We start from the raw sequence: 115,343 nt of genomic DNA, 5'->3' as shown, positions 1-115,343 counted from the left end.
GTTCTTTCCAGTTATTATTGTTCCAGTTCAGACTTCCGTGCGAATATTTTTTAGCACTATATTCGCTGTCTACCACCAACGCTTTCCACAAATTATAACATAAAAGTGCCATAATAATTCCAAAAGGCAAAGCAGTAATCAATGTCATCGTCTGCAGAGAGGCCAAACCACCGGAGCGCAATAAACTCAATGCCAATAGAGACAACAGAACACCCCAAAATATACTTTGCCATTTTGGAGAAGTTACAGCTCCCTTTGATGCGATACCATTCATTATAAAAATTCCGGAATCAGCTGATGTGATAAAAAACACGCAAATTATAAGAATAGATAAAACATTTAAAAACGTAGTAAAAGGGAAATAAGTAAAGAAATTAAACAATAAGGTATCGGGATTTTTAGCAAATTCGCTCAAAGCCCCATGCGCAATATGCTCATCAATCCATACGGCACTGCTTCCAAAAACAGTCATCCATAAAAAATTAAAAAAGGCGGGAATAAATAATACTGCCAAAATAAACTCTCTTATAGTTCTTCCTTTAGAAATTTTAGCGATAAATAATCCAACATAAGGTGCCCATGAAATCCACCATGCCCAATATAAAATTGTCCACTTCGAAAACCATTCCTGGCTTCCTTTTTCATAAGCATACGTATTAAAAGTAAGCGAAATAAAATGACTGATATAATGGCCCAAACCTTCTGTAAAGGTGCTTAAAATATAGATAGTCGGTCCGAAAACCAAAATAAACAACATTAATAAAACGGCCATAATAATATTCAGCTCACTTAATTTCTTAACTCCTTTTCCTAAACCTGAAATGGCCGAAAGAACAGCTATTATCATAACTACCAAAACAATGATAATTTGATAACCGAAACTGGATTCCGGAATTAAATGAAGACTTACTAATCCGGCACTTAACTGTACAACTCCAAAACCAAGTGTCGTCGCAATTCCGAAAAAAGTACTGCACAAACCAAAAACATCTACGATATTTCCAAACATTCCGTGAATTCTATTTTTTAAGATTGGGTAAAATCCGCTTCGGATGGCAAGAGGCAAATTATGTCGATAAGCAAAATAGGCTAGTGAAAGCCCTACTACACCATATATCGACCATGCATGAAAACCCCAATGGAAAAAAGTATACAATTGCGCTTCTTTAGCCCGCAAATTTTCTGCCAAATTAGCATTTGCCGGCGTTGCGTAATGTGACATGGTTTCCCCTACTCCAAAATACATCAAACCAATTCCCATTCCGGCAGCAAAAAGCATTGCTATCCAGGAAAAAAAAGAATATTCAGGTTCAGAATCATCTGCACCCAGTTTGATCTTTCCGAATTTACTAATGGCCAATGTGATCAAAAACAGCACAAAAACAGTCACTAACAATACATAAAGCCAGCTTAAATTTTTAAAAATTATTGCTTTTACAACATTAAGAGCCTGCTCTGTATCCTTTGAAAAAAAAACACAAAATAATGATATTGCAATAATTATAGCTAAACTGGGTAATGCAACTGATTTTGTAAAATTGGTTTGAAAGGGACTTGAGCTTTTAGTTTTATTCATAGTAAAATTGTTTGTCACTTATTATCAAAAGTTGCTCTGAATCTTAGATTCAGATAAAGAAGTTGTTTTTATTATAAAAATAACTTTGATAATATATTTAGAGATGTATGGTAAATTTAGTCAAAAAGAAAAAAAAAACCTATTTAAACGCCATAAACTTGATTTTTTAAACAAGAAACGTAACAAATGAGCTCAATACTGTTTGCCTATTTAATTAGTATTTTACCTGAAAAGTTTTATATTTAGCATTCTAAAAACTTTAAAAAACATACAATGAAACAAATTAACCTGATTGCCCTGCTTTTATTGTGCAGCTTTACCACAAGTACATTTGCACAAAAAAACAAAAAGATCGACATCATTGCGTATTACACGGGCGATGACAAACTCATTAACGATTACGAAGTAAAGAAATTAGACCAGATTATCTTTAGTTTTTTACATCTGAAAGACGGGAAACTAAGCGTAGATTCTCCTAAAGATTCGACCACTATTAAGTATTTGGTTTCTTTAAAAGCAAGTAATCCGCAACTTAAAATTATTCTTTCACTTGGTGGCTGGGGAGGTTGTGAGCCTTGTTCTGCTGCATTTTCTACTGCTGAAGGAAGATTGACTTTTGCAAAATCAGTAAAAGAAGTGAGCGATTATTTTAAAGCTGACGGTTTAGATTTAGATTGGGAATATCCGGCAATTGAGGGACTGCCTGGACATTTATACCAGGCTGCTGACAAACCAAACTTTACAGAATTAATCAAAATTCTACGAGCTACATTAGGTAAAAAATACGAATTGAGTTTTGCAGCCGGAGGTTTTCAGAAATATCTGGATGAATCTATCGACTGGAAAACCGTAGCGCCGTTAGTAAACCGCATCAACATTATGAGTTATGATTTAGTAAACGGATATTCTACAGTAACAGGACATCACACACCATTGTACAGCACCAACCCTAAAGAGGAATCTACAGACAGAGCCGTTGAATTTTTATTGAAACAAGGAATTCCGGCTGAAAAATTGGTTATCGGCGGGGCATTTTATACCAGAACATGGAAAAATGTAGCCAACACAAACAATGGTTTGTATCAGGCAGGAGAGCACATTCAGGGTGTTCCTTTTAAAAGTTTCGGAGATACTTTTACAGAAGCAAATGGCTGGAAATATTTCTGGGATGACAAAGCAAAAGCTGCTTACTGGTACAATGAGAAAGAAAAAACTTTTGCTACAGGAGATAATTTAACTTCAATCAAAGCAAAAGCGGAATATGCTAAAGCGAAAAAACTTGGTGGAATCATGTTTTGGGAACTTCCTTTGGACGCTCCCCGTAACGGAATGGTAAATGCTATTTACGAAGTAAAAACCGCTAAATAAATCATTTTAAAACAATAAAAAAACGGCCGCTACAATTTGTAACGGCCGTTTTTCTGTTTATAGAGAAAGACGATTAAACTTTTGATTTATCTAATTCACCAATAAAAGGAATTGATTCGAGAATCTCAGCGCGAATTATGGTTTGCAGATATACTTCCAGCTGAAGAAATTTAGCTGCATTGATCGCTCCTACAGCTTTTTTAGCCTGATTATAGGTCTTAGAGTATAATTTTTCATAAGCCAAATGATTTTTTAAAGTTCCTTTTGCCAGTTCATCGGCTTTTTCATCTGTTAATGTTGCATAATTTGCAGCATAATCATTGATCAGTTGAAATTTTGTCTGACCAAGTGCTTTACGCTCTGTTTCGTAATTATCATATACTTTTGTAAAAGCGGCAGATTGCGTATCAGACAAATTCATGTACTGTTTTACAAGATCACTTTTCGATTTGCCATAAATACTTTGCAGCACATCTACATCTTCCTTAAACGAAGATTGTGCATAAGCTGAAAACGAGGCAATTGCCATAATAAGAATAAGACTTAATTTTTTCATAGTTTAAAATTTAATTTGTTTCTAAAAGATTTATGTACAATCAAATATAGTGATTTTTCCTGCAAAATAATTTTAAATTTAATGACAAATATTTATAGCACAATAACAAAGCCTACACCACAGGACTCAGTATTGAAAAAAAACTAAAATCCTTACTTTTTATCCGTGAGAGCTTTAGGCGCTTCAATTTCTCCATCATAAGAAATTGATGCCCTGTTATTACTATTGACGGAAAGTGACGCTCCTCCATCAAAAAAGATTGTAAAAATCAAATCATAGACATCATCTTTTCCTTTAACAGTAGCTCTGAAAGTATAATTTTTCTTCTTTTTTTCCACTTTTATATTTTCCGGAATACCTTCAAATTTTATTCCTCCGTCTCCTCCGTAAGGAACATTAAATGCACGCCCGAAAAAGGGTAAATCACAAGTTGTTTTTTCTGTATTGAAGTTTAAAAAATAACTATTGTTATTCAGAATAATAAACCTGCCTCCTTGCGGATTGACTTTTTGTGCTTCGAAAACAAAGTTTTTAGCATCAATCAAAGCTTCAATTTCTTTTTGTTTTTTCAGGGCGCTTTCTGCCTTTAATTCTTTCTTCGTTTTTTGCTGGGCAAAAACCGGAGCTGCCAAAAAGCATACTAATACTAATAAAAGTGATAATTTAGTTTTCATAATATATCTTTAATAGAGTATAAAGGGCAATTATTATTTTTTTGTAAACCGCATCATCGCAATATCTCCGGAAATAAAATTCAATGTTTTTCCGTTATCCGTAACATCGTATGAAGTAATTTTTTGCAAAGTACTCATAAAGACCTGTTCACCTTGCTGCGCATCCATGCACATCATTCTTGTCACGCCCAATCCTTGTGTAAAATCAATTTTGCTTTCGGTAACATTCAGTTTCCCCGTAAAAGAGTTACAGCTATTGTTTCCTGAGACCTGATTTTCTTTTACATTAAAAGTAATGCTTGGTTTTTTGTTTGGATATAAACCATCAAAAGCAATTCTTGGACCACTGATATAATTAAGTTCCCATGTTCCGTCAAGTTTTGAAACGGAATTGTTTTTTTGAGTTTTAGAAACGTTACATGAAATTAAGACCACACTTAAAAGAAGCAAAACTAAAATATTCTTTCTCATAATTTTATATATTAAATTAGAAAATAATAAACAGTATTTAGTAGGCTTTTAAATTTGAGGTTATACGAAATTACGCAATAATTCCTGGTTCTTTGCTTAAAGTGATATTAAATTGCCACTAATAGTTTTAGATTTTTTTAACTATCTTCAACAATCAATGTCGCGATTTTATGTTAAATTTACTTAATAATTAATTTAAAAGCCTCTCATATGAAAAAAATACTCGTTTCTTTCGCTATAATTACAGCCTTATTTGTTGGTTGTAAGACCAATACAAAATCAGGAGATGCCAAAACGCTGACTGTAGCCCTGGAACCAAAAAGCAATAGTACAGTTGCCGGAACTGCTACTTTTACAGAGAAAGATGGTAAAGTAACTTTTGTTGCAAAAATGACTGGTTTAACACCGGGAGTTCACGCCATACACATTCACGAAAAAGCTGATTGTAGTGCTGCTGACGGGAGTTCTGCTGGCGGACACTGGAATCCAACTTTCAAAAAACACGGAAAATGGGGTGTTGCAGAATACCACAAAGGTGATATCGGAAACTTCACTGCTGATGCAAAAGGTAATGGTTCTATAACACTAACTACTGATGAATGGTGTATTGGATGTGGTGATGAAACTAAAGACATTCTTGGAAAAGGTTTAATTGTACATCAGGGAACTGATGATTTCACGACTCAGCCTACCGGAAATGCCGGCGGAAGAGCAGCTTGTGCAGGAATCATAAAATAAAAACACAAATAACCACTATTTTTCACAAAAATCTAGTGGTTATTTCATTTAAAATATATCCTAAAACAAGAAAAAGATATAGCTTTGCAGCTATAAATAAAAGTTAATGATTAACCCATCAGCATCAGGTTGGATAGACAAGTTTTTTAGTGAACAAAAGTTCTCAGAAGCAATTCCTTTTGAAACTACGGATTCGTTTTACTATAAAGTCAGAGAAACCGGTTTTATCTATGGTCACATCATTACTATTGATTCCCGAATTCCGGTTCCTATAAAAGGCTGGTTTAAAACCGAAATTTCTAAAGTCGCCTTATTAAATACTTTATACGGCGTTTTTTGTTTAGAAAGAAGAACCTTTGAGCCGACCACTTTTATTGCTGAAGTATTAAAATTTTACAACGAAATGAATCCTGAAGGATTTAATTTGTTCAAGATTTTACTTCCAAAAGATACTCCCTCCCTATCTTTAGAAAACATCATCGATCAAAGAGTTCAGACCAATGATAGTATTATCAGTAAAAACTTTTCGCATTTAGTAACCAATGCCCTTTTGTTTATCGATGTTTTGGCTTTCAGACAGTATCTGGAACATGGTGCAATTCCTGAAAAGTATCTGAAACGAATCGAAGAAACAGTGCTTGGTATTGTAGCTTTGGCTTTAAAAACCAAAACGATCAAATCACAGCACGATGACTTATTAATAAAACTTTTTGAAGCTTCGATACGCTATTCAAAGTTTTCAAAAGTTACCGTTGATACGCTTGAAACTTTACAGCTTGATTATTTCAGTAACAAACTCGAACGCTATTATTTAATCGACATGGCCGGAATGGCTTTATGGAGTGATGGTGTAGTCGAAAACGAGGAATCTTACTTTTTATATTCGCTGGGTTCAATGATGAACGTTTCTGATGATTTTGTAACCAAAAGCATCGATACAACCAATAATTTTATTACCACTCATAAAAAGAAAATTCCTTATTTTAATTACTCTAATCCTGTAAAACATTTTTACGATCAAATGACGCATAGCGTTGTAAAACTGATTGTAAGAAACAAAAACAGACTGGTGAAGGAAATTATTCAGAGTAAAGAATTAATGATTCTCCTGGCTTATTCTACAACGAGGGATTTGGATGCCAAAGAAAAGAAGAAAGTAAAAAAACAACTTTTAGATATTTGCAAAACGATTCCGTCACTGACTATATTTTTACTGCCGGGCGGAAGTTTATTATTACCGATACTGATCAAGTTTATTCCAACCTTATTACCATCGGCTTTTAATGAAAATCTGGATGAAAACGAATAAGAACCTGTTTAATTTATAAAACAGTTCTAAAAAAAAAAATCGCCCTTTTGAGGCGATTTTAATTTTTTATAGATTACTTAGCTGATATACATCATCTAACTCTTCATTCGAAGCAATATTTACATTCAAATCAGTTACAAAACCTGAGTTTAATCCGTAAACCCATCCGTGAAGCATTAAATCCTGACCATTTTTCCAGGCGCTTTGTACGATTGATGTTTTAGCCAGGTTATACACTTGTTCTTTAGCATTGATTTCGACAAAAGCATTAAAACGCTCTGTTTCATCTTCAATAGAGTTTAAGTATTTATCATGCAAACGATATTCATCTTTAATGTGACGAATCCAGTTATCGATAATTCCAACAGACATATTACCCATAGCTGCTTTTACACCGCCACAACCGTAATGTCCGCAAACGATAACATGTTTTACTTTTAGAACATTTACTGCATAATCCAGGACACTCAGCATATTCATATCAGAGTGCACGACCATATTGGCAATATTACGGTGTACAAAAACTTCTCCCGGTTTAGCACCAATAATTTCATTTGCAGGAACACGACTATCAGAACATCCAATCCATAATAATGGTGGAGTTTGTCCTTTAGCCAAATCCGCAAAATAATTAGGATCTAATGCTAATGATTTTTCAACCCACTCCTTATTGTTTTCTAATAATTGCTTATAAAACTCTTTCATTTTTTTGTTTTTTGATTGGTATTTCTAAATGCTCAAACACATTAAAAATAACTTTACTGTAAAGTTATCTAATTTTTAATACTTCTCACACTAGAGAAATACCTTAATTAATATAATTTGTTTAAAAATCTCCTTTTACAGTTTCTTTTTGGACTAATGCTCTTTTTGCAACATCATAATAATGTTCTATAGAGACGTGATTGTTAATGTCAGGTGAGTTCTCAAGATCGTAAGCTTCTTTGAACCCTTTTAATTTCACTTTGATGTTCGCATCAATCGCTCTTGTTTCCTTAAACTCGCGAATCAAATCTAAAACATCATGTGCAATATACTCTGTATCCTGAGCATTAATTATTACTTTAGAATTTTCAGGAATTTCATTCAATGTTAATTTTATAGCCGCTTTGTTCAGGAATGAAACTTCCTGTGCTAAATCGATATGGATAACGTCTCCGTCTTCGTACTCTTCTTTTTTGAAGCTGTACGCTCTTTTTAAGTTTCCTCTCAATACAAAAATTACACTAATTACAATTCCTAAAGCAACTCCTTTAAGTAAATCTGTTGCTACCACAAATACAAGTGTGGCAACAAATGGTATGAATTGGTATTTTCCTTTTTCCCAGAAATGTTTGAATGTTGCAGGTTTCGCTAATTTATATCCCACTAATATTAAAACGGTTGCCAAAGTTGCCAACGGAATTTTGTTTAAAAGTGTTGGAATAGCCAGAACGCTCAACAACAAAAGCACTCCGTGAATAATCGCTGACATCTTAGATTTTGCACCTGCATTATTATTAGCAGATGATCTCACCACAACTGATGTCATTGGTAACCCCCCTAAAAGTGAACTCATAATATTACCAATACCTTGTGCTCTAAGCTCAACATTGGTGTTGGTATAACGTTTCTGAACATCCATTCTGTCAGCAGCTTCAATACAAAGTAATGTTTCAATAGAAGCAACAATGGCAATTGTGATAGCAACTACCCAAACTTGCGGATTTGTAACAGCAGCAAAATTTGGCGCAATCAAAATAGATTTAAATTCATCAAAAGACTTTGGAACTGGCAATGAAACCAAATGTTCTTTTGCAATTGCCAATGAGCTTCCTGTAGCTACAAAAAATTCATTTAAAGCTATCCCAATAATAACAGCAACAAGTGCTCCCGGAATTAATTTTAATTTCTTTAAAAAGGAAACTTTATCCCAGGAAATTAGTATAACTAGTGAAACAAGCGAAATGACTACCGCTCCTAAGTGAATGTGTTTCAGAACATCGAATAAAAACGAGAAAGAGTTACTTCCGTCGTTTTGTATAAAAGCCTGATCACCTTCAAAATCAGCATCGTAACCAAAAGCATGAGGCAATTGTTTCAGGATAATAATAATTCCGATCCCCGCTAGCATTCCCTCAATAACATTGGTTGGGAAATAATTTGAGATACTTCCGGCTTTTAGAAATCCTAATGCTAATTGAATTAATCCAGCAATAAAAACAGACATTAAAAACACATCAAAAGCACCAAAATCAGTAATAGCAGTCAAAATAATAGCTGTTAACCCAGCTGCTGGTCCCGATACACTAATGTGTGACTGGCTTAAATAGCCTACCACAATCCCACCAATAACACCCGAGATAATTCCAGAAAATAATGGCGCTCCGGAAGCCATTGCGATACCTAAACACAAAGGCAGAGCCACCAAGAAAACCACTAAACCTGACGCAAAATCAGATTTAAGGTTGGCAAAAAGATTGATTTTTTTTGTCATAATACAATACTAAAAAAATTATTCATTAAAGATTTACCACATTTAATCAAAAATGCAGTCTGTTCAAAATAATCGGAAGTATTATACTAAATTGGGAGGAGGAGCAAATATGCTCGGAGAAATATTATCTAATTTTACGATGTTTTCAGAAACAATCGTTTTCTTTTGAATATAAACAGGCAATACAACCTCGTGCTCTAAAATTGCAGGATGTACAACAGATTTAAGTTCTTTGTGAACTTCTTCCTCTGCACAGTTAAAAGATATAGCCGTATTAGTCCCTTTCTTTATCGCCTGAACAATTGTTGGGGTCGATAAGAAGGCGATAAATATGAATAATAATATGCGAGCGATTAATTTCATTGGAGCAAAAATAGTGTTAAACAAATAAAATCAAAGCGTCAGGCTAAAAATTTTATACAAATTTAACAGTCATAAAAAAACAGAATGACACTTTCGCATCATTCTGTTTCTATTTTACTCAAAAGCAAATCATTACAATTCTTCTTCTAACCAGGCTCTCATCATCCAGATTGTTTTTTCCTGCTCAGCGATGAAGTCACTCATCATAGAATTGGTTCCTTCATCATTTATTTCGTCTGATTGTTTCAGAATTTCCCTTTCGATTTTTAATAAATCTGATAAGGAGTTTACAATTAAGTGAACTGCTTTTTCATCGTTTGAAATATTCTTTCCAACAGTCAGTTTATTATTTTTGATATAATCTTCAAATGTATGCAAAGGAGTTCCTCCAATGGTTAACACTCTCTCTGCTATCATATCAATTTTTAATTGGGCATCTGTGTACAATTCTTCAAATTTTACATGTAAATCAAAAAAACGTTTACCACGAATATTCCAATGTATTCCCCTTAAATTTTGATAATACACCTGAAAATTTGATAACAGAATATTTAATTCCTTTACTAACAGTTCTGACTCTTTTACAGGTAATCCTAAAATATTTGTTTTCATAGTTTTTCGTTTTATAATATGTTTACTACAAATTTAATATAAGTTCTTCAAAAATGATATAAAAAAAAATTATATTTTCTTATTTTTGCATCACAAAATACTATCAAAATGACAATTACTCAATTACAATATGTGTTAGCAGTTGCGGAACATAAAAACTTTACACTTGCTGCCGAAAAATGTTTTGTTACTCAGCCTACATTAAGTATGCAGATTCAGAAAATTGAAGAAGAACTCAATATTTTAATTTTCGACAGAAGCAAAAAACCTATCCAGCTTACAGATATTGGTCAAAAAATTGTAAATCAGGCAAAGAATATTGTAAACGAAGCCGACAGGATAAAAGATATAGTAGAACAACAAAAAGGTTTTATTGGCGGAGAATTTCGTTTGGGAATCATCCCAACCATTATGCCTACTCTTTTACCGATGTTCTTAAACAACTTTATTAAGAAATACCCAAAAGTAAAACTCCTGATCGAGGAGCTGAATACGGATGAAATTATTTTGAAGTTAAAAAACGGCCATCTTGATGCTGCAATTGCTGCAACTCCGCTTGAGGATGAAAAAATAAAAGAGATCGTTTTATACTTTGAGCCTTTTGTGGCTTATATACCGGAACACCACGCCAGTTTTCAGAAGGATGAAATCGAAATTGCCGATTTAAACATTAATGAAATTTTGCTTTTGCAGGACGGACATTGTTTCAGGGACGGAATTTTGAATTTATGCAAAAACGGAACTGATATCGATCAGAATAATTTTCAGATACAAAGCGGAAGCTTTGAAACCCTTATAAAATTAGCTGATGAAGGTTTGGGCACAACGTTACTTCCGTACCTGCACACCTTAGACTTAAAAGATTCCGACAAACTGAAACTACGAAACTTTAAGGAACCAAAACCTGCCCGTGAGGTAAGTTTAATTTACCCGAAGAGCGAATTAAAAATGCAAATCATTGACGCTTTAAGATCGACAATCGCCGGAGTGGTCAAAGGAGCAATTGTTTTTCAGAACGTACAAATCATTAGTCCGCTACAACAAAAGAAATAAAATAGAAAAAGGAGCCAATTGGCTCCTTTTTCTTATACTTTGATTAGTAGTAAACTTTGTTTTAGTTCTGGTTTCTCAATAATAAAATTCATCAACCATTCTTGTAATTGTTCCATCTCGTATGGTAACAGTGTTTTGATGGCTTTTTCTAATTCTTTACAGAAAAGCATCGGATCGAAACTTACTCTCTCAAGTATTGATTTCGTGTAATCAAACATCATTTTTGACATAATAAAATAAGATTTTCGGGGGTTATCATTATTTTTAAACTCGCACAAATTTAATCAAATATCATTCATAAGCACTTCTTTTAACTTATTTTTTTAAAAACTTTGGCAACGAATACGTTTTCTTAATACACATAAATCAATATAGAACGATTCTAAACAACTCATTTAAACCTTTTTAAACGCCCGGAACATTTCTCTTTTTCCCGGAGGGCCTGCCAATTTTTCTACGGTAAACCCAACTTCGATCATGCTTCTTTTAACAACTCCGCGAGCGGCATAAGTCACAAGAACTCCATTTGGCTTTAAACTATTGTACATTTTCTGAAAAATCTCAGTACTCCACAACTCAGGCTGTACGCGATATCCGAAGGCATCAAAGTAAATCAAATCAAAAATTTCGAAGTCGTCTATTTCATCAAAAAATTGTTTTCTTTTAGTTAACGAAAAATCAGCACTAATTTCTACTTTTTGATTCCATTCGCATTGATGCATTTTTTCAAACACACCTTTATATTGATCTGCTTCCAATTCTGCAACGTAATTCATCTCTATCACTTCCTTTGCTTCCACCGGATAAGCCTCTACTCCAACATAATTAATGTGTTGTTGCTTTTGACCAGATTCTAAAAAAGTAATAAAAGCATTTAAGCCCGTTCCAAAACCAATTTCAAGAATACTAACCGGATTGTTCTCAAACAATGAAAGTCCGTTTTTTATAAATACATGCTTCGCTTCCTGAATCGCACCGTGCTTTGAATGGTAACATTCGTCCCATTCCTGCAAATGAATTGTCGTTGAGCCATCTAGCGTTTTTATTATTTCTCTTTTCACTTTTCTAAGAATTTACAATCTGATTGAACTGATATTCATGGTATTCAAGCTGCCAAAATTAGTCAAAACAAATGCGTAAAGCCTTAAAAAACGGCTGTTTTTTCATAAATTCTTTATAAAACTGTCTTAATTTTTTCACTTTATTATAAGATAAATAAATCTCAGTTAAAAGGCATAAATAATGCAGTTTTACTAAGTAAATTACATATTTTTACTTAATTTTGCATTCAACAAATTCTATTTTACACCAAATCATTACTTTAGAATTTTTCTGATGGGATGAGAATTACATAAAAAACTTTACATAATTATGAGTACAACTCAAACAAGCAAAATTGAAATCAGAAAAGCCACTTCGTCAAAAATAAGCGGAGTAGACTTTCAAAACTTAAGCTTTGGTGCTGTTTTTACAGACCATTTATTCGAATGTGATTTTAAAGATGGAGAGTGGCAAAATCCTGTCATTAAGCCTTATGCTCCAATTTTAATGGATCCTTCTTCAAAAGTCTTTCATTATGGGCAAGCTATTTTTGAAGGTATGAAAGCTTACAAAGATGACAATAATGATGTTTGGTTGTTCAGACCTGACGAAAACTTCAAACGTTTTAATAATTCAGCTGTTCGTATGGCAATGCCGGAAGTTCCGGAAGCTATTTTTATGGATGGTTTGAATGAATTATTGAAAATCGATCAGGAATGGGTTCAAAAAGGAAACGGAAGCAGTATGTACATCCGTCCTTTTATGATTGCTACCGGCGCTGGTGTTGTGGCAAATCCTTCTGACGAATATAAATTCATGATTTTACTTTCTCCTGCACAATCGTATTATGCCGGTGAAGTAAAAGTAATCATAGCTGAACATTATAGTAGAGCTGCAAATGGTGGAATTGGAGCTGCAAAAGCTGCAGGAAACTACGCGGCACAGTTTTACCCAACTAATTTAGCAAACAAAGACGGCTTTCAACAAGTGATCTGGACAGATGATGCAACGCACACAAAACTGGAAGAAGCGGGAACAATGAACGTTTTCTTCAGAATTAACGATACTTTATTGACTGCTCCAACAAGCGAAAGAATCTTAGATGGTATTACCAGAAAAAGTTTGCTTGCAATGGCAGAAAAAGAAGGTCTTAAAGTAGAAGTTCGTCCGGTTATTGTTTCAGAATTAGTAGAAGCTGCTAAAAACGGATCTCTAAAAGAAATTTTCGGTGCCGGAACTGCTGCAGTGATCAGCGTAATCAAAGGTTTCTCTTACCAGGATGTTTATTATGAAATGACTCCTGTAGAGAATTCATACGCTTCTCTTTTAAAAGAAAAACTAACAAATCTTCAAAATAAACTTTCTGAAGACACTTTTGGATGGACTGTAAAAGTGCAATAAGCAAAAGATTGTTTTGTTTTAAATATAAAAACCCGACAAATTCTAAAATTTGTCGGGTTACTTTTTTCTACAATCTTGTCATTTCGACGAAGGAGAAATCCTCGTCAGAAGCTCGACAAAGATTGGATTTTCATTGCGGAGTTACTTGCAAGGATTTCTCCTTCGTCGAAATGACAAAAATTGCGCAAAACTTTGCGAACTTTTTATTTTTATCTTACAGGGACTACCCAAAAAACCTTTGCGGTCTTTGCGGTTAAACCTCTTTACAACAATTTAGAAAAATCAGGCTTAAAATAATTTGGCCCCTTCATTACCTTTCCGTCTTCTCTGTAAATAGGCTTTCCGTCTTCGCCCAATTTACTCATATTACTACGCTGAATTTCATCAAAAACAGCTTCAATTTTGTCCTGCAGACCGTGTTCAATAATGGTTCCGCATAAAATATACATCATATCACCAAGAGCGTCAGCGATTTCGACCAAATCATTATTCTGAACCGCTTCAAGATACTCTTCATTCTCTTCCTTCATCAAATTATAACGAAGTATTTTTTTACTTTCACCCAAATCAGCAATTGGTGTTTGACTGTGACCTATTTTAAAAGCAGTATGAAACTCAGTAACTGCATCAAGTTGTTTCTTCATTATTTTATTTCCTTAAATGAAATGCCAAATTAGCAACTATTCATATACAATTCTCTAAATTTGTAAAAAAATAATTTTTTACTATGTTTAGTCAAGGACAATTAATATTCGCACTCTGTTTTTTTATTGCATTTGTAATCGTAATGATATTCGCTTATCGAAAAGACCTCGCATTACACAAAATTTTCTACAAAGGAAATTATAAAGTATTAATTGTATTCCTGATTTTTATCGCTCTTTTATTTGTGATCAAATTTTACTTTAAAAGATAGTTTCGAAAAATTTTTCTATATTTAGAATAAATAACGCTGAAAGCTGCATAATTAAAATTCATTAAAAACGTTTTATCTGAAGCTTTTTTTTGATCAAAATAATTTCATAAAGTTTACTTTTATTATTGTAGCATTCATGTGACTAGTAATAAAATTTATAACTTTACGACACAAAATAAACGACTCCAATGAAGATTCTAAAATACATATTCCTACTATTATTATTAAGTTTAGTTGCGCTAACCGTTTTTGTTGCTACCCAAAAAGGGATTTTCACTGTTGAAAGAAGCAAAGTCATCAATTCGCCAAAAGCAACGGTTTACAATTACATCAATGATTTTAGAAATTATGAAGATTTTGAATCCTGGTCTGTAGCAGATCCTTCAATAAAAATGACTTTCCCCAATAAAACAGCCGGAAATGGTGCTTCGTACTACTGGACAGGATCCGAAGGAAATGGAAATGCGATCACACTAAAAACCAAAGAAGGAGAAAGTATTCAGCAAAAAATGAAATACGACGGAACAGAGGCTGATGTCAACTGGACGTTTAAAGATACTCTGGGCGGAAAAACGAAAGTTACCTGGAAAGCATCCGGAACTATGAGTTTCTTGTTTAAAGTTTACACTGCCCTTAACGGAGGTTCTGATAAGGTTATTGGAACTATTTACGAAAAAAGCCTTGCAAACATTGATAAAAATCTGGATTACGAAACCAGAACTTTTGCCGTTGAAGTAAATGGAGTGGTAAAGAAAACCGAAACTCCTTATATCGGACAAACATTTACAAGCGAAATACAAAAAATAAGCAAAAATGCCCGAATTGTAATTCCTAAACTTATCGAGTTCAGCCAAAACAATGGTTTGTCTGCCAACGGAAATCCTTTTATTATTTACCACACCTATAACACAGCAACAGGATTAGCTAAAATTTCTATTTGTTTGCCTACAAATAAAGAAATTATGACAACTTCCGGAAGTGATATTCTGGGCGGAACTCTAAAGGGTTTCGAAGCTGTAAAAACAACGCTAAAAGGAGATTACTCCCATATTAACGACGCAATTACAAAAACTACTGCCTTTATCAATAAAGAAAAAATTACACCGGATTTAAGCTGGTCTCATCTTGAAATATTGACGGTTAGCAAACTGGATGTTAAAAGTCCTTCTAAGCTGGTGACCGAAGTGTATTATCCGGTACAACCTAAAATAGTTCCTGTGGCTAAAACCCCTGTTTACAGAACAGATACTGAACCAACCTATACGGAGCCAACAGAAACAGATCCTGCAGAAGCACCAAAAGCGGCGCCAAAACCAGCTCCAAAAACAAAGCCTACTCCTAAACCGGCTCCAAAAACAACAGAAGAAGAGCAGTCTGAATTCTAAGATAATGATAAAGATTAAACCTTTTGTTTAAATTTCATTCTAATAAGATAAATCTAAAAATTTGACAGACGAGAAGGAATTTATACAAGAACTATTAAATCCTAAAACGCAAAATACAGCGTTTCAAAAACTCCTGTCTGATTATCAGAAACCCTTGTATTCTCATATTCGAAACATCGTTTTGAATCATGATGATGCAGATGATGTTTTGCAGAATACTTTCGTGAAAGTTTTTCAGTATTTAAAAAACTTCAAAGGAGAGAGTAAACTTTTTTCGTGGATGTACCGAATTGCCACTAACGAAGCTTTGACCTTTTTAAATCAAAAAGCAAAACTAAGCGGCGTGACTTCTGAAGCATTACAAAATAAAACCATCGACAATTTGAAAGCTGATGTTTATTTTGACGGAGATGAAATCCAGATCAAACTTCAAAAAGCCATCGTGACCCTGCCGGAAAAACAACGATTGGTTTTTAAAATGAAATATTTTGAAGAATTAAAATATGAAGAAATTGCTGAAATCCTGGGGACTTCAGTTGGCGCATTGAAAGCATCTTATCATCATGCCGTAAAAAAAATTGAAATATATGTTACATCCAATTAAACCTTTTGCAACTAAAACTATCTTATAGATATTATGAAAGCATTTAAACTAGAAAACGAACCGAAGAGAACAACCGGATTTAAAACTCCTGAGCATTATTTTGATGATTTTTCGGCAAGAGTTTTACAACAGGTAAACGACAAACAAGAAGTAAAAGTAATTCCGATTTACAAGCGTAAAAGAGTTCTTTCACTATTTGCCGCGGCTGTAATGGTTATCGGATTAATGATTCCTATAGTAAACAACTATACGAACACTTCTAAAGATCTTGACGAAGATACTTTAGAGACTTATTTGTCTTATCAGTCGAATCTAAATCAATATGATTTAATTAAGGAACTGGACACTAAAGATATCGATAAACTTAACAAAGGTGTTGCCCTGGAACAGGAAACACTGGAAGACATTTTGGCTTCAAACCCAAATATTGAAAATTTAATTTCAGAATAAAACAAAAATATCAAAAGATGAAAATTAAAAATATACTACCGATAATTCTATTCTTTGTTACTTTCTCATTTTATGCACAAAGTGATAAAACAGATGAGAAGCGAGAAAAAATTAAGGCATATAAAGTTTCTTTTTTAACTACAGAACTAGAACTAACCTCTACAGAAGCGGAAAAATTCTGGCCTATTTACAATGCATATGACGACAAACAATACGAACTGCGTCATGAAAAAATGAAAACCTATCTGCGCAAATTAGACGACGACAACATCAGTTCAATGTCAGAGAAAGAGGCAGCGTCGCTCCTGTCACAAATAGAAAGCACTGATAAAGAATTATATCTTTTGCGCGACAGGTACAATACCAATTTAAAAAAGATCCTATCGGCTAAGAAAATACTAAAGCTTAAAAAATCAGAAGATGATTTTAACCGCAAATTACTGAAACAATACCGTGACAAAGCGAGCAAAAGCTAATATTAAAAAGAACAACAGCGACAGGGACCCTATATAATAATACTTACTTTATTATTTAGGGTTCTTGTTATTTAAAACGAATTCGGATTACTTTATTATGACCTGCAGCAATTGCCGTATTCCTGTTTACAAAACGAATCGTAAAAAGTTTTGAATCTGTTGATAACTGAGTCCAGTTTTCGCCCCCGTTCTGAGAATACTGAATCCCTTCAGAACCTACGCAGATAATTTCTTTACCATTTCCTCCCGGAACATACTGCACGCATGATGCGTATCCAAAACCCATTTCCTGACCTATTAATTTCCAGGTATTTCCACCATCAGTCGTAAAAGCTTTATTATCTGTTTTTTTGTTTGGAAGCTCATAATCACCACCTGCAATAAATCCGTGTTTGGCATCATAAAAATCAGCAGTAAAAATACCTGTCATTGCTTTTCCCTGAACAATTGGCGTTTCAATTACTTTCCATGTTTTCGCTTTATCAGGAGAATAAAAAACACGTGCTTTTTTTCCACCTGAAACCAGCCATGTATCATTTCCTTTTATAACAATATTCGAGTTACTTGCAGCAAAAGCCGCTTCGCCCTCAGCATTTGTAGGTAATTTATCTGAGAGTATTTTTGTCCATGTTTCGCCTCCGTCACGTGTTACAATAATTGAGAAAGTATCTTCTGTTGGATCCCCTATTGCAATTCCCTCCTTATCATTCCAAAATTGCATACTATCATAAAACACCTTTTCGTGAACTTCTTTATAAACTAATTTTACTTTTTGTGTTTTTTTAGATACCTGATAAAGTAGTGCAGGATTTCCTACGCTTAACAAAAAAACACTCTGAGAATTTTGAGCAATGCTTCTAAATTCCAAGTTCAAAGTATCACGATAAATACGGTCTTCAAACTTCTCTTTTTTATCTAAATCATAATAGCCAAATCGGGAATTATCAGCTCCGTACCAAATTTTATTCTTATCAATTACAATCGCCCTAATACTAATTTTATCCTGAAACAAAGTATCTATCTGTATGGAAGTAAAACCACCCCAAAACGACTTTTTATCATTATGATTCAGCGCTTTAAAAGACATTAATAAAATCAAAGCACCAAAAAACAATATTACTTTTCTCATATAAATTAGATTTTTTTGATGCTAAAATACAATTATTTATAACATATAAAATAAGTTCTGTTCTTTTTTCTGGCACAGTAATTGGATATCTCAGAATATCAATCTTAATATGATTTAAAATGAAAACTAAACTACTTTTTATAGCCCTGCTGACATTAGGTTTTAGTTCTGTACAAGTACAAAGCCAAACTACTGTTTATGCAAAAAACTCAGATATAAGCGATAACTTAGACTTAAGAGCTGTGGCCTCTATGTTTGGGGAATCAGCAAACCTTCAGGATTTTGAAAGACGTTTGAACGATCCTAAATATCAAATATCCAATCTTGACTTAAATGGCGACGACCAGGTTGATTATTTACGTGTCATCGAATCTGTAGAAAACAGAACGCACGTTGTCATTATTCAGGCTGTTTTAGATCGTGATGTGTATCAGGATATTGCTACGATCGATGTAGAAAGAGACAATTATAATAAAGTTAGCGTGCAGGTTGTAGGTAATACCTATTTATACGGAGCCAACTACATTTATGAGCCGGTTTACAGTATAACTCCAGTGATCTATAGTTCATTTTGGGTCACCAATTACAGACCTTATTACTCCACCTGGACCTGGAATGTCTACCCTACCTATTATGCAGCATGGAGACCTTACCCTATTTACAGATACAGAAACAATATTAATGTTTGTATCAACGTAAACAATCATTACAATTATGTAAATACAAGAAGAAGTTACAGAGCTCCGGTTTTATATGAATCAAGACGTACCTATGGCTACGAAACAAGACGTCCTGACTATAGTTTTGCGCAAAGACATGCCAATGTATCGAACAGATACGATCTGGATCAAAGACGTGTAGCAAGCAGAGATTATAACAGAACTCAAAATACGTATAATACTAACAGAACAAGTACAGGAAGAGTTTCTACTGCGGACAACAGAACTTCAGGCAGAAATTACGCTGACAACAGAAACAATACTGACAACAGAAACAACACAGACAGAAGCTACAATACCAACCGAACATCTTCTGTAAGCAGAGACAATTCAGCAAACGTAAATAATCCTGTAAGAGTAGAAAATACCACAAGAACAGAAAACAGAAGAAATTACGGTCAAAATAATGCAAATGTTTCCAGAGAAAGTGCACCAAATATGAATACCAACAGAACTTCTGCCACTCAAAGAACAGAAACTCCCAGAAATTATTCAGAAAACAGAGGCGGTTCTGAAAACAGAGGAAGCTCAGCAAGAACTCAAAACACACAACGTTCCGAGTCTCCAAGAGGAAGTCAGGAATCAAGAAGCAGCCAGCCACAAAGAGAAAGCGGATCCGGTTCAAGAGGTGGCGGAGGAAGAAGAGGCTAATATTAAATTCGCATTTCTAAATAATAAACTAAAGCACAATTTAACGATTGTGCTTTTTTTTATCTTTTTAATTATAATTGACGCTAATTTGTTTTAAAACAGTAAATTTGCAACCGTCTTTTATAAAAACATACATGAGCGCATCGCATAAAAACTTACATAGTAAGTTGTCTATAGGGGGTTTATTGATAACATTAGGAATTATTTATGGAGATATTGGTACTTCTCCGTTATATGTAATGAAAGCCATACTTGGTGATTACGCCATAAATGCTGACATTGTTCTGGGTGGAATTTCATGTGTTTTTTGGACCCTGACCTTACAAACTACCATAAAGTATGTTCTTATTACTTTAAGTGCTGATAACCATGGCGAAGGCGGTATTTTTGCCTTGTATGCACTGGTTAAAAAAACAAAAATTCAATGGCTTATTGTCCCCGCAATTATTGGAGGCAGCGCTTTACTTGCTGACGGAATTATAACCCCGCCTATCTCAATATCCTCTGCTGTAGAAGGAATTAGAGCGTTTTATCCTACAATGAAAACGCAGACCATTGTTTACATTGTTATCGGAATTCTGTTTATTTTATTTACCATACAACAATTTGGAACCAAGCTGGTTGGGAAATTTTTTGCTCCAATGATGCTTATCTGGTTTGCCATGCTGGGAACTCTGGGGACGATTCAGATCATCAGCCATCCAGAGGTTATAAAAGCGATTAACCCTTACTACGCTTACCATTTACTTTCTATACATCCTGACGGTTTCTTTGTACTTGGATTTGTATTTTTATGTACAACAGGTGCTGAAGCATTGTACTCAGACATGGGACACTGCGGAAGAAAAAACATTAGAATAAGCTGGATTTTTGTAAAAACTACTTTAGTACTAAACTACTTTGGACAGGCAGCTTATCTGATTCATCATGAAGGAAGTACATTACAGCAACTAGGCGGAGAAAACGGAAATCCTTTCTATTTAATTATGCCTCACTGGTTTCTTCCATTTGGGATTGTAGTGGCGACTTTGGCAGCTGTTATTGCTTCTCAGGCACTTATCAGTGGTTCATTTACACTGATCAACGAAGCGATGCGTTTGAATTTCTGGCCAAAAGTAAAAATCAAATATCCTACTGAGGTAAAAGGACAATTGTATATTCCGTCAATCAACTGGCTGCTGTTTTTTGGTTGTGTTGGAATCGTTTTACACTTCGAAAAATCAGGAAACATGGAGCATGCCTACGGTCTTGCTATCATTTTATGTATGATTATGACGACTATTTTACTTAATTATTATTTGATAATGAAAAGAGTAAAATTGTATTTAATGGTACCTCTTATCACGGTTTATTTATTGATAGAATTTAGTTTTCTAATTGCCAACATTACAAAATTTGCAGAAGGTGGTTATGTAACGTTAATCATTGCAGCAGTTCTGATTTCGATTATGACGATTTGGTACCTGGCGAAAAGAATTAATAAAAGCTACACTAAAATCATCAAAATTGACGATTATAAGAAAGTTTTAATGGAGCTGAGCGAAGACTTATCTATTCCTAAATATGCCACACACCTCGTTTATATGACCAATGCAAATCGTGTGGATGAACTTGAAGAAAAAGTAATTTACTCTATTTTACAAAAACGTCCTAAAAGAGCTGACATTTATTGGTTTGTACACGTAAACATTTTAACTGAACCGTACAAAACACAATATAAAGTTACTGAAATTGCCAAAGACGATATCTACCGAATCGATTTCAACTTAGGATTCAGAGAACCTACAAAGATCAATTTGATGTTCAGGGAAGTAATTCGTGATATGGTAAAACGTGGCGAAGTAGATATTACAAGCCGTTATGAATCATTGAACAAAAACAATATTATTGGTGACTTTAAATTTGTACTGTCTGAAAAATTCTTGTCAAATGACAATGATTTAAGATGGCACGAAAATATTATCATGAACTCTTATTTCTTTATCAAGAAACTGAGTTTATCTGAAGAAAGAGCATTTGGTTTAGACAGCAGTTCGGTGAAAATAGAAAAATTCCCAATGGTGCTTCACGCTCCGGAAAATATTGGATTGACCCGAATTATAAAATAAATCATTTATAAAATACTTTAGAAAAAACACTCTTTTAAACTTTATCAGAGTGTTTTTTTCTTTTTAGAGGAAGTTAAAACAACATTCATAATTAAAAATTTAACTTTCAATCAATTAATAGTACCTTTGCAACTCAAATAATTAAAATGAGATTACACAGAAATTTAGTTTATACTACCATCGATTCTTTAAATGCAATTTTCAATGAAGGAGAATATGCAGACAAAGTGGTAGCAAGAGCATTAAAAAAAGACAAACGTTGGGGAAGTTCTGACAGGAAGTTTGTTGCTGAAACGATATACGAAATTGTTCGTTGGAAACGATTATACGCAGAAATTGCCGAAGTAAAAGAGCCTTTCGACAGAGAGAATTTATGGAGAATGTTTGCTGTTTGGGCAGTTTTAAGAGGATATCCAATTCCGGATTGGAAACAACTGGAAGGAACACCTGAAAGAAAAATTAAAGGACGTTTTGACGAACTTTCTAAAGTTAGAGCATTAAAAGAATCTATTCCGGACTGGATGGATGAATTGGGTGTAAAAGAACTTGGAGAAAAAGTTTGGGCTACAGAAATTGCAGCTCAGAACCAGCCGGCAAAAGTTATTTTAAGAACTAACACACTTAAAGGAACAAAAGAAAGTTTGAGAAACACCTTGATGGATTTGAATATTGAAACAGAATATTTAAAAGATCAACCTGAAGCTTTAGTTTTAAAAGAAAGAGCCAATGTATTTTTGACAGACGCTTTTAAACAAGGACTCTTTGAGGTTCAGGATGCCAACTCACAATTGGTAGCCGGTTTTCTGGATGTAAAACCAGGAATGCGTGTGGTGGATACTTGCGCAGGTGCCGGAGGAAAAACATTGCACATTGCTTCTTTAATGGAAAACAAAGGACAATTGATTGCAATGGATTTGTATGAAAGCAAGCTAAAACAATTGAAATTGAGAGCGAAAAGAAATGGCGCTTTTAATATTGAATATCGTATTATTGACACTACAAAAGTGATCAAAAAATTACACGAAAAAGCGGATCGTGTTTTAATCGATGCGCCATGCAGCGGTTTGGGAGTCCTTAAAAGAAATCCTGACGCCAAATGGAAACTGAAACCGGAATTTATTGATAACATTCGCAAAGTTCAGGCTGAAGTTTTAGAAAGCTATTCTAAAATCGTAAAACCGGGCGGAAAATTAGTGTATGCAACTTGTTCTGTATTACCATCAGAAAATCAGGAACAGGTGGAGAAATTTCTAAAAACTGAAATTGGTAAACAATTTACTTTTATAAAAGATCGTAAAATCCTAGCTTCAGAATCAGGTTTCGACGGATTTTATATGGCATTACTAGAGCGCAAAAATGCGGTAATTGCTGAATAAAAATAAATCGTAATTTAAAAAATTCCAAATTCCAATTTTACAGTTGGAATTTGGAATTTTTATTTTGGGATTTATTTAAACCAAACTAGGTTTACGCAACAACTTCCCGTTTTCGTTTTCTTTGAATTTCGGAACAAAAACAATTTCTTTAGGCTTTTCATATTTTTCCAGAACATTAAAAAAGTCCGGAGCAAATTCTTGTTTTTCTCCTTCGATAACCAGAATAAGCTTTTCTCCTAAAGCCGTGTCCGGAACTCCTGTAACAAAAAATCTATTTGTTAGCTTACTAATTAATTTTGCTTCAATCTGTTCGGGAATCAGCTTTACTCCTCCACTATTAATTACATTGTCTATCCTTCCTAAAAAGATAAATTGATTCTCTCTAATCAATTCTACCAGGTCATTTGTAACGATAGGTTCTTCTGAAATCGTAGCAACAGTAATAACCAAACAACCGCGATCATCCTGCGCAATTTTCACATTAGGTAAAATAGTAAAAACCGTCTCCCCTACTTTTTTGGCAGCAATATGCGTGATAGTTTCCGTCATACCATAAGTTTCGTAAACTTCTGTTTTTAATGGTAAAACTTTTTCCTCGAGGGCAGCATCCATTTTTGCGCCTCCAATAATTAATTTCTTTACATTTTTTAAATCAGCTATTGAATTCTGAACCTGCAACGGAACCATTGCAACAAAATCATATACTTTATCATTAAGCACCAATGGCTGTGTGCTTGGTGCTGTAATATCTAACTCAAGCCCCAAAATAATACTGCGGACCAGCATCATTTTACCGGCTATAAATCGTACAGGCAAACAAAGCAAAGCTTTATTACCAGGTTCTAATTTAAAAAAATCTCCTGTCGCCAATGCAGACTGAATCATGGCCTGTTTTTCTAATCGCACCAATTTAGGAAGTCCCGTTGTTCCGGAAGTTCTCATTTCGATATAGTCCTTATCATCGAACCAATCGAGTAAAAATTCTCCTATCGCCTGCTCGTTGCCATCACCTTCTTTTATATAATCATAAGCAACACGGCGCACCTCGTCTGCGTTTAAATGAAATCCATCTATTTTAAAATAATTATGGACATTTTTGTGTGTTAATTTTGACATATTATTATTGATTTGAAATTTCTACAACATTTATTTTACCCGTTAATTTTTCCTTCCAGTCATTCCACTTGTATTTTTTACTAAAAATAAAAAGCAAAACAGGATAAATCACAACAACTGGCAGTATTACGTCCAGACCTGCTGATGGCTCTGACGTATCTTTGAAAAGGGAATGCGTCTGAAAAACAGACCAGTCTGAAGTAACCAATAAAGCACCAATCAAATTATTGGCAGCATGAAACCCTAACGCCAATTCCATTCCTTCATCCATAAGAGTTATGACTCCTAAAAACAATCCGGTTCCTATATAATAAACCATTATAACATACCCCATTTTAGCCACCTCAGGATTAAAAACATGCATCGAACCAAATATCAGCGATGTCATCATTAACGGAAACCATTTGTTATGTGCCAAATTAGCAAATCCCTGCATCAGATATCCTCTAAAAACATATTCCTCAGTACTGGTTTGTATGGGTATCAATATCGATCCTAAAACAACCAAAATCAAAAACGGTACTGGCTTAAAATTCCAAATAAAATTTTCCGGAGATTTAAAATATACTGCCAGAAAACTTAAAACAGAAAAGAAAGACCATAAAATGAAGGAAAACCTAATGCGTTTCCAATCTATTTTTTTTCGGGATGTGGTAACAGATAAAAAAGTCTGGCGATGCAGATACTTTACCACAAAATAAATTCCGACAAGTGCAAAAGCAAAAGAAATCATAATCAGAAACAAGGTAATGTTAGGCTCGAACATGTTCATAATAGCAGCGTTGTCTGAAGGAAAAGCCTCTTTTTTGACAAAACTTCTATAGAATACTGCAATCGAAAAAGGAATCTGACCAATAAATGATGCTATAATGATTAAAACTGATCCTATAAGATACAGCCAGAATTTATTCTGAGGTTTAATTCCTTGCTCTAGAAACATATTTGTAATAATTTAAAAAAATGAGAATCTGATTTGATAAGTAAATCTTATTTTTGGTCTTGCTAAAATACCTAATTTTAGTTTAATTATCTTACAGCACATTTAAATATATCAAAATGATACAAATTTATCACAATCCACGTTGCGGGAAATCCAGAAACTGTCTGGCTTTCATAGAAAAAACCAATCAGGAATATCAAATAATTCCTTACCTCACAGAAACCCCAAATTTTAATGAGCTAAAAGAACTTCTTAAAAAGCTGAATCTTGACCCCATCGAATTAGTCCGAACCAAAGAAAAAATCTGGATTGAAAATTACAAAGGCAAGGAATTGACAAACGATCAGATTATTCAGGCCATGATTGACAATCCAATCCTGATCGAGCGCCCTATAGTAGTAAAAGACGGAAAAGCCATTATTGGTAGAGACCCTGATCTGGTTGCGGCTTTTTTAGACTGATTATAAAGAATCAAATTAACATATTTTTGTGATTTCCTTCTTTAAACCAAAAGCTACATTTACGGTCTAAAATGAAAAGAAACCAAAAATATACAATGAAAAAAATCAAATTTGCTGTAATGCTTGTATCCTTTCTTACAAGTTTTTACAATTATGCACAACAAGGACCACCTGCTAAAAACACTGTAAAAGTCACGGGGAAAGTTTTCGAAAAAATAAGCAAACAACCTCTTGAATATGCCACAATTTCTATCACTGCTCCAAATAGCACCAAGGTTATTGCAGGCGGAATCACCAATCCAAAAGGTGAATTTGATGTCGCTGTTGCTCCGGGAACTTACGACATAAAAGTGGAGTTTATTTCGTTTAAACCAACTGAAATAAAAGGAAAAAGTGTTCAGGGCGATACCAATCTAGGCGTTGTTAACCTGTCTGAGGATGCGGCACAATTGAATGAAGTTGTGGTTCGTGCCGAAAAATCAACGGTAGAAATAAAACTGGATAAAAAAGTATATAATGTTGGCCAGGATATGATGGTAAAAGGAGGAACAGTAAGTGACGTTTTAGATAACGTTCCGTCTGTTTCTGTTGATACTGAAGGAAATGTAAGTTTAAGAGGAAGTGACAACATCAGAATTTTAATTGACGGAAGACCTTCAAACGCTATAAATGTTGCTGAAGCTTTGCGTCAACTTCCTGCTGATGCCATAGATAAAGTAGAAGTAATCACCAACCCATCAGCTCGTTATGATGCAGAAGGTGGTTCAGGATTGATCAATATTATACTGAAAAAAGGTAAAAATCAGGGTTTCAACGGAACTTTTATTGCCTCAACAGGTATTCCTGAAACGTATGGCGTAAGCGGTAATTTAAATTACAAAACCGAGAAATTAAATTACTTCACTACTGCAGGTTACAACTACAGAACAAACGAAGGCGGTGGATTGACCAATACCGAGTATCTTAATGCTGACGGAACTCCTAAAGGTTTTTTAAATGAAGATCGTGATACTAAAAGAACGAACGAAGGATTTAACGGAAGAGCCGGTGTAGAATGGACGGTTGCGCCAAATACTTTTTGGACAAATGCCATTAATTACCAAAAAAATAGTGGCGACACGAGAGACTTGATCAATTATTATAATTACGATGCTGCTCAAGCTTTTACCGGAACAACATTTAGATTAAACAATGGAGTTACAGGAAGCGAAAACGTAGAATATACGTCTAATTTAATCAAAAATTTCAACGACAAAGGACATAAACTTACTGCTGATTTATCAGTTTCAAGAAATACAGATGACAGCAACAGTATCATTACGGCTTCACCTAATTTCAACAGCACCTTAAACGACCAGGTTCAAAAACAAGTACAGGTTCAGGCTGATTATGTTTTACCATTAGGTGAAGGAAGTCAGTTCGAAGCCGGATACAAAGGTAGTTTTGGCGACCTGAACAACGAATATCTAATAACTGACGGTGCAGGTGTCAAAGATGATAATTTATCTAACACCCTGGAATACAAAGAAAATATAAACGCGATTTATACACAGTATGGTTTCAAATTAAATAAGTTTTCTTATTTATTTGGATTACGCTGGGAAGACACCAACATTCAGGTTAACTTATTAGATACTAATGAATTCAACACTAAAAAGTACAACAACTTATTTCCTAGTGCCTTTATTAGTTACGAAATTTCAGACCAGAGCAACTTTACTGCAAGCTACAGTAAACGTTTAACAAGACCTAGAGGCCGTTTCATGAATCCTGCAACAAATTACGCCAGTAATATCAATATTTTTCAGGGAAATCCGGATCTGGATCCATCCTTAACTGATAAATATGATATTGGATATATCAAACGCTGGGACAAATTAACTTTTAATACTTCGGCTTATTTCGAAAACACGAAAGACGTTTTTAGTTTCGTAAGAACTCCAAACGGCGACACAGTAGATGGAATTCCGGTGATTCTAAGCAGACCAATTAATCTGGGAAGAGAGCAAAAATATGGTTTCGAATTTACATTGAATTATACACCGTTTAAAAAATGGAGAATAAACAGTAATTTCAACCTCTATAATGTAAAAACAACAGGAGAAAATACGTATACTGATACCAACGGAAATCTGGTGGTACAAAATCTAAACAATCAGGCCAATACCTGGTTTGCCAGAATCAACTCGAAATTAACTTTACCATACAAAATCGACTGGCAATTAAGCGGAGTTTATAATGGTGAACAAAAAACGGCTCAGGGTAAAAACCTTGGACAATTTGCGATGAATACCGCTTTCAGCAAAGATGTCTTAAAAGACAAAGCTACTATTGCATTTAATATTAGTGACATTTTCAACTCAAGAATCATGAAGTCGTATACTTACCTTCAAAACGATACAACACTTGAGAGTCAAACTTCGTACAGCGAAATGCAATTCCGTAAACGTCAATTCAATTTATCTTTCACATATCGTTTCAACAAGCCTAAAACGGAAAGAGAGAAACCCGGAGCGCCTAAAAATGATGGTGATGGCGGGAGCGAATTCCCGGGATAGTTAAGTTAAATTCCAAAATAAAAAAATCCAAATTCCAATTACTCAGTAATAAATTGGAATTTGGATTTTTTCTTGCAATTTGATTAGATCTTTTGCATAAAAAAAGGACTCGTAAACGAGTCCTTTTTTATTGAAATCAATTAATTAATATTTAACTGATTGTTCTTGTCTTTTCTTTGCTCTTTTCTCTTTGATAAGTTCCCAGCTAGCTCCCGTAACCCAATAAGATACGAAACCAACTAAGAAAAACATCAACCAAAACCCTATAGTTAGTATGGTCAAGAAAAGTAAAAAACCTAAGTACTGTGAAAATTCAAACATGTTTTCCGGAATTTTTGAATGTAATGACAAATGTAAGTCTTATATTTTTCCTTACCAATAAAATCCAAATCAATTTTCATAAAATCACAATAATCCGTATATTTAAACTCATTTTAAATAAGGGACTTTTCCGATTATTATTTAACTAGCTAAATTATAAGAACATGAGTATTTTTAGGAGCTATTTCCCGCTATTCGCTGCAATCTTTTATTTTTCTAAAGAAAAAAAATAAAAGATTTTCGCTACTATCGGGGCTAAAAACCAGTTTTCATAAGAAGCATTCGTTTTTAGCTATACGTTAAGTTTTCAGCTTTCATTATAATACTACTCGCAGAAACAACAAACAACAAACAACAAACACATATACATCATGAAATACAGAATAGAGAAAGACACTATGGGCGAAGTACAAGTCCCGGCAGACAAATACTGGGGCGCACAAACAGAGCGTTCGAGAAACAATTTTAAAATTGGAGCTTCAGCCTCTATGCCACAAGAAATCATTGAAGGCTTTGCTTATCTAAAAAAAGCAGCCGCTTATGCCAATGCAGACTTAGGCATTCTTCCTGCCGAAAAACGCGATGCGATTGCAGCAGTTTGCGACGAAATTCTTGCCGGACAATTAAAGAATGAATTTCCATTAGTGATTTGGCAAACAGGATCAGGAACACAAAGCAATATGAACGTGAACGAAGTTGTTGCCAATCGCGCACAAGTTTTAAAAGGCTTCAATATTGGCGAAGGCGAACCTTTTATCAAAGCCAATGATGATGTCAACAAATCACAATCATCAAACGATACTTTTCCAACAGCGATGCACATTGCAGCTTACAAAATGGTTATTGAAACTACTATTCCGGGAGTAGAAAAACTACACGCCACTTTAGCAGCAAAAGCAGCCGAATTTAAAGACGTGGTAAAAATTGGACGTACACATCTCATGGATGCAACTCCTCTAACTCTTGGACAGGAAATTTCAGGATATGCCGCTCAATTGTCTTTTGGACTAAAAGCACTTAAAAACACTTTAGCCCATTTATCCGAAATTGCTCTTGGCGGAACCGCAGTAGGAACCGGGCTAAACACTCCAAAAGGATACGACGTAAAAGTTGCTGAGTACATCGCAAAATTCACCAACTTGCCTTTCGTTACCGCAGAAAATAAATTTGAAGCATTAGCAGCACACGATGCTATTGTAGAAACTCACGGTGCTTTGAAACAATTGGCCGTTTCGCTTAATAAGATAGCAAACGATATTAGAATGCTGGCTTCAGGTCCTCGTTCCGGAATTGGTGAAATTCACATTCCTGAAAACGAACCGGGATCATCCATCATGCCGGGAAAAGTAAACCCTACACAATGTGAGGCCTTAACAATGGTTTGCGCACAAGTTATCGGAAACGACATGGCAATTGCCGTTGGCGGAATGCAAGGGCATTATGAATTAAACGTTTTTAAACCTGTAATGGCTGCAAATTTCCTTCAATCAGCAAGGTTACTAGGAGATGCCTGCGTTTCATTCGACGAACATTGCGCTCAGGGAATCGAGCCCAACTATAAACGCATCAAAGAATTGGTAGACAATTCCCTGATGTTAGTTACCGCTTTAAACACAAAAATTGGCTATTATAAAGCCGCCGAAATTGCTCAAACCGCACACAAAAACGGAACAACTCTTAAAGACGAAGCCGTTCGTTTAGGATATGTATCGCCCGAAGACTTTGATGCATGGGTAAAACCGGAGGAAATGGTTTAAAAAAAAAGTTATGAGTTATAAGTTATGAGTTAAAGTAAAAAAGCAGAAGATTAAAAAAATCTTCTGCTTTTTTATTATTTCTAAAAGTTACAATTCATAACTCATAACTTCCTCCTATTTCCCGTCTACGTAATCTTGTAAATAACTGAATCTTTCAGTTAATTTTCCTTTATCCGTTATTTTGGCACGTTGCAGGATTCCGTCTTTATCTCCATTGAAGAAAGCTGGAATTACGTGCTCCATAAATTGTTCCCCAAAACCTTCACTGGCGTCTTTTGGGATTTCGCATGGCAAATTATCAACCGCCATGACTACAACTGCTGCAGGATGAAATACCTCAACCTCTCTGTCTTCTAAAGGAAAATAGCCATAGATAGGTTCCTCAATTGTCGAAGAACGAACGGTACATGCAATCGGGCCATTTACATCACAAGAGATATCAGCAACAACTTTTAGTTTGCAGTCACTTGCATTCAGCATTTCTCTCGTTAAAATCATCGGGGCACCAGCACCATAAAAATGTCCGGCAAAATAAATATCCGATACTTTAGTAAACTTTTCAAAATCAGAAACGTATTCGTCAGGATGTGCCAGAAAATCTCTAAAATCGATCACTTTACCATCAATTCGTTTATTGTACTCTAAAACATCCAACTGAACATAAACGGGCTGGGTATAATTTTTAGTTAAATAATTCTCGACCGTAATTTCTTTTACTTTAATAGCATCCAGAATTTCTTTGGCTCCGCTACCTACTTTTCCTGTTCCGGTTACTACAAATTTTAGAGCCGGCAAATTAATACGCTTCAAATGCATGATTAACGCATCTTTACCCGCAAGAGTTTCTGCTTTTGGCAGTTTAAACAATTCAAACTTTATTCCAAACGCACGAATTCCGTTATACACACCAACCATTCCTGCATATTTCCCAAAACCAATTAAACGGCGATTCTGATCGTCGACAATCGTTTCATGATCATATAAGTCGATATTTTTTTCTAAAATTGCTTTTAACAATTTCTGATTATAAGGCTGTTTTTTTATCGTATGAGAAAAAAAGAAATACGCTTTCTCGGGAATCAGATTTTCTACAGGAACTTCTTTCACTCCAAATAAAACATCACAATCAGAGACATCATCTGCAACAGTGATTCCCATACTTTGATATTGAACATCCGAAAAAATCCTAATATCTGAACTTTCTACCACAACGGCAGCATCATGATACGTTTGCTTGAGTTTAGTAAGTTCATTTGGTGAAAATACAACACGTCTGTCCGGTGGATTTTTTCTTTCCTTAATAATTCCAAATTTCATTTATATGCAGATTAAAATATTATTAATATAACTTTTAAGACTCATTTTGTTTCAAATATAACAAATTTAGTTAAATTTTTGTTGTTAAAATACAATTCAGAATGTTTCAAAATCATTACTAGCTGACTAACAAACAACTAATTAAACAAAGTCTTAATTTTTTGTTAAAACAAGCTTTGCAATGACTAAAAAAAGGCAAAACATAAATATTGAATTCTATATATTTGTTTTTAAAGAATGATGAAAATGAGCTTCCTTAAAAAGACAAATATACCACAAATACTTTTCCTAATTTTAGTTTTAGGGTCATGTGGAAAAGATAAAAACACAACAAATAAAGAAGAGGCTGCAATAGAAGACACCTTACCTAAGATGAAGCCTTTAGGTCCTGAAAAAAGACTTAGTCAAGCTTACATAAATTCAGTAACCGGAAGAATAAATCATTTTTATAATAAAACCTGGCCAAACAACACGATGAATGGCGGATTTTTAGTCGCTAGAAATGGTCAGATTATTTTTGAAAGATATAATGGTTATGCCAACAAAAATGAAGGCACAACAATTACTGCCAATACTCCGCTTCATATTGCGTCAGTAAGTAAGGTTCTAACTGCAACGGCTGTTTTAAAATTGGTGAATGCCGGCAAATTGGATTTGGATCAAAAAGTAAATACGATCCTGAAAACTTTTCCTTACCCGGATTGTACCGTAAGAATGCTGCTTAGCCACCGCAGTGGAATGCGTAATTACGCTTATTTTACCGATCGTGATAAATCAGTTTGGGACAGACACAATCAATTGACCAATAAAGATATTCTCAATATCCTTGCCACTAAAGATATTGGTCTGGAATCAAGAACAGGTACTCGTTTTAGCTATTGCAATACCAATTATGCAATGCTGGCACTTATTATCGAGAAGATAACGGGACTGACTTATAAAGAAGCGATGACGCAAATGATTTTCAAACCTTTAGGAATGTCCAATACTTTTGTTTTGGATACTGAAAAAGACAGAAAAAAAATTGTTCCGTCTTATAAAGGCAATGGTGTCGAAATTGGTTTTGATTATCTGGATTGTGTTTATGGTGACAAAAACATCTACTCTACTCCTCGTGATTTATTAAAATTTGACAGGGCAAGAAATGCTCCGGGTTTTCTGAAACCGGAACTTCTAAAACAAGTTTATACGGGTTATAGTAATGAGAGAAAGGGAACAAAAAATTACGGCTTAGGAATCAGAATGATCAATTGGGAAACCGGACAGAATTTTTATTTTCACAATGGCTGGTGGCATGGAAATACCTCATCTTATATTCCGCTGCAAAAAGAAAATGTTACCATAATTGCTTTATCAAATAAAATGACGAGAAATACGTATGCGGTTCGTAAACTGGCTCCCATCTTTGGTGATTATCCGTTTAATTTTAAAGATGAAGAATAATATTATTTTTCTCTAAAATTTATTACAAAACTAACTTCAAATAGTATAAATTTGCAAACTCATTTTTGGGGTCGACTGGTTTTGACAGCAAGTCGAATTGGAAAGTAAGCACGTCGAGCATTGAGACCTTGCTCGTAAATATAAGATCTTACAATTTTACACGGCGAAAATAACTACGCTTTAGCTGCATAATCCGAATTATAGTAAGATTAAGCCACGTTCCTATCAGATAGGAAAGCTGGATTCTCCTTGAAAGCCTTGGTTTGTGGCGGTCAGTCCAGGAGAACCGTAAAAATAAACCTAGATTTCCATGAGCTTCGGGTGGAGATCGAAATTAAGAAGATAAGTGTTGAGTGGTTGTTCCTGACCTAGCTCAACAACGAAAATCCAATCAGGAAATAAACGTGTAGAAAGCTCTTTAGTTGCTTGTTTGGACCCGGGTTCGATTCCCGGCGACTCCACAAAAAAGCCTGTAAACTCAATGTTTACAGGCTTTTTGTTTTTTAGTTGCCGTTTTCGTTGCCGTTTATTATTTGCTGATAACTTTTTTCAGGATAAGAAATAAAATATAAAAGCCCGCCAAATGCGAGCTTTATAATTTATGATTGGTAAATAGAAATATTTTTTTTCTATAATTTTATTGCCATTATCTCTAATATTCAAATCCGTTGCAGTAGCTATGGTGGTTGACATTACATCAAATACGCCTTTAAAATAACTTCTTTTTGTTTTGGCATTAAGCTAATTTGTTTTTCTAAATCAGTTATTTTATCTTCAATTTTGTCAACTTGAGTAACAATAGCTTGCTGTTCAGCTAAACAAGGTAGAGCTATTCTATAATCCATAATGTGTTGCTTGTCACCTCTTGGCATTTTCAAACCTTTGGGTTTTTGCATTTCATAGTCAAAAAACTCATCTTGTTTTAAAGTATAATAGATGTATTTCGAATCAATATTTTCAGATGCTGCTTGGAATACTAACACATCATTTGAACTACCTCCATCATTATCTGCAAACCATATCTTTTTTAAATACGGTCTAATATTAGACAATAAAACATCTCCAATGTTATACGCTGTTGACGTTCCAGCATCTGGTACAAAATTAGAATCAATTTTACCTGCCATATTTTGTAACATATTATCAACTCCAATATAATTTTTTGAAGTTAATAACGAGGAACTAATCCTTTTACTAGAAAAATCACATAAATCACGCAGTTTTTTACTATCTCCCTTAACTGCACCAATTATGTTTTTAATATTTTCTCTTAATTCTGAGATTCTTTCATTCGCTTTTTGCTCTTGCATTTCCAACACTTCAATTTCAGAAACTATTTTTTCTTGAATTTTAAGCGGTGGTACTGGAATTTTAAAATCCAATAAATCAGTTTTTGATATGTTATATTGAACACTTCCAAAACCTAATCGTTTAAGCTGTTCTCGACTAATACTTGATTTTAAAATTATATTTAAATAATTGGGAGAGATAACCTTTAAATCAAAATTAATAAACTTACCTACTCGCTGGTTTAATAAAAAACTATTACCTGTATTATTTTTAAAAACCGTAGGTATTGCAAGTAAATTTAATTCACTATTCATATCGGTCATTGCTATAATCACATCATTATCACATAAAAGGTAGTCTTTATATTTTCTTTGAAAATCATCGGGAAGAAATGTTTTTTTATATTCTAAATCTAAAACACCTCCAAGTCTAATATTCGCTTGTCTAAAATTCAATGTGTCTGATTTTTCAATATAATCAGAACTTTTAAAAGCAAATCCATTTTGAAGATCAACAAATTCTTTAAGAGATCTCACATCCCATTTACTTTCAATTTTTACTTTTTTTTTAACGGACAGCGAAATATTTTTTTCAAAGTCCACACGGTCAAACGTAAACATATCTACCAAATTATGATAGCTAAGATTTTTTTGTAAATTTTCTGGAAACTGTAAATCAAACTCCCCTAAAAACGCTTTATAAATATAAGTGCTCGCTTTTTCGGCATTAGTAAAACTATCGGCATCAAACAATTGAGTACATTCATCTATACTTTTACTTCGCTGTATGGCGTGAATACCTTCACTACCTCTACGGTTACTAAATTCGTAACCGAGAAATCGTTTTTCTTCGTTTTTTTCGCCTGTTTTTACTAATACTAATTTTTGAGGATAAGCCAAAATAAAATAAAGCAATTTATCTTGCTCGATAGCTAAAATAGCAGTCCAAAGTTCCTGTTCGTTTTTGGCTTTTATTTTCTTGATATATTCCTTATAAATTTCGTGTTGCTCGACGTTCTTATTAGGCGATCTATGCAACAGTGTTTTATAATCTTCGAATGAAATGGAGTCCCAAACGTGAGCTACATATTTTTTAAGCGGTTTTTCAATGCCGTTTATAGTTACATCTTGCAAGTTTACAAAACACTTTTTAATCGCTTCTTCTATATTATATGCATCTGCATTATTTCTGCGTCTTAAAAACAACGTTACGGTATTTGTTCCTGTAGCCATAAAAGTATTGGAACCTAATTCGGCAATACCTAATATTTCAAAATACTTTAAAAGGATTTCTCTTGTCTGGGTATAAATACCAGTATTACTCAAAATACTACTTGGCAAAATGATTCCTGCAACACCTCCGTCTTTTAATAGTTGTTTGGTACGTTCAATAAACAAACATTCTATTTCAGAACTTTGATCGGTTAATCTATTGTATAAATCAAATGCAAGCCTAGATTTTTCTTCATCCATCAAACCCTTGAAAGCAGAAACTGAATAAGGTGGATTTGAGATTATAACATCAAATTGCTTGTTGTCTTGCGGATAGGTTTTGTCGGTCTCCTTCAATAAATCCTTAAACTCTTTTGAAGTTCCAAAATCACCCAAACCATCTCCGTGAATGACTTTAGCCAAACCATCTCCGTGTAAATAACAACTTACTTTTGCTGTTTTTACAAGTCGATAATCTTTTTCAATACCATAAACGTAAGACTCCGCCCAATCAAATTGGTCAACTTTCCATTTTTCAATAGCTCTTTTGGTAGTAGGACTAAAAGAACTTTCATCTAGGCCGTCAATGTAATTTTGAACTACTTCCATTGACTCTGTGATAAAATGACCACTTCCTGCCGCATAATCAATTATTGTCGGTAGCAAGTCATTTTTATTTCCAACCTCAATTTTTTGAGCTGTAATTTCTTGAAACGGCAAACTTTTAATTATAAATCGAGCAATAGGAACTGGTGTAAAAAACTGCCCAGATTCTTGTTTCAATCCTGTCGTCAAAAGTAATTCAAAAAAGTCACTTAAAAACTGTTGGCGGTAATTATAGCGTATTTGATATACTTGAAGTAGTTCCACCACTTCTTTTACTACCTTTGCATTTTCCTCAAAAGAAGCATCATCATATACTTCCTTAATTGCAAATTCATTGTTCTTTTTAAGACGTATTTCAGTTAAAATTTCTTTGAATTTATCTTTGTATTGAGATTCAACTTGTAAAAATTGCTTATCAAATTCGCTGTCACTTACATCCGTAACCTTCTTTTCCAAAAGCTCAAGCATTCCTCTATTATACAGATCAGTTAGTCTTTTTTGAAATGAAATATGATCATCTTCTCCTTCAAGCCACTGGAAATGCAATTGATCACTTGTATTTCTGTTTTCATCAACAATTTTACAGAGGAAAAGTGTAAATATTTTATTGAAAGCGTTAGGCTTATCAGAAACGACATTATGTCTTAATATTTCCAAGAAACGATTGAAAATAAAACTACTGTCTTCTTGCCTTAATACTTTTAAATCATTTTTGGTTAATGCCTTACTTTGAAATTCATAAGGCGATACCCAACTATCAAAAACGCCATTTGTCTTTGGTAGTTTATTCCAACGCTCAAAGAAATCTTTCACATTTCCCGCTTGGCGATAATCTTCTTCAATTTTTACAATTGTATTTTTATACTCAACCTTTTTACCGTCTAATTTTGAAGCATATAGCATTAGAACATCAGCATTTTTGTCTTGTTGAAAATAAGTAAATAGTTGACCTCCGTTTTTTTCTAAATTTTTAAGCTCTTTCTCAAACTCAGCTCCCCAAGTCTTGCATTCAATCATTAAATAGGCAGAATTATCCTCTTTAGAAATCAAAATATCTAATCTTCCACTTGTACCGTGTCCAGTTTTCCAAGTTTTTTCTAAAGTAATATTTTGAGGCTGATATCCCTTTTCCAGTAATCTGTCCACACATTCTACAACAACCCAGTTTTCAGCTTGAGAGAAATTTTGAGTAGTTTTACTTTCTCCTTTTATTTTATTACCAAAATTGATAATTTCTTTTTCAAAATCAATTTCAATAGCATAATTATTTGAGTTAGAGTATTTTTTTCGAAAAATCCCAACGGTATTTTCTTTAGGTGTAAATCCTAATGAGAGTATAAGTTTCTTATTATCCATATTTATTAGAATTTTAGTTCACCTTGTTTAACATTCTTATTTTTTAAATATTTTGATTGGTTTTCTGCTACAGCAAAAACAGCATCTGAACAGTTGTATTTATGAGCTTCTTCAACCAACTTGTCAGCAACATATAAATTTTTTAACTCTAAATAGTCTTTCTCTAAAAATTCAGCAAGTGATTCAAGACTTGCAAACGGAAATTTTTTCTTTCCTGTTTCTATTTTAGAAATCTCAGTCATAATAATACCGAAAGACTGTCCAAATTCACTTTGATTCAATCCTCTCTTATTTCTCTCCCCTCTCAAAAACTCTCCAAATGTTGCCATAATTAATACTTGCTAAAATTACACTTGCCAATATATGGCAAATATAGTTAAGATTTTGAACGCTACAATTTTTTTTATCTTAAAGTACAAGTGCAAATGTGCAAGTTTTAATTTTCACGTTATTTTTAATTGGCCAGCTGTAAGCGCTTTTTCTGTTTTCACGTTATTTTGCATTTCTGCAGCTCATTCCTGGTTCTCGTTTTCACGTTATTTTGTACTTCTGAAGAAAAGATCCGGAACGGCTTTTCACGTTATTTACTTATCTACGTAAACAATTCTTTCCATAATACTCTAGAAAAGAAGCCACATCGTACTTAAACTCAAAAGTTGCTTCGATAAACTCTTTCCCCTTTTCATTGTAAAATTCTTTCATTTCCTTATATGAATTAAAAAAATCTTCTATAGCTTCTTTTATAGTTTTCCCAGTTCCATGAATTCCGTAATTTAATGTACTATTTTCAATATACACGCCATAAGTTCCATCATTACCTATTTCAATAAATGCAATGTTTGGTTTTATTTTATTATACATTGTTTGAGGTGTACCAATAATAAGATGTACGTCTTCGTAACTCTTAACTATACTAGAAACTTTATCCAATTCTAAATCTTCATCAGGGGTTAAAAAAGCAAAACCACCTTTTTGGGTAGCTATGTTTAATATCTCATTCATTCTTTTTTCAGCTACTTCAAATTCTTTATTTAACATCTTTTTCAGTTTTTAAGGATTGCACAGTTTCATAACTCATTCAAAAAATCTTTAGCAGGAGTAGTTTTCAAATTACCTTTTTTAGATTGTTTCATTTCCTCCAATCCCTTTTTAATATTTTCTAGAACATCTAATTCAAGTATTAGATAATGTCTGTCTTCATAATCTTTAATTAATAAACATAAAATTCCTAGTTCATCATCTTCAGGTGTATTTGGTTCAGCGTGAAAAATCTCAATAGCTCGTATTACAGCTTTATTGTAATCTTCTTCGGTTTCTATTGCTTCCCATTTCATAAATGATTCTTTTAATTACTTTAAAAATTAGTAGTTCAAGCAAAAAAATCCTACCGAAGCAGGACTTTAAATTTTATTTTAATAAAATGGCAATAAATAAACCAAATATCATTAATGAAACGATAATAAATATGCCTAGCATCCATCTTAATCGTTTTTCTAATTCTTTCTTAGTTACTAAGTCGCTCCTATTTTGCTCTACTTCTTTGTCTATTTTTCGTTCAATGTAAGAAGTCAAACTTAAAGCTGTTTCTTTCCCTACTTTTTCAGACAATAAAGAGTAAAGTTCTGTTAATGTGATACTACTCATTGTTTTATTTTTTTAATTATTTTTTTCAATGTCTAAAGTGCCAATAATTTAAGACCTAAAGATTACAAGAATATTACAATATTCAGAGAATCCGTCTCTTTTATAACCGCTTAAATTCTACGCCTAGTTTTTTTAAAAAAGCTTGTACAATATGCCGTTTATCTTCAAACTCCCAAGTAATGAAAGTCTTTCCGTGAAAGAAGTCAACAAAATTGTCATATAAATATACTGTTTCTCCTTTTTTTATCATTTCTAGTTCCTCTTTTGATAAATTAAAAATATCACCTTTTATTACCAATCTCTCTTTGTCAGATTGTTGTTTTTGTATAGTTTTTTCTATTTTCTGACTTTCTTTATCTAGATTAAAATCTATTGAATTGAGGAACTTTTTTGGCAGAGTGCGAATCATATTCAAATCTATTTTATTTTCAAACTGAATTTTTTTATGAAAAAATTCTACAAGCCCTTTGTATTCAAACCACTCTCCTTTGATTTGATAGTCCTTGAACAACACTTTTAAGGTGCTTTCAAATTGACCAGAATCATGAAAAATATTTGAATAAATCTGATTATCAGGATAGCCTCCAGCATTTTGAATAGTCACTATTCTTTTTTTTGCATTCTCTGAAATGCCAACTTTTATTTTTTGTTGGTCTAATATTTTTACAAAGTATAAATCCATGTTTTTAATTGTTTATGTTCGTTTACTTATTCAGATACAAGATAGTACGTTACTATTCTGTTAGTATAACGTTCGTCGTAGAAACTAAATTTAAGTGTTTGTCTTCCGTCCTTGTAGCTGACAAAAACATCAGTAAGTTCTAAAAGCTCACTTTCTTTTTCTCCTTTGTGAAATATTTCCATAGAAATAGTTTTTTTTGCCTTGTCATAGATGTAATTAAAATAATCGTCAGAAGGCTCTAAGGCATTGCTACAAATATCAGAACCATCAGCCCAAATTCCTTTGTTACCATTGTTAAATGAAAAAGTATCATCAAAACGACAATAGCCACGGTCTTTTTCTTTACTCATATCTGTATTAGCAACTCCATCGTTGTCTAAATCAACAGGTAAATCTGTTATAATTGATTCAATTTTGTAAGAGCCTGCTAGTTTTGGCTCTAAAACATCTACTTCTTTGGTGCAAGCCATTAAAGAAAATATTATCATTAACATTCCGATTTTTCTAATATTTTTTTTCATCTTTATTATATATAATTATATTGTTTATTTAATCTATTTAATTGGTATAATATCTAAGTCCAATTCCTGCAAACGGAACAAATTTTCCCAAATCGGAATTAGCGTGATAATACTCGTTTACTTTTATAAAAAACGTTGTTCTATCATTAATAAGGTAGTCAAAGTCTAATCCCGCATAAGCCCCATAAATGAATTTTGATTCATCCAAAATCAAACTTCCATTGCTTAAATTCAAGTCTTTATTATCGTTGACTATTTCGTAGCCAAGTACTACACCGCTCCCTAAGACAATCCCGAATTTTCTGTTTTGAGTAAGATACAAGGGGACAGAATATCCCAAATTAAGAGTAATGTCGTTGTAACCTATTTTATCTTCTCCGATTTTGTATTTAGCATCTGTTGCAAGAATAGAAGCCGAAATTGAGTTGTCTCCGTGAATAAAGAAATTATGACTTAACATTACACCATAACCGTCCTGTGTTGCCCCAATGCTAACACCAAAAGCATTTTTGTAGGTTTGGGAATAGCCTTTCGTAAAAGCTGATAGTAATAATACCCCAAGAAATAATTTAGTTTTTTTCATTTGTAATTGATTTTAATTTATAAAAATTGATTTTGAATAATTGTTTTTAACTTGATATAATTTCTTTGCATTCTGCAATGATTTTATAGTAGTTCTCTTGCATCATGCTATCGCTTATTGGTAGCTTCTGATTGATATATTTCCCTTGTATCTCGTCTCTTAAAAATTGAGTTTTTAAAAATTCTCGTGGACTTCCTTCAGCTATAATACCGTAGAACTCTCCTTGTGCTAAATTGACTATATCACTAATCTTTACACGATTTCGTTCCTGTATGTTTTCGCTAGTTCCTGAACTGGTATTACTTCCTAGGTGTATAAACTTTCCACTTGTACCATCACCTGTACTCTTAGATGTAAATGCTTCATCCTTTTTACTGAATAGATTTTGAACCATTTCAGCAGTTTTGTAATTCGTAGTTCTTCCGAAGAATTGATTCCCTAAGTTTGAAATAATAACCTGTGCTTTTCCCTCACCATATTTATCAGCCAATTGAGCATAATCTTGAACTCCAAATATTGTAGCGATTTTATTGCTCCTTGCAGTAGCAGGAATTTGTTCAATATTTGGGATAAAAATTGTTGGAGCTTCGTCTAATAAGACAACTGATTTTTGCTGATTCGGTTGATTCATTTGCCTAAGGGCTACGGAAATAATTAGTGAGATTGCTGGTGTATAAATAGTTGGGAGTGTACTGTCATTTCCTAAACATAAGAATGTTAAATTGTCTTTATTATTCAAATGCAAATCAACATCGTTGCTTGACATGAGCCAAAAGATATCAGGAGCATTAAGAATAGATAAAGCATTTTGAAGGGTTGCAAGCATTCCCGCAATTGTACGGTCTGCATTTCTATCAATAGATTCTTGTAATGCAGCTAACATACCTCTTGCTTCAGGGTCTTCCGATATCTTTTGTACTAAAACATCAAATGGGGTTTGTACTATAAATGATATCACATGTGGAAGCGTACATATATCGGGATGCTTTTGTCTTAACCACCAAATGACAGATACTAAAATATTCTTGGCACTACCAAGCCAAAAATCCATTTTCTTAATTGATTCAGGCAAAAGATTGTTGACAATGACCTGACTGTACTCATTTGCTATCGCAATTTTGGTCAAATATTTTGGATGTATAGGATTTACTCTGTCACTCAATAAAGGATGCTTAAAATCAATATTCTTTACTTTAATTGAAGTGTTTTCAAAACTCAAATAAACTTTATCGGTCAATTCTGGGCTTTTGAAATCGTATAGTATTCCTGTAAATCCTTTTTCTCCAATCTGTTGAATAATTGGCTCGAAAATACTCGCTGATTTTCCTGAACCTGCTCCGCCTTGAATATAGATTCCCCTGTACGGATTATCTAAGGTTATCAAGCCTTGATTTGTTTTAAACGTGAAAGAATCTTCTTTTTCGGACTTTTTTATTTTATCAAATTTCTCGGTTTGATTCTGTTTGGTTCTATTCTTAAATTTTAGTAGATAAACCGTATATAGAATAGGAGTTAGACAGATTATTGCTCCAAAATTTCCAATAAGTGTGCTTAATAATTTTCCTAATAAAGCAATTAAAAAGACTATTAAAATGTTATTGATTAAAGTGCTAATAATTATTCTAGGAAATCGCTTTTGTTTCGCATGATAAAATGAAACATAAACGATCGAGGGAATGCATAATATCACTCCAAAGTTTGCCAAATATGGCATCTTACTAGCTACAAATTTTGAAAACAGATACAAGAAGTTATTATATCCATTTGCAAAGTAATTTGGCTTTAATTCCTTTAATTGAAAATTATAAGAATCAGTCCACAAATTAGTTACGGAAAACACAAGCAGATGAGTTTCTAAAAGTATTACTGTTGATATTATAGTAAAAAGTAAGATGAATTTTAAAATACGGAGAAGAATACCAATTTCAGTATTCATTTCTCCAACGGTTGGTCCATGACTCATAATTATATTCTTTTAAATGTTAATAGTAGTAGTATTGAAATCAGTAAGATTATTGTCAAAATCAGTAAAATGTATGTTCCTAATCTTTGCTTTTTGTTTTCCTCCCTCTGAGTGTTTTGCAACTCTTGAATTTGATTCTTTTGCCGTGTGAATAATAGATTCCAGTGTGCGATAACCTCCTCTAAGCGTTCGGTTTTTGGCTGAATTTCCATTTCTAATGCCTTTTCCATGCAGATTGAAAACTCCTTAACTAAATTTGACTGCTCAGAAACCAGTTTTTCTAGTTTTTTTGTTTCATCTGCGATAATTTCTGCCACTATTTCTATATTTTTCATCGATCTAATTCTAATTTTAAATTGTTGTTTGGTTTTATTATTTCAGCATCTTCAATTTTTTGAAGATTTTTTGCATATTCAATGTCTTTTGAAATTGACTCTAAACGTTCTTTCTCAGTATTTTTTAGTTCAATTTCTGCCATTGGTTTAAGAACTGTTTTCAGGTATTTAAATTCTTGTTTCGTTATTTTTTGCTTTCCTAATACCTGAGCAACTGATTTAGTTCCATTTCTGCTTAATTGATTTACTTGGTTTTTAATTTCTTTCGGAATTGTGTTGGCTAAGTTTTTATTGGAATGGCTTTTTGATATCTGCTTACCCTGTGTACGTTTCAGAGTAGTATCGAGATTATGATTTAAGTCGTTTCTTAGACCGCTTTTTATTAAATTGCTACCTGACATAGAGCGATGTATTTCGCTTGCTTTAAAATCCTTTTGTGTCTCCTTATCTGTAATCCTGAAACCTTGAATCTGCCCTTGTCTATTTATGGTTGGTTTTACTTCTAATCCTTTCAAATCCATTTGTTTGATATAATCTTGAAAGCTTTGAGGATTTTGCTTTAAAACTTCCTGATGCTTTTTATAGATTTCCGCTTTGATTTCTTTTAGCTCATTTCTGTTTTTTTCAATGTTTTGAAACATCTTGTCCCTTGCTGAAATCAATCCTTTTTCTTTCGCTATTTCATTAGCTTTTTGAGAAGTCTTTTTCCCGATAAAGGAGTCATTATAGGCATTGCCTTTGTTGTCAATTCGGTTTACATATATATGTAAATGGTTGTGGTCTCTATCTTTATGAACGTAGGCAATATGCTGGTGCTCTTTTAAATTCATCTTTTCAAGATAACTTTCGGTGATTTGCTTAAAATCTTCGTTTGTTAATTTTTTTCCGTCTTCAGGCTCTGGACTTAGTACAACTGAGATAGTATTTAGTCTCGTATTAGAATTTAGATTTTGATATACCTTAAACTCATTTTCAATTTCTAATCCAGTACTACCAATTACATTGTGCCTAGTGATTTCTTCGGCATTCAATTTGTCTTTTCCATAGTCAATTGCATTTGATGTGTGTCCGATGCTTTTAGCTTTGCCTACCATCACTAAAAATTTTTAAAACTGAATCAGTTTGTTTAACCGTTTTCATTACTTCAGAGGCAAACAAAGAATCTTTATCTTTTAGAAGGTTATTAATTTTGACAAAACCATTTCGTATGTAATGCAGATTCTCAAAAGCTTTTAATTCTTCCTCAGTAAAAACAGATTTATTTTTACGTTCTAAGGCTACCATTCTGCAAAAACTAGCGGTATTCATTTTTCTACCTTTCGCTTTTTTTTCAATGATTTTTTTCTCAATGGTTGTAGTCCTAAACATTATAATTTTTGTTCTTGCTTGGCTCATAATCATAATTTTTAATTGTTGTGTTTTTCATTGGCGACCATCGGGAGAGAATGCAAGAATGTTTGTAGCGCTAGCGGAAAACACATCTTGAAATTCTAAACTTTGCGTATATCACTATGCGCGTATAAATTGGGTTAAATCTTTGAAACAGTTTGGTTAACTTCCATGCCGTAGGCTGTGAACCATTCGTTGTAATCCTTAAAATTGCTATAGACTTGGGAAGAATCCTTCGCATTTGGAAACGTTTCTAAAATTGATTTTGTAGCTCTGAAACCAGCATTGTCTCTGTCAAAAAAGACCTTGATTTCATTATAGCCTTTTAACTCTAATTTTGCTTTTTCTAATAAAGCGATTGAGTTTAAAACCAATATGTTTTCCTCAAATTTTGGATTCATTTCGGCATAGCTTAAAAAGTCCATAAAGCCTTCAAACAGCAAAATGATATCTGATTTATTAGGAGATTTTATCAGAGTTATATCTTTCTTTAAAATAGACCCTTTATAGAAGCTATTGCGTAGTTCAAACCCCTTTGATTGATTCTCGAATCCGATAGCATATAAATGTTTTGTGTCGATTGTAAATTTTACTTCTTTTAGGTAATTCCAATTTTTACTCGAAATACCACGCCCTATTAAGTACTTTTTTAAATTGTAATTTTTCAAATCACTTATTTCTGTTATTCCTATATTTCTTTCATTACAACTGACTTTATTTTGTTCATTATTTTGCTTTTGAAATAAAAAAGGAGAAACTAAATTAAAATCACTTAAATAAGTTAAAGCATCACTAACAGTACAGCGTGAATGTTTTATGACAAAATCAAGGGTATTGCCTCCAAAACCGCTTGAATGACAATACCATCTATTCTTTATGGTATCAATCTTAAATGATGGCGTACGCTCTTTACTAAATGGGCTTAAAAACCAAACTTGTGAACCGTTTGTTTTTTGTGGATGAATTCCCATTCGGTATAATACTTTTTCTATTGATATTTCTTTTGCTTGAGTAGTGTTCATAGCTTTAATTTTTCTAGGTTTAAAAATCTTTCAAAAAGTGATGAATTGATGACAAACAGTCCTTAACCTTTATGTACTCTAGGAATATTGAATCATCATTTTATCATCAATTCATCATTGTTTATAATGTTTCATCATTTACTTGTCATCACTATTTTTTTTGATGACAAACTGATGACAATGTAAAAGGTTACGAATAAGGGGTTAATCTCCCTTTGTCATCAAATCATCGAAATCTTTCAATAGAAATTCTCTAGAAACAGTATAGTATCTTCCTTTACTCGAATTTTGATAAAAATCTAAATCATTAGTAATAGTGATTTTTTGATATTGATTTGAATTAGATTGTTGCTGTAGCTTCCAGTCATTGCGAATGATTTTTTTTATTTCATTAGCATCGTGTTTGATTTTGAACTTGTTTAGAAAATTCAATAAATCAGAAAAGCAGAATTGTATGATTTCAACATCTAGGCTATCCATCGTATTAATCAAAACATTTGCTAATTCAATTTCTATTTTATTAGAATTGAATTTCACTAATTTCTCTAATGCTTTAGTTTTTATCTGTTGTGGAGTAAACCACATTCTCGAGTTATTTCCAGTAGAAATTTTTCGATTTGATATGAAGTGTAGAAAAGCAGGGATTTCGCTCATTAGCTTGCTTAAAAAATCAACATCTTCTTTTTCGTGTTTTTCAATTTTTCTTACCCAAAACCTTGTTTCTTCCTTATCTACCTTTATGAATGAGCTTTCATTATTAGAACACAGTATAAATTTCCCAAAGAAATTAGCCTCTCTTTTATCTTTTCCCTTAGCCTCAGTTTTATGAGTATTAGTAGTAGACAAGTATTTTATTCTCTCTGTCAGCTCATCAGTTTTAAACAATACCTCGTCAACTGCAATAATTAACCGATTTGTCCAATCACTGTTAAATTGTGAGGTAAAATCACTATTGGTTAAAAAGGTCATATTGTATTCGAAAATTTCTTTAAGCCATTTTAGCATCGTACTCTTGCCGGTTTCTCTCTCTATACTAACAAGACAGAGTATGGGCAAAAACTGTGTAGGATTGAGATATAGAAGCTGTAAATAATCAATTCCTAGTTCTTTTTGTTCTCCGAAAATATGTTCTATAAAATTTAAGGTATTACTTATGTCTCCTTCAACAGGTTTTTTGCTAATTGCATGATATGTGTTGTAATAATCTTGAACTCTTTTCTTAAAGAATTCATGACGATTTTCAGGAATACAGATGAAACCATCATATATTTCAATCTCTGAAAGGATATTTTTTCCAAAATCTTGTCTTAAAAGTTCAGGACTCCATGGAATGAGTATTTCAATACTATCTCCTGAAAGGGTAGGAAAAAGAGATTTTTTGAAATAAGTTGTTCCAACCCTGATGTATTTGTCTTTCATATACAATGAGTTTTTTTGTATATTTGTGGTATACAATGAGTTATTGAAGCGTTACAATTTGGCAGAATTGTGATGCTTTTTTTTTACTATTTTTCTTGAAGATTATTGGTTATTGCCTTGGAATAGAAAAGAATAACTAGACTATTTAATATCATTACTAAAGATTTTATTAACGGGTAAGTCGAATAGCTGAACAAGAAAACTTGGTATAGAGCAAGAATCGAAAAGATGATTAGTAAAATAACTAATCGGTTGTTTTTATTTTCCATAAAAAATGATTTTAGATTAAACAAAAAAAGACAAGCTTAGAAATCACAGTTTCTATGCTTGTCTTTTATATTTTAAAGATTTGATTTGATTCAGAGAATCATACAATTCATGGTGAGGAATCAAAATGCGAGTGCGCGCACCTATTTGTTCGGCTTTTATGTTCCCTTTTTTAATATAGTTACTAATCGTTTGAGTATCTACATTAAAGAGTGCAGCTGCTTGTTTTAAAGTATACTTTTTTTGAGATAAGTCTTCTTTAGGTTCAGTAAGTAGCTGAGTAACTAAACCTTTTAATTCCTTCAATTCTAATTGAATTGTTTCGAACGGATTTTGCATAATGTTGTCGTTTAATATTCGATTAATACTCGATTAATATTTCGACAATGTTATGGCTTATTATAGTTGAGTTTACTTTATAAAGTATAATAAAGTAAGATAAAGTGGCTATCTGCTAATATGTTATATATCTTTAGTTATGAGAATTTTTAAAAAATCATTATACAGTTGATAGTATTGTGAATTCTGGTTCAATCGAAGAATATTATTATTCATTTTATCAAATTCGAAAAGATCTTTTTTTATACTTGAAAAAAAAGATTCTGTAAAGTCAATTTTATCTTTGAATTCTTTATCTCCTAATGAAAATCCATTTTTAAAATTTTCTTTAAACGTCAGTAAAAATTTATTTTGTGGTAGATTAGAGAACTTATGTTTATGAGAATCAAATTTTATAACACACAATATTACTGCCAATTGTGTTTTACTCTCAAAGCTATAACGTTCTAATCCAAAATTTCCTTTTCCTTTTTTATAAATTTCCTTTTCAGAAAATATCTCAAAAAGCTCCATCATTAGATTGTCCTGATGACTACAATTTTGATTTGGTAAAGTCTTAATTTCATCATCTACAATATTATTTTTCTTTTCAAAATTTTGAAATAAAAGCTCAAGAAATTTTAATCCTAAAATTGAAGCAGGAATTATAATAATAAGTGAACTATATTTCGTNNTGAAAACTGTACAGCAATTATAATCATTATCATTCCCATTCTAAAAGCATCTTCATCAGATTTTTTTTTGAAAGTCATTAAATTAATCATTTTTGATTGTAGTTTATTGTAAAGTTTTGTGTTTCTCATTATTATACAATTTTCATTTTTAATTCAACATTGAAAACTTCATCCATTGCTTCTTTTTTTTCATCATCATTAACCTGATAATATTGATTTAAAGTTTTCATATCATTATGTCCCGTTATAGAAGCAATAAGCTTATCACTTTTACCTTGTCTTTTCATCATAGTAATAAATGTTCGACGAGCTGTATGTGTACTTATTCTATCATAAAAAAACATATCTTCTTTGATATTCTCTTTTCCTTTCGTTGTTACTTTTTGCACCATGTTAGTGTATTTCATTTCTTGAAAACAATCTTTAATATACTTGTTCTGCTTTTGGTTCGCAATAAGAGGCAATTTATAGTCATATTTCAGCAAAATATATCTCGATATATTTGTTAATGGTATTTCCCTTGCTTCCTTTGTTTCATCTTTATCTTCTTTAAGCATAATGCATTTTTCTGAAACATTACTTTTTGAAATTAAAGACAATTCTCCAAAGCGCATTCCTGTAACACAAGCAAAAACAAAAACATCCCTAACTCGCTCCAAACTTTCTGTTTTAAACTTATGTTGCATTAAGTTGTTAAGATCTTCAATAGTCAATGCAATTTGATTAGTGATAACTTTTGGAACTTTCTTAAATCCTATAAATGCATTGTTGAATGTGTATTTCTTTTCAAATGACCAATACATAAAGGACTTAAACAAAGTCAAATTTCTTGCGTAAGTATTATTGATATGCTTCAAATCTCCCATACAATAGGAAGTAAACTCGTCATGAAACGTTTTGTTTATCCTGCTGTAAGTAAGCTTGTATTTCCTGACTTTCTCAAAGTTTTTGAGTATGTTCTTGATATTATCATATCTCTTTACTGTCGCTTTCGCCCATGCTTGTTGCTTTTTCTTTTCTGCCATAAATTCATCGAAAGCATCAAAAAAAACATTCTTTCCAGAAACTGTCTTTTTAAACTCCTCGTCGAATACTTTTTTTAAAATAGTTGAAGTCAAAGTCTCTCCAATTCTTTTATAAAGACTGTAAGTTTCAAGAAGCAAATCAGAATAGCGGTTTAATTGCCGTTTGATGGTCTCAGCTGTCTTTCCCTTTTTACTCCCCGAAATAAACGGAAATTTATTTTCCTTATCCCAATACTTTGGGAGTATAGATTCTCCAGTTGAGTAAACGAACTTTTTATTCTCCTCTTTAAAACTACAAGTAAACAGGATTAATGTTTCTTTCTCTGAATTGGGTTCTTTAAGTTTAAAAGTGTACTTCATTTTGAGGAGGATTTGAGGTCAAAATCGTTGCCGTTTTCGTTGCCATTTTTGTCAAAAAATGACCAGTTGCCGTTTTCGTTGCCGTTTTTGTTATAATTCGTTATAATTACTTTATCATAACAAATATAAACATTCCATTGTTTACAAGGCATTTATAGAGATAAATATTAATTAACAGCAAAATATATCATAATAAGTTCAAGAACCGGCGACTCCACAAAAAAGCCTGTAAACTTATTGTTTACAGGCTTTTTTTATTAATCCCTTTTGCACAAACAATACCTTCACAACCTCAAGAAATTTTATAGTACACAAAAATAGAATTGATATCGTCTTCGTTTAAAAAATCACTATTTTTGAATAAACCATCATCACTTCCTATGACTGATAAATCACAACTCCGCGGTTCTATTTTTAGACATCTCGATGGATTAGCTGTTGCTCCAGTAGCAATCGCATTGAAAAACAATGGTGTTTTAGATTTTATTCTAAGCAAAAAACAATTTGAATTAGCGGAGCTTACAACTGTTTTTAAAGCCAATGAAGGTTACCTGAATGTTGGCTTGAGGATCTTAGCCTCTCAGGGATTTCTGGATTACGAAGTCAATAACAGTACACAGGAAATTGTGATCTCAGTAAATGAGAGGACAGAAACAGCTTTTTCAATGTTTTATCTGTATGAAGATGTCGTTGATTTACTCCATTTTTCTACTCAGTTTCATCCGCGCCTTTTTGAGGATGCACCTTTTGAAAAGCTCAATCTTATTTTTGAAAAATATAAAAAAAATTACGGAATTGAGCGCTCTGCAGATCCTCTAAAAAGTAGTATTCAAGATCAGATTTTAAAACATATCGAGGGTTATTTGATTGGACCAACGATCGTGCATCTGGCAATGAACGGTATGTTTCATAAATATTTCATGGAGACTTCTTTCAAACCTGAAGAGTTTCATAAATCTCCTGAACAATTTAAAAAAATACTGGATTTCTTTGTCCACCTTGGATGGTTCCTGAAGAAAAATGGTAATTATCAATTTACTGAGACTGGTTTATTTTATGCAAAAAGAGCCAGTGCTTATGGAGTTACAGTTTCTTATTTGCCCACCTTTGCCAAAATTGAAGAATTAATTTTTGGCGATCCGGCTATTCTAAGAATGATTACCAATGGTGAAAACGAAATTCATGTTGATCGTGAGATGAATGTCTGGGGAAGCGGCGGTGCGCACGATACTTATTTTAAAATTGTAGACGAAATTATCGTGAGGCTCTTTAGCCTGCCCATTGAAGAACAACCCAAAGGAATTCTGGATATGGGTTGTGGTAATGGGGCTTTCCTACAGCATATTTTTGAAGTAATCGACAGGCAAACTTTAAGAGGAAAAATGCTAGATGAATATCCTTTGTTTCTGGTTGGTGCAGATTATAATCAAGCTGCTTTAAAAGTAACGAGAGCTAACCTCATCAAGGCCGATATTTGGGCAAAGGTAATCTGGGGAGATATCGGACGTCCTGATGTACTTTCAGACGACCTGAAAGAAAATTATAATATTGACCTGAAAGATTTGCTTAACGTTAGGACCTTTCTGGATCACAATAGAATTTGGGAAGAACCCAAACGTATCAATAAAAATAGAATTAGTAAATCTACCGGTGCATTTGCCTATCGGGGAGAACGAATCAGCAACAATCTGGTAGAAGATAATCTATTAGAACATTTACTAAAATGGTCGCCATATGTGTCTAAGTTTGGTTTGCTGTTGATTGAATTGCATACTGTAGATCCAAAACTTACAGCGCATAATTTGGGAAAAACTGCCGCAACGGCTTATGACGCAACTCATGGTTTTTCTGATCAGTATATTGTTGAAATAGATGTCTTTAATAGTATTGCTGCAGAAGCGGGGCTATTTCCGGATCCATCGATTTTTAGACGATTTCCAGATGCTGATATTGCTACAGTAAGTATTAATTTATTGAAAGGAAACTAACTTATAGTTCAGTTAAGAAATGAAGATCCCAATTTAAGCTTTACAAAAAGATAAATATAAAAAAACATTTTATACGAAAGTGACTTTTCGCTGAAAGTAAAACAACTCTGATTTTTAGTATTTAACTGTTTATTCAGGAAATAGTATAGTTGTATTTATTTTAGGATTACAATCAATTTTCATGGACAAAATTAATAACATTTTCATGAATTTATTTTTCTGCGAAAACATTATCCGCAGCAACGTTCCTAAGAAATATATTCGCAACAGGAAGTTCTCTTTTGCGCTAAAATTCTTGAAATAAATTTCACGTTTTATTATTTGTAAGGATATAAAAATCAAATTACTTATTGCATTCTAAAAAAAAATCTAACGTTTGAAAACTATCAAACGTCAGATTACAAAAAACCACTTTTGTCTTAAACAAACTTATAAAAACTTAAACAACTTATTTTTAAAAGCCACTCCGCTATTTGCATTTAATACATTGCAATAGCATCAGGCAATATAATTTCGTTCACTAAAACCACTTTACAAATCGATTGGTAATTTCAAAACCGGAAGACTTCTTTCCTACCAATCAATTTCGTTCTCGGATAACTCTTCATCAATTTTAGATTATTTCAGAGATTATTTGGTTTTGTAAAATAATCGAATGTAAAAAAGAAAACTATCCTGTACTATCCTTTATGATTTCTCATTATTAGATCAAAAGTCAAAGATTCTTTTAATAAAAGGGCTTAAAAAACAAAACAACCCTAAAAAAACACCTCACCATAACTGATTTAACAATTATTAAATTGTCATTAAATATTGATCATAAAAAACAAAAATTAATAATTTTAACATCATAGTACAGGATACTATATCAAAATTGAACCTTTAGATTTGAATATCAAATCAGTTAAAAATTAGTAAATTGGTAAAAATCAGAACATTATTATTGTGTTTATGCATGCCGGCTTTCCTATTGGCCATGCCTGAAAACAATCCTTTAAAAGACCTGCGAAAAGTATCAAAACTAAATGCGGTTAACACCAATGACACAAAATCATTACTGTTTCAGTTTGGTTCTTTACTGCGCTCTTCAAAAGGAACAAGAATTAATAATGCGTTGATTTATGATTCAAACCGGGGATATGGTTTTGATTTTAATTCGGCTTCGAATGTGAAAATGAACTCCACCTCTTTTTTCATATCAAAACCAACGTACTTTTCGATAAAGGTTCCTGAAGGAAATTATCAAATTGAGGTAGTTATGGGAAGTGTTGACAAACCATCGAATATTACTATAAAAGCGGAATCCCGAAGATTGATGATCAATCAGCTTTCTATCATAAAAGGAAAACCGATCACAACAACTTTCAATCTTAATGTGAGAACTCCTAAAATAAATGACAACCTCAACGTTACTCTTAAGGACAGGGAAAAAGATATTCTTGATTGGGATGACAAACTGACTCTTGAATTTTTAGGCGAAGTTACTGTTCAAAGTATAAAAATCACTTTAAAAAACAATCTAACAGTCGTTTATCTCGCCGGAGATTCAACGGTTACTAATCAGGATGTAGAACCCTGGGCTTCCTGGGGACAGTTTATTACGAACTATTTTGACGACAGCGTTGTTGTTGCCAATTATGCCTATTCTGGTGCTGCCCTGAGTTCGTTTAAAGCCGGAAATCGTTTAAAAAAGACACTTTCTCAAATCAAAAAAGGGGATTATTTGTTTGTGGAATTTGGACACAATGACGAGAAAATAAAAGGTGCCGGAAATGGTCCGTGGGAGTCATATTCGGCTTTATTGACAGAATTTGTACAATCTGCAAGAGATAAAGGTGCAATTGCTGTTTTGGTGACGCCTACACAACGCCGATTCTTCAATGAAGATGGCACTTTGAAGGAAACACACGGCGAATTTCCTGATGCAATGCGCACAGTAGCACAAAAAAACAATATTGCGCTGATCGATATTACAAAAATGACAACGGAATTATATGAGGCGTGGGGCGATGAAACTTCGCGAAAAGCTTTTGTGCAATATCCAGCCCATACTTTTCCGGGACAGGAAAAGGCGCTGGACGACAATACTCATTTTAATAGTTTTGGCGCTAACGAAATTGCACTTTGTATTCTTAAAGGAATTCGCGAGCTTGACATTCCGTTAAAAAAACAGATCAAAAAAGAAACTGCCAATTACGCCCCAAAGCAACCCAATTTTATTTCGAGCTGGACGCTGCCTATGAGTGACCGTTTTGAAATCACTAAACCAGACGGCAACTAACCATCAAAGAATCTTATTTATTATGATGCTCAGAAACACCATTCAAAATCTCACTATTGCTGCATTTTCACTTTTTATAACCCAAACCAGCGAGGCACAGCAAACGGACAAGATCTATCTTTCAGGAAAGGATTTTGAACATCCTGTACAATGGGATTTTTATTGTACCAGCGGAAATAACAGTAAAACCTGGTCTAAAATAAATGTTCCCTCACAATGGGAACTCGAAGGTTTTGGCGAATATACGTATGGACGCTGGTACAAAGAACTCAATCAGAAAGAACCAAGTAAAGAAGAGGGTTTGTACAAATATGAATTTGAAGTGCCCGCCTCTTATAAGGACAAAGATATTCTGATTGCATTTGGCGGTGCTATGACAGATACTGAGGTAAAAATAAACGGAAAACTTGCCGGAGCAATTCATCAGGGTGGTTTTTACGAGTTCAAATACGATATCTCATCTTTATTAAAATTTGGTTCTAAAAATATTCTGGAAGTTCATGTTTGGAAACATTCAGCTAATAAATCTGTAAATGCGGCCGAAAGAAGAGCTGACTGGTGGCTTTTTGGCGGTATTTATCGTCCGGTATGGTTAGAAGTTTCGCCTAAAACGCATATTCGTACTATTGCTGTAAATCCTAAAATGGACGGTTCAATTACGGTTGATCTTAATCTGAAAAACATTCAAAAAAATACCACCTTAGAAACTTCTCTTAAAGGTTGGAATGGGGAAAACTTTCAAACTTTTACTTTTCCCATTAAATCAAAAAGTACCTCAGCAACTATTGCAGCACAATGGAAAAACATAAAACCCTGGAATCCGGAAACGCCTAATTTATATGAACTGGATTTGGTTTTAAAACAAAACGGAACTGTAATTCATGGATATAACAAGAAGATTGGCTTCAGAACTTTAGAGTTTAAAAAGCAAGATGGTATCTATGTAAACGGTACCAAAATTATAATGAAGGGAATCAACCGCCATTCGTTCTGGCCTGAAGGCGGCAGAAGTACAAGTAAACGCATCAGTGAATTAGACGGCAAATTACTGAAGGATATGAACATGAATGCGGTTCGTGGGCATTATCCGCCTGACGATCACTTTTTACAGGTTTGTGACTCTTTGGGACTTTTTGTTTTGAATGAACTGGCGGGCTGGCAAAACTCGTACGATACTGAAACGGGAACAAAATTAGTAACAGAGATGGTAACCCGTGATGTCAATCATCCTTCTGTAATTATTTGGGATAATGGTAATGAAGGCGGATGGAATTATGATGTTGATACAATTTTTGAAGCCAATGATCCTCAAAAAAGAATCGTAATTCATCCGTGGGCCGATTTTAATGGCTGGGACACCCACCACTATCCTACTTACTTAACAGGAATGCACCGTTTTAATGCGGGTGAAAATGTATTTTTTCCGACTGAATTTATGCACGGAACTTATGATAACGGTCACGGCGCCGCACTGGAAGATTTCTGGAGCCGCTATAAAGAAAGTCCGTTGTTTGCCGGAGGATTTATGTGGGCGATGCTCGACGAGGCTGTAAAACGCTCTGACTGGACGGGAGATGTAAAATTTGATTCGAAAGGTTCGCTTGCCGCCGATGGAATTCTGGGACCTCATCGGGAGAGAGAAGGAAGTTATTATACCGTAAAAGAGGTTTGGGCACCAATTCAGTTTCAGCCTAAACAGGTAAATTCTGATTTTGACGGATCGTTTTTGATTGAGAATGATTACCTTTTTAGTAATTTGAATTCCTGTAAAATGGAATTTAAAGTGCTGAAATCGGATAATGATGTGCTTTATACCAATGGCGTTCCTAAAGAAATAAGTTCCGGAAAAATAGAGCTTCCGAGTATTGATCCGGGAGAAATCCGTAAAATTCAGTTTGCTGTTCCAAATAATTTTGCAGAAGGTGATATTTTGTCGATCTCGGCTTTTGATCAGTTTAATAAAGAAATTTATACCTGGACATGGCCCATTCATAAGGCTAAATTTTATGCTGAAAAGTTTTTAGCGGTTCAAAATACTAAAGCAAAAGCATCGGGAACAAAAACAGGAAATGAAATTACACTAAAAGGAAGTGACGTTACAGTTACTTTTGATGCTGCAACGGGAGAAATTTCGTCAATTAAAAATGCAAAAAATATAATTCCGCTCACAAATGGCCCGCGCCCAATTGGGATGAAAGCGAAACTAAAAGACATTCAGCTGTCACAAGAAGGTGACAAAGCCGTTTGCAAAGTCAATTATTCAGGTGGATTGTCCTCTATAAAATGGATTATGGAACCGGACGGAAGATTTAAAATGGAATTAATCGCCTTAAAAAACGCTTCTGGCGGAGAAGGTTTTGATGGTGCTTTTTTTGAAGATAAAATCAGCTCATTCGGTATTACATTCAGTTTTCCCGAAAAAGAAGTTACCGGCATAAAATGGTTTGGAAGAGGTCCGTATCATGTTTGGAAAAACAGAATTAAAGGAACGACTTACGGCATTTGGGAGAAAGAGTATAACAATACGATTACAGGCGAAAGTTTCGAAAATCTGATCTATCCTGAGTTCAAAGGATATCACGCCAATTTATTGGGAGCAAATCTAAAAGCGGGAGCTTCATCCTTTAAAGTTTTCAGCGAATCTGATAATTTATTCCTGAGATTGTTTACACCGGATTTACCTAAAAACAGTTTCCCGGGAAGTTATCCGCAACCGGCATTTCCGGAAGGCGATATCTCTTTTATGTATGAAATTCCGGCCATGAGAGATTTTAAACCTCTGGAACAGCAAGGACCACAAAGTCAGCCAACGAATATCCGTATCAAAAGCGGAGATGACGGAATTAAAATGAATTTGTGGTTTGATTTTAGAAGTTAAATTCTTGTTTCAGGTTTTCTTTGTTTCAGGTTGAAATGAGAGTTTAACCGTAAATTTCATAAAGCTTATATACCATAAACTTTGCGGCGCTGTGTGTTTGTGTGAAATGATAAAAAGTTAATTATTATATAAATTAACAAAATACCATTTCAACATCTGACTTCTTCCATTTAACTTCTAACTTATTTTTATTTTACCTGATTGTTTTTTCCGGGTATTTTCAATTGTATAGAGCTGTCATTTATCTCAAACTGGCTTTCTTTCAAAAGTAAAATTACTTCGGCACCCGCCAGTAAAACGGGACCATAACCGTGAGCAGCGAAAACGTTGACAGGACGATGGTAATAGAATGCGGGATCAAAAGCCATTCCGGTTCCAACGCAGGTTCCTTCTACCTGGCCTTTATCATTTACTTTTGACGCTACGGCATTCCAGGCCAACAGTACAGCCGGAGCATAGGTCATCTTATTCACATAACCGCGATTGATGGCTCTGGCAATCGAATAGGCATAAATGGCGGTTGCCGAAGTTTCTAAATAAGAATCATTTCGATCTAATAACTGATGCCAAAAACCAGTTCCGTCCTGATACTGCATTAATCCGGCAATATGCTTTTGTAATTGTGACAAAACCTGAGGATATCCGGGATGATTTTTTGGTAACACTTCTAATAACTCGACCATGGTCATAAGAGCCCACCCATTTGCTCTTGCCCAATGAAACTGAGGATGAACCTGCATAGACTCGACCCAGCCGTGCATATAAACTCCTTTCTGGCTGTTGAACATTCGCTCAGAAAACTGATCGACTTGTTTTACAGCATCGTCAAAGTATTTTACATCTCCGGTATAACTTCCCATTTGTGCCAATGCGGGAACACTCATAAACATATCGTCTAACCAAAGCGTATTGTCCTGAGGTCTGTTTCTTGCTAATGTTCCGTCCTTTAGCCTAAATTGTTTGTTGCTGATAAAGTCGATATAATTGTTGACCAAAGGATCAATATTGGCTTTTAATCCTTCTTTTTTGGCCTTAATAAATGCAGCACAAAGAGCACCTGCAAAATCTAGTGCTTCCGGATGAAGCGTTTTAACCATATCGACATCTTTGATATTTTTCTCCTTATAATTGGCAGCGATATCTGTTATTAATTGTATTCTTTTATTGGAATAATCAGCAAAATATTTTTCGCCTGTAGCGTTTGCCGCTAAAAGCATTCCTGCATAGGTTACTCCCCATTCGTAACTTGTGAGTCTAAAAGCACCGGGTTCGAAAATGATATCCTGATTGCTTTTTTTATAATCCGTAATTACCGCTTTAGTATTGGCATCTACAATCTTAGAAGCTGAATTTTTATCTAAAAAATTATAAACTCTGTCTAATACTGCTTTTATATTTTCCTTTTGAGGGATCACATAGGGCGTTGGATAATCCGGCTGTGTTAGATGCAGTGGCGCTGTGGCATCTGTTTTCTGGGCATTAACCATAGTACATAATCCTAAGGCAAATACTGTTATAATTCTGGTTGGTTTATAGTTCATGGTTAGTTTGTTAGTTTAGCAAAATACAAATTGATTCTTAAATATTTTATCCTTAATCTAAATGAAAAACTTCTTTTAGCGAAGTAGCAACTGGCGAATTATCAGGATTTGTTTCCATGATATCGCTCATATACGCCCACCATTTTTTGACAATGGGATGATTTGGCAGTAACTTATGGTCAAAGTCTGCACTTATTTTTTGAACGGCGAAAAGTATCAGTGTTTCTTCGTCCAGAAAAATACTGTAATCCTGTATTCCTGTGTTTGAAAGTAAACTGGCAAGTTCCGGCCAGATTTCGTCGTGCCGTTTTTTATATTCTGTCTCAAAACCCGGTTTTAATTTCATTTTGAAAGCATTTCGAAGGATTGTATTATTTTGCATCTTTCAATGTTTCAGATTGACTTTAATCACTACTATTCAACATGTTAAACTTAACAAATTAATTCATCTTAAACTTTAAATTTAAAATACTAATCCTGTATTGGTATCCTGTGCTTCCCTGTTTAAAGAATTAAAAATATTCTATCTAAAGAAATAACTTCTTTTAAGACAGCTTTAAAAACAAAAAACTACCTGTTTAAAAGGTAGTTTTTGTTTAATTATTCATCTCCTATTTCAGGAAAGCATTCTACTTTTTCTTTCTTTAAATCTATTTCTACAATTTTCTCATTTATTAAATCGAATTTATATGCTTTTAATACTTTTTCATATTTTCCTGATGAATTTATTTTATCTATTACAACACCAAAATATTGATTATGCTTACTATTATAACAGTCAAAAGATAAATATTGATTTCCTTCCATTTTATATTGATACTCATCCATATTTATTGTTTTACCAATATCTAATATATCTATCACTTTCCATTTATCTGCTTTCTCTTTTTTTAAGAATATCGTTAAAAGAGTTCCTTTATGATTAATATTTAGCAAACCAAAATCTCTGATTTTAATTACGTTTTGATCATTAGTCTTTTCATTGTTTAAAGATAATATTTTTTGATATTTTTCTTCTTCAGTTATGGTCGAGTCAATTAAAAAATCGGGATATTCTTTTTCAAATTTATATTTACCATTGCTATAATTCACATATATACCAACAACGTTAAAATCAGAATCTTTATATATTTTACCAATTTTAAAATCTTCCTTCTTTTTGTTAGTTACTTCTAAAGAATCTATTGAACTATTTTTTTTTAAGGTGTCATACTCATTTGATGTTTTATTGATTTCGTTCTGACTTTTTTTTCCACAGGAAAACAATAAAACCACAATCAATAAAAATATTTTTTTCATANNACCAAAATAATATTTTTCCCAGTTAGATTTATTTTAGAAAAACTTTATTATCCATTTTGGTTTTCTTTTGAAGGATTTATATTAACATTCTTATTTAAATCACTTATTTCTTCCAAAGGTTTTAATGCCGCACCTCGATTTTCTCTTGAATTTCTAACCTCGAAATGCAAATGATTAAATCTTGCCGGCTGACCCTCTGCCTCACCTGTTTGCCCTGTATAACCAATAAGAGTTCCCGCTTTAACTTTTTGAAAATTTTTAACTTTTATTTCACTTAAATGGGCATAGAAAAAATTATATTTTTTTTCATTATAATAGCCTTCTATTCTAACATGTAGACCAAAAGTTTCTGAATAAGCAGGAGACAAAATTAATGCCATACCATCGATACATGCATAAACTGGAGTACCAATTGGTGCATAAAGATCCAGTCCTAAATGCTTACCTTTATTTCTTTTCGTTGTTTTTAATAAATAATCACTTTCATTAGGTGACCAACCGGATTTATACCAACCTCTTAACTCCATTCTATCAAGAGGCTTCTTCCAGATGTTTCTACCAAATTTACCCCCCTCTACACTAACATAATACTCATCAATTAATTCTTTTATTTGTATACCATTTTTTGTTTTATCTACATCTAAACTAGCATTTTCATTATAATTTGTTGTACCTAATTCATATATTGTCTTATCTAATCCTTGTCCTACATAAGCAGGCGCAAAAACAGCCATATAGATCTCTTCCGGTATAGTTGGCAAAACTGCTACAGTATTCATATATTTTTCAATTTTAACTAATTGCTCTAATTGAGTCATATTTGCAAACCTAAGTTTTACTTCATTAAGTTTGTCAAGACCTCCTCCGGTATATTCCCCCATATCGGTAAGGGGTTTTTGAGTAAATTGAATTAACCCTACCGCCCTTGAAAGTTTATTACCATTTTTATCAATCTTAATAAAAGAGTCTTTAGTCAGCTGATCTTTTGGAATTAATTTTTTACCTTCAATTTGGTATGGAGCAAAAGTACCACCTGTTTCTCTATTCATTACGGCCATAAGTCCATTTGCCATTTCCAATGTATTTTTAGGCCAAAGTCTTTTACAAATTTGTACCACTTTTACTCTAAATTCCTTACTAACTTTAGCCCCCCAAATCAATTGTGGATCATTTTCATCAAGTATTTCTTCATTATCTTTATTCGTACCAACCCCCATAACCATAGTCAACAATTTATCTGTCAAATGCTTCGTAGAATATCCTTCAATACCAACATAGTACTTTATTTTTGTCCCCTTTTTCAATTTCTTATTAAGGTTTTTCAAAATAAAACTGGTTATTGCTACTCCTTCAGAATTTATTATTACTGCGTTGCTATAAGTTGGTTTCTCTCCCACTTTATGGGCTGTTAACACAATTTCTTTTCCAACCATATTTTGCGTTTTAGCTATAATGGTTACAACTGCTCCATTTTCGCCAAACGGGATTTCATCTTGTGTTGTTACTCTATTGCTATCATACATAAAATAGGCATCAAGAATTTTTGTATCTGTTGTAACAGACAAAAGAGTATCTGAATCATAATTAGCTGGTACCTTAAATGGACATGGTTTCCCATTCTGAATTCCTAATAATTTAAATCCAATTTTGGCATTTTTACCGTTTTCAAATCCGATGAGTTTCCTGAAATCAGAATCAAATTTTATTTCTTTAAAAATTGTACCCTCTTCACTGGTCTTTACATCTAAATAATGTTTTGTTTTTTTGTTATTGAGATAAAAATATATTCTGACAGTTTGATTACTGTAATACGGAATTGCAGCTTTGATCCAATTACTTTCACCTGAAAAACCTGAGGTTACTTTTTTGCTTCCACCGCTCCATACCCAATAAGCTGCTGTAACTTGTGGCTGTTTTACTTCTATTTTAAAAATAGAATTCGATTTACTGCCTTTCTGAATGTCACTATAAGCTTCTACTGTATAATTTCCCACTTTTTGAGGAATCGGAACATCGTAGAAACCCCATTGGTGAAAATATCCTTTTTTAGGATTTTTATCTTTATTCATTATTGCTGTACCTGGTGACAAGTAGGGTTTATTATTAGCATCATAAATCATCCATTTTACATCTTCTTTTTCTTCATCTGTAGGAGGATTTATTTTAAACGTTTTGGCTTCTAAAGTCAACTTTCTGTTTGGGTCACCTAATAAAAACACAGCTGTAGCTGATGCATCTTTTACGTAACCAATACTCGTCACTTCATTTTTAATTACTGAGATTTTAGATTCCTTACTTAATGCATATTGATCTTTACTGGTTACTTTAATTTTATATTCGCCCAATTCAGGCAAGGCTATTTTGATGATACCTCCTGCATCTAATTCCAGTTCTTCTGAAATTTCAGTTACTTTATTGGCTGTTTTCGTTTCTAACTGATAATAAAGTTTTAACGGGTTTAATGTTTTTACTTTGGTATTTTTCAGGTTTACCTTAAATAATTGTTGTTTTACCGAAGCTCTTGTGAAACTGTCTTTAAATGGAGATTTAATCTCAATTTGCTGGGCAACTATTTCTAATTCTATAAAAGTAGATGTCCCGGCATTTTTGCTGCCTTTTATTGTAGGTTTGTAACCATAGGCATCAATTCTGTAAACGCCAGCTGTATCAAAATTATAACTAAATGAAGTTCCCTCATTTACAAAAACAATTCCTTCATCTTTTTTGTTTTGAACATTACGAACAATCCAATTGATATCTTCTTTTTTATACAGGTTTTGGTTTATAAATTTTTCATCAAGGAAAAATTCCAGGCTTTCTCCAATAATAAATGACTTTGCCGTAGTGTTTTTAATTTTTACCGCACCTTTATCTACTGCACTTCCCCGAATTTCTTCGTTGTTTACTTCTCTCAAAAATACATAAACATCTTCTCTTCCTATCAAAGCGTATAATTTGTCGGCACTTAAATTAGGATATATCTTTGTTTTAGTAGTTATTGTGATCGTATTGGGTAATGCACTCAATCCTTCTACTTCTTTCAGCAGTAAAAACAGTTCGTCGTATTGTTCAAAAAGATTAGCAACATTGATTTTATCATCTCCTAATTGTTTTTTGATTGTTTCCCAACGTATTTTATTTTTTACGGAAATTGTTCCATTTAATATGTTAGCATCAATTGCTTCAATCATTTTTTCCCGAACGGTTTCCCAGTTAATGTTTTGGTTTTCTACAGCAATTGTAGCAGACTGTTTTAGCATGTCATACATTTGAGTAAATAGCATATCATTTGGTTTACCAACAAAATCTTTGGAAGTTGCTCCTTCATCAAAAGCTTTTGAAATATTTCTCCAATACGCTGTTTCGACAGTATTATTTGCTGCGATTGCAGCCTCTAATCTCTTTTTTATTTCCGCTTTAACAACTTCTGTTTTTGGTTCATTGTTATTTGTCTGAAATGCCTGAGGAACCGTTAACATTTGTTGTGCGGCGACACTTGCATACGTCTGTGTTGTTATTCCGCTGCTAAAATTGAGCGTATTATTTTCTGCCCCTGCTGTCGAAGGAGTAGTGCTGTCTGATACAACAGAACTCATTGTTGTTCTGTCAGCGGTATCGACAGCACCTCCTCCGATTAGAGCACTTGAAGTTGATGTTGTCGATAAAGAAATAGCAGCCGATGAAACATCCAGGTTTGACATTCCCTCAGTATCCAAAGGAGTATTGCCAATCGATAGCGCTGTTTCTTTGATCTCAGCTTTGGTATCGATGGCGCCTCCTTCGGTTGAGGCAATAGAATTGTTGGCAAAAGCAGCAGCATTTTGTTTTTTTTGCTCCTGCCATTGCTGCACTATATCTTTTTGCTGGCCCATTTCTTTCGAAACTTTGGCCAGCTCTTTTATGATGGTTTTGGTTAAATCTTCTGAGCTTTTTATATCAGCACTATTTTGTATGGAAAGATTGAAATTATGGATTGCATTTTTACTCATCGTTAGGTGTTTTTCTGAGTGTAAAAGTAGTATCTATGTTTGCGATTTCTAAATTTCAAGACGCTTGTATTCAGTAGTTTCAGCAAGTTCTTCTTTTACTGAAACTACTGAATTCACCAGACTTTTTTTAGTTCATTTTGTATTCTTCTGTCCTACTTTTACACCCTCAAAAATTAAATAGTGAGATTCCTTTTATCGAATAATAATTCAAAAAGGCTTCTCCTGTTTTCAAAAAAAATAATCACCACACTATATATTAATCACACTAAATCAGCAGCCATTATGGATTATGTATTATCAACAGGCATGGTAAAAATGCCTAAAATCCCAGACAAGAGTAATTCACAACTTTTCTTAATCACACATTTAGAAAAAAGATTCCAAACAGGGAATTTAATCCTGCCCTAAATTGAAGACGAACACAACCACAAGATCTGTTATTCGTCTCCATACTTAAGAAGGTTCGATTTATCAAAATCAAATAATTACATCATTTAAAAAGAAAAAAATATGGCTTTACAAACATTAAATACCATAAAACAATGGTTTAAAACGGGTTTAAAACCAACACAAACTCAATTTTGGGATACCTGGGATTCCTTCCGACATAAATTTGATAAAATCCCTGTAAAAGAGGTCGAGGGACTTGACGAATTGCTTTTATCCAAAGCTGACAAAACCGTTCTAGACCATCACCTTGCCGATAAAAATGTTCATGCACCACAAGTAAATACGGACTGGAATAGTGAGTCCGGTTTTAGTCAATTACTTAACAAACCTGAATTTAAAACTATCAATGGAGAGCCATTGACAGGTGATGGAGATATAATTATTGAAGCAGGCGGATCCCAGAATTTACAAACCACTTTAGCCAATGGTAATGAAACCACAAACGGCATAATGTTTAACGATGACTATTATAATTGGTTAAAAACAAGCATAGATTCGAGATCTATACGTTTAACGGATAGTAATTCAGATATGTTAGTAGCTATTGATTCTGCCGGTGTTGTTACACGAGATGATAGTCAGCATGTTTCGCTAAATCCTCAAGGGATATTTTTTAATAGAGATACTGCTGATACTGCTGAATCGTATTTACGAATTAATGAATCTTCTACAGGCATTAGCACAGTAAATTTACCTGTAACCAAAGGTAAAGAAATAACATTAGCCGCTACAGACGATTTTAAAACAATCAACGGAGAATCTATTGTTGGAGAAGGAAATTTAGACATTGAACCTCAAGGTCTAAAGTCCGTTTTAGATGCAGATCCTACTGCTTCTTATGGCCAAAGCAAAGCAACCTTAATGGGCGATTACGCTAGTTCGAAATATAACGAGATTATCGTTTCTGATGAAACCGAAAAAACAGGTATCTATCAATTAAAAAACCAATTATCATTTGATCATACTGTATTAGATTCTAATGACATAGGAAATATAACCCTTTCAGAAGGCAATGTTATATTAACAAGGGATAAATCGAATAATCAGACGGTTGTCGATATATCTGATCCCGTTGCCAATACGCAATTAAGATTTCCTGCAAAATCAGAAGAAGGTAAAACATATACGATAGCTACTACAGAAGATTTTAAAACCATTAACGGAGAATCTATTGTAGGTTCAGGTGATATTTCTGTAAGCGGAGGTGCCGGAGACATCCCTACTCTGCAACAAGTATTAGATAAAGACAGAAATGCTACAAATGCAAGTATAAATCTCCTATCAGAGGACGGAGAATCACAAACAACGGTACATGAAGGTGGTCTTAATATTTCTGAAAAAACAGGGACAGGTTTCCTTATTACGGATATTAATAAACTGGGAGTTTCTGTAAGTAAAGATGAAGAAACTACTTTCGCAAATATATCAGCTGATGAACTATCTTTAAATAAAAATCTATCCGGAAATCCGGTTAAGCAAGGCATTGTATTAAATGAAGATAGCGCCGGAACGTCTACTATTAAACTGCCTCTGACTTCAGATGGGGATGTAAAAACCTTGGCTACAACAGAAGATTTCAAAACAATTAATGGAGAATCTATTGTTGGAAGTGGTAATATTATAATAGGAGGTGAAACTGCTACAGATGCAACTGCTACAGCAAAAGGTATTGTTAAACTTGCTGGCGATTTAGGAGGTACGGCAGACTTCCCTACAACACCTACAGCGTTACATAAAACAGGGAACGAAAGCTGGTCAGGTCAAAAAACGGCAAGTAACTTTACGACTTCACTCCCTACCGTTTTAAACTTAATAAACAATTATACTGCATCTGCAAGCGGTAGAACTTTCCAGCTCATATCTGCACCGGGTTCGAGTTCTGTTCTTATGGGTATGGAACTGCAAAGTGCATCAGGTGGTAAGGCGTTGGAGATAATAAGCACATCGACGAGCACCGTAAAACCTGTATCTATAATGAACGCAAATACTGAGGTACTTTCTATAGATAAACTGGGCGCCATAGTAACTACCGCGAATGTAACAGCGGCAACTCCAACTTTATCTGGTCATTTAGTTACCAAAGCCTATGCTGATAGCTTAGTTGTTGGCTTACTGGACGACAGAGGTAGCTATAACGCTTCGGTTAACTCATTTCCTACAACCGGCGGAAGTGGACCAGGTGGCGCAATATTAAAGGGCGATATTTGGTATGTTTCTGTACCTGGAACTTTAGGAGGTAAAACCGTATTAGTTGGCGATTCATTCAGAGCTCTAACGGACAGTCCGGCACAATTAAATGCCAGTTGGAGCATATTAAGCACTAACATCGGATTTGTACCGGCAAACGACGCGAACATGGTTCACAAAACCGGAAATGTAACCGAGGATATAGACGGCGTCAAAACATTTACTGGGATTCTTTTCTCTACGCCAGTCAATACAAACGCTCCCGCTTTTATAGGGACATCGACAAACTCTATATGCATTTCGGGAAAATCAGCTAACCATTACGGGGTAAGTGGAGTCTCCACCTCTGGCGGAGGGGTACACGGCCTTTCTCAGACTGGCACAGGGGCACAAGGTACGTCAGGATCCGGTATCGGAACGATTGGTCTATCAGACTCAGGTATTGGTTTGGTAGCTTCGACCCGAATAGGGGCAAAAATAGCCAGTTTTATGGTAAACGGATTTGAGAAATCGTATATAGACAATGTCGGCCGATATATAGGGGGCGCAATAGATATTAATAATACAATAGCCAATTTAAAATATAGAATAACCAGCACTAATACAGGGGGGCACTTAGTGTTTGAAAATAACGAAGGTGCAGAAACTGTTCGGGTATTCCAAAACGGTAACGTGGGGATTGGGACAGCATCATCAACATACACTGGAGCTAAACTTCAAGTTAATGGAACTATTTCTACGGCAGGGATAGTAATGAATACTGGATCAGATATAAATGTATTGTTTGACACTGTACCAAATTTAAGTCAAATTAATTCGAGTACTGGATTAATAGATATAGGTTTTGGGGAAGGTTTAACTGTTCTTGAATCATTCAAACAATCTTCTAACGATTACGGAATGCAGAGAATAACTTACACCACGGGATCTCTTAAGGGAAAAGTCTATGTAAGAGTTAAAGACGCAGGTACTTGGTCTGCATGGACAGAGAAATAAAAACTAATAATTAAAATATTATAAAACAACCTCAAATTAATATCATATGAATAAACCAAAAATTACAGTAATCGTTAGCCTTTTAATTGTTTTGACTGGCTTAGTTGACACAAAATTCGATCTTTTGCAAGATGCAGGATTATTATTGGTAACCATCAACAGAATCAAATTAATCGGTTTGATGTTGTCAGCAGCGTTACCAAGTATTACTTCGTTATTTTCGACCGTAGAAAGGTAGAAAACTCCAAGGGCAGGAATAAAAAATTGCTCTAACAATCAGCAATAACCCCTTACCTCTATTTAAACTGAAACATCCAGGATAAAAAGAAAAAATAAATCTTTTGATAATCCTGGGTGTTTTAAGCTTTAAACACCAAATAGAAAAATCGTTTAAGGCGCTATAAAGTTGACAATTTAAAATCATAAAACCGATCACATAACGACTTAAAATCGTTCTTTTTTTCTACTGAAATTACAGAAAACGCTCATCTTATTTTTCTTTTTTATGCGTCTTTCTATACTACTTTTACGCGCTCCAAAGCCGAATAATAGTGTTACTCTAAACACGTCAATTTGCAAATTTCCAGGATGTTTTTATAAAAATATCCTCCTCTCCTACGCAGACAAAACGATGCTACCTGAATGAAACATTAATAAAAACAAATAACAATCAAACACAAAAATCATAAGAAAGATGCCTAAAATGCCCCATAAAAACAATCTAAAAAATAGATTAAACCATCATTAAAAAAATTAATACAAGAACTGAATTCATCAAAATCTAAAACTACATAATTTAAAGAAAAAACATGGCTTTACAAACATTAAACACCATAAAACAATGGTTCAGAACGGGTTTAAAACCAACACAAGCTCAATTCTGGGATACCTGGGATTCCTTCCGACATAAATTTGAAAAAATTCCCGTAAAAGATATCGACGGAATTGACGAATTGCTTTTATCGAAAGCTGACAAAACCGTTCTGGAGAATCACCTCGCCGATAAAAATGCTCATGCCCCGCAAGTAAATACCGACTGGAATAGTGAGTCCGGTTTTAGTCAATTGCTTAATAAACCTGAATTTAGAACTGTTAATGGGCAAACTATTGTTGGAACCGGGGATATAGCTATCACTACTGAACCTGCAGATTTACAATCCGTTTTAGATACAAATCCGATAGCGAAGTACGGAAATAGTTCTGCGGCTATAATGGGGAACTATGGTGATTCTAAATACAATAATTTGATTGTTGGAAATGACACAGACAGATCTTCGATGTTACAACTAACAAATCAGGTTGGTTTTCAGTATTCTAAAGTAGGAATTAATACTGAAAGCAATATAACAGTTTCAGAATCTGGTGTGAATATAAAAAGATCTCTTAACGGAAAAACTACTGATATCGTGTTAGAAGATCCAACGGTTAACACCTTATTAAAGATTCCGGCAAAATCAAAAGAAGGGAATACTTATACCATTGCGACTACAGACGATTTTAAAACAATCAACGGAGAATCTATTGTTGGAGAAGGAAATTTAGACATCGAACCTCAAGGTCTAAAATCTGTTTTAGATGCAGATCCTACTGCTTCATATGGAGAAAGTAAAGCAACCTTAATGGGCGATTACGGTACTTCGAAATTTAACGAGATTATCGTTTCTGATGAAACCGAAAAAACAGGTATCTATCAATTAAAAAATCAATTATCATTTGATCATACTGTATTAGATTCTAATGACATAGGAAATATAACGCTTTCACAAGGCAATGTTATATTAACAAGGGATAAATCTAATAATCAGACTGTTGTTGACATATCTGATCCTGTCGCTAATACTCAATTAAGATTTCCTGCAAAATCAGAAGAAGGTAAAACATATACTATAGCTACTACAGAAGATTTTAAAACCATTAACGGAGAATCTATTGTAGGTTCAGGTGATATTTATGTAAGCGGAGGTGCCGGAGACATCCCTACTCTGCAACAAGTATTAGATAAAGACAGAAATGCGACAAATGCAAGTATAAATTTACTATCAGAGGAGGGAGAATCACAAACTACTGTACATGAAGGAGGTCTTAACATATCTGAAAAAACAGGGACAGGTTTCCTGATTACAGATATCAATAAACTGGGAGTTTCTGTAAGTAAAGATGAAGAAACTACTTTCGTAAATGTATTAGCTGATGAACTTTCATTAAATAAAAATTTAGCAGGAAATTCCGTTAAGCAAGGCATTGTATTAAATGAGGATAGTGCCGGAGCGTCTACAATCAAGCTGCCGCTGACTTCAGATGGGGATGTAAAAACCTTAGCTACAACAAAAGATTTTAAAACCATCAATGGAGAATCGATAGTTGGAGAGGGAGATATTACCATAGAAGGCGGAACTACTCCAGATGCAACTACTGCAGAAAAAGGGATTGTGAAACTTACCGGAGATTTAGGAGGTACAGCCGATGCACCAACAACGCCTACAGCAGTTCACAAAACAGGGAATGAGAGTATTTTAGGTCTAAAATCTATAAATAATTCTTTGAGTAATTCAGCTAGGTTTACATTTAATACTTTTAATGATGCAACTAACTCAACGTTAGATGCAACTACGACTTCGAGCACTATTCCTGCTATGACTATTAGAGCAAATACATCTAATTCTACTGGATTACTAGTTAGTGCTTTTAACTCTAATTATATTGGAGTTAAAATAGAGCCAACACAAAACTCACCACAAGTGGGTAAAATGTTAGTTTTATCTAACGCTAAAGCGGTAAATAATGTGGTAGATATAGCCACCCCTTTAACTGTTTTACGCGATGGGGCTACAGTCTCCAGCATCAGCGATTTAGGTAATATTACAGGAAACTCTTTCGTAAAGACAGGAGGCTTACCAACTCAATTTTTAAAAGCTGATGGTTCTATTGATAGTAATGTTTATTCAATTGATTCAAATGTAATACACAAAACAGGAGCCGAATCTAAAGACGGGAGATTAAATGTTTCAGCGACGGGAGGTTTTGAGACTTTATCAGGTACATCAGACATAGGAACAGGTGTTGCCGGAAGAGCAACAGGTGTTTCTGGAATAGGCGTAGCAGGTATATCTTCAGGCGGAACGGGGGTTCAAGCAGTTTCTGTAAGTTCAGCAGGGTTATATGCCTCAACTTCAACTGGTAATCAAATTGCACAGTTTTATGGTGCCAATAGGCAGAAATCATATATTCTAGCAAGTAATGGAGCATTAGGATTAGTGGGAGGTACAGCATCGCAATTTTTAAAAGCAGATGGATCTGTAGATTCAAATGTTTATACTAATGACGCAAACGTAATTCATAAAACGGGTGATGAATCTAAAAGCGGATTTTTAACGCTTAATACAGGTTTGAAATTGGATAGTTCTTTTATATCCTGGCTTGGAAGCCCCGCTAAACCAACAGGTTCAGGAGCAGCAACAATAACTGCCATAGGGAATGATATAGCTATAGCGTCTGGATCATCTTCACGACAATTTGCGATGTTTAAAACTAGTCTGCTTAGTACTGCGCAAACTTATAGTTTCCCAAATAATAGTGGAGTAATAGCTTTGTTATCGGATATACCTACAGCCGCCGAGGCAGGAACTTCAGGAAGTTATACCGCAACAGTCTCAGAAATAACTAATGTATCTATAAACGGGATAGGCAGAATGTCCAATTATATAAAAGTAGGGAATATCGTTTCTGTTCAGGCTAACGTTAATTTGAACATAACCGCAAGCTCTACTTTATCGAGATTTAGAATATCATTACCCATAAATATTGCGGGATCTGCAACTAATTTCTATTGTGGTCAAGGTATCGTATTCACTACTACCGCCGGAACTGCTGCATATCCGTGTCAAGTATATTTAAATGGAGGTACTGAAGCTATTGTACAGTTTAACTCCGAAATAGGAACGGGGCCAAGAGATGTATCTTTCAATTTTCAGTACGATATAACTAAATCCAATTAAATATTATTCTTTTTATTGTATTTCAAAGTACAAATTAAAAAATTAGCGAATATTCAAAAACAAGCTCACATTAATTTTTAAACCCACTCACCCAAAATCGTCGGAGGATTTTTATCTCTAATGATTTTGGGTGTTTTTGTCTGCGAATATTTGAGTGTGAAATTTATTCAAAAAGTGTAGCTGCAGGATTTCTTTTTTCATGAATAACAATTCTAAAAAAAAGAACAAAATAAAACCACAAACACCTACATAACAACATATTAAACAAAAATCACATTTTACTGAAACTACTGAAAACGGTCATTCAATTATTCGTTTTTCACGCACTTCTGCCCTATTTTTACATCCTCTAATAACCACTATTAGCATCCCAAAAGACATAATAATCCACTTTATTTTCAATTTTTTTTGAGAATGGATACCTCATCTGTAGACAATACCTTCAACAATCATATTAACCATTAAACATTCACCCATCATGGATTATACACCAAGAGACTTAGGAGAAACGCCTAAAATACCTGACATGAGCAATTTCAAAAATCCCTTGGGACAAGCCACAGAGGGAAACATTTTTATAGAAAGTTTTACCATCGCGCCTTTAAGCGTTTCCGAAAAAAATGAAAGTCTCACCGAAGTCCTAAAAAAAGAAAGCAGAGACAGCAACATTTAATCTCACAATCTCTAAAACCATAAAAATGCCAGACCAAGCAACATTGCAAAAACTAAAAGAAAAATACGGTACAGTATTAAAGCTGACCTCTGATGATCAAATAATTACTGCTTATTGCAAAAAGCCAACTTTCACTACATTTCTTAATTATCAAAATAAATACAAGGACAATCCGCATGAAGCGATTCTGTTTTTATTTCAGGAATGTGTCCTGGATGAAGAAAATTACGATGATGAATTCATGCTTTCCGCAGGAAATTCTATTGTGGCCATGATCAAAAATGATAGTGAGTTCTCTATCGATGCAACACCGCAAAAAGACGAGTTCAAAAAGTCCGCGGCACTTATTCGGTATGCGTTTCATGTCGATCCGTATCAATTAGCAATGGATGAGTTTTATAAACTGCTTGAAGAAGCTTTGTGGTTACAAAAACACAATGAGAAAAGAATGGAAAACACATTCATGACCGCCTTTGCTCAAACATTTTCAAATTAAAAACAAAAAAATAAATCATTATGAAATTCAATTTTAATGTAAACGAAATTTTAGCCACCAAAGAAACCGAATATACAGGCATTAACTATAATGAATCTGAATCAAAAGATTTTATTATCGATAAAACCGGCGGCGAATTTAACCTGAGAGTTTTTGCTCCTTTGGTTTTTGAACCTCTGGTAAAAAAAGACTTTAATTTACCCAGTTTACGAATAGATGCTGTTACGGTTAACCTAAATCGTTCGAAAGTCATCAAAAAAGAAGGAATCGAAGGACGCGATTCTACCATCAAGGAACATATTACAAATGGTGATTTTAGTATTTCGATAGACGGGCTAATCGCGAATGAAACCGGAGATGAATACCCAAAAGAAAAGCTTTTTTTACTGAAACAATTCCTAAATACCCCTTATGCTCTAAGAGTAACGCATGCCATTTTAAACCGATTTGGAATTTACGAATTAGTGATCGACTCCTACTCTATTCCTTCGATTTCCGGAACAAAAAATATTCAAAAATTTACGGCCAGTGCTACATCAGATGAAACCGTTGAACTAATAATCAGAGACAATGCTTAACCTAAATGCTAAAATCAGAGTCTACGAAACGGTACGACTCATCCCCACTCCCAAATATTATGAATTTACTTATGTCAAAAATGTAGACATCAGCAGTTCATACAAAACCCTTACCGATACAGCTACTATTGTAATGCCGCAAAAAGTATATACGGATACCAAAGGATTTGACCAAAACTTGTTTAAAGATGCAGATGGAAAAGAAAAATCAATTTATGATTTTTTTAAGCTCGAAAATTTTATCGAAATATTTTTAGGATACGATGGCGATTACAAACCGGCTTTCAGAGGGTATATCACAGGAGTACAAACAGATATCAATGCTGTCATCACCTGCGAAGATGCGATGTATGCTTTTAAAAAAGTAAAAGCCGTAAAAGACGATGATGTTCAGGATAAAAGTGACGTTCTGAATGTTGTATCAACCAACCCGACCACAAATGTTGAAAGTTTTAATCCTAAAACCTTCTTCGAAAAAAGAATCAAAGAACTAAAATTACCTTTTAAAGTAAATGCTCTCGATGAGGAATTGGGCAATGTAATGATTAACAGAAATCAAAGTTTGGCCCAGGTTTTTGAGATGCTAAAAGACAAAGGAATCTATACCTATTTCAAAACCGAAGATTTAGCTCCGGTTCTTACTATTACGAATAATCCGCAGCAACATACAACAGCCGAATTAGCCGGTTTTATTGATCGAAATTTCATTAAAAGTCCGTTAGCAGGAGCATTGGTCAAAAAATTAATCAATCAGGGACTTAGCCTCTTAGGTTCCCAATTAAACAAAATAGCGCAATCTGTTTCAGGTGGTTTTTTAGGAAAAGCACGTTTTAGGTTTCGTTATAATATTATCGAAGATCAATTGGTCGTGGTCAACGAAACGACAAAAAATACCCGTATGCGGGTTGAGAAATACTTTAAAAATTCGAATACGCCAATTTATATTGAATTAGGTGATCCGAATGGGCAATTAGTAAAAACCCATGTTATGCATAATGACAACGATGATTTGCCTAATGATCCTGCGGCATTCAAAAAAGCAACAACAGAAGTTGCTGCAGAATTGTATCAATATGCCGCTTCAAGAGCCATGCAATCGAAACCCAGCGGATTTGAAGGCTATTTCCTGACTTTTGGTGAACCATTTGTACGCCCCACCGACAAGGTGATTCTGGAAAACGCCAAGGACGAAGAAAAAAACGGGACTTTTCAGGTCGAAAAAGTAGAACGAAGCTATGGCGAAAACGGCTACAGACAAAAAATTTATATAGGACGAAGAGTAGAAACAGTATAAAAAATACAAAATGGGAAATATAACAGATCTAATAAAAGATGTCGCCAATAAAAATCAAATTATTGAAACTTTTGCAGCAAAAGTCATCGAAATAAATAATGAGACAGAATCAGCTCATAATACAAAGGACGCTTATACTGTAAATATTATGCGTGCTGATGGCGCCATACTTAAAAATGTACGATTGAAAGCTTCAATCCTTGATGTAGAACAAGGAATTATTACCATTCCTAAAAAAGACAGCTGGGTTTTGGCTACCATTATAGATGGTGTAGAAACGAGAGCATTTGTTTCGCAGTTTTCAGAAATTGAACGTTCTTTTATTCGATTCAAAAATGATGAAAATCAATATCTGGAAATCAATACTGAAGTAGGTAAACTTCAAATGTTATTCAAACAATCTAGCGAAAGTGCATCATCAACTGCAAAGCCTACTTACAAAAACATCGCTCAAATAGAATTTAGCAGCAAAAAAGATTCAAATATTACCACCTCTTTCTATGATGAAAATGGTAAAGAAATTTCGAAGAACATCTTTAATGGAAATCAGCAGCAAACTATTTTAAGTACTGTTAATGGTGAAGATATTAAAGAGCGTTTAAAATTCACACTTACTTCAGGAGAAAATTCAAATGCAGCAATGCAATTTTTCGATAAAGAAGGTACTGAAAAACAAAAAATAACTTTTGATGAATTACATACCGAAATTAATCTCAATAAAGGAAATACAATCTTTAATTTAAAAGATAAAGAAGCAAAAGTCACCATTAAAGACGGCTTTGAAGCTACAATTTCAGATACTAAAACTTCATTTACAAAAGGCGATTTAACACTGGAAATGGATGGTCAATTTAAAATAGATGTAGGCGGAAAAAGTTTAAAATCTAAACTTGAAGAACTAATAGATGAAATAGGAAAAATTACAGTTCCCACGCCCATGGGACCATCAGGGCCACCAATTAATTTACCTCAACTTACAATACTAAAAGGAAAATTAACAGAACTATTAAAATAATATCATTATGGCTTTAAACAAATCAGGTTTAGAAGGATCAATAAAAGCTCTTTTAAACGAGGAAAAAGGAAAAACAGATAACGCATCGTCTATCGATAACCTTGCCGCAAAATTAGCAACTGCAATCGAAGCATTCGTTAAATCAGGAACCGTAACCACCACAGTTACTACAACAGGATCTGCATCAGCTCAAACCGGAACCGGGACAGGAAGTATTTCTTAAAAGTTCTTCTTTTAAAATAAAAAAAGCACCTCTTNNAAGAGGTGCTTTTTTTATTTCAAAAACCTCAAATTCAAACATTTGAAAGTTTCATTTTATTTAGAAAAATATTAATTTAGTTTCTTCCTCAAAGTCTCTTCCATTTCATAAAATTTACTTTCGAGATCATGAATCTTTTCATAAATATTGATAGGATCCGGCATTTGTTTAGAGGCGTACATACTCGCGTACCAAACCTCCAGAATATCCTCGGCATAAATAGAATACATCGGGTAATTTCCGTCTCTATTATCCGATTTCAGGATTAATTTTCCGCTTTCCCTGATTCTATTCAGAACCCTTTTTACCACTACTCCATCATTTTTACTGATAATAACATAAATTCTCCCGTCGAGAATATCATCAAAATTATCAACGTATTTTCCAAAAAGGTAATCGCCGTCATGAATCGTAGTCGACATCGAGTTTCCTTTTATTTCAAAACATCTATAGGTTCCGTTTTTTAGCATTGGCATACTAAATGACGGAAGACTTTCCATATATTCCGGATCAGCATAACCGTCTAAATAACCTGCTCTTGCTTTTACTCCGACAAAATTAATATTCTCCTCCCCGTCTTCATTTACCGTTATAATCTTAGGTAAATTCAGCCCCACTTCACCAGTGGTTTTATTGGCAAAAATTTCATCACTGTTTCCAAAAAAATAGTCCGGGTTTACATTACAATGTGTAATGATACTTTGCAGCAAATCAAAACCTGGCTTTGTCCTTTTTCTTTCTCCGTCAGACTGCAATCTTCCAATAGTGATACTATCTATTGTAGTACTGGTTACTCCTATTAACTTTGCAAACGAGTTATTGTTTAACTTCAGCTCGTCTATAATACGTTTTATCTTAGTATGTATTTCCATGTTGTTGCATTTGTTTTAATTATGTAATATGTTTCAAAAAATAACACATATTCCACTATATGTTGCAAAACTAAAAAATATATCATAAATAATAGCATTCTTTTCTGTTTATTTTACGTAACATCTGAATTTAAAGCATTTTAAAGGCTTTTTCTTACTGTATTACTCTAATAGTCAATATAAAAAACCAAATCATATTACTGAAATTACTGCATTTTTCATCGTAATATGTTGCAATAATCAAAACATATGTTGTATATTTGTCAAAAATAATCCACCATATGATCCTAAAAGACTTTTATACCGAAAAAAAGAACGCAATCGAAACAGAGTTTAATTCTAATGCGCCAACAGTGCAACTTTATAGTGATGCCATTTTTAAAGATTCTATTGAGACACCGGTAGTAATGTTTAAATACGATACTGTAGACTGGGAAACATCTTCTGAAAAAAACTACAAGGCAGATGTATCATTTTGCCTCTATATTATACTACCCGTAGCAACTATTTCTTCAACAAGTTACGCAAATGCATTTGATATTGCCCAACGAATAGACAAAGCGGTATTGTCTAATAGCAACAGTAATGCTGCTATAGACACTAATTCAACATTTAAAATAAGAGAAAAACAATGTACGAATGAACACACGTACTGGAATAAAAATGATTATTTTATTTGGGAGATCACCTATAAAACCACCTTGATAGAAAATATCTTAAAAAAGAAATACATTCTTTTTAATAATGGTTTAAGTAATGAAGAACTGGAAGAGTTAGGCTATGACTTAGAATCCGGAATCATCGGAATAAACCCTAATCAGGTCGAAGGAAATATTGATTTAAAAACCACTACTTAATCTCAATAAACAATCAAATAAAATTACATGGCATAAAAATACCGCAGTACACGAAGCCAAATCATAAATAAAATCAACCCATCTTTTTTAAAAACCCAAAACATGAAGAGAAGCAGAACACTATTAGACAAAAGGAGAGAGTATGTGATCAACTATCTAAATAGAAATCAAGCTAAACAAATGAAAGTTGTAGTATCTGAACTTTCGGATACTTTGTTCCTTACAGAGCGCACTATTTATACTATTATAAATGAAGGACTCGCTACAGAGGCCAGAGCTTAAACCGCTGAAACTACTGGTTTTGACTATCTAAATAATTGGAAAAAGCAACCCTGAGCCTTAAATTTGTACCCGACATCACAAGCAAGTTTATCTCCTGGCCAAGAGTAAAATTCAATTGAAAAACCCGTTTTTATACACCGTCCAAAAATACTATTTCTACTTTTGGATTCCTGATTACGAATATCATTTTTAACATTATAAATAGCTGATTCATAACAAATTCACAACTTGTTACAGCCCTTCTTTTGTCTTTTTTCAGGCAAAAAATAAAAACAAATCTTAAACATTTAAAACAATTTATATTATGAGTACATTAAACGATGTAGTAATTACCAAACTATCAGGCGGATTAGGAAGAAGAAATCCGGAGCAGGACATGGTTTCAGGGTTACTTTTTGATGGAGTTGCCACTACAAAATTAGCATTAAACAAAATTGAGCGCCTGGCTTCGCTAGAAGATGCTGAAGCCTTGGGAATTACAGCTGATTATGATGTAAATGAACAATTACCTGTAAATAACCAATCTGCTTATTACCAAATTCAACAATTTTTCAGAATGAATCCGTCGGGAGATTTGTACATTATGGTCACTACAGCCACTTCCTACGAAGAAATTGCAGGAAAAGCAATGGACATGCAGGAAAAAGCAAACGGAAACATTCGCCAAATGGCCATTATCTATTCCGGAGCAACCACATTTGCACAAACTCAAGCCGCAGTTTTAAAAGCACAAACTCAAGCCGATCTTGCTTATAAAGATTACATGCCTTTTGAAATTATCTTGGAAGGAAAAGGATTTACTGTTGATGCACCTTCTTTAGACGGATCAGATGCAGAAAATGTATCTGTAGTTATCGCAATGGATGTTGATAAAGCAACAAAATATAAAAACACCGCAGCGGTTGGATTAGCATTGGGTGCCATTTCTAAAGCAAAAGTTTCTGAAAACATTGCCTGGATTGAAAAATTTAACCTAACCGGAGAAGGTTTCGCTAAAGCCGGTTTTGTTGGCGGACAAGAAATTAAAACTCTTGGAACTCTAAACGAACTAAACGAAAAAAGATTCATTTTCGCAAGAACGCATACTGGTTTACCTGGTGTTTATTTTAATGACAGTGCAACTTGTACTAATGGCACATCTGATTTTGCTTATGTAGAAAACAACCGTACGATTAATAAAGCAACCCGTTTGTTACGCACTGCTTTGTTACCAAAATTGGCGTCTCCGGTTTTAGTTGATATTGATGGTAAATTGCCACAATCTGTTTCTAAAAGTTTTGAAGGATTATGCAGATCTGCTTTAGAAGGAATGGTTGCCAATCAGGAAGTTTCGGCTTTTGATGTGTATGTAGATCCAAAACAAAACATTTTGGCAACATCTGAATTAAAAGTGAAAGCAGAAATTACTCCAATTGGAACTGCCCGTAAAATTATGGTCGATTTAGGATTCAAAAATCCTTTCGGAATCGACAAAGCATAATTTACTGAATTTAATACAATTCAAAAACCATAAAAATTCACCAATTATATCTTCCTGATTCATTTGTTGTAAATGCAAATGAATCAGGTGATAGTTACAGATCATTAAAAAGATCATTAAAAAACAAAAAGCAACATATGAATAAATTACCATTAATAAACGGACAACAACACAGCTGGTCATCTATCGAAGTAAGCATTGCAGGTAATATCGTTACCGGAATTACAGCTGTAAACTATAGCGATTCAGTTTCTAAAGAAAACCATTACGGTGCCGGAGATATGCCAGTACACAGAGGTAGAGGAAAATACGAGGCAAAAGCTTCTATCACTTTATACAATTACGAAGTAGAAGCTATTTTGGCCGCTTTACCAAAAGGACAAAGATTGCAGGATATTAATCCTTTCAGCATCATTGTTAGTTACTTAGACGATAGCAACGAAGTAATTACACACACGGTAAGAAACTGCGAATTCAACTCAAACAGCAGAGGAATTAGCCAGGGAGACACTAAAATCGCGGTTTCTTTTGACTTGATCTGTTCTCACGTTGAGTGGAACTAATCTCCATAAATTACTACTACTAAAACCACAATACCCCATTCCCTGTCTCTAAAACCGACTAAAAAGAGAAAACCATTATCAATTGCGTTATGCAAAAAAGGAGTTCAAGGAACATGATTTTTGTCTGCAAACTTATTCTACAAGCTCTTTATTAGTCCGTTTTTAGACAGGGAATCTTCTTCAGGAGGCTGCTTCGAGAATATTCAACTCCAAAACAATAACTCAGGCAGTCTCTTTTTTTTTAAAAAAATCTGCATCTCTTACTAATTCAATTTCTATTAAAAATAAAACGTCAATCAGCAATTACAGCTGAATATGACATTTATGCATGTGTCCGCTAATTCTTTGTTATTGCAATAGAATAAACGCAAAAGACACCACTCAATCCGATACCAATTTACCCTATCATAAAAACAATAAAAGAATTTTAAAATGAAAACAGAAAACTCAAAAAACATCGATGTTCTGGACGGAAGCATTACTCAGGCTCAACTCAATCAATGGAAATACAAACACAAAAAAGTAGTCAAACTCACTATTGCAGACGATGACGAAACCACTTTGTTTGCCTATTTCAAAAAACCGGACATGAGCATTCGATCAGCTGTATTGCAAGCTTCAAAAATGGACGAATTTAAAGCCCTTGAAGTATTATTCAAAAACTGTTATTTGGGCGGCGATGCCAAAATTGAACAAGAAGACGATTTACGTCTCAATATTACCACAGCATTCTCAGATCATATTCAGCCAAAACCTGTTAAAGTAGAAATACTATAATAAATACCTTTTTTGCCCTTTCCTAAAAAACTATCCTAATGATTATTAAAAACCATACTATAGAACTAAAAGATACCAGCGCTTCTGAAATGGCAAGGTTCAGGCAAATCATGCTTGGGATTTGGCGTCAGCAGATTGAGGATGATAAAAATGGTGATGAAATACTGCAATATCTTAAAGAAAAACATAAAATAGCAAAATCACTTGATGCTAAATATGCAGAAACTTTACAGAAACCTGAAGAAATCAACTTAAAAGGAGATCGTTACGTTTTAAACAATGATAATCATTATCAATATACTTATGCAAGTGCTTTAAATGAAGTGGTTATAGCTGGCTATATATCTCCTTTAACTTCTATTTTGAATTGGATAAAAAATAATATTGGTAATAATGCAAAAGAATTAAAGTTAAATTCTTTTCCTAAAGATACTCCTGTAAATTTCACAGGAATTGTTAAAGGCCGTACAATTAGCTATGCTCGTCAAATATTAGAAACAATTGTTGACTTAAAAAATATTGAATTTAAAATATCTTTCGCCATAAAGACTTCCTTTCTTTTAGACATTTTTGATCTTCAAAAAAAATTGGCTCTTAGATTTGAAACCAGTAGTTATGAAGCAATGGAATTTTTAGCAGAATCTATAGGTTATGATTTAAAGAAATTTAAAGACCTAATTATTCAATATTACAAAACTGAGATTGCCAAAGCCGGAAATGACAAAGATAAATTAGATATTATTTACGAGGCAATCCCTGATTTTATTTTAGCAGCACTTAAAACAAGCAAACAACTCTATCGAGATCTTGATATTCTTCTTAATCAAAATATTTTTGATCTGGGAGGAACTGATGAAAACCAGGGAATTCTAAATATCCTGAAAGCTTTAAATAAACAAGACGGGAAAAAGCTTTACAAATGGTTGGAAGAAAGACCTAAAAAGGTTTTACAGATATATGATTCAGGTAAAAGTCTTAGAAACGAGTTTTTAAAATTAATTCATCAGCTGGCAACAAATTATGGCAACCAAGGCGGTCCTGAAGTCAATAAAGCATATGTGAGTTCTAAAGATTCTTTTATTTTTAAAGACATCTTTTTAAACACTACCAGATTAGAAACAGGGAGAATATATATAGAATCTGTCGATGGATCTACTTGGGATAAGTTTTGGGCTGATTTTTTTACTTTAGATAAAGATATAGGATCCGCTCCTAAAAAATATCTCACAATGCCAATTAGTCGTGGTAATCCGATGCATTTGGCTTCGCTAACAACAGCAGGACAAAAAACCGGTGAATTCATTGAAAAAACTGAAACTATTTTAATGCTATTGCATCTTTCTGAGCAAGAAAAAAACAAGCAGTTTTGGGAACTAGTAAGTCTTACTACTTCAATTCTGGGAGTTGCATCTGCTTTAAGAGTTATTGTTGTTGGCGGAAGCAAACTAGCCGTAACCCTGGCTTATATAGAAATTACAAAAGAAGCCGCAGAAATGGCAATGCTTAATGACAAGGCAAAACAAATATTAATACAAAATGACTTAGGATGGTTGGTAGACAATTGGACAAAAATAAGTATTGCTGTTGATATTACCACTTTCGGATTAGAAGGACTAGTTAATTTGGTTAAAAAAGGCAGAAAAGGAGCAAAAGCACTTAGAGATGCCGGATACACGAATGAAGCTTTAAAGTTAGAAGAGAAAATTGAGGATGCTCAAAATATAATAAATGAATTTCAAAGACTAGAAACAAAGCTTGCGAAGATTTCAAGTAAAATTGATGATCTTACTGGAAATTTCCCAAAAGTAAAAGAGATTGAAGATGAAATTAGAGTTTTAGAAGAAGAATTTGGAATGTTTTTTGATGCCAATGGAGAAGCTATTTTTGATAAGTTTGGTGGTATTGAAAAGGCTAGTTTAAAAATTGAACGTATTCAAGTTATCCAAGCAAGGCGACAAATTTTGAAAAATGGTGGAAAAGCCGGTGACTTAATATTAACTCACAACCATTTAGGCAATTCAGCATTGAGCCCATCAGACATACTCATAGCCATAGAACATAATCTAAAAGAAATTCGTGCTGTAGGTAGTACTGGAGTAGATTACAGTTTAAAAAGAAGAAAGGCTTATCCTGTAGATAGAGATTATTTTAAAATTATTGAAAAAGTAAATGCTAAAATGCAATCAAAATACCCAAAATTACACCCAACAAAGTATACAACCGGTGGTGGTGACATCGAAATGGCACAGTTTTATGCTGAAACCTTATTAGAAAAGTTTGGAGATTATATAGAATATACTAAATTCACAAAATAAATAAGTAATTATGAATAACTTACCAAAACTAGATTTTTTATATTTTAATCTAGAACATACAGAAGAAAATTATCTAAATAGAAAAGAACTATATTACGATAAGGTTGATTGGGATGAAAGACATTTTGAAGATTATGCAGCAACCTGCTCTTTTGAAGAATTGGTATATCTAATGATTTATATTTACAAAGATAAATATGCTAGAGATAAATTTGAATCTATTATTTCCTTAGATTCAAAAGATCAGATTTTACAATCTTACATCGATAAAAAAGGAAGAATTATTACAGAAACTAAATATGACTCTTATAATTTTTCCAGAACAGAAGTTATTGGTATGATTTCCCAATATCATAGTGAACAATATTCGGATGAGGAAATTATTGAAAAACACTGGAGTAGTGAGTATTATATGCAAAATCTTTTTTTAGAGTTTAATAAAGAGGTTCCAATTCACATCATAGATAAAGCTTTAGAAGGAAAAGAATATACCAAAACTGAAAAAGATGGCGTATTACTTTATGAAGTGAAAGACAGTCCAATCGCTTCATTAGAAGTTAATAAAAACAGTATAAAGTTGAATATAAATGAAGACAAAGTGATATTATATGTTATGATTTGGTAATTGAGTTTAAAGTTTTTACAATTAATCAAAAACCCGATCACGCAGATTTATCTCCATAACGATAGCGCGGATTTGCAATCCGTGCACACAAAGATTGGTTTGGATTATTTCCTCTTTGCAAAAAAAACGTTAACGCAGATTTATTCCCAAAACCATAATGCAGATTTGTAAATCTGTGCCCGCTAAGTAATTCTTTAAACCTTACAAATAAAAAGTAAAACTTTCCACTATACTTTTTATTTTTATAGGAAAAAAGAAGGTGTCGACAAAATACAAAGCAACAACAACTGAGGAAGAATATTTTATAACTGTAACTGCTGTAGGATGGATAGATATATTTACAAGACTAAATCAGAAAAACATCTTAATAAATGCTTTAAAGTATTGTCAGGAAAATAAAGGTTTAGAAATTTATGCCTATTCTATTATGAGCAGCCACATTCATTTGCTCTGAAAAGGAACGAATGGTTTTGTATTATATGATATTATTAGAGATTTTAAAAAATTTACATCAAAAAAAATAATACAAACTATAATAAATGAACCTGAAACCAGAAGAGAATGGATGCTGGACTATTTCCAAAAAGCGTGTGAACATTTAAAAAAGAACCAGACTTATAAAGTATGGCAAAATGGCTATCACGCAGAACTTATTTACAGCAATAAATTTATTAAACAAAAAATTGATTACATCATAATAATCCCGTAAAAGATAAAACTGTCAGTTCGGCTGAAAATTATTATTTTAGTTCGGCAAGGAATTATTCAGGCTTAGAAAATGATTTAGATATTGTTTTGTTAGATCTGTTTTGAAAAAAATCTATAGCCTTCTGGAAAACATCAACGCCAATTGCAATTTTTTGATTTACATTGCGTCCAATCTTTGCGGGCACGGATTGCAAATCCGCGCTAACGATTGAGAGTAAATCTGCGCGATCGGGTAGATGCAAAAATGCAATCAAAATATCCACAATTACATCCAACGAAGTATACACATGGTGGTGACAATATCGAAAGGGCTCAATTTTACGCGGAAACATTACTAAAACAGTTTGAAGATTATATAGAATATACTAAATTCACAAAATAAAAAAAATGATGACTAATTTACCAAAATTAGATTTTTTATATTTTAATCTAGAACATACAGAAGAAAATTATCTCAATAAAAGAAATTTATACTACAATAAAGTTGATTGGGATGAAAGACATTTTGAAGATTATGTTAAGGTATGCTCTTTTGAAGAATTGATTTTTTTAATGATTTATATCTATAAAGATAAATACCCTAGGAGTATATTTGATTCTGCTATTTCTTTAGATTATGAAAAACAAAATTTATTATCCCATACCAATAAAAAGGGAAGAGGTATAAGTGAAAATAAATATATCTTTAATAATTTCTTGAGAAAAGATGTTACTGGCATGATTTCTCAATTTCATAGCGAAGAATATACAGAAGATGAAATTATCGAGAAATATTGGCGAGGTGAATCTTATATGCAAAATCTTTTTTTAGAATTCAATAAAGAAGTTCCAATTCATATCATCGATAAAGCTTTAGAAGGAAAAGAATATACCAAAACTGAAAAAGATGGCGTACTACTTTATGAAGTAAAAGATAGTCCTATTGCTTCACTAGAAGTTACTAAAAACAGTATAAAATTAAATATCAATGAAGAGAAAGTAATATTATATGTTATGATTTGGTAATTGATTTAAAGTTTTCTATTTATAAATACAAATGAACAGGTAATTAAAACCTTAAAAAAGTAAATTACACAAACAAATACAATTTCATATGAGTAAGGTATCAGAATATATAGAAGTTGATGAACTTAATTAAAACATATGAATACTAAAAAATCTCAAATAAATATTAACCTTGCAAGAGCAATTGCAGGAGCTATAGGTTTTAATCCTAAAGTTTATCCTCATTACGATGAAGATAATTTAAACAATATAGATATCCTGGAATGTACTGATCCTTTAGATCAAAAAAATAGTTTTTTTTGTACCATAGGCCTTTCAGATATTCCTGTAAAAATTCTAAATGAAGAGCAAGATTTTGGTATAGAAATATTTATTGTTGCTAAAGACAAAAACGAATTTGCATCAAGATTACTTTCGTCATGTTCTTTTTTTATTGGTAAAGATAATTGGGAAGCAAGACCCGGAGCTGTATTTAATAACGTGATATCTTTATACAATAAAAACATCGAGATGAAGCATATTTATTTTACAGAACCCTTTTTATGGCAGGATAAATTAAAACAGATATCCTCTAATATAAAAGAAAAAAATGTTCTGTTTCTACTTGCCGTTCCTATTTCAGAAAGTGAATTATTGTACAAAAATAAAAATGGAGATGAAGAATTTGAAAAATTACTTTTCTTAAACAATGATATTGATTTATTTGATTTTAATAGAAAATCTGTTATATAATAAATAATCTCCTCATAACTAAAATTAAAAAAAAATATCCCACCTACTTAACAACATCCGTTTTTCTATTCTGAAAAAACGGATGTTTTTTTTCTTTTTATCCGGTTTTAAAACCACAAAAAATCCTACTGAAACTACTGACTTACAACTTCATATTATTTTTCAAACAAGCAATTTCGGCGTATTTTTACAGTGTTCTTAAAACATATATCACTCTTTTAATGTGATCATAAAAAAGAGCATTTCAGGATTTATTTACAAGTTTTTCTTAAGTATAAATAAATCGCAAAACACAAAAAATCTTATCGAATATTAAAAATCCTGATTGTCTTAAACCAATTAGAAAGGCTTTTTATTCGCAAAATTTGAAATCTTTAATACATACAAATATGGATCAAACAACAAAAAAACACATCGATTTACTGCATCCTTCGGTCAGGGAAGAAGTGACCAATATCATCGAGGAATGCGATCTTGCCTTAACCGGAAGAGCAAAGGTGCGCATTACGCAAAGTCTCAGAACATTTCAGGAACAGGAAGACCTGTATGCTTTTGGAAGAACGAAACCCGGAAAAAAAGTAACGAATGCCAAAGGCGGGCAATCGATTCACAATTATGGCTTTGCGGTAGACATCTGCCTGATTATAGATGGTAAAACGGCTTCCTGGGATACGGCAAAAGACTGGGATGGCGACCAGATTTCGGACTGGCAGGAATGTGTCGAAATTTTCAAGAAACACAACTGGAACTGGGGCGGAGACTGGAAAACCTTTAAAGATCTTCCGCACTTTGATAAGAAAGGATACAGCGACTGGAAAGTGCTCAGTAAACTAAAACGTGACAGAAAAAACTATGTAATCTTATACAAATAATCATGATGAAACATTTAAAATTAAAGCAACTGCTATTTTTTATTGCGATCTCTTTTGCAATTTCCTCCTGCAACTCTACAAGAACTGCCCTATTCGATCAATATTCATACGAAAAAACCATCGAACTAAAAGTAGAAACCAATCAATTAATGAGTAAAGCCACAACTCCTTATTCTGCCAACAAAGAAGAAATTGAAAAGTTATTTCTTAACCTGGAAAAATTGATTGAGTATGAAAAAAATAAACCTAATAACGAGATCACTTTCGAAATGTTGAAAATGCTGAATGATAAAGACAAAAATCTTCTAGCAGGTTTCTTTAAACATTGGGAAACAAAAGGAATTGAATCAAAATTATTTTTGGAGGAATCCAAAAAACAAATTTCAGAGGCTTTTGATTTACTTATTCAATATGAAATTAAAAAGGACAAACAATCAAAAGAAGCACTTTTGGATTTAATTAACCTTAACAAATAAAATTATGGACAAAGATAAAGTGATAGAAAATTTAAAGAAGGAATTAAAAGCAATTATAGCCAATAATTATAAAGATATCAAACCTCAGTTAGAAAAAGATCTTACTGTTTTTTTTCAAACCTCAAAAGAAAAACTGGAACGCTGGATTGTTCTTTTCTCGTCTGGTGATTTAACCGAAGAAGAATTTGAATGGCTGCTAAAAAGTCAGTTAGACTTGACCGTACTGAAAGCATTGCAAACTGCAGGAATATCAAAAATAAAACTGAATACCATTAAAAATAATATTATAAAAATGATTATTCAAATTATCACCAATCTGATTATTCCTGCAGTTTAAAATACTTTTTTAACCAAAAAAGCATCAAAAAACAAACTGTAAAATGACTTTTACAACTTACTGAAACTACTGATTACTAAGCTTTAAAATCTTGATTAAGGCGTAAGCAAAGCTTATTTTTACAGTATCAAATAAAACATCTTCTTTTTGAATATGGCGCGCAGATTCAAAAGAGATATTCATTAATAAAACAACAAATAATAACAACATATGAAAGATTTTATCATAGATGATGACTTGTTAATTACAGATGGAGATTTCGCCCTGAAAGCGGCAGATCAGCAAAACATAGAACATCTATTGTTAAGCCAGAAAGGAAGTTACAAAGAGTTTCCGATTCTGGGAGTAGGAATCAAAAAATACATTAACAGCCCGGATGCAACCTCCAGGCTAAGACTAGAAAACGAAATAGACAAACAATTATCGTACGACAACTTTTTTGTAAAAACATTAGATGTCAACGATTTACAAAACATTAAAATCGATGGAAACTACTAAACCACAGGAAAACCAAAACATTTTTGACATCTCTTTACAGGAATACGGAAGCATCGAAAAAGTATTCGACCTTTTAGAAGACAATGATCAATTTAACCTTACCGATGATATCTCGGTTTACGAAGATTTAAAAATTGGTCGCGAAGCCTTTAAAAAAGATATTGTAGAATATTACAATGCCCGAAATTTAAAACCTGCAACCGCTATTACAGACGAAGAACAGTATCTGCTGGACAATTTCTCCGGAATTGATTATATGATTATCGAAGATGATTTTATCATTTATTAAGCCATAAGTTCAATTCTGATTGCCGGAAACGTTGGTTCTTTATAGCCGGATTCTTGCATATATCTAAATCTCTCCTTTTAGAAATCCCTAAAAGAAAACTACTGCTCTGTAGTATCTACAAAAAACATAAATAATTATCTATAAGCATATTACACATGTCTTACAGGCTAAACTATATCAAAAATTTAAAATATGGCACGTACAATTGCTGAAATACAGAACGAAATTCTGGATGAGAAAAAGAAACAATCCTCTCTAAACGGCTTAACAGACTCAAAAGCTGCGATTTGGAAACTTTGGATCAACATCGTCGCTACTGCGATTTGGATTCACGAAAAAATAGTCGAAAAAAATGCCCTGATTTCAAGACCTCACACCTTAAACTGGTATCGCGAACAGGCTCTGAATTTTCATTACGGAATGCCTTTAGATCCGGATTCAAGCAACGGAATATCCCTGATCTGGAAAGAAGGTTCTTATCAATTTGATACCTCTGAACTTACCGAAATCGAAATCGAAAATGCTAAAATAATCAAACATTGTGCAGTAAGTGAAATTGACTTAGAAACCGTATTAAGACCCAAAGAGGAAATGGAAGATATAAAAGAAATTTTTTCTGATTATTTCCATAACAAAGTGGGAGTTGTTTTTATAAAAGTGGCCACCGTAAAAGACGATAAAATTTCGAGAATTGATGTTCCTAACGAACTTTATGCCTTTAAGGAATATATCGCCAAAATAAAGGATGCAGGAAATCAGGTATACATCACCTCTGATCAGGGAGATAATCTAAAACTGACTTTGAATGTTTACATCGATCCTCTGACCATTTATGTCCATCCAAAAGACATAGGATATTATCAGTTAAAAAGTATCAGCAGGGATTTAACTCCAGAGGAACAAAGCAAATTAGACAAATACGAAGAAGCATTCGCAGAAAATCCGCTGGATACAAGAAACGGTTCCTTAATCCTAAACAATACAATATTTCCGGTACTGGATACAGTCAAAGATCATTTGAAAAATATTGAGTTTAATGGCGCTTTTGTCAAAACATATCTGGTTGATGCCATTCAGAAAGCTTCGGGAGTTAAGATTCCGATATTGCAAAAGGTAGAAACCACCTGGGCAAAAAATCCTAATGACCAACAAGATCCGGAATATAAAGATGCTACCAATATCGAATATTTTATCCCGAATTCAGGTTATTTTGATATGGATACGCTTCAGGTTGAGGTCAACTACATTCCCTACAACTTCTTCAGAGATAAACAATAGTCTAATATATATACCATGAATAAATACACCGTTTTAAAATGGGAAAAGCTGTTACTGTGGCTCATCCCTCCTATTCTCAGAAAAAAAACTCATATTGACTGGCTCGATGTTTTGCTCACGCCCCTTCATACCATTTATGAAGAAACACTCTATAAAATGCAGCACACCGGTCAGATTATTTATCTGGAAAAAGTGCTGAACGAGACCTATAATCCAACTAAAATCTACGATCCTAATTTAAGTACAGAGCAAAAACGATTAGAAGAGTTAATTTATATCGACGAATCAGTCAAACCTACTATACAGTATGTGTATCTGCACAAAGAGTATCATGAACCCGCTACTCGTTTACCTGATGGTACTTTAGCAGAAGGCGCTTTGATGATTCCGCAATTGAAATTTTTTACACATAATGAATATAAAAACAGGAACAATAAACCTCCTTATCTCGCACATCGTGAAGATTACACCACAATTTCCTATGCCAATTTCAGAGTATTTATTCCGGAAAGTTTAATAACCAACAAAACGATAGTGATTGAGCCAAATGAAAATCAATCTGCACCTACTGAAGCCATTAAAGTAGCCAATACAGAGTACCACAATCTGCTCAACTTCTATAAACTGGCCGGTAAAAGTTATGAAAGTTACTCCTATTCACTTAAAAATTAAAAATAAAAGCTGAGATATAAAAACTCAGTATTGAAACAGCAGTATAAAAACAACAGCCTTTTAAATTAATAAAAAATGAAACAAATAAATTTTAGCCATCCAGGAGGATTTCCTTTGGAGCAAGAAACTTTAGAAAGACTTCAAACCGCTTACAGAGCTGAATTATTCGGAGCTTTGAAAGCACATCTAAGTATTGAAACGGATAAAAACTATATCGTAGCTCCGGCAACTACTGCTACAAAAGGCTGGGCCATTATCCAGCAAGACGAAAACAATCTAAACAATTCCCCAAGAGCTTTGCCGGAAACAGTTGGTGTTTTGTATCCTATTCAAAAAGGTGCTCCAACCGGATTTTTAAAAACCACCAGAAAAGGCACCAATTTAGTGTACGGAACTGGAGTATCTCAAACTGCTTATTTTGATTATGAAGCTGAATATATAAGCCCGGAAGACTATGCAAATCGCCCGGACACTTCTCATAATGATAATCTGTTAACCGTTTATTATTATGATTTAAGACCTTTTAAAATTGTTAAGGATCTCAAAACGATTGAACTGATTATTCAGACAATTGAAGAAAACATTATTTCAATTAAAACCAATATTGCTGCAATAGAAAACAACATTGATGCAGTTGAAGCCGACATCAAAAATTATTTACCCCTCAATGGCTCGAAAGCTATGAAAGGCGATCTGAATTTAGACATTTATAAATTATCAAAATTAGACACTAACGAAGCCGCTGTAGCCAATGTAAGAGCGATTGACTTTAGATTAGGCTCAGCAAGCAAAAGAGGATTGAGACATCAGGCAGATCCGTTAGGAAGAGCTTTAGCAGATAATAGTGACCAGACAAAAACAAATCTTACTTTGAATTATGCCTCAGATTGGGAAAACACAACTATTGGAGGAAAAGTATATTTAGACAATTTAAGCGCATCAAACGCTACCGGTTCTTTGTTAGTGATCGATAATGCCAATCAGGTTACGAAAAGCAATACCTTATTGCAATCGCTTATTGATCGCATTAAAATTTTAGAAGAAAAGCCTGCGACAGCTGTACCAATTGGAATGATTGCTCTTTGGGGCAAAACGGCACCATTTCCGGAGGGCTGGGAAGAATATCTTCCGCTAAGAGGAAGAATGCCTGTTGGTTTAGATATCTCACAACCCGAATTTAACACTATGCAAGGCACAGGAGGAGCTAAGAACAAACTTCTTACTATCGACGAAATTCCTGCCCATACACATACGTATGATAAAGCTATAAAAGGACGAGGTTATCAGACTCGATCTGATGACAATCCGTTATCAACAAACACATCAGTAACTTCCGGTAGTGCCGGTGGGGGACAAGCTTTTTCTATATTAAACCCTTACAGAATAGTTCAATTTATCGAATATACAGGACGTCCTGCCGATACAACAGCACCAGTAAACGCTCCAAATTTAAGAGTTGCAGACGTTGGCAGAACATTTGTAGCCTTAGAATGGACACCATCATACGATGAGAGAGGCATTACTAATTATATGATATACAAAGACAATGTTCTGGCTGCCACAGTAGGTAATGTGACTTCTTATGCTATTGATGGTTTATCCAGATCCAGAACTTATAACTTCTATGTTGTAGCAACAGACGCAGCGAGAAATTTAGGACCGACCAGTAATCCTGTTTCAGCAAAAACTAATTTGCTCTAAAAAAAGCACTACTATAATCTGTACTAATCATTTGGGGTATAAAACCCCAAATGATTACTTAGAAAGACCCCGAATTTATAAAAACATAAAAACCGATGATGCAAAAGATTTCAGAATATTCAAACGAAATAAAATTATTGCTTTATGGAATTTTTATTTACCTGGAAATGGATGTCGGAATTGTCAAAGTATTATTTTACCTCATGGTCATTGATACTTTTTTAGGCATTGTCAAAACCATAGTATTAAATAACGCCTTTAGCTTTAAAAAACTGGCCCTGGGATTTGTTTCCAAATTAGCCGTATTGCTGATACCAACCGCTCTGGCATTAATGAGCAAAGGACTTAATTACAACTTTAAGTGGTTTGTAACTATCGTAATGGACTTGCTTATTGTGAGTGACGGCATCTCGATCATCAGCAATATTATTGCCATAAAGACAAAAAAAGAAGTAGAAAATTTCGACGCCATGACATTAATTCTCAAGTCAGTAAGAAATCGTTTAATTCAGATTTTCAAAAGACTTCTGATCACAATCGATCCCAGATACCCTATCGAAAAATAGCACAATCACAAAATAAGATTGGCTCTAATTGCCACAACTATAAAACTAAAACTTTCGGTTTTGATAAGGCGTTCCTTCGCCATCTTCGCAATAACTTTTTAGACTAAGCAAAAACATTGCCCAATTATAATTGCACCATTGGTAAAATTCCGTCAGTTCGCGCCAATCAAAATGTTTGAGAACAACTGACGTTACTCCGTCTTTTTCTGTCAGGTCAAATGAAATTTTTGTCCCAATCCATTCCGCGTCAGAATCAACACATTCCCATAGAATTCTTTTGTTGGGAGAAAATTCGACAATCTTCATTTTTGTTGAATCATTATCTCCAAAATCAAATTCATTGACAAAACCCACTTCCGGCTTAACAATTAATTCTGTTGTCCAGACTGCACCAAGACCTTCCTGTGTTGTCAGTACTTTATAGACTTCTGCAATAGGTGATTTGATGTAATTGATGTGCTCGATTTTTTCCATTTTGATGATGGGTTACAGTTAGAATTTCAAAGTTAGTAATTTTGTAGTACACAGATACACTGTGCTTTTCTGAATCTCTGAGAGCCATTATAGCTTCTGTATTTTAAAAAACAACAGCAATTTAAAACGGAATCAGGCAATCTATTGGAGTAATTTGTCTGTTATGAGGATTAATTTAATTAACTTTAAATTAAATACAGTAGCAAAAACAGATCAGGCTTTACTTTGTTTTCGCCTGACTCAAAATAAAAGACATTATGAAAATGACTGCAGAAATAACATCGCCATACGATTTGAGTTTTATCAAAGAATTGCCATTAATCGGTAAAAATGACATTGACAAAATCCTGGATACCGCCCAGCATTTATTTGCGGATCAATCAAAATGGATTCCGGCTTATAAAAAAATTGAAATACTGGAAAAAACAGCTTCCATAATGACCGAGAGAATCGAAGATTTACTCGTTACCGCAATAAGCGAAGGCGGAAAACCCTGGCAGGATTCTAAAGCTGAGGTACTACGGGCCATAAAAGGCGTAAAATTAGCTGCAGAACACATCTCCCAGATAAAAGGGGAACAAATACCAATGGGACTCACTGACGCATCTCTCAACAGGATTGCTTTTACATCAAAAGAACCCATAGGAGTTGTGGCGGCTGTGAGCGCCTTTAATCATCCTTTGAATCTGGCGGTTCATCAAATTGTTACCGCAATTGCTGCCGGTTGTCCAGTAATTTTTAAACCCGCAACGGCAACACCATTATCAGGTTTGGCCCTGGCTGAGATTCTAAAAGAAGCGGGACTACCCGCAGGATGGCTTCAGGTGATTTTGTGTGATAATGAAGCTGCCGAATTACTGGTTACAGATCCGCGTGTCAATTTTTTCTCCTTTATTGGATCAGCAAAAGTAGGCTGGTACCTTAAAAGCAAACTTTCTCCGGGTACCAGATGTGCTTTAGAACATGGCGGAGCAGCACCCGTTATTGTTGAAAAAGATGCTGATTTTGATGAAATGATTCCTTCTTTGGTAAAAGGAGGTTTTTATCATGCCGGACAAGTTTGTGTATCAGTTCAGAGAATTTATGTCAATCAGAAAATCTGTGATGCTTTTATCGAAAAATTTGCAGCAGCAACCCATGCATTAATTACAGGAGATCCGCTGGATAAAAAAACAGATGTAGGTCCGCTTATTACTCCCAAAGAAGTGGATCGTGTCGAAGAATGGGTAAATAAAGCGGTCAAAAAAGGAGCAAAAATAATAACAGGCGGAAAAAGAATTTCTGATACTTTTTTTCAGCCTACGGTTTTGTTTAATCCATCAGAAGATTCGCTGGTTTCTACTAAAGAAATCTTTGGGCCGGTAGTCTGCATCTATTCCTTTACAAATCGTGACGAAGCGATAAAAAGAGCCAATGCTTTAGACGTTCATTTTCAGGCGGCTGTTTTTACAAAAAATATAGATATTGCCTTAGACACCGTTAAAAAACTGAATGCCACGGCCGTGATGGTCAATGATCATACCGCATTTCGAGTAGACTGGATGCCTTTTGGCGGAAGGGATACTTCAGGTATCGGAATGGGTGGAATTTCATACGCTATAAATGAAATGACCAGAGAAAAACTAACTGTTTTTAAAAGCAAATTTTTATAACGTTTAATTCATTTGATATACTATTAAACGCATAGAAACACAGATTTTATATAAAGAAAAAGTTTTAAAACATGAACGCAAACATTGCAGGACAAAACAATGAAACAATCAAAAAGGTATTACCGCTCATTTTGGCGACTTCCATCTTTATGCAAATGCTCGACTCTACTATTCTTAATACGTCGATCACCTCTATAGCCAAAGATCTTCACGAGTCACCGCTTGATATGCAGAATGCCATTATCAGTTATGTTTTGACTCTCGCCCTTTTTATGCCTGTCAGTGGTTTTTTGTCTGATAAATTCGGGACTAAAAAAGTGTTTATTTTTGCTTTATTCCTCTTTAGTATTGGTTCTTTATTTTGTGCTCTCTCTCAAAATCTAAGTCATCTGATTTTTTCCCGTGTTATTCAGGGCATCGGAGGAAGTTTAATGACTCCGGTTGGCAAACTGGCACTTATTAGAACATTTCCTAAAAAAGAATTATTAAAGGCAATGAATTTTGCCATTATTCCTGCTTTAATTGGTCCCGTACTAGGTCCGTTAGTGGGCGGATACATGGTCGATTATTTATCATGGCACTGGATTTTCCTGATCAATATTCCTTTTGGGCTTATTGGTATTCTGCTAAGCCTTAAATACATGCCGGATTACAAATCTCCCATAATCGATTTTGATTTAAAAGGTTTTCTGATCTTTGCCGCAGCTTCACTCCTGTTGTCCATTTCATTAGAATTATTTGGCAATACCGTTCGTCTCACACCGGTTTTACTGATCCTGATGTCAGGCTTTTTGATGTTGTATTGGTATTATCGCCATGCCGTGACAGACAATAATCCTCTTTTTCCATTGAATTTATTTCAGGTAAGAACCTTTCGCGTTGGGATAGTTGGCAATCTGGCAACCCGCCTGGGTTTTAGTTCGATTCCGTTGTTATTGCCCATGATGATTCAGATCGCTTACGGACAATCGGCGGTGACTTCCGGATGGATTGTGGCTCCTATGGCGCTTACTGCGATGTTTGGAAAATCAGCCGTAATTGGAATTTTAAACAAATATGGTTACAGAAAAACATTGATGGTGAACACTTTTATTATTGGCGTATTAATCTGCGCATTAGCCATTCCGTCGATTCATACCTCCATTTATTGGTACATTCCTATTATTTCTGTTTTGGGATTCTTTAACTCGATACAATTTACTTCTATGAATTCTATTTCAATTGCTGATCTAAGGGTTTACCATACCAGCAGCGGTAATTCATTGGTTTCTGTGAATCAGCAGCTGGCTATTGGTTTTGGAATTGCTTTTGGATTATTGGTTCTTAAAATTTTTCAGGGCGATGTAAAACTCATTCACAACGAAATTCACAATGCTTTTCGATATACATTTTTGGTTGTCGGTTTTCTGACCATTCTTTCGGGATTAGTTTTCAGAAGACTGCATGATAAAGACGGTGACAATTTAAAATCAGTCAAATAATAAAAAAACAAAGCCCAATCGTTACTAGATTGAGCTTTATAATTTCCTGAAATTCTGAACCTTTTAGTTCCAGCCTCCGCCAAGAGAGCGATACAAATTCACAACCGCATGCAATTTCTGGCTTTGATCGTCAATACCTCTTAATTGTGCGTTTAATAAATTTTGTTCCGCCGTTAATACATCTGTATAATTGGTTGTTGAATTGTTCAATAACTCTTTATTAAATTCTACTGCTTTCAATAAAGCTGCTAACTGTTTCTTCCTTTTTTCTTCTTTTAAAGCGGCGTTATCATATTGAGACAAGGCATTCGAAACTTCCACGCTTGCCTTTAACATCGAAAATTCGAAATTATAAAGTGCTTCTTTTTGTAAAGATAAAGCAGTCGCTAACCTTCCTTTATTGATTCCTTTATTAAAAATGGGCTGCGTAAGTCCTCCGGCGATATTCCCAAAAAGTCCTCCGTTTGTAAACCAGTCTTTCAGACCAAAGCTCGAAAAACCGGCTGCTCCGCTGATGGTCAAAGCGGGATAGAAATAAGCACTTGCAACATTACTTTCTTCAAATGCCGCTCTAAAATTATATTCTGCTTGCTGTACATCAGGACGATTGGCCAGAAGCTGCATCGGAACTCCAATTTTAAGATCGTACGTAAGCTTTTGTTTTTCCAGAACGCTGCGTTCAATTTTAGTTGGGGATTTTGCCAGAAGCACGCATAAAGCATGTTCGGTTTCAGTTATCTTTTGTTCGATATCCGGAATCGCCAATTCAGCTTCATAAAAATTCGCTTCACTTTGCACTACGGCAACGCCATTGATAATAGAGTTTTGGAAGAGCACTTTAATCGTTTCTGCATCTGTTTCTCTGTTTTTGGCGGTCTTTTTAAGTACTTTTAGTTGCTCGTCAAGAAGTAATAACTCATAATACGAATTGGCAATATTGGCAATCAATTGGGTCTGAACAGCACGCTTCGCAGCATCCGTCGCCAATAGATTTGCCAATGCGCTTTTCCTGGCACTTTTTAATTTACCCCAAACATCGATTTCCCATCCGGCCGAAATCCCCAAATCATATTGTGTCGACTGATCGAAAAGTCCAAATCCCTGCGGGAAAGCCAATCTCGATTCTTTTACGGATAAATTTCCATTTACCGAAGGCAAAAAAGCAGCTTTGCTCAGTTTGACATTTATTCCTGCCTGATTGATTCTTTCTACTGCAATCTTCAAATCCAGATTGGCTGCCAGTCCATCAGAAATAAGCTGTTGTAAGACAGGATCTGTAAATAGTTCCGACCATTTCATGGTTCCCATATTTGTTGTATCCTTATTTTCCTGCTCACGATACGTTGCAGCTGTTTCGGGTTTTGTATACGGTTTCGTGATCTTGCACGAACTCCATATACTGGAAGTAATCAGTATAATGACTATTATTTTATAATTGTATTTATTCATTTTAATATGTTTTTAATATAAGTCTGAAATAATCTCGCAAAGTCGCAGAGTCGCTAAGTTTTTCTTTTTTAAGTTTTTAAACTTGGCGTCTTGGCGACTTTGCGAGAGGATTAATAAATTAGAAATTTTTAAAATCTTTTAATCTGTGGCAAAAAAAAATAACGGCAAAGATGGCTCAACAAAAAGCTTTGCGAACTTTGTGTTTTTGTAATACCATCCTTGTAAAAGAACTTTGCGTGCTTTGCTGTAAAAATAGCCTCTAAAGCTTTTATTCGATCTTTCTAGGCTCGTGAACTGGTTCTTTTATTCCCCCCACTTTTTCCTGCAACGACTGGAAAATGATAAACAAAACCGGAATTACAAAAACCCCGAATAAGGTACCTATCAGCATTCCGCCCACAGCAGCTGTACCAATTGATCTGTTACTCAATGCTCCGGCACCAGTCGCAATCATCAGCGGAATCAATCCGAAAATAAAAGCAAATGAGGTCATCAAAATAGGTCGTAATCTGGCTTTTGCCCCAAATATAGCCGACTGTACAAGGCTTCTTCCGCTCAGGCGATGCAATAAAGCAAACTCTACGATAAGAATCGCATTCTTTGCCAAAAGTCCGATGAGCATGATCAAACTGATCTGAAGAAAAATATTATTGTCGACCCCAAAAAGATTCGCAAATATAAAAGCCCCCGCAAGCCCTATTGGCAATGATAACAGTACCGAAAAAGGCAGGATATAACTCTTGTATTGTGCACTTAACAGGAAGTAAATAAAGATCAGACAAAGCCCGAAGATTAAGGTCGTCTGGCTTCCGCTCGATAATTCTTCTTTGGTTAAACCTGAAAACTCATAGGTATATCCTCTTTCTAATGTTTGTGCGGCCACTTCTTTGATTGCTTTTATTGCATCACCCGAACTGTAACCTGCATTTGGAGAACCTGTAACAGTTGTTGAGGTAAAAAGATTGAAACGGTTGATAAATTCAGGACCATACGTTTTTTTCAAGGTCACAAACTCTGAAATTGGTGCCATTGCTCCTTTATCCGTGCGAACAAAAACTTTATTGATATCACTTTCTTTCGCCCGGTAATCCGGATGCGATTGCAGCATTACTCTGTATTGTTTTCCAAATTTATTAATATCGGAAGCATAGATTCCTCCAAAATACCCCTGAAGTGTATTCAGTACGGTATTGACAGATACTCCCGCATCTTTACATTTTGCTACATTTACATTGACTTCCATTTCCGGAAAACCGATATTAAACGGACTTGTAGCGTACATAATTTCCGGTCGCTGATTGATTGCGGCCATAAACTTGCCGATATTTTTTTCGAAATTCTGGTAACTTCCTCCGGTTTTATCCTGTAATTGTACTTCGAATCCGTTGCTGTTTCCAAATCCCTGCAAGGTGGGCGCAGCAAAGAAAATAATGCTTGCCCCTTTTATATGCGCCGTTTTTGCGAACAACTGACCTACAACCGAAGTAACGTCCTGAGTCTTTCCTTTTCTCTCGTTCCAGGGTCTCAGCCTGATAAATAATGCGCCGTACGAACCTCCCGAACCGTGAATTAAATCCATTCCCGAAAGGGTCGATGAAAGTTCTACCTCAGGGATACTTCTGGCAATACTGTCTATTTCCCTGGTAATTTCTTCGGTACGTTCTAGTGTCGAAGCGGGCGGTAAAACCACATTTCCATAAATCGCCCCTCCATCATCATTAGGTACAAAACCTGTTGGAGTCGTTTTGATCAACGCATAAAATACCAATCCAAATAGTGCGATGGCTATTAATGAAATCCATTTTCTGCGAATCAGGAATCGGACTGCTCCGATATATTTGTTTGTAACCGCATCAAAAGCGACATTAAAACCGGTATAAAATCGGGGTAGAAAACCTTTTGGATGTTTTGAATTTTCAGGATCGTGTGGTTTGAGTAAAATAGCACAAAGGGCAGGGCTTAAAGTCAAGGCGTTAATTGCCGAAATCAAAATCGCTACGGCTAATGTCAAACCAAATTGTTTATAAAACACTCCTGCTGAACCTGTAATAAAAGTAACAGGAATAAATACCGCCGACATAATTAAGGTGATCGATATAATCGCTCCGCTAATTTCGCTCATCGCATGAATCGTCGCTTTCTTCGCTGATTTAGCGCCCTGATCCAACTTGGCATGAACCGCCTCGACAACCACAATCGCATCATCGACGACAATACCAATGGCTAAAACCAAAGCAAAAAGAGTCAGTAAATTGATCGTAAACCCAAATAACTTCAGGAAAAAGAAAGTACCAATAATCGAAACCGGAACGGCAATTGCAGGTATCAATGTCGATCTGAAATCCTGTAAAAAGATAAATACTACAATAAAAACCAGTATAAAAGCTTCGATAATGGTATAAATTACCTTTTCGATTGAAGCGTCAAGAAAATCATTAGCGTTCAGGAACGTATGGTATTCTATTCCCGGAGGAAAATCTTTGGACGCTTTTTTTAAGATATCCTCGCAGGCAATAATCAGTTCTCTCGCATTCGATCCTGAAATCTGACTTATCGCTCCTCCCGAAGAAACTTTTCCTTGCGTGATCAGGGAAGTTGTATAATCTAAAGCTCCAAATTCAATGTCTGCAACATCTTTTAGCCGTAATAAACTGCCTTGTTTGCCACTGCGCAAAACAATATTTTCAAATTCAGCAGGATCTTCCAGCCGACCCGTAAATTTTAATGCATATTGAACAGATTCTTTACTGTTTTCTCCAATTTTCCCCGGAGCAGCTTCGATATTTTGTTCCTGCAATGCTTTGATAATATCATCCGGAACCAAGCCCTGATTTGCCATTGCATCAGGTTTTAACCAAATACGCATCGAATATTCCTGTTCGCTGTAAATTTGGGTTCCTCCTACCCCTTCGACACGTTTCATCTCAGGCATGATGTTTATCCTTAAGTAATTATCAAGGAATTTTTCGTCGTATTTTCCGTCTGTGCTGTACAACAAGAAACTAAAGGCTGTACTACTCAACTGTTTGCTGGTTGTAATACCTGATTTAATAACCTCATTCGGCAATAAACTCGTTGCTTTCGTAACCCTGTTCTGCACATTTACGGCTGCCATATCAGGATTTGTTCCCTGTTTAAAAAATATGGTTATGGCCGCACTACCATTGCTGCTGGCAGTAGAAGTCATATAGGTCATATTCTCGACTCCGTTGATTTGTTCTTCGAGAGGGATAATGACACTTTTCATCACCACATTGGCACTTGCTCCCTGATACGAAGCATTTACCACAACTGTTGGCGGGGCAATTTCGGGGTATTGTGATATGGGCAGAGAAGCCAGTCCCAGCAATCCCAGAATCACTATTATGATCGATATTACGGTGGATAATACCGGATTTTCTATAAATTTTTTAAACATGTCTTTTTATTTTTTTGATGCAGCAGCTCTTGGTGCGATTTTTACTCCATCCCTTAGATTTCCAATTCCATCTGTAACAATAATATCTCCTGATTGCACGCCTTCGGTTACCAGATACTCTTTTTCGGTTGCTGTATTTCTTATTTTTATTTCGGTGTTGTGCACTACGTTTTGTGCATCTTTTGTAAAGACAAAAAAGCGTCCCTGCAATTCGAATACCGCTTTTTTAGGTACCAGAATTACCTCTGTAAATTGGGTTGGAATCACAATTGTCGCACTTGCCCCACTCCATAATTTGCCTTCGGGATTTGGAAAAACAGCTTTGAAATTGGCTGAACCTGTACTGGCATTTAGAACCCCGCTCAAAGTCTGTATTTTTCCTTTTACAGGATAGGTTTCTCCATCAGAAGTTACTAGGGAAACAGCTGGCATATTCCTGAATTTATCCTTTAACTGATGGCCTGAATATTGGTTTAAAAATGCATTTAACTGTTGCTGGCTCAGCGAAAAATAAGCGTAAATGTGTTTGGTATTCGCCACCGTGGTTAAAGGTTCGGGTGCCGAAATACTGACCAAACTTCCTATCTTAAAAGGCAGACTTCCCACCACTCCATTAATAGGACTTACGATATTAGTAAACGCCAGTTTTGATTTGGCCGCTGATAAATCAGCATTGGCCTGACTTAATTCAGCTCTTTTTACTCTCTCTATATTTTTGGCTGAGGTTAATTCGTAGTTGTTGATGATTTTCTTTTCTGCTAAAGCCGATGTTCTTTTGGTTTGAATCACTGCTGTTTCCAGACTTGCTTCGGCAGCCAGTACAGCTGCTTTTTTGTTGTTTACTTCCTGTACATAACTATTGGCATCTATTTTAAACAAAGCCTGACCTTTGGCTACAGCCGAACCTTCTTCGACAAAAACCTGTTCGATATATCCATCAATCTTAGAACGTATTTCTACGGTTTGTTCTCCTTCTAAAGTAGTTGGATATTCAACCGAAACATCCGCTTTTTGAGCCTTTAGCATAAGCGTGGGATACGCTTCAGGACTTGCTGTTTGTGCTGTATTTTTTTTGTTACATGAAACGATCGAGAGCGTTCCTATAAACAGTATGGCTATTATTTTTTTCATTATTTCGTTTATTTTCTTTTATAAATCATTAAAGGAGAACCTGCTTCTCCCCACATTAGGGTTTGTACATATTTAATTAACTGACTTGTGGCCATTACCAGAATTTCTTCAGGCAGGGATGAATTTGCTTTCAGCACTACTTTTTGACTGATAAAAGCCGAAAATTCTATTCGTCTGACTCTTTCCATCCATAAAAGACCCACGTGATTTCCGGTTGTCGAATAGACTACTATTGAGGCATGGGGAGCCATTAGTGAGCTGATTAATACATAAGCCCAAAGCGGAACAATGGCATCGTTAGAACAAGTAATTACTACATCTTTTCCTGAATATTGGCTCCAGTCTATATTCGCCATTTCTGATCTGAATGCTTTTTCCTGCAGCAGGAAATCTTCGATGAGAAAAGGAACGATATCAAATACGGTAAAATCTTTTTCGTTGGGTTTATACGGCCGTAAATCAAGGGTTTGTATGCCTGAAGCTTCTATTTTATTTAGTATTTCCATATTTATGATGATTAAAAAATTTGAATTATTTGCTGATTTTTAGACATAAGTATTCCCTGCCCGGCCTAAATACTTTTTTTTATAGTAGGCTGAGTACGTTGTAAAAACGGCTTTACTCTTTAGTAAAAGCTTTTGGGATTTCTAAAATCTAAGGGGAAGGATATGTACTGTTTAGAGATTTTTCATTAATACATTCCAGTACGGAACGATATAAACAGGTACATCAATCCTGGTATAGGAACTCATGGGAGGTGATCGTAATTCTGGTACCATACTCTACAGTTTGCATTAATAAATTCTGTAACTCACAATGTTGATTGCTTTTAGGAGAATAATATCTGCCCTTCAGCTTTGATAAGTTCTGCAAAATTAATATTTTTGCATAATAAAACAACTAAATACTTGTTTTATTAATTTATGACAACAAATAAGATATTAATGCTGCTCAAAATGCGGGGTCCGCTTACGGCTCTTGAGATTGCGCATGAGCTTAAAATAACGAAGGAAGGTGTTAGACAACAGCTTGTTAAACTTGTTGAGGAAGAACTCATTCAGCCTCAGGAAGAATCTAAAGGTGTGGGGCGGCCTCAAAAAACGTTTAGCCTTACTGTAAACGGAAATGCTAAATTTCCGGATACACATGCTGAATTGACCTTGAAACTTATTACTATTATTAGTTCGATGGGAAAAAACACTTTAGACGATGTTATTAATATTTATGAAGAAACTGGGAAAAAGAAGTATCATGACGAAATAGATACCATCGATAATCTGGAAGAAAAACTGGAGAAACTTGTCGAAATAAGAACGAGAGAAGGATATATGGCTGAATATTGTAAGAATGACCAAGGCTACCTTTTGGTCGAAAACCATTGCCCAATTTGTGCAGCGGCCACAATATGTCAGGGCTTTTGTTCGTCAGAATTAAATACATTCAAATCTGTTTTGGGAAACAAAGTCATCATTAATCGCGTTAGTCATATTGTTTCCGGCGAAAGAAGATGTGCTTATCAGATTACTTTAAATTAATATTCAAGTATCTATTGTGAAGATGATCCGCTATTTTTAAGTTTAATTTTTATAGATCTGAATCTTCTCTTTACTTTTTTTAAAATAAAAAAACCGCTTTTCAAAGGAATTGAAGAAGCGGTTTTTTATCTCAAAGAGTGCTCTATTTCTTAAAAAGAACTTCCATAATCTTAGTATAAATTGCGGTATTCTGGTAAACTCCCATAAAATTCTCAGCTCCCGGACCGTAAGCAAAAACCGGAACCGGAACTGCGGTATGATCATTTGTGCTAAAACTTCCATGTACATAACCTTTTTCGATACTTCCGTCAATTAAGGAAAGTCCGCCCGTTTCATGATCAGCTGTTACGATTAATAATGTTTCCGGATTTTTATCTACATATTCCATCGCTTGTCCCACTACTTTATCAAAATCCAGCATTTCGCGAACTACAGATTCTACATTATTCTGATGTCCGCCATAATCGATTTGTGCAGCTTCGGCCATAATAAAAAATGGATTTTTAGTTTTAGCAAAAGTTGAGGTTGCTTTGGCTAATGATCGGCTTAAAAAATCTCCTCTTCCATTCTTCATAGCAACTACCGAGGCATCATCCAAAACAATAAATTTTGAATTTTTGATGGTATCCAAAGAACTGAATTTATCCGAAAAAGTATAGCCTTTTTGTATCAGGATCTTCGAAAGATCTTTACCATCTTTTCGGGATGTAAATTCTTTTGGTCCTCCTCCAATCAAAATATCAGAAGGATTTGCTAAAAAATCTTCAGCTATAGACTGAAAGTAACTTCTTTCCGGCTGATGTGCGTAAAAACAAGCAGGCGTAGCATCGGCAATATTTCCGGCTGAGATAATGGCCGTTTTATAATTTTTCTTCGCCAATTGCTGGGTGATTAATTCTAAAGGTTTTCCGTTTTCATCAACACTTATAAAACGGTTATTGGTCTTATGTCCCGTTGCCATTGCAGTTGCTCCGGCAGCCGAATCGGTAATATAACTGTCTGAAGATTTTGTGATCGAAAATCCCTGTGTTGGAATATTAAACAAACTCAGTTGCCCTTTATTGGCCGTGTAACCGGAATAGATCTGCGTTAAACCCATTCCGTCACCAATTAAAAGAATAACATTTTTCGGTTTCTTCTTAGAAAATGATACTCCATTTCCGGGAACATACGCCTGATGGAATTCGGTATTTTGATAAAATGTAGATTTGATATTGTTGATGAAATGCGTCAGTTCCGGAACATTATCCGTACCAATAAAATCAACTTTAAGGTTCATCAGACTCATCCACGTATTTACATTATCCTGCGTGGCCCAAAAACGAACTTTTTTATTTTGATCGTGTACTTTTTTAATGATGGATTGTACTTTTTCAGCATCGGCCTGAGTCATCACGCCTTTCCCGTTCCAAATGGTGATTTCTTTTAAATCTTCGCTGATCATTTCAACGCGGGATAATTGTTCCGGAGAATAATTCTCGTTTAATCTTCCGTCAAAATAAATAAAATCAGGATAATCCTTCCAGTTTGTTGGAGAAGGTCGGTTTCCTGAAATTACGACTTTTAGATTTTTGTTCGAAATTAAATCAGGATAGGTTTTAATTTGTTGGGTGATTAATTTTAAAGTTTCATCGGCTTCTGTTTTGATATCGATCATTAAAATCAAAGGTTTATTACTCGGATATGCTTTTCCGTCCAGGCTTTTCAATTTATTAGAAAGCGGATCCAGATATTGACTTTTTAGTGTGTTTTGTGGCGTAATTTCTTTAGAAGTATGGGCAACAAAAAGCTCATTATTGACAAAAAAAACATCGGCTTCGATAACGCCGGTTTCATTGGAATAGGCTTCGTAAAAAGGAAGTTTACTAGCATAATCATTATGAGAATGAATGTTGGATGAACTGTATTCCTGTGCTTGTGCAAACAGGAAAAATTGAAGGCAAAAAAAGGTGATTATTTTTTTCATTGGAAAAATTGTGTTTATTATTTTTTAAAGTTTTTTTTGATTTTTTATTCTGGTTGAGGTTAATTAAAAAACATAGGAACATAGTTTTTTGGGGCGTGTAAAAAAAGGCGTTTCACTTGTTTCAATGCACATAGCTTGTTTAGTTTGTCATTTCGAGGAACGGGAAATTTTCGCAAGGAACTCGACAATTAGAATTGCTAATCTTTGTGAGTTTTAATCGCGCAAAGGCGCAAAGTTTTTTCTCTTTTTATATTATTTAATTTTTAAAGCTCTATCGGAGCGTAATATTTATAGCAATTATTGAATCCCCCTTCAAAGCCCCTGAGGAGCGATATATATGTCACCCCGATGGGGTTCTGATTCTTTTTATCCAATTAAATTCCTGTAAATATGACGTCCCGCCGGGACTTTTTTTTATTAAAACCTCACAATTAAAATCATTTTTAATCTTTTATCACGATAACTATAGGGAGTGGCAAAAAATCAAACAAACCAGCCTTTTCCTAAAAAAGACTGGCTTGTTTTTATATCTAAAAATTCATTTGTTTTTTTCTTACAACTGCAAGCTCCGACAAGCTTGCAGTGTAGAAAAAACTAAACAAACAAACTGAAACTACACATTACCAGCCTTTATTTTGCGTAAGCGCTCCTTTGCTCACTGCGATTTCATCCGGTGGTATTGGCCAAACATGGTGAATGGCAGGGTTGAAATTACGGGCCGGATAAATCACGGTTCCGTTATAATGGTGTAAAGGTTTTGCATATGTTGCTTGAGCATCGCCCCAACGCACTAAATCAAAATGACGGTCTGTCCATTCTCCGGCCAATTCGCAGCGTCTTTCTCTTTTTAAATCGGTCATTGTTGCTCCGGCAAGATCTCCAAGACCCGCACGGTGACGAATCATATTGATTTCTGTATCCGCATTCAAGCCTTTCATTAATTTGGCTTCCGCTAACATCAAAATCACATCGGCATAACGCAAAAGCGGCACGTTTAAAGCTGTCGAAGGTTTGTCTCCATTGGCATTTACATAACGAATGTCGATTCCGCCAGAATTTGTTTTAGGATAACCAAACGGTTCCATATATTTATTGAACTGATATCCGGTTCTGTTACTGGAACTTACAATGTATTTACCTTCATTAAAAGTTACCAGTTCACCAAAATACAGAAACTTGTCTCCTTTTTGCAAAATAGTCGCGCTGCGTCTTTTATCTGTTGGATCATAGGTATCAAACAATTCTTTGGTAGGATAAAAATTCCCCCAACCGTTGTACGCTCCCCAACCTTTATCCTCCAGACAAACTCCCGGGAAAATAGAACCCAAAGAAGTATTTTCGGCACTTGAAGTTACAGACCAAATATATTCTGAAGACCAGTTGTTTTTGATTTTAAATACATCTTCAAAATTGTCCAGCAATTTGTGTTTTCCGCTGTTTACGATCATATTGGCATACTTAATAGCATTGTCCCAGTCTTTGGCATACAAATACGTACGCACCAAATATCCCCAGGCCGCTGTTTTATGTGCGCGACCGTAATTATCTGAAGTCAACTCATTAAAATAAGGCAATAAATCTGCTGCTTTTATTAAATCTGCTGCGATATAGGAATAGTTTTCAGCCACGTTTTTTGCTCTTGGCACATAAATATTCGTAGGGTTTTCGCGATCCTGAATCGGGATTCCTGCGCGATCGTCTCCATAGTGATACGCCAATTCTAAATGCATTACGGCATGATTGAAATAGGCTTCTCCCAACATCGTATTTTTTGTTTTCTCGTCTAAATTAATCTTCGGAATATTACGAATCACATCGTTGCAGCGTTTCATGATTTCGTAGTGAATTCTCCAGATGTCTTTGGTATCAGATTCTGCACCATCAACAATAAAATTCTTGATACGTTCTGCATTTTGTCTCGGTTTTGTCCCGATATCATCACTTGCATTGTTCAGCCAGAAAAATCCGCGACCGTACATATTATCATCAGAATACAAAGCATAAATCGCGTTTACTCCTGCTTTTGCATCGGCAGGGGTTTTCCAGAAATTTCCGCTTGACGGAGCTCCTTGCGGAACCAGATCAAGTTCGCTTTCGCAAGCTGTCGCGCTCAATAAAAGCACAAAACTCAATATTAAAAGACTTAAATTTTTCATTTTATTTGTTTTATGTTTTTTTTAAAAAGTTGCACTTACACCCGTCATATAAATACGGGAAAGTGGATATTTTCCTAAGTCCATACCAAAGTTGTTCAATCCAACTTCAGGGTCCATTCCTGAATAATTCGTGATTGTAAAAAGGTTTTGTGCTGAAATAAAGAATCTTAATTTCGCTTTTCCTTTTAGCCATTGGTCTTTTACGGTATAACCTATAGAAAGATTTCTTAGTCTTACGAAAGAAGCATCTTCGATATAAAAATCAGAGATTCGCCCGAAATTATTGTTGTTATCTGTTGATGAAAGTACCGGAATATTGGTGTTGGTATTGGTTGGTGACCATGCATTTTTAGATTCTGCCAATAAATTATATCCTGGGAAAGAACCGTTTAAACCAGTGTGTTTTACCGCATTAAAAACGCTATTCCCTGCTGCTCCGCTAAAAAATACATTCATATCAAAACCTTTGTACCTAAAGTTCATATTCAAACTAAAAGTGGTTTTAGGAAAAGGGCTTCCCAATACTACTCTGTCGCTGTTGTTGATTACACCGTCTCCGTTTACATCTTTAAACTTGATATCTCCCGCAACAGCATTGGGCTGATACACTTCGCCTTTTGTATTTACATAGGCTTTTGCCTCAGCATTACTTTGGAACAATCCGTCTGTAGAATAACCGTAAAAAGCACCAACCGGACTTCCTACCTGATAAATATTCGCTAAGGGCAAACTGCGAACTCGGCTTAAATTCAACGGTTCAAGTGAGGTTAAATCGTCTTTGATCGAAACAATTTTATTGCTCAAAAAGGCGGCGTTCGCTGTTACATCAAACTTAAAATCGCCACGTGTTTTTTGGTAGGTTAAACTTGCTTCGATTCCTTTGTTTTCAACATTTCCTGAGTTTACAATTCTACCTAACGGAGTTCCCGAAACACCCGGCAGCTGATCACGAACCAACATGTCTTTGTTTGTTTTTACATAAGCATCAAGAGATCCTGACAAAGCATTATTGAACATGGTAAAATCTAATCCAACGTTGGTTTGTTCAGAGCTTTCCCATCTTAAATTAGGGTTCGATAATTCGCTTTCTGCGTATCCGTAATTGATTACCGGAGTTGACCCGATCAGGCCTTGGGTTTGAGTCAATGGTACACTAAACTGGTACGGTCCTAAGTTTCCTAAATTCCCTATTTGTCCCCAGCTTCCACGTAATTTTAATGTACTGATTATCGGATTAATGCCTTTCATGAATCCTTCTTCAGAAATCAACCAACCTGCAGAAACAGACGGATATACTTTCCAACGGTTTGCAGATGTCAATTTTGACGTTCCGTCACGACGAACAATTCCTGAAATTAAATACTTTTGATTAAAGTCATAATTCAGCCTTCCAACATAAGAAGAAATAATTTCTTCAGACAATCCAGCAGTAATTTGCTGTACCAATTTTGCATTTAGCAAATAACGCTGTGATGGATCTTCGCTATCAAAACCTGTTCCTTGTATGGTATAAAAATCTTTCTTGATTTGTTGGTACGTATATCCGGCCAGAGCTTTGAAATTGTGTTTTCCTAATGATTTTTCGTAAGACAGTGTCTGCTCGCTTAACAAATCTGTTGTTGTTGAGTTGGTTAAGGTCAATCTGTTAAAATCGAATACTTTACCCGGTTCTGTAATTTTAACCGCAAAATCAGTCGCATTGTTTTGAATTCTGGTATAACCCCAGTTTGATTTTAGTTTTAATCCTGAAATAATTTCCCACTCGGCATATGGATTAATTAAAATAGTCGAAACAGGATTTCTGTTGTCCAGTCTTTTTAGATAAGCTACAGGATTAATTACGTCTCCGTAAGAACCAATATATTTTTCAGGAACTCCACCAAATTGTCCTGAACCGTCTTCTCTGTAAATAGTTGCATTTGGCGGATAAAAAATTGCCGCTAAAATCGCACCCGTATAACCACTATTTGTATTTGCCGCCTGACCATCTGTTAAGGAATACGACATATTTTCTCCTACAGTAAAGTTTGGCGCCAGTTTAAAAGAAGAGTTGGCTCTTGCTGTATATCGCGTCCCGAAAGTATTCAATAAAATACCCTCGTTTTTTCTATAACTTCCTGACAAAAAGAAATTCGATTTTTCGGTTTTTCCGTTTACCGAAATAGATAAATCCTGTATTTCGCCTGTACGGAAAATTTCATCCATCCAGTTCGTTTTTGTTGTTCTTGCTGATGGTTCAAAGGCAGGATCAAAAGCAGGAATTCTAGGCATACCGGCATTATCTCTCGCCGTATTCATAGCATCAGCATATTCGGCCGCATTAAGAACGCCCAGTTTTTTAGCCACACTCTGAAAACCTCCCTGATAATTTACATTGACATTGATATGATCCGAAGTTCCTTTTTTAGAGGTAATTAAAATTACACCTCCGGAAGCCCTTGCCCCATAAATTGCTGCAGAAGCCGCATCTTTTAACACACTAATCGAAGCAATATCATTAGGGTTTAATGTATTCAGGGATCCGCTGTAGATAATTCCGTCTAAAACGATCAAAGGCGTTTCAGCGTTCAAAGAACCAATACCACGAATGTTGATGGTTGGTTCTGCCGTAGGATCTCCACCATTATTAATTACGGTAACACCCGCCACAGTTCCTTGCAATAATTCAGCTGCACTGTTGTAGGTTCTGCTTGACGTTTCTTTCATAGAAACACTTCCAACAGCTCCCAAAACTTCATTCTTTTTTACAGAACCGTATCCCATAACTACCACTTCCTGTAGTTGTTTCATGTCGGCTAATAATTTGACACTTATGTTTTTAGTTGACTGATTTACTTTTACTTCCTGAGTAACATATCCTACGTATGAAAAAACAAGTACTGCCTGAGCTGAATTGATTTCCATCTTAAATGTTCCGTCAAAATCTGTGGTGGCGGCTGCATCAGAATCTTTGTCTTTGATTCCAACACCCGGCAACGGCATTCCGTCATCGCCTCCAAAAACAGTTCCTGAAATACTTATTTTTCCCTGTCCCGCATCTGCCAGTTTTTGATTCTTTTTGATGACAATATTGTTGCTTACAATTTCGTATTTCAGGAAAAAATTGCTGCATATTTTATCTAATGCCTGTTCTAAGGTTACGTTGTTCAGTTTTAAACTAATCTTCTGATTGGTATTGACCTGATTGGTTTCGTACATAAAATGTACATCTGCCTGTTTTTCGATTTTCTGAAAAACATTCTTTATACTTTCGTTCTCTACTTTTAAAGTTACTCTCTTACCGATTTTAACGGTGGTAGCATTCATTGTTGATCCGATAAAAAATAAAGCAGCAAAAAGCAGTGCTTTAGTCCGTACCGATTTTTTAATGCTTTGACAGTTTACGACATACCGCATTTGTTTTTGATTCATGTTTTTGGAATTTTAATTTGTGTTTGGATTATTGCTTGGTTTCTACGTAGATGATTGATTCGTTTTTATTTATTTTTTTTAACTGATAGAAACATAGGTTGCAAAGTCTAGAAAAGACATTTCACTTGGAATAAATCACATTAGCTATGTGAAAAAATCATGATTTTCTAAAAGCATCTTAATTCTTAATTTTAAGTCTATATTTCTATATGTTTAATTTTTTTGCCACTCCCAATAGCTATCGGGATTAAAGATTATTATGATTTAATTCGTGGTAATTCGTGCAATTTGTGTTTCCTTTTTTTTGCTAGCAGATCACGCAGATTTTTAATTTTTAATTCTCAATTTTTAATTCTTTTCTTCTGTGTTAAAGATTTCTGACATTCATCTTATTGTATGATATAAGTTCCTGCTTCAATTTTATAATTGGCATTGATAATATTGCATACCAAAGCCACGACCTGGTTAACAGGAAGTTCTTTGAAATAGGCACTAATTTTTAGATTGTTGAGGTTCTTGTTTTCAATCTGGATCGCCACATTATAATTGCGATTGATTGTGGCAATAACTTCCGGCAAAGGAGCGTCTTCAAAAACGATGATGTTTTTTCGCCATAACGAAATAGAGTTCACCGGAATATCTGTAAAGGCTTGCAGTTTATTATTTTTAGATTTAAAAACTACTTTTTGTCCCGGAGTTACATAGACATTTTCTTCGCTTACAGTCGATTTTACATTGACTCTTCCGGTTAAAACCGAAACTTCTTGTGTGGCATGATCCGGATACGCCTGAACATTAAAACTGGTTCCTAGTACTTTGGTATCCATTTTATCGGTATGAATGATAAAGGGATGTTCTTTGTCTTTGGCAACATCAAAAAAAGCTTCTCCGGTGAGATATACTTCGCGTGTTCGGCATTTAAACTCCATTGGGTATTTTAAATGACTTCCGGCATTGAGCCAAATCCGGGTTCCGTCGCTCAACGTTATCAGGGCGCGTTCTCCTGATTTGGTTGTATATTCTTTCGAAATTGTTTTTACAAATGACAGATAAAAGAAACAGGACAATCCCATTAAAAAGAGTAGTGAAGCTGCCATAACCCATTTTCTGCTATGAAGAAAAATAACCTTGTTCGTTTTCTTAATCTGTCTGATTTCTTTTTTTAGTTTCGAACGATCAGATTGTATTAGTATGGCAGCATCCAGAATTTCTTCAGGGTGATCGTACCAGTTATTCCATAATTCTTCTCCTTTTAAAGAAGGCTTTCCTTCTAAAAAAAATTGTATATCTTGATGTAAATTTTCAGGCATTATAATTTGTTTATCTCTTTAATAGTATGTCTCGGGAATAGTAGTTTTAGGTAGGCGCCTAAGGTTACGCTTTTGTTAAGAAAAACGTTCACTCTTAATTTTCAGCAAATAATATCAATTGAATTCGCCCAAATAGTTTCGCATAAATTTTAGCGCGTAGGCAATATGATACTTTACGGTTTCGTGCGATACATTCAGTTCTTCGGCGATCTCTTTGTTGGTGTAATGTTTGATGCGGCTTAGAATAAAAACTTCTTTGCATTTTTTAGGCAATAATAAAGCGGCTTTGTCGACTGCTTCCTGAAGTTCTTCGTAGTAGATAGCATCTTCGGTGGCATTGGTACTATTGTAATCATTCGTATTTCTGTCGGTAACCTCTTTTATATATTGGTCGGTAATGGTGTGCGATTTGATATAATCTAAAGTCACATACCGAACTGAAGTGTAGATATAAGCCGAGAATTTTTTTTGAATCACCAGGATCTTCCGACGTTCCCAAATAGTAGTAAAAACTTCCTGAACAATTTCTTCAGCAACCGGAACCGATTTCATTCGCATATAAACAAAGCGAACCAATGCATCACGATACCGAAAATACAATTCATCAAATGCTTTGTCTTTTCCTTTTTTGAGTAATTCAACAAGCTGCTCATCTGTAAACCCTTTATACATAACGCATCACTTTTGGGTTATTTGGCGAATGAACGGTGCTGGCTAAAACACCAGTTTTGATTATTTTTTTGCGGTGTATTCTTAATTTAAAAAATGACATATAATACAATTGTGTTGTTTATAATATGTCTCCAAAATTAGAAATGAGGGTAGGTCAGCAAGGTTACGTTTACATTAATAAAACAGCTTGTTTATAAAACATTGTATTAACATTTCGTCTCTTAGATGTTATGAAGCAGATTAGTGTGATAAGGGGTATTTATTACTTAACCAAAGTCATTTATAAGTGGGCGTAGTCTGTTTAGGTTAATGTAAAGACTCTTTTACAACCACTTTAGTTTATAAAATCGGAACGAAGACAAAAAGTCATAGATTAAGAAGATTTTCAATAAAAATGATCTCTTCATTTTTTAAATTTTAAAGACTGCATTTAAAAATGTATTCATCGTTAAAAAAATATTTTAATAATTAAACTCAATTCTTATAATTATTTAAAAAATATAGTAAGTTTGTAAGAGACACGTAATTAAAGAAACGATGAGTTTAAAAGATTTATTAGACAATAGTAAAGATAAAAGTCTTTCAGGCCAGAAATGGCATATGCTAAGACAATCAATAACCAAACGTTTGTTATCAGGAGGTAATGCTACTATTGCCGAATTAAGTACTGAATTACAGTCAAGTGTCCCAACGGTAACCAAAGCTGTCAATGAATTACTGACAGAAGGTTATGTGGTCGACATGGGAAAAATTACCAATAGCGGCGGACGAAGACCTTCTTTATACAGTATCAACCCTACTTGTGCTTATTTCCTGGGTGTTGAGGTGGGAATCAGCAGCATGTCTATTGGACTTCAGAATATCAAAAATGAATTGGTTAGTGTAGAACTTGGCACTTCTTTCATTTTAGAAAACACCCAAAAATCATTATTGAAATTTTGCGGCCTCATCAATTCTTTTATCGAGGACAGTTCTGTCGATAAAAAACTGATTGTGGGGGTTTGTATCAACTTTTCAGGACGCATAAATTCTATGGAAGGTTTTAGCTATAACTACTTCTTTAGCGAAAACCGACCTTTAAACGAAATCATCTCAGAACAATTAGATCTTCCTGTTCACTTAGAAAATGATACCCGTGCCATGGCTTTTGGCGAATATTGCGAAGGTGTGGTAGATGACGAACAAAACATAATCTTTGTCAATTACAGCTGGGGAGTCGCTATCGGGATGATTACGGACGGTAAGTTATACTACGGAAAATCAGGATATTCAGGAGAATTTGGTCACAGTACCATTTTCAATAATGAAATCATGTGCCAATGCGGAAAACTGGGTTGTCTTGAAACCGAAATTTCAGGCTGGTCGCTCATCAACCAGTTCAAAGACGCCATCAAAGAAGGAAAACAATCTAAAGTTACCCTTGACGAAAATTCTTCTACACTACAGCACAATGCTATTATTGCCGGAGCTGTAAATCTTGAAGACACTCTTTGTGTCGATTTAGTGACGCAGCAAAGCGAAAAAATGGGACGTTATTTATCTATTTTACTCAACATCTTCAACCCTGACTTACTGGTAATTGGTGGAGATTTCGCACAATTAGGCGACTATGCCCTGTTACCTATTCAATCTGCATTAAAAAAATATTCACTGGGCTTAGTCAACCGTGATATGAAACTTAAAAAGTCTGCTTTAGGCCGTCGTGCGGGCGTTATCGGTGCATGTTGTGTCATCAAAGAAAAGATGTTATTCCCTCTTATTAATAACTAAATTTCTCAACTACTTTTTAATTATTAAAATATTTTAATAA

The 115,343-nt window shown here is 34.3% G+C and carries 98 protein-coding genes, 1 other RNA gene and 1 pseudogene (1 of these 100 running past the window's edge); 53 read left to right on the top strand and 47 right to left on the bottom strand.

Going from position 1 to position 115,343, the window contains the following annotated elements:
• On the bottom strand, positions 1-1,576 hold the 5' portion of the coding sequence (locus tag B0A67_RS10550; protein ID WP_072962708.1) for a BCCT family transporter. The gene continues 437 nt to the left of window position 1, outside the view; 1,576 of the gene's 2,013 nt are visible here — the first part of the coding sequence; its start codon is at positions 1,574-1,576; its stop codon lies off the left edge, out of view.
• A 273-nt stretch (positions 1,577-1,849) separates the two neighbouring features.
• On the opposite strand from B0A67_RS10550, the gene B0A67_RS10545 reads away from it, so the two are divergent.
• Positions 1,850-2,944 (top strand): glycoside hydrolase family 18 protein, encoded by a 1,095-nt coding sequence (locus tag B0A67_RS10545; RefSeq protein WP_072962706.1) that lies wholly within the window; start codon positions 1,850-1,852, stop codon positions 2,942-2,944.
• Positions 2,945-3,017: 73 nt separating this feature from the next.
• On the opposite strand, the gene B0A67_RS10540 is transcribed toward B0A67_RS10545, so the two are convergent.
• The 3 genes from B0A67_RS10540 to B0A67_RS10530 form a co-directional block, all read right to left on the bottom strand.
• Positions 3,018-3,500, bottom strand: coding sequence for a hypothetical protein (locus B0A67_RS10540; RefSeq protein WP_072962703.1), 483 nt, complete (start codon positions 3,498-3,500; stop codon positions 3,018-3,020).
• A 152-nt stretch (positions 3,501-3,652) separates the two neighbouring features.
• Positions 3,653-4,174 carry a DUF4251 domain-containing protein gene (locus tag B0A67_RS10535; RefSeq protein ID WP_072962700.1) on the bottom strand — a complete coding sequence of 174 codons (522 nt, stop codon included), beginning with the start codon at positions 4,172-4,174 and terminating at the stop codon, positions 3,653-3,655.
• Between the two features lie 33 nt (positions 4,175-4,207).
• Positions 4,208-4,645 carry an META domain-containing protein gene (locus B0A67_RS10530; RefSeq protein ID WP_072962697.1) on the bottom strand — a complete coding sequence of 146 codons (438 nt, stop codon included), beginning with the start codon at positions 4,643-4,645 and terminating at the stop codon, positions 4,208-4,210.
• Between the two features lie 210 nt (positions 4,646-4,855).
• Here B0A67_RS10530 and B0A67_RS10525 point away from each other — a divergent pair, with 210 nt between their 5' ends.
• On the top strand, positions 4,856-5,383 hold the full coding sequence (locus tag B0A67_RS10525; protein WP_072962695.1) for a superoxide dismutase family protein: 528 nt from the start codon (positions 4,856-4,858) through the stop codon (positions 5,381-5,383).
• A gap of 106 nt (positions 5,384-5,489) precedes the next feature.
• The gene (locus tag B0A67_RS10520; RefSeq protein ID WP_072962692.1) at positions 5,490-6,692 is read left to right on the top strand and encodes an LETM1-related biofilm-associated protein; all 1,203 of its coding nucleotides are present in this window, start codon (positions 5,490-5,492) and stop codon (positions 6,690-6,692) included.
• 66 nt (positions 6,693-6,758) lie between these two features.
• On the opposite strand, the gene can is transcribed toward B0A67_RS10520, so the two are convergent.
• The 4 genes from can to B0A67_RS10500 form a co-directional block, all read right to left on the bottom strand.
• Positions 6,759-7,397: a carbonate dehydratase gene (can, locus tag B0A67_RS10515; RefSeq protein ID WP_072962688.1), complete on the bottom strand. Its 639-nt coding sequence runs from the start codon at positions 7,395-7,397 to the stop codon at positions 6,759-6,761.
• Positions 7,398-7,518: 121 nt separating this feature from the next.
• The gene (locus B0A67_RS10510) at positions 7,519-9,168 is read right to left on the bottom strand and encodes a SulP family inorganic anion transporter (RefSeq protein WP_072962686.1); all 1,650 of its coding nucleotides are present in this window, start codon (positions 9,166-9,168) and stop codon (positions 7,519-7,521) included.
• A gap of 81 nt (positions 9,169-9,249) precedes the next feature.
• Positions 9,250-9,531 carry a hypothetical protein gene (locus B0A67_RS10505; protein ID WP_072962683.1) on the bottom strand — a complete coding sequence of 94 codons (282 nt, stop codon included), beginning with the start codon at positions 9,529-9,531 and terminating at the stop codon, positions 9,250-9,252.
• 132 nt (positions 9,532-9,663) lie between these two features.
• Positions 9,664-10,143, bottom strand: a complete 480-nt coding sequence (locus tag B0A67_RS10500) for a Dps family protein (RefSeq protein ID WP_072962680.1) — start codon at positions 10,141-10,143, stop codon at positions 9,664-9,666.
• 108 nt (positions 10,144-10,251) lie between these two features.
• Between B0A67_RS10500 and B0A67_RS10495 the strand changes: the two genes are divergently transcribed.
• Positions 10,252-11,196, top strand: a complete 945-nt coding sequence (locus tag B0A67_RS10495; protein ID WP_072962678.1) for a LysR substrate-binding domain-containing protein — start codon at positions 10,252-10,254, stop codon at positions 11,194-11,196.
• A 32-nt stretch (positions 11,197-11,228) separates the two neighbouring features.
• On the opposite strand, the gene B0A67_RS10490 is transcribed toward B0A67_RS10495, so the two are convergent.
• Together B0A67_RS10490 and mnmD are read right to left on the bottom strand one after the other, a co-directional pair.
• Positions 11,229-11,426 carry a hypothetical protein gene (locus tag B0A67_RS10490; RefSeq protein WP_072962675.1) on the bottom strand — a complete coding sequence of 66 codons (198 nt, stop codon included), beginning with the start codon at positions 11,424-11,426 and terminating at the stop codon, positions 11,229-11,231.
• 165 nt (positions 11,427-11,591) lie between these two features.
• Positions 11,592-12,257, bottom strand: a complete 666-nt coding sequence (gene mnmD / locus B0A67_RS10485; protein WP_072962674.1) for a tRNA (5-methylaminomethyl-2-thiouridine)(34)-methyltransferase MnmD — start codon at positions 12,255-12,257, stop codon at positions 11,592-11,594.
• A 310-nt stretch (positions 12,258-12,567) separates the two neighbouring features.
• On the opposite strand from mnmD, the gene B0A67_RS10480 reads away from it, so the two are divergent.
• Entirely contained in the window at positions 12,568-13,638 is a 1,071-nt protein-coding gene (locus B0A67_RS10480; protein WP_072962672.1) for a branched-chain amino acid aminotransferase, read from the top strand.
• 263 nt (positions 13,639-13,901) lie between these two features.
• Here B0A67_RS10480 and B0A67_RS10475 read toward each other — a convergent pair whose 3' ends face one another.
• Positions 13,902-14,282 (bottom strand): pyrophosphohydrolase domain-containing protein, encoded by a 381-nt coding sequence (locus B0A67_RS10475; RefSeq protein WP_072962670.1) that lies wholly within the window; start codon positions 14,280-14,282, stop codon positions 13,902-13,904.
• Positions 14,283-14,365: 83 nt separating this feature from the next.
• On the opposite strand from B0A67_RS10475, the gene B0A67_RS25180 reads away from it, so the two are divergent.
• The 5 genes from B0A67_RS25180 to B0A67_RS10450 all read left to right on the top strand — a co-directional run bounded on the left by B0A67_RS25180 (position 14,366) and on the right by B0A67_RS10450 (position 17,469).
• On the top strand, positions 14,366-14,554 hold the full coding sequence (locus tag B0A67_RS25180) for a hypothetical protein (protein WP_072962667.1): 189 nt from the start codon (positions 14,366-14,368) through the stop codon (positions 14,552-14,554).
• 188 nt (positions 14,555-14,742) lie between these two features.
• Positions 14,743-15,939, top strand: a complete 1,197-nt coding sequence (locus B0A67_RS10465; RefSeq protein ID WP_072962664.1) for an SRPBCC family protein — start codon at positions 14,743-14,745, stop codon at positions 15,937-15,939.
• Between the two features lie 61 nt (positions 15,940-16,000).
• Positions 16,001-16,543 (top strand): RNA polymerase sigma factor, encoded by a 543-nt coding sequence (locus B0A67_RS10460; RefSeq protein WP_072962662.1) that lies wholly within the window; start codon positions 16,001-16,003, stop codon positions 16,541-16,543.
• 33 nt (positions 16,544-16,576) lie between these two features.
• A complete protein-coding gene (locus B0A67_RS10455; protein ID WP_072962658.1) occupies positions 16,577-16,993 on the top strand; it encodes a hypothetical protein in 417 nt (138 codons plus the stop codon).
• 17 nt (positions 16,994-17,010) lie between these two features.
• Complete coding sequence (locus tag B0A67_RS10450; RefSeq protein ID WP_072962655.1) at positions 17,011-17,469, top strand: sensor of ECF-type sigma factor; 459 nt, start codon at positions 17,011-17,013, stop codon at positions 17,467-17,469.
• Positions 17,470-17,536: 67 nt separating this feature from the next.
• On the opposite strand, the gene B0A67_RS10445 is transcribed toward B0A67_RS10450, so the two are convergent.
• Positions 17,537-18,598, bottom strand: coding sequence for a beta propeller repeat protein (locus B0A67_RS10445; RefSeq protein ID WP_072962650.1), 1,062 nt, complete (start codon positions 18,596-18,598; stop codon positions 17,537-17,539).
• Between the two features lie 119 nt (positions 18,599-18,717).
• Between B0A67_RS10445 and B0A67_RS10440 the strand changes: the two genes are divergently transcribed.
• The 3 genes from B0A67_RS10440 (at position 18,718) to B0A67_RS10430 (ending at position 23,452) form a co-directional block, all read left to right on the top strand.
• On the top strand, positions 18,718-19,968 hold the full coding sequence (locus tag B0A67_RS10440) for a hypothetical protein (RefSeq protein ID WP_072962646.1): 1,251 nt from the start codon (positions 18,718-18,720) through the stop codon (positions 19,966-19,968).
• Between the two features lie 134 nt (positions 19,969-20,102).
• The gene (locus tag B0A67_RS10435; RefSeq protein WP_072962643.1) at positions 20,103-22,076 is read left to right on the top strand and encodes a KUP/HAK/KT family potassium transporter; all 1,974 of its coding nucleotides are present in this window, start codon (positions 20,103-20,105) and stop codon (positions 22,074-22,076) included.
• A 146-nt stretch (positions 22,077-22,222) separates the two neighbouring features.
• Positions 22,223-23,452, top strand: a complete 1,230-nt coding sequence (locus B0A67_RS10430) for an RsmB/NOP family class I SAM-dependent RNA methyltransferase (RefSeq protein WP_072962640.1) — start codon at positions 22,223-22,225, stop codon at positions 23,450-23,452.
• A 75-nt stretch (positions 23,453-23,527) separates the two neighbouring features.
• On the opposite strand, the gene B0A67_RS10425 is transcribed toward B0A67_RS10430, so the two are convergent.
• Together B0A67_RS10425 and B0A67_RS10420 are read right to left on the bottom strand one after the other, a co-directional pair.
• Complete coding sequence (locus tag B0A67_RS10425; RefSeq protein ID WP_072962637.1) at positions 23,528-24,568, bottom strand: AMP-binding protein; 1,041 nt, start codon at positions 24,566-24,568, stop codon at positions 23,528-23,530.
• A 4-nt stretch (positions 24,569-24,572) separates the two neighbouring features.
• The gene (locus B0A67_RS10420; RefSeq protein ID WP_072962633.1) at positions 24,573-25,508 is read right to left on the bottom strand and encodes a CPBP family intramembrane glutamic endopeptidase; all 936 of its coding nucleotides are present in this window, start codon (positions 25,506-25,508) and stop codon (positions 24,573-24,575) included.
• A gap of 116 nt (positions 25,509-25,624) precedes the next feature.
• Here B0A67_RS10420 and arsC point away from each other — a divergent pair, with 116 nt between their 5' ends.
• The 3 genes from arsC to fumC all read left to right on the top strand — a co-directional run bounded on the left by arsC (position 25,625) and on the right by fumC (position 30,605).
• Positions 25,625-25,969 carry an arsenate reductase (glutaredoxin) gene (gene arsC, locus B0A67_RS10415; RefSeq protein WP_072962630.1) on the top strand — a complete coding sequence of 115 codons (345 nt, stop codon included), beginning with the start codon at positions 25,625-25,627 and terminating at the stop codon, positions 25,967-25,969.
• Positions 25,970-26,064: 95 nt separating this feature from the next.
• Complete coding sequence (locus B0A67_RS10410; RefSeq protein WP_072962809.1) at positions 26,065-28,527, top strand: outer membrane beta-barrel family protein; 2,463 nt, start codon at positions 26,065-26,067, stop codon at positions 28,525-28,527.
• 692 nt (positions 28,528-29,219) lie between these two features.
• A complete protein-coding gene (gene fumC, locus B0A67_RS10400; protein WP_072962626.1) occupies positions 29,220-30,605 on the top strand; it encodes a class II fumarate hydratase in 1,386 nt (461 codons plus the stop codon).
• A gap of 114 nt (positions 30,606-30,719) precedes the next feature.
• On the opposite strand, the gene B0A67_RS10395 is transcribed toward fumC, so the two are convergent.
• Complete coding sequence (locus tag B0A67_RS10395) at positions 30,720-31,922, bottom strand: NAD(P)-dependent oxidoreductase (protein WP_072962622.1); 1,203 nt, start codon at positions 31,920-31,922, stop codon at positions 30,720-30,722.
• Between the two features lie 240 nt (positions 31,923-32,162).
• On the opposite strand from B0A67_RS10395, the gene B0A67_RS10390 reads away from it, so the two are divergent.
• Both B0A67_RS10390 and ssrA read left to right on the top strand, forming a co-directional pair.
• Positions 32,163-33,365, top strand: a complete 1,203-nt coding sequence (locus B0A67_RS10390; protein WP_072962618.1) for a serine hydrolase domain-containing protein — start codon at positions 32,163-32,165, stop codon at positions 33,363-33,365.
• Positions 33,366-33,432: 67 nt separating this feature from the next.
• Positions 33,433-33,829: a transfer-messenger RNA gene (gene ssrA / locus B0A67_RS10385) on the top strand.
• A gap of 228 nt (positions 33,830-34,057) precedes the next feature.
• Here ssrA and B0A67_RS10380 read toward each other — a convergent pair.
• The 17 genes from B0A67_RS10380 to B0A67_RS10300 form a co-directional block, all read right to left on the bottom strand.
• The gene (locus tag B0A67_RS10380; RefSeq protein ID WP_072962615.1) at positions 34,058-37,828 is read right to left on the bottom strand and encodes an N-6 DNA methylase; all 3,771 of its coding nucleotides are present in this window, start codon (positions 37,826-37,828) and stop codon (positions 34,058-34,060) included.
• Positions 37,829-37,833: 5 nt separating this feature from the next.
• Positions 37,834-38,157, bottom strand: coding sequence for a helix-turn-helix domain-containing protein (locus B0A67_RS10375; protein WP_072962611.1), 324 nt, complete (start codon positions 38,155-38,157; stop codon positions 37,834-37,836).
• Positions 38,158-38,416: 259 nt separating this feature from the next.
• Positions 38,417-38,866 carry a hypothetical protein gene (locus B0A67_RS10370; protein WP_072962608.1) on the bottom strand — a complete coding sequence of 150 codons (450 nt, stop codon included), beginning with the start codon at positions 38,864-38,866 and terminating at the stop codon, positions 38,417-38,419.
• A gap of 29 nt (positions 38,867-38,895) precedes the next feature.
• On the bottom strand, positions 38,896-39,162 hold the full coding sequence (locus tag B0A67_RS10365; RefSeq protein ID WP_072962605.1) for a hypothetical protein: 267 nt from the start codon (positions 39,160-39,162) through the stop codon (positions 38,896-38,898).
• Positions 39,163-39,235: 73 nt separating this feature from the next.
• Positions 39,236-39,472 carry a hypothetical protein gene (locus tag B0A67_RS10360; protein WP_072962602.1) on the bottom strand — a complete coding sequence of 79 codons (237 nt, stop codon included), beginning with the start codon at positions 39,470-39,472 and terminating at the stop codon, positions 39,236-39,238.
• Between the two features lie 100 nt (positions 39,473-39,572).
• Complete coding sequence (locus B0A67_RS10355) at positions 39,573-40,154, bottom strand: GIY-YIG nuclease family protein (RefSeq protein WP_072962599.1); 582 nt, start codon at positions 40,152-40,154, stop codon at positions 39,573-39,575.
• Positions 40,155-40,180: 26 nt separating this feature from the next.
• Positions 40,181-40,675, bottom strand: a complete 495-nt coding sequence (locus B0A67_RS10350; protein ID WP_072962595.1) for a hypothetical protein — start codon at positions 40,673-40,675, stop codon at positions 40,181-40,183.
• 37 nt (positions 40,676-40,712) lie between these two features.
• Positions 40,713-41,258 carry a conjugal transfer protein TraO gene (locus B0A67_RS10345; protein ID WP_072962592.1) on the bottom strand — a complete coding sequence of 182 codons (546 nt, stop codon included), beginning with the start codon at positions 41,256-41,258 and terminating at the stop codon, positions 40,713-40,715.
• A 46-nt stretch (positions 41,259-41,304) separates the two neighbouring features.
• On the bottom strand, positions 41,305-43,221 hold the full coding sequence (locus tag B0A67_RS10340; protein WP_072962588.1) for a type IV secretory system conjugative DNA transfer family protein: 1,917 nt from the start codon (positions 43,219-43,221) through the stop codon (positions 41,305-41,307).
• 2 nt (positions 43,222-43,223) lie between these two features.
• The gene (locus tag B0A67_RS10335) at positions 43,224-43,556 is read right to left on the bottom strand and encodes a hypothetical protein (RefSeq protein WP_072962585.1); all 333 of its coding nucleotides are present in this window, start codon (positions 43,554-43,556) and stop codon (positions 43,224-43,226) included.
• Positions 43,553-44,650, bottom strand: a complete 1,098-nt coding sequence (locus B0A67_RS10330; protein WP_072962581.1) for a relaxase/mobilization nuclease domain-containing protein — start codon at positions 44,648-44,650, stop codon at positions 43,553-43,555. The genes B0A67_RS10335 and B0A67_RS10330 overlap by 4 nt, the downstream gene beginning before the upstream one ends.
• Positions 44,634-44,951 carry a plasmid mobilization protein gene (locus B0A67_RS10325; protein ID WP_123887380.1) on the bottom strand — a complete coding sequence of 106 codons (318 nt, stop codon included), beginning with the start codon at positions 44,949-44,951 and terminating at the stop codon, positions 44,634-44,636. Before B0A67_RS10325 ends, B0A67_RS10330 begins: the two co-directional genes overlap by 17 nt.
• 134 nt (positions 44,952-45,085) lie before the next feature.
• Positions 45,086-45,967 carry a toprim domain-containing protein gene (locus B0A67_RS10320; protein ID WP_072962574.1) on the bottom strand — a complete coding sequence of 294 codons (882 nt, stop codon included), beginning with the start codon at positions 45,965-45,967 and terminating at the stop codon, positions 45,086-45,088.
• 204 nt (positions 45,968-46,171) lie between these two features.
• Entirely contained in the window at positions 46,172-47,386 is a 1,215-nt protein-coding gene (locus B0A67_RS10315) for a primase-helicase family protein (protein ID WP_072962571.1), read from the bottom strand.
• 321 nt (positions 47,387-47,707) lie between these two features.
• Positions 47,708-47,992 (bottom strand): helix-turn-helix domain-containing protein, encoded by a 285-nt coding sequence (locus B0A67_RS10310; RefSeq protein WP_072962568.1) that lies wholly within the window; start codon positions 47,990-47,992, stop codon positions 47,708-47,710.
• Positions 47,993-48,115: 123 nt separating this feature from the next.
• Complete coding sequence (locus tag B0A67_RS10305; protein ID WP_123887378.1) at positions 48,116-48,508, bottom strand: hypothetical protein; 393 nt, start codon at positions 48,506-48,508, stop codon at positions 48,116-48,118.
• A 289-nt stretch (positions 48,509-48,797) separates the two neighbouring features.
• Positions 48,798-50,051, bottom strand: coding sequence for a tyrosine-type recombinase/integrase (locus B0A67_RS10300; protein ID WP_072962562.1), 1,254 nt, complete (start codon positions 50,049-50,051; stop codon positions 48,798-48,800).
• 380 nt (positions 50,052-50,431) lie between these two features.
• Here B0A67_RS10300 and B0A67_RS10295 point away from each other — a divergent pair, with 380 nt between their 5' ends.
• The 3 genes from B0A67_RS10295 to B0A67_RS10285 all read left to right on the top strand — a co-directional run bounded on the left by B0A67_RS10295 (position 50,432) and on the right by B0A67_RS10285 (position 57,198).
• Positions 50,432-52,039: a class I SAM-dependent methyltransferase gene (locus tag B0A67_RS10295; RefSeq protein WP_072962559.1), complete on the top strand. Its 1,608-nt coding sequence runs from the start codon at positions 50,432-50,434 to the stop codon at positions 52,037-52,039.
• Between the two features lie 919 nt (positions 52,040-52,958).
• Positions 52,959-54,320 carry a rhamnogalacturonan acetylesterase gene (locus B0A67_RS10290; RefSeq protein WP_242670949.1) on the top strand — a complete coding sequence of 454 codons (1,362 nt, stop codon included), beginning with the start codon at positions 52,959-52,961 and terminating at the stop codon, positions 54,318-54,320.
• Between the two features lie 22 nt (positions 54,321-54,342).
• Positions 54,343-57,198 (top strand): glycoside hydrolase family 2 protein, encoded by a 2,856-nt coding sequence (locus B0A67_RS10285; RefSeq protein ID WP_072962556.1) that lies wholly within the window; start codon positions 54,343-54,345, stop codon positions 57,196-57,198.
• Positions 57,199-57,386: 188 nt separating this feature from the next.
• Here B0A67_RS10285 and B0A67_RS10280 read toward each other — a convergent pair whose 3' ends face one another.
• The 4 genes from B0A67_RS10280 to B0A67_RS10265 all read right to left on the bottom strand — a co-directional run bounded on the left by B0A67_RS10280 (position 57,387) and on the right by B0A67_RS10265 (position 64,030).
• Complete coding sequence (locus B0A67_RS10280; protein WP_072962553.1) at positions 57,387-58,739, bottom strand: glycoside hydrolase family 88/105 protein; 1,353 nt, start codon at positions 58,737-58,739, stop codon at positions 57,387-57,389.
• A gap of 52 nt (positions 58,740-58,791) precedes the next feature.
• Positions 58,792-59,121 carry an L-rhamnose mutarotase gene (gene rhaM, locus B0A67_RS10275; protein WP_072962549.1) on the bottom strand — a complete coding sequence of 110 codons (330 nt, stop codon included), beginning with the start codon at positions 59,119-59,121 and terminating at the stop codon, positions 58,792-58,794.
• Positions 59,122-59,339: 218 nt separating this feature from the next.
• Positions 59,340-60,038, bottom strand: a complete 699-nt coding sequence (locus tag B0A67_RS10270) for a hypothetical protein (RefSeq protein ID WP_072962546.1) — start codon at positions 60,036-60,038, stop codon at positions 59,340-59,342.
• Between the two features lie 50 nt (positions 60,039-60,088).
• Entirely contained in the window at positions 60,089-64,030 is a 3,942-nt protein-coding gene (locus B0A67_RS10265; protein WP_072962543.1) for a M23 family metallopeptidase, read from the bottom strand.
• Positions 64,031-64,540: 510 nt separating this feature from the next.
• Here B0A67_RS10265 and B0A67_RS10260 point away from each other — a divergent pair.
• From B0A67_RS10260 to B0A67_RS10220, 9 genes are all read left to right on the top strand, one after another.
• Positions 64,541-67,663: a pyocin knob domain-containing protein gene (locus tag B0A67_RS10260; protein ID WP_072962539.1), complete on the top strand. Its 3,123-nt coding sequence runs from the start codon at positions 64,541-64,543 to the stop codon at positions 67,661-67,663.
• Between the two features lie 46 nt (positions 67,664-67,709).
• On the top strand, positions 67,710-67,901 hold the full coding sequence (locus B0A67_RS10255; RefSeq protein WP_072962536.1) for a hypothetical protein: 192 nt from the start codon (positions 67,710-67,712) through the stop codon (positions 67,899-67,901).
• A gap of 571 nt (positions 67,902-68,472) precedes the next feature.
• Positions 68,473-71,658 carry a beta strand repeat-containing protein gene (locus B0A67_RS10250; protein ID WP_072962533.1) on the top strand — a complete coding sequence of 1,062 codons (3,186 nt, stop codon included), beginning with the start codon at positions 68,473-68,475 and terminating at the stop codon, positions 71,656-71,658.
• A gap of 478 nt (positions 71,659-72,136) precedes the next feature.
• Positions 72,137-72,331, top strand: coding sequence for a hypothetical protein (locus tag B0A67_RS10245; protein ID WP_072962531.1), 195 nt, complete (start codon positions 72,137-72,139; stop codon positions 72,329-72,331).
• 25 nt (positions 72,332-72,356) lie between these two features.
• Positions 72,357-72,827, top strand: a complete 471-nt coding sequence (locus B0A67_RS10240; RefSeq protein WP_072962528.1) for a hypothetical protein — start codon at positions 72,357-72,359, stop codon at positions 72,825-72,827.
• Between the two features lie 20 nt (positions 72,828-72,847).
• Entirely contained in the window at positions 72,848-73,405 is a 558-nt protein-coding gene (locus B0A67_RS10235; protein WP_072962525.1) for a DUF6046 domain-containing protein, read from the top strand.
• Positions 73,398-74,699, top strand: coding sequence for a hypothetical protein (locus tag B0A67_RS10230; RefSeq protein WP_072962521.1), 1,302 nt, complete (start codon positions 73,398-73,400; stop codon positions 74,697-74,699). Before B0A67_RS10235 ends, B0A67_RS10230 begins: the two co-directional genes overlap by 8 nt.
• 10 nt (positions 74,700-74,709) lie before the next feature.
• Positions 74,710-75,714: a hypothetical protein gene (locus B0A67_RS10225; protein WP_242670948.1), complete on the top strand. Its 1,005-nt coding sequence runs from the start codon at positions 74,710-74,712 to the stop codon at positions 75,712-75,714.
• A gap of 7 nt (positions 75,715-75,721) precedes the next feature.
• Complete coding sequence (locus B0A67_RS10220) at positions 75,722-75,937, top strand: hypothetical protein (protein ID WP_072962520.1); 216 nt, start codon at positions 75,722-75,724, stop codon at positions 75,935-75,937.
• 107 nt (positions 75,938-76,044) lie between these two features.
• On the opposite strand, the gene B0A67_RS10215 is transcribed toward B0A67_RS10220, so the two are convergent.
• The gene (locus tag B0A67_RS10215) at positions 76,045-76,845 is read right to left on the bottom strand and encodes an XRE family transcriptional regulator (protein ID WP_072962519.1); all 801 of its coding nucleotides are present in this window, start codon (positions 76,843-76,845) and stop codon (positions 76,045-76,047) included.
• Positions 76,846-77,126: 281 nt separating this feature from the next.
• Here B0A67_RS10215 and B0A67_RS10210 point away from each other — a divergent pair, with 281 nt between their 5' ends.
• The 19 genes and pseudogenes from B0A67_RS10210 to B0A67_RS10120 all read left to right on the top strand — a co-directional run bounded on the left by B0A67_RS10210 (position 77,127) and on the right by B0A67_RS10120 (position 92,878).
• Positions 77,127-77,702, top strand: coding sequence for a hypothetical protein (locus tag B0A67_RS10210; protein WP_072962518.1), 576 nt, complete (start codon positions 77,127-77,129; stop codon positions 77,700-77,702).
• Positions 77,703-77,804: 102 nt separating this feature from the next.
• Positions 77,805-77,984 (top strand): hypothetical protein, encoded by a 180-nt coding sequence (locus tag B0A67_RS10205; protein WP_065450601.1) that lies wholly within the window; start codon positions 77,805-77,807, stop codon positions 77,982-77,984.
• A gap of 304 nt (positions 77,985-78,288) precedes the next feature.
• Positions 78,289-79,464 carry a DUF2586 domain-containing protein gene (locus tag B0A67_RS10200; RefSeq protein ID WP_072962517.1) on the top strand — a complete coding sequence of 392 codons (1,176 nt, stop codon included), beginning with the start codon at positions 78,289-78,291 and terminating at the stop codon, positions 79,462-79,464.
• Positions 79,465-79,601: 137 nt separating this feature from the next.
• Entirely contained in the window at positions 79,602-80,027 is a 426-nt protein-coding gene (locus tag B0A67_RS10195; RefSeq protein ID WP_035684757.1) for a hypothetical protein, read from the top strand.
• A gap of 432 nt (positions 80,028-80,459) precedes the next feature.
• Complete coding sequence (locus B0A67_RS10190) at positions 80,460-80,804, top strand: hypothetical protein (protein WP_072962516.1); 345 nt, start codon at positions 80,460-80,462, stop codon at positions 80,802-80,804.
• 38 nt (positions 80,805-80,842) lie between these two features.
• Positions 80,843-83,119, top strand: a complete 2,277-nt coding sequence (locus tag B0A67_RS10185; RefSeq protein WP_072962515.1) for a hypothetical protein — start codon at positions 80,843-80,845, stop codon at positions 83,117-83,119.
• Positions 83,120-83,129: 10 nt separating this feature from the next.
• The gene (locus B0A67_RS10180; protein ID WP_072962512.1) at positions 83,130-83,744 is read left to right on the top strand and encodes a hypothetical protein; all 615 of its coding nucleotides are present in this window, start codon (positions 83,130-83,132) and stop codon (positions 83,742-83,744) included.
• A 259-nt stretch (positions 83,745-84,003) separates the two neighbouring features.
• Positions 84,004-84,557, top strand: a pseudogene (locus B0A67_RS10175) (REP-associated tyrosine transposase).
• 282 nt (positions 84,558-84,839) lie between these two features.
• Positions 84,840-85,457, top strand: coding sequence for a hypothetical protein (locus B0A67_RS10170; RefSeq protein WP_072962509.1), 618 nt, complete (start codon positions 84,840-84,842; stop codon positions 85,455-85,457).
• Between the two features lie 138 nt (positions 85,458-85,595).
• Positions 85,596-86,189 (top strand): suppressor of fused domain protein, encoded by a 594-nt coding sequence (locus B0A67_RS10165; protein ID WP_072962506.1) that lies wholly within the window; start codon positions 85,596-85,598, stop codon positions 86,187-86,189.
• Positions 86,190-86,578: 389 nt separating this feature from the next.
• Entirely contained in the window at positions 86,579-87,061 is a 483-nt protein-coding gene (locus B0A67_RS10160) for a M15 family metallopeptidase (RefSeq protein ID WP_072962503.1), read from the top strand.
• 2 nt (positions 87,062-87,063) lie between these two features.
• Complete coding sequence (locus B0A67_RS10155) at positions 87,064-87,537, top strand: hypothetical protein (protein ID WP_242670947.1); 474 nt, start codon at positions 87,064-87,066, stop codon at positions 87,535-87,537.
• Positions 87,538-87,541: 4 nt separating this feature from the next.
• Entirely contained in the window at positions 87,542-87,874 is a 333-nt protein-coding gene (locus B0A67_RS10150; protein WP_072962500.1) for a hypothetical protein, read from the top strand.
• A 210-nt stretch (positions 87,875-88,084) separates the two neighbouring features.
• Positions 88,085-88,372, top strand: a complete 288-nt coding sequence (locus B0A67_RS10145; RefSeq protein ID WP_072962496.1) for a hypothetical protein — start codon at positions 88,085-88,087, stop codon at positions 88,370-88,372.
• Positions 88,359-88,661 (top strand): hypothetical protein, encoded by a 303-nt coding sequence (locus B0A67_RS10140; protein WP_072962493.1) that lies wholly within the window; start codon positions 88,359-88,361, stop codon positions 88,659-88,661. The genes B0A67_RS10145 and B0A67_RS10140 overlap by 14 nt, the downstream gene beginning before the upstream one ends.
• Positions 88,662-88,853: 192 nt before the next feature.
• Positions 88,854-89,939 (top strand): hypothetical protein, encoded by a 1,086-nt coding sequence (locus B0A67_RS10135; protein WP_072962491.1) that lies wholly within the window; start codon positions 88,854-88,856, stop codon positions 89,937-89,939.
• Between the two features lie 15 nt (positions 89,940-89,954).
• Positions 89,955-90,611: a hypothetical protein gene (locus B0A67_RS10130; RefSeq protein ID WP_072962489.1), complete on the top strand. Its 657-nt coding sequence runs from the start codon at positions 89,955-89,957 to the stop codon at positions 90,609-90,611.
• A 75-nt stretch (positions 90,612-90,686) separates the two neighbouring features.
• A complete protein-coding gene (locus B0A67_RS10125; RefSeq protein WP_072962488.1) occupies positions 90,687-92,312 on the top strand; it encodes a fibronectin type III domain-containing protein in 1,626 nt (541 codons plus the stop codon).
• Between the two features lie 95 nt (positions 92,313-92,407).
• The gene (locus B0A67_RS10120) at positions 92,408-92,878 is read left to right on the top strand and encodes a phage holin family protein (RefSeq protein WP_072962486.1); all 471 of its coding nucleotides are present in this window, start codon (positions 92,408-92,410) and stop codon (positions 92,876-92,878) included.
• 45 nt (positions 92,879-92,923) lie between these two features.
• Here the strand turns inward: B0A67_RS10120 and B0A67_RS10115 are convergent, their stop codons facing one another.
• Entirely contained in the window at positions 92,924-93,352 is a 429-nt protein-coding gene (locus B0A67_RS10115) for an SRPBCC family protein (protein WP_072962484.1), read from the bottom strand.
• Positions 93,353-93,609: 257 nt separating this feature from the next.
• Between B0A67_RS10115 and B0A67_RS10110 the strand changes: the two genes are divergently transcribed.
• Complete coding sequence (locus B0A67_RS10110; RefSeq protein ID WP_207557326.1) at positions 93,610-95,004, top strand: aldehyde dehydrogenase family protein; 1,395 nt, start codon at positions 93,610-93,612, stop codon at positions 95,002-95,004.
• Between the two features lie 71 nt (positions 95,005-95,075).
• Complete coding sequence (locus B0A67_RS10105; RefSeq protein WP_072962482.1) at positions 95,076-96,485, top strand: MFS transporter; 1,410 nt, start codon at positions 95,076-95,078, stop codon at positions 96,483-96,485.
• 63 nt (positions 96,486-96,548) lie between these two features.
• On the opposite strand, the gene B0A67_RS10100 is transcribed toward B0A67_RS10105, so the two are convergent.
• The 4 genes from B0A67_RS10100 to B0A67_RS10085 all read right to left on the bottom strand — a co-directional run bounded on the left by B0A67_RS10100 (position 96,549) and on the right by B0A67_RS10085 (position 102,989).
• Entirely contained in the window at positions 96,549-97,934 is a 1,386-nt protein-coding gene (locus tag B0A67_RS10100; RefSeq protein ID WP_072962480.1) for an efflux transporter outer membrane subunit, read from the bottom strand.
• A 268-nt stretch (positions 97,935-98,202) separates the two neighbouring features.
• A complete protein-coding gene (locus B0A67_RS10095) occupies positions 98,203-101,352 on the bottom strand; it encodes an efflux RND transporter permease subunit (protein ID WP_072962477.1) in 3,150 nt (1,049 codons plus the stop codon).
• Between the two features lie 6 nt (positions 101,353-101,358).
• Positions 101,359-102,483: an efflux RND transporter periplasmic adaptor subunit gene (locus B0A67_RS10090; RefSeq protein ID WP_072962474.1), complete on the bottom strand. Its 1,125-nt coding sequence runs from the start codon at positions 102,481-102,483 to the stop codon at positions 101,359-101,361.
• A gap of 8 nt (positions 102,484-102,491) precedes the next feature.
• Entirely contained in the window at positions 102,492-102,989 is a 498-nt protein-coding gene (locus B0A67_RS10085) for a DUF2480 family protein (protein WP_072962470.1), read from the bottom strand.
• A 417-nt stretch (positions 102,990-103,406) separates the two neighbouring features.
• Here B0A67_RS10085 and B0A67_RS10080 point away from each other — a divergent pair, with 417 nt between their 5' ends.
• Positions 103,407-104,018 (top strand): helix-turn-helix transcriptional regulator, encoded by a 612-nt coding sequence (locus B0A67_RS10080; RefSeq protein WP_072962466.1) that lies wholly within the window; start codon positions 103,407-103,409, stop codon positions 104,016-104,018.
• Positions 104,019-104,160: 142 nt separating this feature from the next.
• On the opposite strand, the gene B0A67_RS10075 is transcribed toward B0A67_RS10080, so the two are convergent.
• From B0A67_RS10075 to B0A67_RS10055, 5 genes are all read right to left on the bottom strand, one after another.
• Entirely contained in the window at positions 104,161-105,984 is a 1,824-nt protein-coding gene (locus B0A67_RS10075) for an alkaline phosphatase (protein ID WP_072962462.1), read from the bottom strand.
• Between the two features lie 620 nt (positions 105,985-106,604).
• Entirely contained in the window at positions 106,605-108,140 is a 1,536-nt protein-coding gene (locus tag B0A67_RS10070) for a RagB/SusD family nutrient uptake outer membrane protein (protein WP_072962460.1), read from the bottom strand.
• Positions 108,141-108,161: 21 nt separating this feature from the next.
• Positions 108,162-111,551 carry a SusC/RagA family TonB-linked outer membrane protein gene (locus tag B0A67_RS10065; RefSeq protein ID WP_072962456.1) on the bottom strand — a complete coding sequence of 1,130 codons (3,390 nt, stop codon included), beginning with the start codon at positions 111,549-111,551 and terminating at the stop codon, positions 108,162-108,164.
• A gap of 389 nt (positions 111,552-111,940) precedes the next feature.
• Positions 111,941-112,861: a FecR family protein gene (locus B0A67_RS10060; protein ID WP_072962453.1), complete on the bottom strand. Its 921-nt coding sequence runs from the start codon at positions 112,859-112,861 to the stop codon at positions 111,941-111,943.
• Positions 112,862-112,975: 114 nt separating this feature from the next.
• Entirely contained in the window at positions 112,976-113,533 is a 558-nt protein-coding gene (locus B0A67_RS10055) for an RNA polymerase sigma-70 factor (protein WP_072962449.1), read from the bottom strand.
• Between the two features lie 537 nt (positions 113,534-114,070).
• On the opposite strand from B0A67_RS10055, the gene B0A67_RS10050 reads away from it, so the two are divergent.
• Entirely contained in the window at positions 114,071-115,303 is a 1,233-nt protein-coding gene (locus tag B0A67_RS10050) for an ROK family transcriptional regulator (protein ID WP_072962447.1), read from the top strand.
• Positions 115,304-115,343 lie beyond the last annotated feature (40 nt).

The sequence above is a fragment of the Flavobacterium aquidurense genome, from assembly GCF_002217195.1.
Lineage (GTDB): Bacteria > Bacteroidota > Bacteroidia > Flavobacteriales > Flavobacteriaceae > Flavobacterium > Flavobacterium frigidimaris.
Note: the sequence above shows the minus strand (reverse complement) of the source record. Positions and strands in the feature narration are given on the sequence as shown.

What these genes read in the sequence shown, in the direction of transcription:
- B0A67_RS10545 (WP_072962706.1), top strand. Translation starts at nt 1,850, where the DNA reads ATGAAACAAATTAACCTGATTGCCCTGCTTTTATTGTGCAGCTTTACC.
- B0A67_RS10540 (WP_072962703.1), bottom strand. Translation starts at nt 3,500, where the DNA reads ATGAAAAAATTAAGTCTTATTCTTATTATGGCAATTGCCTCGTTTTCA.
- B0A67_RS10535 (WP_072962700.1), bottom strand. Translation starts at nt 4,174, where the DNA reads ATGAAAACTAAATTATCACTTTTATTAGTATTAGTATGCTTTTTGGCA.
- B0A67_RS10530 (WP_072962697.1), bottom strand. Translation starts at nt 4,645, where the DNA reads ATGAGAAAGAATATTTTAGTTTTGCTTCTTTTAAGTGTGGTCTTAATT.
- B0A67_RS10525 (WP_072962695.1), top strand. Translation starts at nt 4,856, where the DNA reads ATGAAAAAAATACTCGTTTCTTTCGCTATAATTACAGCCTTATTTGTT.
- B0A67_RS10520 (WP_072962692.1), top strand. Translation starts at nt 5,490, where the DNA reads ATGATTAACCCATCAGCATCAGGTTGGATAGACAAGTTTTTTAGTGAA.
- can (WP_072962688.1), bottom strand. Translation starts at nt 7,397, where the DNA reads ATGAAAGAGTTTTATAAGCAATTATTAGAAAACAATAAGGAGTGGGTT.
- B0A67_RS10510 (WP_072962686.1), bottom strand. Translation starts at nt 9,168, where the DNA reads ATGACAAAAAAAATCAATCTTTTTGCCAACCTTAAATCTGATTTTGCG.
- B0A67_RS10505 (WP_072962683.1), bottom strand. Translation starts at nt 9,531, where the DNA reads ATGAAATTAATCGCTCGCATATTATTATTCATATTTATCGCCTTCTTA.
- B0A67_RS10500 (WP_072962680.1), bottom strand. Translation starts at nt 10,143, where the DNA reads ATGAAAACAAATATTTTAGGATTACCTGTAAAAGAGTCAGAACTGTTA.
- B0A67_RS10495 (WP_072962678.1), top strand. Translation starts at nt 10,252, where the DNA reads ATGACAATTACTCAATTACAATATGTGTTAGCAGTTGCGGAACATAAA.
- B0A67_RS10490 (WP_072962675.1), bottom strand. Translation starts at nt 11,426, where the DNA reads ATGTCAAAAATGATGTTTGATTACACGAAATCAATACTTGAGAGAGTA.
- B0A67_RS10480 (WP_072962672.1), top strand. Translation starts at nt 12,568, where the DNA reads ATGAGTACAACTCAAACAAGCAAAATTGAAATCAGAAAAGCCACTTCG.
- B0A67_RS10475 (WP_072962670.1), bottom strand. Translation starts at nt 14,282, where the DNA reads ATGAAGAAACAACTTGATGCAGTTACTGAGTTTCATACTGCTTTTAAA.
- B0A67_RS25180 (WP_072962667.1), top strand. Translation starts at nt 14,366, where the DNA reads ATGTTTAGTCAAGGACAATTAATATTCGCACTCTGTTTTTTTATTGCA.
- B0A67_RS10465 (WP_072962664.1), top strand. Translation starts at nt 14,743, where the DNA reads ATGAAGATTCTAAAATACATATTCCTACTATTATTATTAAGTTTAGTT.
- B0A67_RS10455 (WP_072962658.1), top strand. Translation starts at nt 16,577, where the DNA reads ATGAAAGCATTTAAACTAGAAAACGAACCGAAGAGAACAACCGGATTT.
- B0A67_RS10450 (WP_072962655.1), top strand. Translation starts at nt 17,011, where the DNA reads ATGAAAATTAAAAATATACTACCGATAATTCTATTCTTTGTTACTTTC.
- B0A67_RS10445 (WP_072962650.1), bottom strand. Translation starts at nt 18,598, where the DNA reads ATGAGAAAAGTAATATTGTTTTTTGGTGCTTTGATTTTATTAATGTCT.
- B0A67_RS10440 (WP_072962646.1), top strand. Translation starts at nt 18,718, where the DNA reads ATGAAAACTAAACTACTTTTTATAGCCCTGCTGACATTAGGTTTTAGT.
- B0A67_RS10435 (WP_072962643.1), top strand. Translation starts at nt 20,103, where the DNA reads ATGAGCGCATCGCATAAAAACTTACATAGTAAGTTGTCTATAGGGGGT.
- B0A67_RS10430 (WP_072962640.1), top strand. Translation starts at nt 22,223, where the DNA reads ATGAGATTACACAGAAATTTAGTTTATACTACCATCGATTCTTTAAAT.
- B0A67_RS10425 (WP_072962637.1), bottom strand. Translation starts at nt 24,568, where the DNA reads ATGTCAAAATTAACACACAAAAATGTCCATAATTATTTTAAAATAGAT.
- B0A67_RS10420 (WP_072962633.1), bottom strand. Translation starts at nt 25,508, where the DNA reads ATGTTTCTAGAGCAAGGAATTAAACCTCAGAATAAATTCTGGCTGTAT.
- arsC (WP_072962630.1), top strand. Translation starts at nt 25,625, where the DNA reads ATGATACAAATTTATCACAATCCACGTTGCGGGAAATCCAGAAACTGT.
- B0A67_RS10410 (WP_072962809.1), top strand. Translation starts at nt 26,065, where the DNA reads ATGAAAAAAATCAAATTTGCTGTAATGCTTGTATCCTTTCTTACAAGT.
- fumC (WP_072962626.1), top strand. Translation starts at nt 29,220, where the DNA reads ATGAAATACAGAATAGAGAAAGACACTATGGGCGAAGTACAAGTCCCG.
- B0A67_RS10395 (WP_072962622.1), bottom strand. Translation starts at nt 31,922, where the DNA reads ATGAAATTTGGAATTATTAAGGAAAGAAAAAATCCACCGGACAGACGT.
- B0A67_RS10390 (WP_072962618.1), top strand. Translation starts at nt 32,163, where the DNA reads ATGAAAATGAGCTTCCTTAAAAAGACAAATATACCACAAATACTTTTC.
- B0A67_RS10380 (WP_072962615.1), bottom strand. Translation starts at nt 37,828, where the DNA reads ATGGATAATAAGAAACTTATACTCTCATTAGGATTTACACCTAAAGAA.
- B0A67_RS10375 (WP_072962611.1), bottom strand. Translation starts at nt 38,157, where the DNA reads ATGGCAACATTTGGAGAGTTTTTGAGAGGGGAGAGAAATAAGAGAGGA.
- B0A67_RS10370 (WP_072962608.1), bottom strand. Translation starts at nt 38,866, where the DNA reads ATGTTAAATAAAGAATTTGAAGTAGCTGAAAAAAGAATGAATGAGATA.
- B0A67_RS10365 (WP_072962605.1), bottom strand. Translation starts at nt 39,162, where the DNA reads ATGAAATGGGAAGCAATAGAAACCGAAGAAGATTACAATAAAGCTGTA.
- B0A67_RS10360 (WP_072962602.1), bottom strand. Translation starts at nt 39,472, where the DNA reads ATGAGTAGTATCACATTAACAGAACTTTACTCTTTATTGTCTGAAAAA.
- B0A67_RS10355 (WP_072962599.1), bottom strand. Translation starts at nt 40,154, where the DNA reads ATGGATTTATACTTTGTAAAAATATTAGACCAACAAAAAATAAAAGTT.
- B0A67_RS10350 (WP_072962595.1), bottom strand. Translation starts at nt 40,675, where the DNA reads ATGAAAAAAAATATTAGAAAAATCGGAATGTTAATGATAATATTTTCT.
- B0A67_RS10345 (WP_072962592.1), bottom strand. Translation starts at nt 41,258, where the DNA reads ATGAAAAAAACTAAATTATTTCTTGGGGTATTATTACTATCAGCTTTT.
- B0A67_RS10340 (WP_072962588.1), bottom strand. Translation starts at nt 43,221, where the DNA reads ATGAGTCATGGACCAACCGTTGGAGAAATGAATACTGAAATTGGTATT.
- B0A67_RS10335 (WP_072962585.1), bottom strand. Translation starts at nt 43,556, where the DNA reads ATGAAAAATATAGAAATAGTGGCAGAAATTATCGCAGATGAAACAAAA.
- B0A67_RS10330 (WP_072962581.1), bottom strand. Translation starts at nt 44,650, where the DNA reads ATGGTAGGCAAAGCTAAAAGCATCGGACACACATCAAATGCAATTGAC.
- B0A67_RS10325 (WP_123887380.1), bottom strand. Translation starts at nt 44,951, where the DNA reads ATGAGCCAAGCAAGAACAAAAATTATAATGTTTAGGACTACAACCATT.
- B0A67_RS10320 (WP_072962574.1), bottom strand. Translation starts at nt 45,967, where the DNA reads ATGAACACTACTCAAGCAAAAGAAATATCAATAGAAAAAGTATTATAC.
- B0A67_RS10315 (WP_072962571.1), bottom strand. Translation starts at nt 47,386, where the DNA reads ATGAAAGACAAATACATCAGGGTTGGAACAACTTATTTCAAAAAATCT.
- B0A67_RS10310 (WP_072962568.1), bottom strand. Translation starts at nt 47,992, where the DNA reads ATGCAAAATCCGTTCGAAACAATTCAATTAGAATTGAAGGAATTAAAA.
- B0A67_RS10305 (WP_123887378.1), bottom strand. Translation starts at nt 48,508, where the DNA reads ATGATGGAGCTTTTTGAGATATTTTCTGAAAAGGAAATTTATAAAAAA.
- B0A67_RS10300 (WP_072962562.1), bottom strand. Translation starts at nt 50,051, where the DNA reads ATGAAGTACACTTTTAAACTTAAAGAACCCAATTCAGAGAAAGAAACA.
- B0A67_RS10295 (WP_072962559.1), top strand. Translation starts at nt 50,432, where the DNA reads ATGACTGATAAATCACAACTCCGCGGTTCTATTTTTAGACATCTCGAT.
- B0A67_RS10285 (WP_072962556.1), top strand. Translation starts at nt 54,343, where the DNA reads ATGATGCTCAGAAACACCATTCAAAATCTCACTATTGCTGCATTTTCA.
- B0A67_RS10280 (WP_072962553.1), bottom strand. Translation starts at nt 58,739, where the DNA reads ATGAACTATAAACCAACCAGAATTATAACAGTATTTGCCTTAGGATTA.
- rhaM (WP_072962549.1), bottom strand. Translation starts at nt 59,121, where the DNA reads ATGCAAAATAATACAATCCTTCGAAATGCTTTCAAAATGAAATTAAAA.
- B0A67_RS10270 (WP_072962546.1), bottom strand. Translation starts at nt 60,038, where the DNA reads ATGAAAAAAATATTTTTATTGATTGTGGTTTTATTGTTTTCCTGTGGA.
- B0A67_RS10265 (WP_072962543.1), bottom strand. Translation starts at nt 64,030, where the DNA reads ATGAGTAAAAATGCAATCCATAATTTCAATCTTTCCATACAAAATAGT.
- B0A67_RS10260 (WP_072962539.1), top strand. Translation starts at nt 64,541, where the DNA reads ATGGCTTTACAAACATTAAATACCATAAAACAATGGTTTAAAACGGGT.
- B0A67_RS10255 (WP_072962536.1), top strand. Translation starts at nt 67,710, where the DNA reads ATGAATAAACCAAAAATTACAGTAATCGTTAGCCTTTTAATTGTTTTG.
- B0A67_RS10250 (WP_072962533.1), top strand. Translation starts at nt 68,473, where the DNA reads ATGGCTTTACAAACATTAAACACCATAAAACAATGGTTCAGAACGGGT.
- B0A67_RS10245 (WP_072962531.1), top strand. Translation starts at nt 72,137, where the DNA reads ATGGATTATACACCAAGAGACTTAGGAGAAACGCCTAAAATACCTGAC.
- B0A67_RS10240 (WP_072962528.1), top strand. Translation starts at nt 72,357, where the DNA reads ATGCCAGACCAAGCAACATTGCAAAAACTAAAAGAAAAATACGGTACA.
- B0A67_RS10235 (WP_072962525.1), top strand. Translation starts at nt 72,848, where the DNA reads ATGAAATTCAATTTTAATGTAAACGAAATTTTAGCCACCAAAGAAACC.
- B0A67_RS10230 (WP_072962521.1), top strand. Translation starts at nt 73,398, where the DNA reads ATGCTTAACCTAAATGCTAAAATCAGAGTCTACGAAACGGTACGACTC.
- B0A67_RS10225 (WP_242670948.1), top strand. Translation starts at nt 74,710, where the DNA reads ATGGGAAATATAACAGATCTAATAAAAGATGTCGCCAATAAAAATCAA.
- B0A67_RS10220 (WP_072962520.1), top strand. Translation starts at nt 75,722, where the DNA reads ATGGCTTTAAACAAATCAGGTTTAGAAGGATCAATAAAAGCTCTTTTA.
- B0A67_RS10215 (WP_072962519.1), bottom strand. Translation starts at nt 76,845, where the DNA reads ATGGAAATACATACTAAGATAAAACGTATTATAGACGAGCTGAAGTTA.
- B0A67_RS10210 (WP_072962518.1), top strand. Translation starts at nt 77,127, where the DNA reads ATGATCCTAAAAGACTTTTATACCGAAAAAAAGAACGCAATCGAAACA.
- B0A67_RS10205 (WP_065450601.1), top strand. Translation starts at nt 77,805, where the DNA reads ATGAAGAGAAGCAGAACACTATTAGACAAAAGGAGAGAGTATGTGATC.
- B0A67_RS10200 (WP_072962517.1), top strand. Translation starts at nt 78,289, where the DNA reads ATGAGTACATTAAACGATGTAGTAATTACCAAACTATCAGGCGGATTA.
- B0A67_RS10195 (WP_035684757.1), top strand. Translation starts at nt 79,602, where the DNA reads ATGAATAAATTACCATTAATAAACGGACAACAACACAGCTGGTCATCT.
- B0A67_RS10190 (WP_072962516.1), top strand. Translation starts at nt 80,460, where the DNA reads ATGAAAACAGAAAACTCAAAAAACATCGATGTTCTGGACGGAAGCATT.
- B0A67_RS10185 (WP_072962515.1), top strand. Translation starts at nt 80,843, where the DNA reads ATGATTATTAAAAACCATACTATAGAACTAAAAGATACCAGCGCTTCT.
- B0A67_RS10180 (WP_072962512.1), top strand. Translation starts at nt 83,130, where the DNA reads ATGAATAACTTACCAAAACTAGATTTTTTATATTTTAATCTAGAACAT.
- B0A67_RS10170 (WP_072962509.1), top strand. Translation starts at nt 84,840, where the DNA reads ATGATGACTAATTTACCAAAATTAGATTTTTTATATTTTAATCTAGAA.
- B0A67_RS10165 (WP_072962506.1), top strand. Translation starts at nt 85,596, where the DNA reads ATGAATACTAAAAAATCTCAAATAAATATTAACCTTGCAAGAGCAATT.
- B0A67_RS10160 (WP_072962503.1), top strand. Translation starts at nt 86,579, where the DNA reads ATGGATCAAACAACAAAAAAACACATCGATTTACTGCATCCTTCGGTC.
- B0A67_RS10155 (WP_242670947.1), top strand. Translation starts at nt 87,064, where the DNA reads ATGATGAAACATTTAAAATTAAAGCAACTGCTATTTTTTATTGCGATC.
- B0A67_RS10150 (WP_072962500.1), top strand. Translation starts at nt 87,542, where the DNA reads ATGGACAAAGATAAAGTGATAGAAAATTTAAAGAAGGAATTAAAAGCA.
- B0A67_RS10145 (WP_072962496.1), top strand. Translation starts at nt 88,085, where the DNA reads ATGAAAGATTTTATCATAGATGATGACTTGTTAATTACAGATGGAGAT.
- B0A67_RS10140 (WP_072962493.1), top strand. Translation starts at nt 88,359, where the DNA reads ATGGAAACTACTAAACCACAGGAAAACCAAAACATTTTTGACATCTCT.
- B0A67_RS10135 (WP_072962491.1), top strand. Translation starts at nt 88,854, where the DNA reads ATGGCACGTACAATTGCTGAAATACAGAACGAAATTCTGGATGAGAAA.
- B0A67_RS10130 (WP_072962489.1), top strand. Translation starts at nt 89,955, where the DNA reads ATGAATAAATACACCGTTTTAAAATGGGAAAAGCTGTTACTGTGGCTC.
- B0A67_RS10125 (WP_072962488.1), top strand. Translation starts at nt 90,687, where the DNA reads ATGAAACAAATAAATTTTAGCCATCCAGGAGGATTTCCTTTGGAGCAA.
- B0A67_RS10120 (WP_072962486.1), top strand. Translation starts at nt 92,408, where the DNA reads ATGATGCAAAAGATTTCAGAATATTCAAACGAAATAAAATTATTGCTT.
- B0A67_RS10115 (WP_072962484.1), bottom strand. Translation starts at nt 93,352, where the DNA reads ATGGAAAAAATCGAGCACATCAATTACATCAAATCACCTATTGCAGAA.
- B0A67_RS10110 (WP_207557326.1), top strand. Translation starts at nt 93,610, where the DNA reads ATGAAAATGACTGCAGAAATAACATCGCCATACGATTTGAGTTTTATC.
- B0A67_RS10105 (WP_072962482.1), top strand. Translation starts at nt 95,076, where the DNA reads ATGAACGCAAACATTGCAGGACAAAACAATGAAACAATCAAAAAGGTA.
- B0A67_RS10100 (WP_072962480.1), bottom strand. Translation starts at nt 97,934, where the DNA reads ATGAATAAATACAATTATAAAATAATAGTCATTATACTGATTACTTCC.
- B0A67_RS10095 (WP_072962477.1), bottom strand. Translation starts at nt 101,352, where the DNA reads ATGTTTAAAAAATTTATAGAAAATCCGGTATTATCCACCGTAATATCG.
- B0A67_RS10090 (WP_072962474.1), bottom strand. Translation starts at nt 102,483, where the DNA reads ATGAAAAAAATAATAGCCATACTGTTTATAGGAACGCTCTCGATCGTT.
- B0A67_RS10085 (WP_072962470.1), bottom strand. Translation starts at nt 102,989, where the DNA reads ATGGAAATACTAAATAAAATAGAAGCTTCAGGCATACAAACCCTTGAT.
- B0A67_RS10080 (WP_072962466.1), top strand. Translation starts at nt 103,407, where the DNA reads ATGACAACAAATAAGATATTAATGCTGCTCAAAATGCGGGGTCCGCTT.
- B0A67_RS10075 (WP_072962462.1), bottom strand. Translation starts at nt 105,984, where the DNA reads ATGAAAAAAATAATCACCTTTTTTTGCCTTCAATTTTTCCTGTTTGCA.
- B0A67_RS10070 (WP_072962460.1), bottom strand. Translation starts at nt 108,140, where the DNA reads ATGAAAAATTTAAGTCTTTTAATATTGAGTTTTGTGCTTTTATTGAGC.
- B0A67_RS10065 (WP_072962456.1), bottom strand. Translation starts at nt 111,551, where the DNA reads ATGAATCAAAAACAAATGCGGTATGTCGTAAACTGTCAAAGCATTAAA.
- B0A67_RS10060 (WP_072962453.1), bottom strand. Translation starts at nt 112,861, where the DNA reads ATGCCTGAAAATTTACATCAAGATATACAATTTTTTTTAGAAGGAAAG.
- B0A67_RS10055 (WP_072962449.1), bottom strand. Translation starts at nt 113,533, where the DNA reads ATGTATAAAGGGTTTACAGATGAGCAGCTTGTTGAATTACTCAAAAAA.
- B0A67_RS10050 (WP_072962447.1), top strand. Translation starts at nt 114,071, where the DNA reads ATGAGTTTAAAAGATTTATTAGACAATAGTAAAGATAAAAGTCTTTCA.